We start from the raw sequence: 112,519 nt of genomic DNA, 5'->3' as shown, positions 1-112,519 counted from the left end.
CCATTACCAACACCCTCAGCGCCCTGCCCCGCAGCCTGGGCTTCGGCGCGCCGAGCGTGGCGACCATCCAGGCCAGCACCCGGGATGTCTACAACACCGAGCTGATCCGCCAGTCCTGGGCCATCTGGCTGGTGGTCCTGGTGCTGATCTACGGCGTGCTGCCGCGCCTGCTGCTGATGCTGTTCTGCCGCTGGCGCTGGCGACACGGCAAGGCGCGCCTGCAGCTGGACCTGAACCTGCCGGGCTACGCCTCACTGCGCGAACGCCTGATGCCCAGCAGCGAACGCCTGGGCGTCAATGACGCGGCCCCCGAGCAGTTGCCCCGGGTCGAAGGCGGCGTCAGCGCCGAGGACAGCAGCGGCGCCTTGCTGGTGGCCATCGAGCTCGACGAGCAACGCCCCTGGCCGCCGCAGCTGCCGGACAGCGTCAAGAATGCCGGTATCCTCGACAGCCGCGAGTCGCGCCAGCGCCTGCTGGAGCAGATGAGCCGCTTCCCCCCGGCGCGCCTGCTGATCGCCTGCGACCCGCGGCGCTCGCCGGACCGCGGCAGCCTCGGGCTGATCGCCGAACTGGCGCGCAACGCCAGTGCGACCCGGGTCTGGCTGCTGCAAGCCCCGCCCGGCCAGGCCCTGGATGCCGACCGCCTGGGCGACTGGCACAGCGCCCTGCAACAGCTGGAGCTGCCCTTCGCCGATTGCGCGCCCCTCGACTGGCTGGAGAACGGTCATGACTGATGCTCGGCAAAAGCCGCTGAAGCTCGCGGTGGTCGGCCACACCAACGTTGGCAAGACTTCGCTGCTGCGCACCCTGACCCGGGACGTGGGTTTTGGCGAAGTCTCCCATCGCCCCAGCACCACCCGGCACGTGGAAGGCGCCCGCCTCTCGGTGGATGGCCAGCCCCTGCTGGAGCTCTACGACACCCCCGGCCTGGAAGACGCCATCGCCCTGCTGGATTACCTGGAACGCCTTGAGCGCCCCGGCGAACGCCTGGACGGCCCGGCCCGGCTGGCGCGCTTTCTTGACGGCAGCGAAGCCCGCCAGCGTTTCGAGCAGGAAGCCAAGGTCCTGCGCCAGCTGTTGGCCTCGGACGCCGGCCTGTATGTGATCGACGCCCGGGAGCCGGTGCTGGCCAAGTACCGCGATGAGTTGGAAGTACTGAGCGGCTGCGGCAAGCCGCTGCTGCCGGTGCTGAATTTCGTCAGCAGCGCCGAACAGCGCGAAGGCGACTGGCGCGAGGCCCTGGCCCGCCTGGGTCTGCATGCCCTGGTGCGCTTCGACAGCGTGGCGCCGCCGCAAGACGGCGAGCAGCGCCTGTATGAGAGCCTGGCCCTGCTGCTGGAACATGCGCGCCCGGCCCTGCAACGACTGATCAACGACCAGCAGGCCCAGCGCCTGGCGCGCCAGCACAGCGCCGCGCGATTGATTGCCGAATTGCTGGTGGATTGCGCCGCCTGCCGGCGCAGCGTGGCCAGCGATGCCGAGCTGGAGCAGCAGGCCATCGGCGAACTGCGCCAGGCCATCCGCCAGCGCGAGCAGCGCTGTGTCGAAGCTCTGCTCAAGCTCTACGCCTTCCGCCCTGAAGACGCTGCCACCAGCGACCTGCCGCTGCTCGATGGGCGCTGGGGCGACGACCTGTTCAACCCGGAAACCCTCAAGCAACTGGGGGTGCGGGTCGGTGGAGGGATCGCCGCCGGCGCGGCGGCCGGGGCCGGGGTGGACCTGCTGGTGGGCGGCTTGACCCTCGGCGCGGCAGCCCTGGCCGGGGCGATTGCCGGTGGCGCGCTGCAAACTGCCCGCAGCTACGGCAGCCGCTTGCTGGGCAAGCTCAAGGGCCAGCGCGAACTGACCGTGGATGACAGCGTGCTGCGGCTGCTGGCCCTGCGTCAGCGCCAGCTGGTGCAGGCGCTGAACCTGCGCGGGCATGCGGCGCTGGACAGCATCCGCCTGGCCACGCCGGAGGACAAAAGCTGGCGCGAGGGCAAGTTGCCGGAAGCCTTGAACAAGGCCCGGGCGCATCCGCAGTGGTCGTCGCTCAATCCGCAGAAACGCCTGAGCCAGGCCGAGCGCCAGGAGCAGATAGAGGCGCTGGCCGAATCCTTGGTGGTTCAGGCGTAGATCGCCTTCGCCGGCAAGCCGGCTCCTACAACGCTCTGTAGGAGCGGGCTTGCCCGCGAAAGGGCCCTCAATCCCCCAACAACGCCAAAGCCTTGTCCTTGAGCACCTGCAACTCCATCACCGGCACCCACAGCTCCTTGGCCTGCTCGTCCCAGTGGCGCAGGCGCAGACTCAGCGCGCACAGCGGGTCGAGTTCGAAGGCTGCCGCCTCTGCCGCATTCATCACCCCGCCCTGGTACTCCAGGGTGCGCCGGCTGGCTTCGCTCAGGCGCTGGTAATACCCGGGCTCCTTGAAGGTCAGGTAACGCTTGGCCTGGACGTGGTACTCCACCAGCCGCGCCAGACGCTCGCTGAAACCCGCCCGGCGCAGATAATCCGCCCCCAGGCGCTCATGGCTGACTGCGCCAAAACCGCCCATGTTCTCGGCATCCTGCTGGCAGATATGCCCGATATCGTGGAAGAACGCCGCCAGCACCACTTCGTCGTCATGACCTTCGGCCAGGGCCAGCTGCGCGGCCTGGGACATGTGCTCGATCTGCGACACCGGCTCGCCGATGTAGTCGTTATCGCCAAAGCGCTCGTACAGCGCGAAAACCTGGTCAATCACCTGCTGGCGACTCATCACGCCTCCTCCAGCAGCCGGGCGATATTGCCCTCGGCCATGGCCGGCCCGACGCTCATGCCCACGCCGCTGTGCATCAGCGCCACATGGACCCCGGGCGCGGCTTCCAGGAAGGAGAATGGTCCGGGGCCACGGGCGCCGTACACGCCCTGCCAGCGCTCCACCACCCGGACCTTGCAGTTCAGGGTCTGTTCGGCCAGTTCGATCAGCCAGTTGTCCACCTGTTCGGCGTTGAACGGCGACGGATCGCTGCCGTAGTCGTGGGAGTCGCCGATGATCAGCTCGCCGTAGGGCGTCGGGCTGAGCAACAGGTGAATGCCGTGTTCATGCAGGTGCGGCGCCTCGCGCTGGATCTGCGCCCGCACCGCCGCCGCTTGCGGCAGATCGGCGAAGGCCCCGTAGTGCACGCAGCTCAGCCCGGTGAGCAAGGCATGTTGCAGCTTGAGGTCGACCTCGGGCCGGGCGCGGAGCATCTGCAGGCGGCAGACCTGCGGCTGCAGGACGGCGATCTGCTCGGCCAGCAGGGTCTGATAGTCGTGCCCAGAACACAGCACGATCAGCGGCGCATGAAAGCAGCCGGCGGTGCTGTGCACCTGGTCCGGCTGGATGTCCCGGACCAGGGTCGAAAAATGGAACTGCACCCCCAGGTCGCGGCGCAGGTAGTCGATCAGCAGCGGCAGCGCCTCGCGGGAATACAGCTGCTGATCATCCAGGCCGTGCAAGGCCGCCCGATGATGGCGGAACTGGCCGCCGTACAGATCATTCAGCGCCGCGCCCCGCAGCAGTTCGACGCGGTAACCGTGTTCCCGCGCGCGTCCGGCGCAGAAGGCTTCCAGCAACAGTTCCTCGGCTTCGCTGCGGGCGAACAGGTAGGAGCCGTTGCGCTTGAGCGGCAGGCCCGCCAGCTGCTGCCAGTCGGCCCAGATATCGCGGCTGGCCCGGGCCAGCTCCAGCATGATGCCCGGCGGTTGGCCGGTGACCAGGGCCTGGCCGAAGTTGCGCACCGAGGCGCCCAGGGGCGTGGCGCTGCGTTCGAATACCCGCACCCGCAAACCGCGCTTGGCAGCGGCATAGGCGTGGGACAGGCCGAGGATGCCGGCGCCGACGATCAGCAGATCGCTGTGTGAAGTCATGAGTCGTGTCCTGGTGGGAAGCGTCTTCGCCGGCCAGCCGGCTCCTACGCCCTCGGTAGGAGCCGGCTGGCCGGCGAAGGCCGTTGATCGGTTACTGCGCGGCAACCTTTTCCGACTTGCCGTCATAGCGCTTGCGCCATTCGGCGAGGATCTGGTCGCGGTTCTTCGAGGCCCAGGCGAAGTCGTTCTTGATCAGGCGCTGCTCGTAGTCCGCCGGCAGTTCGGTCTGCGGCTTGGCGATGCCCGGCTGGGCCAGCACGGCGAAGTTTTCCTTGTACAGCTCCATGGCCGCGGGGCTGGCGGAGAAGTCGGCGAGCTTCTTCGCTGCCTCTTCATGCGGCGTGCCCTTGATCACCGCCGTGGCTTCGATCTCCCAGCCCAGGCCTTCCTTGGGCAGCACGATGTCCAGCGGCGCGCCCTGGCGCTTGAGCTGCACGGCCGGGTATTCGAAGGAGATGCCGATGGGGAATTCACCGGCGGCGGCCAGCTTGCACGGCTTGGAACCGGAATGGACATACTGGCCGATGTTCTGGTGCAGCTCATCCATGTACTGCCAGCCCTGCTTCTCGCCGAAGGTCTGCAACCAGGCGCTGACATCCAGGAAGCCGGTGCCCGAGGATGCCGGGTTGGGCATGACGATCTTGCCCTTGTATTCGGGCTTGGTCAGGTCCTGCCAGCTCACCGGCTTGCTCAGGCCCTGTTTCTCGGCCTCCACGGTGTTGAAGCAGATGGTCGCGGCCCACACGTCCATGCCGACCCAGGCCGGCGGGTTGGCAGCGTCGCGATAGTTCGCGCCGATCTGGCCCAGGTCCTTGGGCGCGTAGCTTTGCAGCATGCCCTGCTGGTCGAGGATCGCCAGGCTGGACGCTGCCAGGCCCCAGACCGCGTCGGCTTGCGGCCGGGCTTTTTCCGCCAGCAGCTTGGCGGTGATGATCCCGGTGGAATCACGCACCCACTTGATCTCCACATCCGGGTTGGCCTTTTCGAAGGCCTGCTTGTAGGACTTCAATTGCTCGGCTTCGAGGGCGGTGTACACCGTCAGCTCGGTCTTCGCCGCAAAGGCATTCAGGCTGACAGCAGAGAGGACGGCAGCGGCAAGAGCCAGGGGCTTGAACATGATGCGGTTCCTTGGTGAGTGCGGATCAGGGGGTGAGTGAGCAATCAGTGGCCCGGCGCGGTTTGCCGCCAGGCCTGGGAGCGGCGCAACAGCCCGCGCGAAGCCCAGGCCAGGAGCAGCGAGACGCCGGCCGAAGTGAACAGGATCAGGGTCGACATGGCCGCAGCGCCGCCGACGTTGCCGGCGTCGTCCATGTTCAGCACGGCCACGGCGGCGAGGATGGTGTCCGGGCTGTAGAGAAAGATCGCCGCCGACACCGTGGTCATGGCCGAGACGAACAGGTAGCGCACGATGTCCAGCAGCGCCGGCAGGCAGATCGGCACGGTGACCCGCAGGTAGTGGCGGTACAGCGGCGCCTTGAGCGACAGCGCGGCGGCCTCGAACTCGGCATCCAGCTGGCGCAGGGCGGTGGTGGCGGTCATCTGCGCGGTGGTCAGGTAGTGGGCGATGGTGCATACCACCAGCAGGGTCATGGTCCCGTAGAACACATGCAGCGGATTGCCGTTGAGGTTGAAGAAGAACACGTAGCCCAGGCCCAGCACCAAGCCGGGCACCGCCATCGGCACGAAGCTGAGCAGGCGCAGCACCAGGTTCAGGCCGCGCTGGCCGCGGGTCTTTTCCATCAGGTAGGCACCAGTGAAGATCAGCACGCTGCCGATCAGCGCCGTGCACAGGGCCATGCTCAGGCTGTTGCGGTAGGCCAGCCAGCCACCGCCGGCGGTGTCGTCGAACTGGTAGTGCTTCAGTGAGAGCGACAGGTTGTAGGGCCAGAACTTCACCAGCGACGAATACACCGCCATGCCGAATACCAGCAGCAGCACGGCGCAGATCAGCAGCACGATGGCTAGGTAGCAGGCATCGCGTAGCCGTGATGGCGCAGGCCGGAACACCTGGGCGCGACCGCTCATGGCATCGCCCTGGCGACGGCGCAGCCAGGCATCGACGCCGAAGCTGAACAGCGCCGGCAACAGCAGGACCATGCCGATCAACGCGCCACGGCCGAACTGCTGCTGCCCCACCACCGCCTTGTAGGCTTCCAGGGCCAGCACCTGATAGTCGCCGCCCACCACCACCGGCACGCCGAAGTCGGTGATGGTCAGGGTGAACACCAGGCAGAACGCGGCGAACACCGCCTGCCGGGTCGCCGGCCAGGTGATGCTGCGAAAGGCCCTGGCGGGACTGGCGCCCATGCTTGATGCGGCGTCGAACAGCCGCGCATCGGCCAGGGACAGGGCCGAGAGCAGGATCATCAGGGCATGGGGAAAGGTGTAGATCACCTCACCAAGGACGATGCCCCAGAAGCCGTAGATGTTCTCGGCGAACAGACCGCGGAGCAGGCCCTGGTTGCCGAACAGATAGACCAGGGCAATCCCCGGCAGCATCGATGGCGCCATCAGCGGCAACAGCGACAAGCCACGCCACAGGCCCTTGCCGGGAATCAGCGTGCGTTGCAGGGCGTAGGCGAACAGGTAGGCCAGGGGCACCACGATGGCGGCCACGCTGAGGGAGACTTTCAGGCTGTTGCCCAACAACCAGTGGAAGTTGGCGCTGGCCACCAGTTCACGTGCCGCCAGCCAGCCACCGCCCTGCCCGGCCTCGGCGCTGAAGCCGCGCCAGAAGATCGCCAGCAGCGGCAGCAGCACCGCGACACCCAGCAGGACCAGGAGCACAACCTTGCCACCGACGACAAAAATGCGGTCGCCGATCTCGGCACGCGAAGCCTGGTGCGCCCGCTTGGCGGGCAGCGGCATGGACATTGGCAGGCTCATCTCAGGCAAACACCTGGAGGCTGCGCGGCGGCAAGGCCACCCAGATATCCCGGGCACCCAGGCGCGGCATGGCTTCCGGGGCCAGTTCCGCCAGCAACGCGTGCCCCGGCAGTTGATTGAGTTCAAAGCTCATGCGGCAGCGGTTGCCGAGGAAGGTGATCTCGCGGACCTGGGCCGGGAACAAGTTTTCCTCATGCACCGGCGGGTTCACGCTGATCGCTTCCGGACGGCAGAACAGCCGGCCCGAAGCGGCCTTGGCCGAACCCTCGGCCAGACGCACATTCATCCCGCCGACCTGGGCATGGCTGTCGCTGTTGCGGCTGAAGGGCAGCCAGTTGCCCTGGCCGACGAACTCGGCCACGAAAGGCGTGGCCGGACGATCGTAGATTTCCTGGGGCGTGGCGTACTGCTCGACCTTGCCGTTGTTCATCACGGCAATGCGATCGGCCATCAGCATGGCCTCGTCCTGGTTGTGGGTGACCATCAGGGTGGTGATGCCCAGGCGCCGTTGCAGTTGGCGCAGCTCGCTGCACAGGTGCTCGCGCACCCGGGCATCCAGGGCCGACATCGGTTCGTCCAGCAACAGCAACGACGGCGCCGGTGCCAGGGCGCGGGCCAGGGCCACGCGCTGCTGCTGGCCGCCGGACAGTTGGCCGGGGTATTTCTTCTCGCTGCCGCTCAGGCTCACCAGTTCCAGCATCTGCGCCACGCGCTGGCGCGCTTCTTCGCGGCCACTGCCGGACAGGCCGTAGGCGATGTTGGCTTCCACCGTGAGGTTGGGAAACAGCGCATAGGACTGGAACAGGATCCCGTAGTCCCGGGCCTGAGGCGCCAGCAGAGAGACGTCCCGATCCCCCAGGTACAGCTCGCCCTGGTCCTGGCGCTCCAGGCCGGCAATGCAGCGCAGCAAGGTGGTCTTGCCGCAGCCGGACGGTCCCAGCAGGCACACCAGCTCACCGGCGGCCACATCCAGGGATACGTTATCCAGCGCAGTGAAAGCGCCGAAGCGCTTGTGCACGCCGCGCACTTTCATCGGTGCGCCGGGGTTAGCAAGGGCAGTTGCGGTTGCAGGGTTCATGGACAGGCCTCATCAAGCAGATGAGGCAAATCCTAGAGTTGTAATGCGTCGGTCATATGGCAGTAAGGCAAAAACGACCGATAGTGGTATTCGGGGATTTTGGTTCAACCTGCCAGTGATGTGCTGGCTGATATGACGCCTTCGCGAGCAAGCTCGCTCCTACAGGGGGAATGCACCTCAATGTAGGAGCGAGCTTGCTCGCGAAGCCATCGGCATGACCGATGCAGATCCCTCAGGCGGGAGCCATTTCCTGCGCCAACCCGAGAAACGCCGCTGGCAAGCGCGCGTTCTTGCGCTCCTTGAGGCAGTACAGGTACTCGACGATCTGCGGCGCGTTTTCGATGCTCAACACGCGCAACTGCGGGTCGTGGGGCACTTCCTGGCGAGCAATGATGCTGATGCCGATGTTGCGCAGCACCGCCTCGCGGATCGACTCGCGGCTGCCGATTTCCAGCAGCGGGCCGAAGCCGACGCTGGCGTCCTTGAGCAGGGCTTCGGTGAGGCTGCGGGTGGTGGAGCCCGGCTCGCGTATCAGCAGGGTGTGCCCGGCCAGGGCATTGAGCGGCACGTGCTCCAGCGCCGCCAGGGGGTGGTCACGGTGCACCGCCAGCACCAGCGGGTCGCTGCCCAGCACCCGACGGATCAAGCGCGAGTCCTCCAGCAACTGTGACGAGGCCGCCACATCCACCCGGTAGTCCTCCAGGGCTTCGAGGACTTGCTGGGAATTGCCGATCTCCACCGACACGTCCACCTGGGGCAGGCGCTGGCGGAAGGTTTTCACCAGATCGAGGATGTAGTACGGCGCTGTGGCGGCGATGCGCAAGGTGCCCTGTACCTGGCCGCTGTTACGCAGGAAGAACTCGATGTCGGCTTCTTTCTGCAACAGCTCCTTGACCATTGGCAGCAGGCGCGTGCCCTCGTCGCTCAGGCTCAGGCGCCGGCCGCCGCGGTAGAACAGCTCTACCGAGTACTGGCTTTCCAGGTTGCGGATCTGCGTGGTCACCGTCGGTTGGCTGAGGCCAAGCTTCTTCGCCGCCAGGGTGATGCTGCCCAGGCGGGCGACCATGTAAAAGGCCTTCAGCTCCGCGCTCAGCATGGCGGCTTGCCGCAGCTGCAAGCTTGCAGCGGCAAGCCGCAAGCTGAAGCCGGTGCGCGTGAGTTCATCACTCTGGTTCTCTCCTCAGTTGCTTGTTGCTTGTTGCTTGTTGCCTGCCGCTTGCCGCTACCGTGTCCTATTTGCGCAGCAGGCGCAGGCCGTTGAACACCACCAGCAGGCTCACGCCCATGTCGGCGAACACCGCCATCCACATGGTGGCGAGCCCGGCAAAGGTTACCCCAAGAAAGATCGCCTTGATGACCAGGGCCAGGGCGATATTTTGCTTGAGCACCACCGCGGTCTGACGCGACAGGCGGATGAATGCCGGGATCTTGCGCAGATCATCGTCCATCAGGGCGACATCCGCGGTTTCTATCGCGGTGTCGGTGCCGGCCGCGGCCATGGCAAAACCAATCTCGGCCCGGGCCAGGGCCGGGGCGTCGTTAATGCCGTCGCCAACCATCCCGACCCGGTGGCCCTGGGCGTACAGACCTTCGATGGCTTGCAGCTTGTCGCTGGGCAGCAGGTCGCCCCGGGCCTGGTCAATGCCGACCTGGGCGGCGATGGCCTGGGCGGTGTGCGGGTTGTCGCCGGTGAGCATCAGGGTCTTGATTCCCAGCTCGTGCAACTGCCGGATGGCTTCGCGGCTGGATTCCTTGACCGTGTCGGCCACGGCGAACAGCGCCAGCGGGCCGTTGCGGTCCAGCAGCAGGACCACGGTCTTGCCCTGCTGCTCCAGGGCGAAGAGTTTTTCTTCCAGAGCCGGGGAGCACAGGCCCAGTTCCTCCACCAGGCGGTGGTTGCCCAGGTGATAGAGCTGGCCGTTGATTTCACCGCGCACTCCGCGCCCGGCCAGGGCTGCGAAGTTATCCACAGGGTGCATGGCCAGCTGTTTATCCACAGCCGCGCGAGCAATGGCCAGGGACACCGGGTGGTCGGAGCGCCCCGCCAGACTGGCGGCCAGGGCTGGAGCCGTGTCCAGGGCCAGTGGGTCCAGGGCCAGAAAATCGGTCTGCACCGGCTTGCCGTGGGTGATGGTGCCGGTCTTGTCCAGGGCCAGGTAGTCCAGCTTGTAGCCGCCCTCCAGGTAGACCCCGCCCTTGACCAGGATGCCCTTGCGCGCCGCTGCCGCCAGGCCGCTGACGATGCTCACCGGGGTGGAGATCACCAGAGCGCACGGGCAGGCCACCACCAGCAGCACCAGGGCGCGGTAGATCCAGTCGAACCAGGCGCCGGCCATGAACAGCGGTGGAATCAGCGCCACGGCCAGAGCGAAGGCGAACACCGCCGGGGTGTAGATTTTCGAGAAGCTGTCGACGAAGCGCTGGGTCGGGGCCCGCGCGCCCTGGGCCTGTTCCACGGCATGGATGATCCGCGCCAGGGTCGAGTTGTTGGCAGCGGCGGTCACTCGGTATTCCAGGGAGCCGGCCTGGTTGATGGTGCCAGCGAACACCTTGTCGCCCACGGTCTTTTCCACCGGCAGGCTTTCACCGGTGATCGGCGCCTGATCGATGGTGGAACTGCCAGACACCACTTCGCCATCCAGGCCGATGCGCTCACCGGGACGGACCCGTACCAATGCACCCAGTTCGACGTTTTTCGCTTCCTGTTCGCTCCAACTGCCATCGGCCTGCTGCACCGTGACCTGTTCCGGAGTCATCTGCATCAGGCCGCTGATGGCGTTGCGCGCCCGGTCCAGGGAGCGGGCCTCGATCAACTCGGCCACGGTGAACAGGAACATCACCATCGCCGCTTCCGGCCACTGGCCGATCAGCACCGCGCCGGTCACCGCGATGCTCATCAGCGCGTTGATGTTGAGGTTGCGGTTCTTCAGGGCGATCCAGCCCTTCTTGTAGGTGCCCAGGCCGCCGCTGAGGATCGACACCAGGGCCACCAACGCCACCACCCAATCGGGGGCGGCATTGGTGAAATGAATGATTTCGGCGGCCAGCGCACCGCCCCCGGACAGGGCCAGCGGCCACCAGGCCTTCTTCACCGGTGCGGTGGCAGGGGTGGTTGCGGCGCCATCCTGCTGCAGGGGCTCGGCGTGCATGCCCAGGGATTTGATCGCCTCGATGATCGGTGCGGTGCTCGGCAGGTCGTGGGTCACCCCCAGCACGCGGTTCATCAGGTTGAATTCCAGGGCCTGGACCCCGGCCAGCTTGCCCAGCTTGTTCTGGATCAGGGTCTGCTCGGTGGGACAATCCATGGCTTCGATGCGAAAGCTGCTCAGGCGCGCGCCGGCGCTCGGGGTTTCGCTCAGGGTAACCTTTGACGGTGCCGGGTCGGCGGAGCCGCAGCAGGAAGCGCCATGGGCGGCGTGGGCGTGCGCCTTGACCGGCTGCAGCTTGCCAGCCGGGGCGTGGCTGTGATCGTGATCGTGATCGTGTTCAGCATGGGTGTGCTGGGCGTCGGGCTTGCGCGGGTTGTGAATCGAGTCGCTCATAAGGGTCGCGTCCGAATAAAGGTGCTTGTTGCCAAGTGAACACCCTGTAGCCACTATAGGGTCAAGCACCCATTCGGAGACGACGGCAATGAAGATTGGCGAACTGGCGAAACTCACCGACTGTCAGGTCGAGACCATCCGTTACTACGAGCGCGAAGGACTGCTGCCGGAACCGGCCCGCAGCGAAGGCAACTACCGTCTCTACACCCAGGCCCACACCGAGCGCCTGACCTTTATCCGCAACTGCCGCAGCCTGGACATGACCCTTGAGGAAATCCGCAGCCTGCTCAACCTGCGGGACAGCCCGGAAGGCCAGTGCGCCAGCGTCAACGCCCTGATCGACGAGCATATCCATCACGTCAAGGCCCGCATCGACGGGCTACTGGTGCTCCAGGAGCAACTGCTGGATCTGCGCCAGCGCTGCAGCGAAGGCCCGGACCTGGATCACTGCGGCATCCTCCAGCGTCTGGAAGTCAGCGGTTCGGTGGCCCCCAGCGAGGCCGAGCCGTCCCATGTCGGCCGCAGCCACGGGCACTGAGCCCCGAGCGCGGCCTCAGGCGCCGCGCCGCGCGCTGCCGATCAGCCGCAGATAAGTGTCTTCGAGCATCGTCAGCAAGCGCTCGTCCAATTGCCGCCAGGCCAGGCCCTGGCGCACCAGCCAGGCGCTGAACAGCCCCACCAGGCAACCGCCGAGAATATCGAAGGGGAAATGCACCCCCAGGTAGACCCGGGCCCAGCTCACCAGCAACGCCAGGCCCAGCATCACCAGCCCGGTCTTGCGCAGGGGCGCGAGGATCAGCGCGAACGCCATGGCGAACATGCCGCTGGCATGATCGCTGGGGAAGGACGCACCGGGCGCATGGGCGAGGAAGTTCTGCCCCAGGCCGATCATGAACGGCCGCGGATGAAACCACAGCTCGCGGATCAGCAAGTTGCTGGCCAGGGCCAGTACGATGGCCAGGGTCGCAAGCAGCACGATCATGCGCTGGCGGCGTTCACCGAAAACCCAGAGCACCGCCAGCAGCAAGGGCACGCTGAGCACCAGCCATTGCGCGAGGAAAACCGCCAGTGTACGCATCGGCATTGACGCCCCGGCACTGGCGTTGATGGCCAGGAACAGGCTTTGATTGAGTTCTTCCATTCGCGGCTCACGTTGAAGTTCACAAGGGCGACGCCCTGCGTCTGGTGGGGGCGCTACACAGAGCGTAGCTGGTCGCCAGGCACAGTCAGGCCCGGGACAATTCCGGGCACAGGTCGATAAAGACAACAGGTTCAATCGACAGGGGCCGCGCGGTGTCAGTCGCGCGGCCCCTGGCACAGCAGATGGAAGCTTAAACGGCCATCGGCGCGGTCATCGGCGCGTGGTGCTCGTAGCCTTCCAGGGAAAAGTCGCTCGGCTCGATCAGCTCCAGCCACTCTGGCTGGTAGACGCCGGTCTTGGCGAACTCCGGTACACGCTCGGAAATCACCAGCTTGGGCATCGGGAACGGCTCGCGCTTGAGCTGTTCGTTGAGCATGTCCAGGTGGTTTTCGTAGACGTGGGCATCACCGATGAAATAAGTGAACCAGCGTGGTGTGTAGCCGGTCAGGCGGCCGATCAGGCTCAGCAGCGCCGCACCCTCGGTGAGGTTGAACGGCGTGCCCAGGCCCAGGTCGTTGGAGCGAATGTAGAGGGTCAGGGAGATTTCCCGAGTCTCGACATTGGGGTGGAACTGATACAGCAGGTGGCACGGCGGCAGGGCCATTTCGTCCAGCTGGGCGCAGTTCCAGCCGTGGAACAGGATCCGCCGGCTGCCCGGGTCGTTGATGATGGTGTCGACGCACTGGCGCACCTGGTCGATGGCCTTGTACAGCACCACGTAGCCCTGGCCGTCTTCCTCGCCTGCGGCGATCTGCCGGTAGCCCTGGCTCAGCGCCAGCTCGATGGCCGCCTGGTTGCTGGTCTTGATCTGCTTGTAGGCCGGCCACTTGCGCCACTGCACACCGTAGATCTCGCCCAGGTCGTCGTCGCCCTGGCGAAACGGGTTGGCCAGCCACTGGGCGTTTTCGTTGGCGTTCTGGTCCCAGACCTTGCAGCCCAGGGCGCGGAACTCGGCGGCGTTGTTCACCCCCCGCAGGAAGCCGACCATTTCGCCGATGGCCGACTTGAAGGCCATCTTGCGGGTGGTGATGGCCGGGAAACCTTCCTTGAGGTCGTAGCGCAGCATGGCCCCGGGAAAGCTGATGGTGTTCACACCGGTGCGGTTGGCCTGCTTGGTGCCGTTGTTGATGACATGGGCCACCAGATCAAGATATTGCTTCATGAATTACCTGCGTCCTTGAACCCGGGGCACGCCCCGGGGTTCGAATTTATTGCGCCGCGCTCTGGGCCGGAGCGCGATGATAAGCCAGCCAGATCAGCCCCAGGCCGCCGAGAATCATCGGTACGCACAAAACCTGACCCATGGTCAGCCAGTTCCAGGCCAGATAGCCCAGCTGTGCGTCCGGCACCCGGACGAACTCGACGATGAAACGGAAGATCCCGTAGAACAGGGCGAACATACCGGAAACTGCCATGGTCGGCCGCGGTTTGCGCGAGAACAGCCAGAGAATCAGGAACAGCGCCACGCCTTCCAGGGCGAACTGATACAGCTGCGACGGATGACGCGGCAACTGCGCCGGATCGCTGAACGGCGGGAAGATCATCGCCCATGGCACGTCAGTGGGCTTGCCCCACAACTCGGCGTTGATGAAGTTGCCGATGCGCCCGGCGCCCAGGCCAATCGGCACCATCGGCGCGACGAAGTCCATCAGCTCGAAGAAGCTCTTGTTGTTGCGCTTGCCGAACCACAGGGCCGCCAGCATCACCCCGATGAAACCGCCATGGAACGACATGCCGCCCTTCCACACTTCGAAGATCAGGGTCGGGTTGGCCAGGTAGGCGCTCAGGTCGTAGAACAGCACGTAGCCCAGGCGGCCGCCGACGATCACCCCCATGGACATCCAGAACACCATGTCCGAGAGCTTCTCTTTGCTCCAGGTCGGGTCGAAACGGTTGAGCCGGCGCGAGGCCAGCAGCCAGGCACCGCCGATGCCGATCAGGTACATCAGGCCGTACCAGTGGATTTTCAGCGGGCCGATGGCCAGGGCCACCGGATCAATCTGCGGGTAAGGCAGCATTGCGACTCCTCGTAAGGGTTAGAACTCAAATGTCCCGGGGCAAACTGCCAGCCCGGGATTAAGCCAGGATTGCGTCATCACTCAGAACAAGAAGCTGGTCCCCACGCAGAACAGTAGCGCGGCGAACAAGCGTTTCAACAGGCGTGGCGACAGTTTGTGGGCCAGGCGCGCGCCGATCCGGGCGAACACCATGCTGGTCAGGGCAATGCCCAACAGCGCCGGCAAATACACAAAGCCGAGACTATGAGCCGGAAGCTGCGGATCATGCCAGCCCAGAATCATGAAACTTAAGGCGCTGGCCAGGGCGATGGGCAGGCCGCAGGCCGAGGACGTCGCCACTGCCTGCTGCATCGGCACGCTGCGCCAGGTGAGAAACGGCACGGTCAGCGAGCCGCCACCAATGCCGAAGATCGCCGAGGCCCAGCCGATCACCCCACCGGCTGCGGCCAGGCCCAGCTTGCCGGGCACCTGGCGACTGGCCTTGGGCTTGAGTTCCAGAGTCATCTGCAGGGCGATGACCAGGGCAAAGACGCCGATGATTTTTTGCAAGTGCGGGCCGGAGATGGCTTCCGCCGTCAGCGCACCGACACCAGCCCCCAGCAGAATGCCCAGGGCCATCCAGGCGAAGATCGGCCAGCGCACCGCGCCCCGCCGATGGTGCTCGCGAACCGCATTGACCGAAGTGAAGATGATGCTGGCCAGCGAAGTACCGACCGCCAGATGGGTCAGCACCGAGGCATCGAAACCTTGCAGGGTGAAGCTGAACACCAGCACCGGCACGATGATGATCCCGCCGCCCACGCCAAACAGCCCGGCCAGTATGCCTGCACAGGCGCCCAGCAGCAGATAGAGCAGAAATTCCATGGGAGCATCCAAAAAGAGGAGCGGCATGGTAACGGATGCGCCGCCCCGGACTCCACTGGATGGCGATGGATACCCCGGGGTTGTGTGGGTAGAGTGAGCAAAAACACCCAGGGGGCCACCTTAATGTGCTTGATCGTTTTCGCCTGGCGGCCGGGCCATGCTCAGCCACTGATCGTCGCGGCCAACCGTGACGAGTTCTACGCTCGCCCCAGCCTGCCCCTGGGGCAATGGCCCGAGTCGCCGCAGATCCACGCCGGACGGGATCTGGAGGCGGGAGGCACCTGGCTTGGGGTCGGTGCCGCCGGGCGATTTGCCGCCCTGACCAACATCCGCAACCCGCACCAACCGCCCGCGCGGCGCTCCCGGGGCGAACTGGTGGCGCGCTTTCTCGCCGGCGGCATTGCCCTGGAAGACTACTTGCACGATGTAGTCGGCCGTTCGGTGGAGTACGCAGGCTTCAACCTGCTGCTGGGCACTGGCGATCAACTGTGGCACTACAACGCTCAGGACCTGGAGCCCCAATTGCTCAAGCCTGGTGTCTATGGTCTGTCCAATGCTGGGCTCGACACGCCCTGGCCCAAACTGCTCAAGGCCAAGGCGGCGCTGCAGGAAGTGCTGCACGATCCACAACCGCAGGCCCTGCTGGCGCTCTTGAGTGATCCGCAGACCGCGCCCTTCGCCGAATTGCCGGACACCGGGGTGGGCCTGGCTACGGAAAGCCTGCTGTCCAGCGTGTTCATCGCCAGCCCCAGCTATGGCACACGGGCCAGCACCGCGCTGATCGTCAATGCCGACGGCTCGCGGCATCTGGTCGAACGCAGCTTTGGCCCTTATGGCGGGCATCTGGGGGAAGTCGAACTGAAGGTCTGAAACGTTCGCCGGCAAGCTGGCTCCTACGGGAGCCTGCTTGCCGGCGAAGAAAACGCCGTGGTTACAGGGTCTTGCTCGACGCCGGATTGATCATCCGCGCCAACCCGAGCTTCTTCAGGGCCAGTTGTAGCGAGCTGTGGATAACTTGCGGGTTGTCGATGGTCATCATCTCGTCCAGCAGTTCCTTGGCCTTGCTCAGGCCGATCTGGCGCAGCATCCACTTCACTTTCGGCAGGTTGGTGGCGTTCATCGACAGGCTGTCAAAGCCCATGGCCATCAGCAGCACCGCGGCCGCCGGATCGCCGGCCATCTCACCGCAGATGCTCACCGGCTTGCCTTCGGCATGGGCGTCACGCACGACGGTTTGCAGCGCTTGCAACACCGCCGGGTGCAGGTAGTCGTAGAGATCGGCGACCCGCGGGTTGTTGCGGTCCACCGCCAGCAGGTACTGGGTCAGGTCATTGGAGCCCACCGAGAGGAAGTCCACCTGGCGCGCCAGTTCCCGGGTCTGATACACCGCCGCCGGAATCTCGATCATCACCCCCACCGGCGGCATGGGCACGTCGGTGCCTTCGTCACGCACTTCGCCCCAGGCACGGTGGATCAGGTGCAGCGCTTCTTCGAGCTCATGAATGCCGGAAATCATCGGCAACAGGATGCGCAGGTTGTTAAGGCCCTCGCTGGCCTTGAGCATGGCTCGGGCCTGTACCAGGAAGATTTCCGGGTGGTCGAGGGTCACGCGGATGCCGCGCCAGCCGAGGAAGGGGTTGTCTTCCTTGATCGGGAAGTACGACAGCGACTTGTCGCCGCCGATGTCCAGGCTGCGCATGGTCACCGGTTGCGGATGGAACGCCGCCAATTGCTCGCGATAGATTGCCAACTGCTCTTTTTCACTGGGGAAGCGCTGGTTGATCATGAACGGCACTTCGGTGCGGTACAGGCCAACGCCCTCGGCTCCGCGCTTCTGCGCCCGGGCCACGTCGGCCAGCAGGCCGGTGTTGACCCACAACGGCATGCGGTGGCCATCGGGGGTGATGCAAGGCAGGTCGCGCAAGGCATCCAGGCCCTGGGCCAGCTGCCGTTCTTCTTCCACCACATCGGCAAACTGCTTGCGCAGCACATCGCTGGGGTTGGTGTAGACCTCACCGTGGTAGCCGTCGACGATCATCTGGATGCCGTCGACCTTGGAATACGGCAGGTCCACCAGGCCCATCACAGTGGGAATACCCATGGCCCGGGCCAGGATCGCCACGTGGGAGTTGCCCGAACCCAACACCGACACCAGCCCCACCAGCTTGCCTTCCGGCACTTCGCCGAGCATGGCCGGGGTCAGTTCTTCACTGACCAGGATGGTGTTGTCGGGATAGACCAGGGTCTGCTGGCGTTCTTCCTGCAGGTAGGCCAGGAGCCGGCGCCCCAGGTCCTTGACGTCCGAAGCCCGCTCGCGCAGGTAGGCGTCGTCCATCAACTCGAAACGGTTGACGTGATCGGTGACCACCTGGCGCAACGCGCCCTGGGCCCATTGTCCGGTCTTGATCACGGTCTTGACTTCGCTGCCCAGGGAAGCGTCGTCGAGCATCATCAGATAGACGTCGAACAGCGCGCGCTCTTCCGGGCGCAACTGGGTGGCGAGTTTTTCCGACAGCGCACGCATATCGGCGCGCACCCCTTCCAGGGCGTTCTTGAACAGCGCGAGCTCGGCATCGATGTCGGTGATGTACTTGTCCGGCACCACGTCCAGGTCGGCTGGCGGCAGCATCACCACCGCGCTGCCCACCGCGGCACCAGGGGAACCCGGTACGCCGACGAACTTGGCCTCCTGAATACCCTTGCCCTGGCGACCCAGGCCACGGATCGAACCGGTGGCTTCGGCATGGGCGATAACCCCGGCCAGTTGAGCGCTCATGGTCACCAGGAAGGCTTCTTCGCCCTCGTCGAACTGGCGACGCTCCTTCTGCTGGATGACCAGGACCCCGACCACCCGACGGTGGTGGATGATCGGAGCCCCCAGGAACGAGGCGTAACGCTCTTCACCGGTTTCGGCGAAGTAGCGATAGCGCGGGTGATCGGCGGCGTTTTCCAGGTTGAGGGGTTCTTCCCGGGTGCCCACCAGGCCTACCAGGCCTTCGTTGGGGGCCATGCTGACCTTGCCGATGGAGCGCTTGTTCAAGCCCTCGGTGGCCATCAGCACGAAACGATTGGTTTCCGGGTCCAGCAGATAGACCGAGCAGACCTGGCTGCCCATGGCCTCTTTGACGCGCAATACAATAATCCCCAACGCCGCCTTGAGATCCTTGGCGGAGTTAACTTCCTGGACGATCTTGCGCAGCGTATTGAGCATGGCTCGGGGTCGAACTCCGTCGTCAGTCGCGCACTAGAAGGCGCGGGGCAAGCTCTTTGAGAGCGCGGCGATACACTTCGCGCTTGAATGTCACCACCTGGCCCAACGGATACCAATAACTGACCCAGCGCCAGCCATCGAATTCCGGTTTACCGGTCAAATCCATCCGCACCCGCTGCTCGTTGGAGATCAGGCGCAGGAGAAACCATTTCTGTTTCTGGCCGATGCACAGCGGCTGGCTGTGCGTTCTAACCAGACGCTGCGGCAAACGATAGCGCAACCAGCCCCGGGTGCAGGCGAGAATTTGCACATCTTCGCGCTCCAGCCCCACTTCTTCGTTCAACTCGCGATACAAGGCGTCTTCCGGCGTCTCGTCGGGGTTGATCCCGCCTTGAGGAAACTGCCAGGCATCTTGATTGATACGGCGAGCCCATAGCACCTGTCCGGCATCATTGGTCAGAATGATCCCGACATTGGGGCGGAAACCATCGGGGTCGATCACGGCTACAACCTCGCAAACGCATGTCGCCGCATTGTTCCACAAAGCTTGGGAATGCAGCAACGAGGCTGCTTAGCTTATGTGCACTCTTGTGAAAAGACCGTATTCTGGGCACCTTTTTCCGCGACTTTTCAGTGAGTAACTGCAATGCGCCTGGCTTTATTCGACTTGGACAACACGCTTCTTGGCGGCGACAGCGACCACGCCTGGGGCGACTACCTGTGCGAGCGAGGCTTCCTCGACGCCGTCGCCTACAAGACCCGCAACGACGAGTTCTACCAGGACTACCTGGCCGGCCAACTCGACAACGCCGCGTACCTGAACTTCTGCCTGGAAATCCTCGGCCGCACCGAGATGGCCGTGCTCGAACAGTGGCATCGCGACTACATGCGCGACTGCATCGAGCCCATCCTCTTGCCCAAGGCCCAGGCATTGCTGGATCAGCACCGCGAGGCTGGCGACAAGCTGGTGATCATCACCGCCACCAACCGCTTCATCACCGCACCGATCGCCCAACGCCTGGGAGTCGAACACCTGATCGCCACCGAATGCGAGATGCATAAAGGCCGCTACACCGGGCGCAGCACCGACGTACCCTGTTTCCGCGAAGGCAAGGTCATCCGCCTCAAGCGCTGGCTGGAAGAAACCGGCCACGACCTGGAAGACAGCTACTTCTACAGCGATTCGATGAACGATCTGCCGCTGCTGGAACAAGTCAGCAACCCGGTGGCCGTCGATCCCGACCCGAACCTGCGGGCCGAAGCCGAGAAGCGCGGATGGCAGGTCATCAGCCTGCGCGATTGATCAGCGCGGCGAGCCGGCTGCAGGAGCCGGCTCGCCAGCCACAGGCCCTAAACCGGCTTGGCCACCATCAGGTAGAAAATCACCATGAAGGCCAGAAACGCCGGCCAGCCCAGAGCGAACCACCAGCGCATATAAAGGTTGGCCCGGATCGGCATCGGCACCCCGTCACGCAGTGCCTGCTCCGCCATCTTGTGCACCCGGATCTGCAACCAGACCACCGGCAGCCAGCACAGCCCCGCCACCCCATAGAGCCCCAGGCTCCACAGCAGCCAGGCCTGCTGGATCGGCCAGCCCGCCAGATGCACCAGTCCCAGGCCGCTCAATGGCTGGAACACCGCCGTGGTGGCGGTGAAAGCCCAATCGGCGAACACCAGGTGCTTGAAGGTCACGGCAATCACTTCCACCCGACCACTGCGCCAGGCCCGCAAGGCGTAATAGGCCGAGCCGGCACCGAGCCCGAACAGCACGGTCGAGGACAGGATATGCAGGGTTTTCAACAGCAGGTAAGCGCTCATCGACGGGGTTCGGTCCACAACAGCCAGAGGGTCGCCACCATCAGCACCAGGTTCTTGGCGACGGCAGCATAAGGGTCAAACCAGAAATGCGGCAGGATCAGGCTGATGATCAGGGTGTAGCCGAGCATCAGTGCCAACTGCGCCTGCAAGGCCCGTCGGCGCCAACGCCGCAGCAGCAGGCCGACACCCAGCAGCGCATCGCAGAGTGACCCGCCGATCACCGCCAAAGCTGCCCAGACGCCCTGCACGCCCGCCTCGGCCATGATCCGCAGGCCCCAGTCATAGCCCGGGCCGATGCACACCAGCGCCGTGCCCAGCCAGATCAACAGCATCACCGCAAGCAGCAGCGGGCGCAGGGCCAGTTGGGTGCTTTGCGCCGCCTGTGGCCAGTCCTGCAGGCGGGCCGCCAGGGGCGCCGCGTGATAACCACAGACCGATGCCAGCACCTCGGGATCCGCCAGGTTGTCGCTGCGAGCCATGGCCAGGCTCTGCCGGTTCAAGGCGCGCCAGCCCAGGCGATCACCTACGCCAGCCGCCAGCCTGAGCAGTATCGACGGCAGCTGGAAGTAACGGGCCGGGGCCCAGCCCTGGGCCGCTCGCAGGCGATCCAGCAACTGCGCCATGGTCATGCGTTCCGGGCCGACCAGGGGCAGAACCATGGATTCCTGCGGCCATTGCCTGAGCAACGCCAGCACCGCCGCGCTCAAGTCCTCGACATGCAGGGGCTGCATCTGCGCCTTGATGGACAACAACCCAAGCAGCGGCCAGGGCGACATCTTCGCCAGCCAACCGCTGCTGGCACCGCCGGCGCCCAGCACCAGTGACGGCCGCAACACCACCGCCGCAATTCCCGAGCGCAGCAGGTAATCATCCGCCGCGGCCTTGCTGGCAAGAAACGGCACATGGGGCTGGGTCCCGGCACCCAATGCGGAAATCTGCAGCACCCGCACGCCACGGGTTGCCGCCAGATCGAACAGGGCACGGGTGCCCAGGTCCTGGGTCAGGGTCAGCGCCCGGGCATCGGTGCTCAGCAGCCCGGCGGCATTGATCAGCACATCGGTATCGGCAGGCAGGACAAAGGGCTGCGGCTCATGCCCCAGACGATCGAGGTCCAATTGTCGCCATTCCACCCCCGGCAGGCTGCGCGGCTGTGGATAACGGCTGGTGGCGATCAACTGATGACCGGCGGCATGCAGAGCCGCCAACAGGTGGCGGCCGACAAACCCTGTGGCCCCCACCAGAACAACCTTCATGGCAATCCTTAAGGTTTGCGCCGGGATCAGACCGGCTTGGCGCCCATCAGGCCGGCAATGGCGACAAAACACAGCAGGCCGAACACCGCCAGCACCAGGGTGAAAGTCAGGCCGCTGGCGGCCTTGGCCCGCCGCAGGCGGTTGAGTCGCACCATCAGCCACAGCCAGGCCAGGGCACCCAGGGTATAGAGCACGCTGGAACCCAGGAGCCAGGTCTGGCCCAGCGGCCAGCCCACCAGATGCACCATCCCCCAACCACTGAACGGCAAGCTCAGCAAACCGATGGCCAGCAGCAGCCAACCGAACAACCCCGGACGCTGCAACACCCGGCTGTAAACCATGGTGTCACCCCGGCGGCGCAGGCGCCAAGTCCAGATCGCCAGCCCCAGGGCACTGCCCAACAGCAGCACCGTGGCCAGTACATGCAGCGCCTTCAACGTGGTCAGTGTTTCCATGTTCTCGCTTCCTTAAGGCTCCGTTCCTCAGCGTAGTCGTTCAGCCCAGGAACAGCTGGTACGCCGGGTTGTCGCTTTCATCCCAGTACGGATAACCGATCTGCTCCAGGGCCGCCGGCACCAGGTGACGCTCCTCGGCCGGCACTTGCAGGCCCGCGACCACCCGGCCATCCGCCGCGCCGTGGTTACGGTAGTGGAACATCGAGATGTTCCAGCGCCCGCCCAGCTTGTTGAGGAAGTTGAACAACGCCCCCGGACGCTCCGGGAACTCGAAACGCAGCACTACCTCGTCGCTGACCTTCTCGGCATGGCCGCCGACCATGTAGCGAATGTGCAGCTTGGCCAGTTCGTTGTCGGTCAGGTCGATCACCGGGAAGCCCTGCTCGGTCAGGCTGGCGATCAGGGCACTGCGCGGATCGTTTTCCGGGTGGGTCTGCACGCCGACAAAAATGTGCGCTTCGCTGCCGGTGTTGTAGCGATAGTTGAATTCGGTGATCTGGCGCTTGCCCACCGCCTCGCAGAACGCCTTGAAGCTGCCCGGCCTCTCGGGAATGGTCACGGCGATGATGGCTTCGCGGCCCTCGCCCAGCTCGGCACGCTCGGCCACGTGGCGCAGGCGATCGAAGTTGACGTTGGCCCCGGAATCGATGGCCACCAGGGTCTGCCCGCTGATGCCGCGCTGCTCGACGTACTTCTTGATCCCGGCCACGCCCAGAGCCCCGGCAGGTTCGGTGATCGAGCGGGTATCGTCGTAGATATCCTTGATAGCCGCGCAGATCTCGTCGGTGCTGACGGTGATCACTTCATCCACATAGTGTTTGCAGATGTCGAAGGTGTGCTGGCCGATCTGCGCCACCGCCACGCCGTCGGCAAAGATCCCCACGGTGGGCAGCACCACCCGCTCGCCCGCGGCCATGGCGGCTTGCAGGCAGTTGGAGTCGTCCGGCTCGACGCCGATGATCTTGGTTTCCGGGCGCAGGTATTTCACATAGGCGGCAATGCCGGCGATCAACCCGCCGCCGCCGACCGGAACGAAAATCGCGTCCAGCGGGCCCGGGTGCTGACGCAGAATCTCCATGGCCACCGTGCCCTGCCCGGCAATGGTGTGGGGATCATCGTAGGGATGGATGTAGACGTAGCCCTTTTCGTCCACCAGCTTCAGCGAATAGGCCAGCGCCTCGGGGAAGCTATCGCCGTGCAGCACCACTTTGCCGCCACGGGAGCGCACGCCTTCGACCTTGATCTCCGGGGTGGTCTTGGGCATCACGATGGTGGCCTTGACCCCCAGCACCTTGGCCGCCAGGGCCAGGCCCTGGGCGTGGTTGCCGGCGGACGCGGTGACCACGCCACGAGCGCGCTCGGCATCGCTGAGCTGGGTCAGCTTGTTGTAGGCGCCACGGATCTTGAACGAGAACACCGGCTGCAAGTCTTCGCGCTTGAGCCAGATCTGATTGCCCAGCCGCTCGGAGAGCTGGCGGGCAGTCTGCAATGGGGTTTCTACGGCAACGTCATAAACGCGCGAGGTGAGGATCTTCTTGACGTACTGTTCGAGCATCGGAAAGCATCACTGAGCGGGTTGGGCAGGGCCAAGGAGTCTAACCCAGCGTTTGCCCGGGCGACCACACGAATACCGAGGTTTTAGCCGTCGCCCTCGCCACCTCTCCGCCGCCATGCGAACCGCCCGTCCACCCCGGCCGATTAGCCAAACGGGCAATGACCTGATCTGCCACGGCGCCTATAATGCCGGCCTTTGTGCCCCCCTTGCCCGCTTCGGAGCCCGCATGACCCAGGATCAACTCAAACAGGCCGTCGCCCAGGCCGCCGTCGACCTTATCCTCCCGAAACTCGATGACAAGAGCATCGTCGGGGTCGGCACCGGCTCCACCGCCAACTGTTTCATCGACGCCCTGGCCCTGCACAAGGCTGCCTTCGACGGCGCCGTGGCCAGCTCCGAAGCCACCGCCGCGCGCCTCAAGGGCCACGGGATTCCGGTGTACGAGCTCAATACCGTCAGCGACCTGGAGTTCTACATCGACGGCGCCGACGAAAGCGACGAGCACCTGAACCTGATCAAGGGTGGCGGCGCCGCCCTGACCCGGGAAAAGATCGTCGCCGCCGTGGCCAAGACCTTCATCTGCATCGCCGACGCCAGCAAGCTGGTGCCGGTGCTGGGCAACTTCCCGCTGCCGGTGGAAGTGATCCCGATGGCCCGCAGCCACGTGGCCCGTGAACTGGTGAAGCTGGGCGGCGACCCGGTGTACCGCGAAGGCGTGATCACCGACAACGGCAACATCATCCTCGACGTGCACAACATGCAGATCACCAACCCGGTGGAACTGGAAAGCCAGATCAACGCCATCGTCGGCGTGGTCACCAACGGCCTGTTCGCCGCGCGCCCTGCCGATGTACTGCTGCTGGGCACCGCTGAAGGGGTGAAAACCCTCAAGGCCTGAGCCGCCGGTTTGCCAGCGTGGACGGCGCAAGGCCTCTTCGCTGGCAAGCCAGCTCCTACATGGGTTTCTTGAAGACGTAGAACAGGTTCGGTTCACTCACCAGGTACAGGCTGCCAGCGTCATCCATGGCTATTCCTTCAGCCTGGGGCACTGCCTTGCGCAAACCCTGGCTGCCCCGGCCCAGGGCCAGGGTGCTGAGCGGGCGCCCGCCCACGTCCAGCTCCACCACCAGCCGCGACTCGTCCGACAAGGCCAGGAGATGGCCGCTGCGCTCGTCGTATTGCAGGCTGGAGAGATCGCGCACAAAAAGGCCGGCATCGCGCTTGGGGTTATTCAGCACGTGCACCCCATAGGCTTTTTCCGGATCGTGATGGGGAAAGCCCTGCACCTCATAAATCAGCATCGGGTCGCGCTCCTTGGCGACGAACAGGCGCTGGCCCTTTGAATCGTAAGCCAGTCCTTCGAAGCCCTTGTTCCCCGAAAGGTGCACGCCAAGGGTAATCTGCTCGGCCTCCGCCGCATCCACCGCGGTGGTTTCGTCGTCCAGCTGGATCTTGATCAGCCGGTGCTGGCGCTCGTCGCTGATCACGTAGGTATTGGCGCTGATGAACTCCACCGCCTCCGGATCGCCGAAGCCCACCAGGGCGATGCGCCGCAAGACCTGACCGTCCAGGGACAGCTCGACCAACTCGGCCTTCTTGTTGGTCACGGTGAACAGGCTATTGCGCAAGGGGTCGTAGGTCAGCGCCGAGACTTCGTCCAGGCCCTTGATCGGCTGCGCCTCCAGCACCACCCGATAGTCGCCCAGCCCCAGGGACTCGGGGGCCGCTACCTGCCAGTAGGCTTGCCAGTCGAACCAGGCGCGCTGCCACAACCGGTGGTTGTGGACAAACGCCGCCAGCAGCGCGGCCATCAGGCCGAGAATCAGGTAGAGGGGTTGCAGGCGGGGCAGGCGATACATGGCGGACGGGCTCGGAATCAGGACAGGCGCATGAAATATCACAGCCGACTGAATTCAAGCTTAATGCCGCAAGTGGCCCGGCTCAGGCGCCGAGCCCGGGATTCACTGCTTCTCGAAGCGATAGAACAGGTTGGGCTCGCTGACCATGTACAGGTTGCCGGCTTCATCCATGGCCACGCCTTCGGCCCGGGGAATGGTTTTTTTCAAGCCGTTGAAGCCGCCGAGCAAGGCCATGAAGCTGACTTGCTCGCCCTGCTCGTCCAGCTCCAGCAGCAGGTGGGAGTCGGCGGACAGCACCAAGACATGACCGGTCCGCGGGTCGATGCCCAGGGCCGAGAGGTTGCGCAGGTCGAGTTCGTCGCTGGCCAGCTTCTGCTTGTCGCCCTTGAGCACCTGACTGCCATCGCTGTTCCAGGTGAACAAGGCCGGGGGACGCTCCTCACCCAGCAGCAGTTGCTGCTTGCGCGGGTTCCAGGCGATGGCTTCGAACGCCTTGTTCTGGTCTTTCGAAGGACCCAGATCGTACTGGGGGAAATCAGCGATATTCAGCGCTTGGGTGTTGCCGTCGACCTTGACGATCACCAGCGAATGCTGGCGCTCATCGACGATCGCCAGCAGGCCGTTTTCCAGGACTGCCACCCCTTCCGGATTGTTCCAACCCACCAGCGGCATTTTGCGCAGGACGTCGCCTTGCAGGGTCAGTTCCACCAGGAACGGATTCTTGCCCATCACTGAAAACAGGGTTTTGGTGTGCGGATTGTAGGAAAGGTCGGAGGCTTCATCGCGCTCCATCCCCGGCAGGACCTTGGCATCGATGACCGCCCGATAACTGGGCAACCAGACACTGGCGTTACGCTCAGCGCTACTGACAAAGCCTTCCTGAACCCAAAGCGCGCCACGATCATCCCAGTGCATGACACTGGCAACGCCATAGCAGATCACACCGGCCAGCAGCAGCCAGGAGTACCAGCGCATGCGCAGGCGCAGGCGGCGGACAAGGTGAGGTTTGGGTAGTAGGTGGGCGTCCATCACACAGATTCCAGAAGCTCGGCCAATGGTAATAGCACACGAATTTCGGATCCGCGAACCATAAGCATCGGAATTATCCGGAGTAAATGTGAAAAACCGGTTAAAGCTCGCTGAGCTCTCTGCGCCGAGCCCCGGATTAGGGGGCCAGCGCAAAGAGATTCAGATCAACGGACGCTGCTGGTGAAACGACTGACGCCCGGCAACTCCAGCACCAGCTCATCACCGACATTCAGTGGGCCAACCCCCACCGGTGTGCCGGTGAGAATGACGTCGCCGGCCTGCAAGGAGAAGCAACCGGCCATGTACTGAATCATCGGCACGATGGGATTGAGCATGGCGCTGCTGTTGCCGTCCTGGCGCACTTGACCGTTGATGGTCAGGCGGATGCCGATGTCGGCCAGGTCGGCAAAGCTGCTGCTCACCACGAAGGGCGCCAGCACCGCCGCCCCATCGAAACACTTGGAAATCTCCCATGGCAGGCCCTTGGCCTTCAGCTCGGCCTGCTTGTCCCGCAGGGTCAGGTCCAGCGCCGGGGCAAAACCGGAGATGGCGTCCAGCACCTCTTCACGACTGGGCTGGGTGGACAGCGGCTTGCCGATCAACACCGCAATCTCCGCCTCGTAGTGCACCGAGCCACGCTCGGTGGGAATGGCGAAACCCCCTTCCAGCGGCACCACACAACTGCCCGGCTTGATAAACAGCAGGGGTTCGGTAGGAACCGGGTTGTCCAATTCCCGGGCGTGCTCGGCGTAGTTGCGGCCGATGCATACCAACTTGCCTACCGGAAAATGGATCCGGGTACCGTCGACATACTGGTGCTGATAGCTCATTACCGACTCCTGCTTGTGTGCTTCATCAGGGTGCCGCTTGCGCTCAAACGGCGAAGATCTTGCCCGGGTTCATGATGCCGTTGGGATCGAACACTGCCTTGACCGCCTTCATGTACTCGATCTCCACCGGCGAGCGGCTGTAGGTCAGGTAATCGCGCTTGGTCATGCCCACGCCGTGTTCGGCGGAAATCGAACCGTTGTACTTTTCGACGGTTTCGAACACCCACTTGTTGACCGTGGCGCACTTGGCAAAGAACTCGTCCTTGCTCAGGTTGTCCGGCTTGAGGATGTTCAGGTGCAGGTTGCCGTCGCCGATGTGGCCGAACCAGACGATTTCGAAATCCGGGTAGTGTTTGCCGACGATGGCGTCGATTTCCTGGAGGAAGGCCGGGACTTTCGACACGGTGACCGAAATGTCGTTCTTGTAGGGCGTCCAGTGGGAGATGGTTTCGGAGATGTACTCGCGCAGCTTCCACAGGTTCTGCAACTGGGTTTCGCTCTGGCTCATCACCCCGTCCAGGACCCAGCCCTGCTCGACACAGTGCTCGAAGGTTTCCAGGGCCTGGTTGGCCACTTCCTCGGTGGTCGCTTCGAACTCCAGCAGCGCGTAGAACGGGCAGTCGGATTCGAACGGTGCCGGTACGTCGCCACGGGCCAGGACCTTGGCCAGGGCCTTGTCGGAGAAGAATTCGAAGGCGGTCAGATCGAGCTTGCTCTGGAAGGCGTGCAGCACCGGCATGATGGAATCGAAGTCGGCGGTGCCGAGCACCATCGCGGTGAGGTTCTTCGGCGCCCGATCCAGGCGCATGGTGGCCTCGACCACGAACCCCAGAGTGCCTTCCGCACCGATGAACAGCTGGCGCAGGTCATAGCCGGTGGCGTTCTTGATCAGATCCTTGTTCAGCTCCAGCACATCGCCCTTGCCGGTGACCACCTTCATGCCGGCCACCCAGTTGCGGGTCATGCCGTAGCGAATGACCTTGATTCCACCGGCATTGGTGCCGATATTGCCGCCAATCTGGCTGGAACCTGCCGAAGCGAAATCCACCGGGTAGTAGAGGCCGTTTTCTTGCGCGAGGTTCTGCAACTGCTCGGTGACCACGCCCGGCTGGCATACCGCAGTGCGATCCGTCAGGTTCAGGTCGAGAATCTGGTTCATGTAGTCGAAAGACACCACCACTTCGCCATTGGCTGCTACGGCGGCGGCCGACAGGCCGGTACGTCCGCCGGAAGGCACCAGGGCCACCCGGTGCTGATTGGCCCAGCGCACGATGGCCTGAACCTGCTCGATGGTCTTGGGAAACACGATGGCCGTGGGTGCCGGGGCGAAATGCTTGGTCCAATCCTTGCCGTAAGCCTCCAGGGAGCCAGCATCGGTCAACACCTTGCCAGGCTCAACCAGGGTCTTCAGTTCATCAATCAGGGCAGGATTGGTCATCGACAGAACTCTCGAACAATTCATGGTCATCCTGAGAACGCTTCACGTCGCAGGAATGAGTGTTTAGCGGGGCGCGTATGCTAGCATACCGCCCCCGCTGGAGAGTGCCCAAGGGCCTTTCCGCGGTGGCGGTTGCATGCCGTCCAGGTCAGCTCAAGCTGTCCATTTCCCTGCCATTTTTCTCCGGGACACAGGTTTACGCAGATGAGCAAGACTTCTCTCGATAAGAGCAAGATCAAGTTCCTTCTCCTCGAAGGCGTCCACCAATCCGCTGTCGACGTCCTCAAGGCCGCCGGCTACACCAGCATCGAGTACCTCACCGGTTCTCTGCCGGAAGCCCAGCTCAAGGAAAAGATCGCCGATGCACACTTCATCGGCATTCGCTCCCGCACTCAACTGACCGAAGAAATCTTCGACCACGCGAAGAAACTGGTCGCGGTGGGCTGCTTCTGCATCGGCACCAACCAGGTTGACCTGTCCGCCGCTCGCGAACGCGGCATTGCGGTGTTCAACGCGCCTTACTCCAACACCCGTTCGGTTGCCGAACTGGTGCTGGCCGAGGCCATCCTGCTGCTGCGCGGCATCCCCGAGAAAAACGCTTCCTGCCACCGTGGCGGCTGGATAAAGAGCGCGGCCAACTCCTTCGAAATCCGCGGCAAGAAGCTGGGTATCGTCGGTTACGGCTCCATTGGTACCCAACTGTCGGTTCTGGCCGAAGGCCTGGGGATGCAGGTGTTCTTCTACGACACCGTGACCAAGCTGCCGCTGGGCAACGCCACCCAAGTGGGCAACCTGCACGAACTGCTGGGCATGTCCGACATCGTGACCCTGCACGTACCGGAAACCCCGGCCACCCAGTGGATGATCGGCGAGAAGGAAATTCGCGCCATCAAGAAGGGCGGCATCCTGATCAACGCCGCTCGCGGCACCGTGGTCGAGCTGGACGCCCTGGCGGAGGCGATCAAGGACAAGCACCTGATCGGCGCGGCCATCGACGTATTCCCGGTCGAGCCGCGTTCCAACGACGAAGAGTTCGAAAGCCCGCTGCGCGGCCTGGACAACGTGATCCTGACTCCGCACATCGGCGGTTCCACCGCTGAAGCCCAGGCCAACATCGGCCTGGAAGTGGCAGAGAAGCTGGTCAAGTACAGCGACAACGGTACTTCGGTATCCTCGGTCAACTTCCCGGAAGTGGCGCTGCCGGCCCACCCTGGCAAGCACCGTCTGCTGCACATCCACGAGAACATCCCGGGCGTGATGAGCGAGATCAACAAGGTCTTCGCCGAAAACGGCATCAACATCTCCGGTCAGTTCCTGCAGACCAACGAAAAGGTCGGCTACGTGGTGATCGACGTCGACGCCGAGTACTCGGACCTGGCGCAAGAGAAGCTGCAGCACATCAACGGCACCATCCGTTGCCGCGTGCTGTTCTAAGAGCAGCTTCAAGCGGCAAGTTTCAAGCTGCAAGCCAGAGCCCGCTCTTACTTGCAGCTTGTAGCTAAAACCTTGCCGCTAGCCACGCAAAAAAAGGGAGCCTTGATCGGCTCCCTTTTTTTGCGTGGCATTTACGATTATTTCACTGTCACTGTGATTTTCTTGGAGACGATGACCGGGTCGAACGGCACGTGGTTCTTGTCGCCCAGTTCCAGTTGCAGGGTGTGCTTGCCGGGGGCCAGGGTCACTTCGGTTTCGGTCTGGGCCTTGCCGAAGTGCAGGTGGTTGGCGTCCATCGGAATCGGCAGGTTCTCGGCCGGCAGCTGGTCGACGTCGATCAACAGGTGATGGTGGCCGGTGTTGGCGGTCTGATCACCGGCCGGGGCCAGGGCGATGCCTTCAACGCCGAACTTGACGGTAAAGGTCTTGTCCACAACGGCCCCGTCAGCGGGGGAAACGATGAACACCTTGGCACCGGCGGGGGCTGCAGTGCGCGGTATTTCCGCTGCGCCGGCCAGCATCGAGGCACCAAGCAACAGCCCGGCCAGGGCCGCACGAGACATAAAAGTTTTCATTATCTTCTCCAGTTTTTCCGCAATTCTTTTACGGTGATGACAACTTCGTGGCGATTCGTTGTCGAAGGCACTCAACACCTTAGCAAAGCGAGCCTGAACGGCGCATCGCTCATATAAATTCAAGGAGTGACCATGCGTTTCCTGCCTGGCCTGATACTTTTGCTGCCCCTTGTGAGCACTTGCGCTCAAGCCGAACTGATGGACGACATCAATGATCGCGGGGAACTGCGCATCGCCCTGGAAGCCAATGCGCCACCCTTCAACTTCAAGGATGACGGCAAACTCACCGGTTTCGAGGTGGAGCTGGGACAGTTGCTGGCCAGTGAGCTGGATGTGCGCCCGGACTTCGTGGTGACGGCTGCCGCCGACCTGCTGCCCGGTGTTGAAAGCGGCCGCTTCGACGTGGCCATCAACCACATAGCAGTGACCCCGGAACTCAAGGATCGTTTCGATTTCAGCGAGCCCTATAGCTACTCCAGCGCTCAATTGATCGTGCGCAAGGAAGAACAGCGCCCGCTGTTTTCCCTGCAGGCCCTGCGCGGCCAGGCCCTGGGCGTGGCTCAGGGCAGCCAGTTCGTCGACCAGGCGCGCACCGTGGAAGGGATCAATCTGCGCAGCTACGCCGATGCCCAGCAACCGATCAAGGACGTGGCGGACAAACAGATCGACGCCGCCATCAGCGATCGCCTGTTGATTCCCTACGCCATTCGCGACAGCCGCCTGCCGGTGAAGGAAGGGGCCAAGGTGGGGCCGACCCTGAGCCTGGCGATTCCATTCCAGAAAGGTAACCCGGCGTTCCAGGCCAGCCTGGACAGCGCCCTGCAGCGGATCAAGGCCGATGGGCGACTGATGGCCCTATCGGAGAAATGGTTCGGCATGGATGCCAGCAAACCGCCCAGGACCGACGCCGGGCAATAAACCTGGCCTGTGACCGCTTCGCAGGCTGTGAACGAGCCGAAGGAACGCCGGAACTCGGACGCCAGGGTTCGGCGCAAGACCGCCAAGCAAGGCCCTGCGGGGCTTTTCACCGCCTCGCAGGAGCGAGGCGGCTACACGGACAATGCGGCCAGGGCGGCAGCGGCTTCGGGGAGTTGCAGTTCGCTGAAGACTTGGACCCCGTGCTGCTTCAGCAATGCCGCGGTCACCCCTTCGCCCGGGACTCTGACCCCGCTGAAGGTGCCGTCATAGGTCAGCAGGTTGCCGCAGGATGGGCTGTTGGCCTTGAGCACGGCAACGCGGATCCCGTGCTGCTCCACCAACTCCAGGGCCTGGCGCGCCCCAGAGAGGAACTGGGCGCTGACATCTTCGCCTTCGCTGGTCATCACCGGAGCCCGTCCCTCAAGCACATCGCCCCCCTGGCCACCGGGAATCTCCGCCGCCGCCCGTGGCGTCGGCAAGCCACCGGCCACTTCCGGACAGAGTGCAACCACCCGCCCCTCTTGCAGCCAGGCGGCCAGTTGGTCGAACGGGCCGCTGGCGCCGCCGTCGTAGCGTACGCGGTGGCCCAACAGGCAGCGGCTGACCAGGATCTTGTGCATGTTCAGAACGGCTCGTTACCACGACGCCGGAACCAACCGGTCAGGGACAGGCGTTCCCGGGTCGCGGGCAGGACTTCATGGGGCACCTCGCCGGAGAGAAACACCACCAGCCGGCCCCCGACGGGGAGCACATCGTATTGCCCCTGGTCATTGAGGTACATGCGCAACTGCCCGCCGTGCTCGGGCAGCCACTGCTCATTGAGGTAGATCACCGCCGACACCATGCGCCGGTCATCGTCACGAAAACGGTCCACATGGCGCTTGTAGAATGCCCCTGGCGGATACATCGCAAAGTGGCACTCAAAGTCCTCCAGCCCCAGGAACAGACCGCGATTGAGGGCCTCGCGCAGGCTGTCCATCAACCCCAGGTAGGTATCACTGGCCTCGGCCTGGCCGGGCTCAAGCCACTGGATATGGTCGCCGCGGATACCCTCGCGGATCTCCTGGGCTGGGCCGCGTCCCACCGCCGCCGGCGCCAGTTCACCTTCAGCCGCACGTTTACGGCACTCGGCCGCCAGTTCGAGGGTCAGAGCCTCGGACTGCGGATTTCGGTGAACGTGACCGAGCGTTTCGCTAATACGTGACCGGTGCTTCCACCCCGGTTGCGCGGGTTCTGGATTGTAATCGCATCGGTCACGATGCGGCTTGTTCCTCGGCTTTTTTTCGGCGCAGCGACTCGCCTTTCATCGTCAGTCGGTAGGCGTTGTGCACCAGGCGGTCGAGGATGGCATCGGCCAGGGTCGGGTCGTTGATCCAGCCGTGCCAGTGCTCGATGGGCAGTTGGCTCGTCAGGATGGTGGAGCGGCTGCCAGCGCGGTCGTCGATCACCTCCAGCAGGTCATGCCGGGCTCCTTCCTCCAGCGGGGCTAGCGCCCAGTCGTCCAGCACCAGGACGTCGACCTTTGCCAGCTGTTGCAGGGTACGGCCGAAGCTGCCGTCGCCATGAGCGATGCGCAGTTGTTCCAGCAGGCGCGGGGTGCGCAGGTACAGGGTGCTATAGCCCTGGCGGCAGGCCTGGTTGCCCAGGGCGCAGGCCAGCCAGGTTTTGCCGGCACCGGTCGGGCCGGTCAGCAGCAGGTTGTGCTGCTGGCGGATCCAGTCGCCACTGGCCAGGGTGGCGATCAGACGCTCGTCCAGGGCGCGTCCGGTGCGGCGGTCGAGATCTTCCAGGCAGGCGTTGGCGTACTTGAGCTTGGCCTTCTTGCGCAGCCGTACCAGGCGCTGGTTGTCACGCCAGGCCAGTTCGCGGTCGAGCAGTAGGCCGAGGCGTTCATCGAAGCTCAGGCTGTGGCTGGCCGGCAGCGTCCATTGCTCTTCCAGGGCGCGGGCCATGCCGTCCAGGCGTAGCTGGTGCAGTTGATTCAGGGTGTGTTGCGGCATCATCGAACAGCTCCTGTTGCGGGGGTTGGTAGTAGTCGGCGCCACGGACGTTCTCGTGGTCGCCGGGTAAGGTCGTTTCGGCGGCACGCTGGGGCAGCGGCTGTTGATCCAGGCCTTGCTGGAGCAGGTTGCGCACGCTGCGCCCGGTGAAGGCGCGCAGGTGTACGGCACGTTCGGCAGCGGCTTCCAGGCGTGCATTGCCATAGCGCCGGGCCAGCGAGAGCAGGCCGAGGCAGGCGCGGTAGCCCATCTCCGGGTGCGGCTTGTGGGTCAGTTGGTGATCGATCAGTTGGCGCGTGTAGGGGCCGATCCGCGCGCCCCAGTCGAGCAGGCGTTGTGGCGTCCATTCGCGATGCGCCTGGTGCGCCGCGGGCATGTGCTCGCGCTGGGTACTGTAAGCGCCGCGTCGCCCCAGCAGCAGGTGGCTGGCCACCCGCCGGTTGCCATGCAGCACTTCCAGGGTGTGTGCCGTCAGTCGCACGTCCACGTTCTGCCGGGCCAGGGCGGAGGGCACGCTGTAGAAGCTGCCATTGACCTCGATGTGGTAGTCGATGCTGACCTTGCAGCGCTTGAAGGTGGCGACCTCGTAGGGATGCACCGGCAGCGCTCGCAAGGCCGGGCGATCCAGGCGCTCGAACCAGTCGCGCCGGCAGCCATCGAGCCGCTTGAACGGGCGCCGATTCAGATCCTCCAGCAGCTCGGCGATGGCCTGGTTAAGCGCATGCAGGCTGAAGAACTGCCGATGGCGCAGCCGCGCCATGATCCAGCGCTCGACCACCTGCACCGCCACCTCGGCCTTGGCCTTGTCCTGAGGCTTGCGTGGCCGTGCCGGCAGGATCACCGTCTGGTAATGACGCGCGCACTCCAGCGTGGCCCGGTTCAGGCCCGGCTCGTAGCGATCCGGCTGGGCGACCAGGGCGCGCGGATTGTCCGGCACAACCATTTCCGGCACGCCGCCAAAGTAGGTCAGAGCCTGGCCCAGCGAGGTCAGCCAGTCCACCTGGGTTTCGCCTGGCGTCGCGCAGGCATAGGTGTAATTCGAGGCGCCCAGGGCGGCGACGAAGATGTGCGCCCGGCGCACTTCGCCGGTGGCCGGGTCGACCACCGGCAGCGTCGGCCCGGCATAGTCGATGAATAGCTTCTCGCCCGCACGGTGCAGCTGACGCATCGAACGTTTGAGCGTCTGGGCGTAGCGCCGGTAGTGCTCGACGAACTGGGTGTAGCGGTAGGTCGGCTGGCCCGCATGCGCGGCGAGATATTCCTCCCACAGCAGCTGCAAGGTCACGCCCTTGCGTCGCAACTCGCGGTGGATGCTCAGCACATCGGGCAGCACTCGCTCACCGCGCGGCTTGTTCGTCGACGTCGGTGCAAACAAGGCGGCCGCCAGCGCGGCCTCGTCCATGGCCACCAGCGCCGGCCAGTCCAGCCCGGCCACCCGCGCCGCCGCGATGTACTTGCTAACCACGCCCTTGGACAGCTGCAAGGCACGGGCAATCTTCTCGTGGGACAAGCCGGCCTCAAACTTGAGGCGCAGACATTCTTTGATGTTTCGCATGGCTACTCGCGGCGCCGCCATCTTCCTCTCCCGAAATCGGTCGAGGATGGCGGCGCATCAGGTCATGCGCAACGAAGGGGAAGGCTTTCGCTAAGTCGTGACCGGCGATTTCGGTAAGCCGTGACCACCTGTTTCGGAACAGGCGGAAAATCGGTCACGTTGCTACCGAAATGAGCGGTCACGCGTTAGCGAAATGACCGGTCACGATCAACCGAAACGGCCGGTCACGGTGCTCCGAAATCCGCACTCGGACAGAAAGACACTTTGCTGCGACCAGCCACGGGCGGCCAGGTCGTCGACAATGCTCAACAACAGCGGATGATCAGAGGGTATTTGCATGGCGCGCATAGTATCCAGCCTCAGATAAATCTGACAGAGCCGCAGAGCGGGGGATCGAGCATTTTTTTCAATGGGCTTACACATCATCGGTTTGCCGAGCGATGCTGATACGAATTCTCGACAACCACCGCCTTGCCCCGGAGAATAGTGGCCTGCTGACAGGAGTCCTTATGCGCCGTTTGCTTTTCTCACTGTTGATGTTCTGCGCCTTGCCTGCCTGGGCAGACAGCCACGACCAGTTGTACAAGGTCGCCGGTTGGCCGGAACAGCGCGCGCATTTCAACGATGCCCTCAGCGCCGCCCAGCAACGCTACCAGAACAGCCTGCCACCGGCGGTCTACCAGGCCCTGGTGGACAACAGCAATCAGCGCTTTGCACCCCAGGCCGTGGACCGCCGTGCCGAAGCCCAACTGCGCCAGCACCTGGCCGATCCAGCTCCGGCCCTGGCCTTCTTCCAGTCGCCACTGGGCCGCAAGATCGTTGCCGCCGAACTGCTGGCCACCCGTCGCGACCAGTTGGCCAAGAACGCCCAGGGCCTGCCGAAGATGCAGGCCAGCGACACCCGCCAGTTGATCATCGGCCACCTGGCCCAAGCCCTGCCGGCCAAGGAAGCCGGGGCGGAAGTCAGCCTGGCGATTGCCGGGGTCGCCGCCGACAGCCTCAGCCAGATGATTCCCGGACTCCTCGGAGGCGGCCAGGCCCAGGGCATGCTCAATGGCCAGCGCCAGCGTTTGATGCAACAGATCGGCAACGACCTGAACAACACCTTGCTCTACGTCTATCGGGATCTGTCCGACGCCGAACTCGAGGAGTTCGCCACCTTCGCCGAATCCAGCGAAGGCAAGGCCTACTACCAGGCGGCCCTGGCGGCGATTCGCGCCGGCCTGGCGGTCGGCCAGAGCACCTCCAGCCTCGCCCCCTGATTCCTGCACGCAAAGTACCCCCGTAGCGGTTGCCCAGGGCCGTGCAGCAGATTGCTGCTGCGCGCAACGCTCGCAGGCGGTCGTCGAGGTAACTCAGAAATACCGGTTGAGAAAGGCGAAATACTGGTCGCGGTACAGCGCAATTTCATTGGCCAGGTGGTGCCGGGCCTGCGGCAGCATCAGAACCTCGGGCGTGGCGAACTTGTCGCGAACCACCCGCAGGTTGTGCTGCCAGTCCACGGTCATGTCCGCATCGCCCTGGACGATCAACGGCTGCCTGGAACAGCGTGGCGCCGCTTCCAGGCGCTTGATCCAGCGCGACAGCGCCCCCACCCAGGCGGTGGGTAACCGCTGCGGTTGCAAGGGATCGGCCTGGAGAAAGGCGAGAAACTCAGGATCATTGGAGTTCTCGCTAAAGCGTCGGGCAATGCCGGTGACGAAGGGCCGCAGCACGTAGTAGCTGAGCATCGACCAGCCCCAGGCCCGCGGCCGCACCAATGGCGAGAGCAGCACCACCCGCCCCTGGGCCGGGCTCTCGGCGCCCTGGTTGAGCAGGTGATCCATGATGATGGCGCCGCCGGTGCTTTGCCCGAACAGGTGCCAGGGCTGGGGCAGTTCCAGGGCCCGGGCCTCGCCGAACAGGCCCTGCAGCACCCGCTGATACACCGCGAAGTCATCGATGCTGGCGCGCTCGCCGCTGGACAGGCCGTGCCCTGGCAGATCGCAGGAGATCACCACGAAGCGGCGCTGCAGCGCCCACTCGATCACATGCCGGTACAAACCCATGTGATCGTAGAAGCCGTGGAACAGAAACAGCGTCGCCCGCGGCTGCTCCGGCCACCAGACCTGGCAGACCACCTGGTAGTCGTCCACCTGGATACGGCCCAGGCGACTCAGGGACACCAGCGCCCGTCCGGCAAAGTCCAGCCCGTAGAAGCGTTGATAAGCCTGAGCCTCGGCCGACAAGGGCTGCCCCGCCACCAGGGGTTGCAGGCTGGCACGCAGATGGTCGGGGTCGAAGTTCACGGACATGGTTTTTTCCAAAACGGAGGGCATTGGGACAAAACGGGCTTTCTGGGCCTGCGATATTCATCTGTCGCGACAAGCATGGCAAGCTACGCGACCTTCGAGGACCGATCTCAATGCGCCACTCTTACCGCACGCCCCTGCTTGCCAGCCTGCTCGTCCTGATATGCGCCGTTGTGCTGTGGAGCGCCTACGACTGGTTCCAGGGCCGCTATCTGCGGGCGTTCAGTGAACACACCGCGGTATTTTCCGGCGACCCGCTGCAACTGCCCGCCGAACTGGCCGGCTCCGGGGCCATTCGCCTGGTGCATTTCTGGGACCCGGCCTGCCCCTGCAACGTCGGCAACCAGCAGCACCTGGCCGAACTGATTGCCACCTATGGCCCGCAAGGCGTGGAGTTCTACTCGGTGCAGAAACCCGGCAGTCACGGCCAGTTGCCCGCGACCCTGAGCGCCCTGAAAGCCCTCGACCACCTGCCCGGCGCCGAACAGATCCCCGCCAGTCCGGCGGTGGCGATCTGGGATCGCAACGGCAAGCTGGCCTACTTCGGGCCCTACAGCGAGGGCCTGACCTGCAACTCCAGCAACAGCTTCATCGAGCCCATCCTCCAGGCCTTGGCCAGCGATCGCCAGATCAATGCCACCCATACCCTGGCGGTAGGCTGCTATTGTCCCTGGCCGACCAATACCCACTAGGGCATTCGCGACTATTCAAGGACCGCCTCCTGACCGCGGCCCAAGACTTGTGCTAAATCTCTGCAGCTCTCAAGGCGGCACTGACAACAACAGCAAGGAGCCCGCATGAAACGCAGCCTGACCCTGGTCGCCGTTCTGATCCTCGCCCTGCTGGCGGGTGCCGCCGGCTATCTGTACAGCAAGCAGCCGACGCGTCAGGGCCAGGTGGAAATCCGTGGCCTGCAGGGTTCGGTGACCGTGCGCTACGACGAGCGCGGGGTACCGCACATCCGTGCGGAAAACGAAGCCGACCTGTATCGCGCCCTGGGTTACGTCCACGCCCAGGACCGGCTGTTCCAGATGGAAATGCTGCGCCGCCTGTCCCGGGGTGAGCTGGCAGAAATCCTCGGCCCCAAGCTGCTGGACACCGACAAGCTGTTCCGCAGCCTGCGCATCCGCGAGCGCGCCGACAGCTACGTGGCCGGCCTGGACCGTCAGTCTCCGGCGTGGAAGGCCCTGGAAGCCTATCTGGACGGCATCAACCAATATCAGGACAGCCATGCCAGCCCCATGGAGTTCGATGCCCTGGGCATCCATAAGCGCCCGTTCACCGCCGAGGACACCGTCAGCGTCGCCGGCTTCATGGCCTACAGCTTCGCCATGGCCTTTCGTACCGAACCGCTCCTGACCTACATCCGCGATCAGCTGGGCAACGATTACCTGAAAGTCTTCGACCTCGACTGGCAACCCAAGGGCGTGCTGGCCAAGGGCAAGCCACAGACGGCGCTGCCCCTGGCCGCCGTCGACTGGCAGGACCTGGGCCGAATCTCCCGCCTGAGCCAGGATGCCCTGAGCGACGCCGGGCTACCGCAATTCGAAGGCAGCAACGCCTGGGCCGTGGCCGGTACGCGGACCAGGAGCGGCCGCCCCCTGCTGGCCGGCGACCCGCACATCCGCTATTCCCTGCCGTCGGTGTGGTACGAGGCGCAGCTGTCGGCGCCGGGCTTCGAGCTCTATGGCCATCATCAGGCCCTGGTGCCCTTCGCCTTCCTCGGCCACAACCTGGATTTCGGCTGGAGCCTGACCATGTTCCAGAACGACGATCTCGACCTGATCGCCGAGAAGGTCAACCCGCAAAACGCCAATCAGGTCTGGTTCCGTGACCAGTGGGTCGACCTGATCAGCAGCGAGCAGCAGATCGCGGTCAAGGGCCAGTCCCCGGTCACCCTGACCCTGCGCCGCTCGCCCCACGGGCCGATCATCAACGACATGCTCGGCACCACCGTGGGCAAGGCTCCGGTGGCCATGTGGTGGGGTTTCCTGGAAACCCCGAACCCGATCCTCGACGGTTTCTACCAGCTCAACCGCGCCGACACCCTGGCCAAGGCCCGCGCTGCAGCGGCCAAGGTCCATGCTCCCGGCCTGAACATCATCTGGGCCAACGCCAAGGGCGATATCGGCTGGTGGGCGGCGGCGCTGCTGCCCAAGCGCCCGGCCGGGGCCAAGCCGGCGTTCATACTCGATGGCAGTACAAGCATGGCCGACAAGGAAGGCTTCTATCCCTTCAGCGCCAACCCCCAGGAAGAGAACCCGCCCCGGGGCTACATCGTCTCGGCCAACTTCCAACCGGTGTCCCCTACCGGCATGGAGATTCCCGGCTACTACAACCTCGCCGACCGCGGCCAGCAACTGGATCGCCAGCTCAGCGACAAGAGCGTGAAATGGGACCTGGAAAACACTCAGAGGCTGCAGCTGGGCACGACCACCGCCTACGGCCCGCGCCTGCTGGCACCGCTGCTGCCCGTGTTGCGGGAAGTGGTCGGCGCCCCCGAAGAACTGAAGCTGGTGGAGCAACTGGCCAAGTGGCCGGGCGACTACCCGCTGGACTCCACCAGCGCCACCCTGTTCAACCAGTTCCTGTTCGAGCTGGCCAACGCCACTTTCCATGAAAAACTCGGTGACGCCTACTTCGACGCGCTGATCCAGGCCCGGGTGGTGGATGCCGCCCTGCCCCGGCTGGCGGCCGATCCCGACTCGCCCTGGTGGGACAACCGCACCACGCCACAGCGTGAAAGCCGGGCCGACACGGTCAAGCTGGCCTGGCGCGCCAGCATCGACCACCTGCGCCTGACCCTCGGCGCCAACCCGGCGCAGTGGCGCTGGGGCAGCGCTCACACCCTGACCCACGGCCATCCCCTGGGGATGCAGAAGCCTCTGGACCGGGTATTCAACGTCGGCCCCCTGGACGCTCCCGGCAGCCATGAGGTGCCGAACAACCTCACTGCCAAGATCGGCCCGGCGCCCTGGTCGGTGGTCTACGGCCCCTCGACCCGACGCATCATCGACTTCGCCGACCCGGCCCACAGCCTGACCATCAACCCGGTGGGTCAGAGCGGCGTGCTGTTCGACAAGCACTACGACGACCAGGCAGAGGCCTACATCGAGGGCGTCTACCAACAGGCCCACTTCAGCGAAGAGGAAGTCACCGCCAACACCCGCAGCACCCTGAAGCTGCTGCCGGCGCGCCGCCCCGCCCCGTAGCTGGCTAAGCCCGCAAGCCCTGCATACCACTCACGAACGCCCTCGCCGGCAAGCCGGCTCCTACGCAAGCCAACTGTAGGAGCTGGCTCGCCAGCGAAGAGGCCCGCAAGTCCTGCATACAACCCACGAACGCCTTCGCCGGCAAGCCGGCTCCTACGCAAGCCAACTGTAGGAGCTGGCTTGCCAGCGAAGAAGCCCGCAAGCCCTGCATACAACCCACGAACGCCTTCGCCGGCAAGCCGGCTCCTACAGCGTGACGGGCGGCTCCAGGCAATAAAAAACCTCGCTCCCGGTAACGGGGCGAGGTTTTGGGTGGCACGACGAAGGTCAGACGGTTTCCGATGCCTGGGCCCGACGCACGTCCGGCTGCTTCCACGAGTCGGCGGCGCTTTCTTCGATGGCCTGCTGGATCGCCCGCTTGCGGGATTCTTCGGCGCGACGGCTGAAGAACCAGACCAGGAAGGTCACCAGGGACACCGCCAGCAGGATCAGGCTGGCCACGGCGTTGATCTCTGGTTTGACCCCCAGGCGCACCGCCGAGAACACTTCCATCGGCAAGGTGGTGGAACCCGGGCCGGAAACGAAACTGGCCAGCACCAGGTCATCCAGGGACAGGGCAAAGGACATCATGCCGCCGGCCGCCAGCGAGGGCGCGATCATCGGGATGGTGATCAGGAAGAACACCTTCCACGGCCGCGCCCCCAGGTCCATGGCCGCCTCTTCGATGGACAGGTCCAGCTCGCGCAGGCGAGCCGACACCACCACCGCCACATAGGCCGCGCAGAACGTGGTGTGGGCGATCCAGATGGTGACGATGCCGCGCTCCTGCGGCCAGCCCACAGCCTGAGCCATGGCCACGAACAGCAGCAGCAAGGACAGACCGGTGATCACCTCGGGCATCACCAGCGGCGCGGTCACCAGGCCACCGAACAGGGTGCGGCCCTTGAAGTGGGTGATCCGGGTCAGCACGAACGCCGCCAGGGTGCCCAGGGCCACCGCCGCCACGGCGGTGTAGCAGGCGATCTCCAGGGAACGCACCACCGAGCCCATCAGCTGGGTGTTGTCCAGCAGGCCGATGTACCAGTTGATCGACCAGCCGCCCCAAACGGTCACCAGTTTCGAGGCGTTGAACGAGTAGATCACCAGGATCAGCATCGGCAGGTAGATGAACAACAGGCCCAACACCAGCATCAGGCTGGAGAAACTGAAGCGCTTCATTCCTTGCCCTCCATTTCCTTGGCCTGACTGCGGTTGAACAGGATGATCGGCACAATCAGGATCGCCAGCATCACCACCGCCAGGGCGGACGCCACCGGCCAGTCACGGTTGTTGAAGAACTCTTGCCACAGCACCTTGCCGATCATCAGGGTTTCCGGGCCGCCCAGCAGTTCAGGAATCACGAACTCGCCCACCACCGGGATGAACACCAGCATGCAGCCGGCGATGATGCCGTTCTTGGACAGCGGCACGGTGATCTTCCAGAAGCTGTTGAAGGTACTCGAGCCCAGGTCGGCAGCGGCCTCCAGCAGGCTGGTGTCGTGCTTCACCAGGTTGGCGTACAGCGGCAGGATCATGAACGGCAGGTAGGAATAGACCACGCCGATGTACACCGCGATGTTGGTGTTGAGGATCTGTAGCGGCTCGTTGATCCAGCCCATGGACAGCAGGAAGCCGTTGAGCAGGCCGTTGTTGCTGAGGATGCCCATCCAGGCATAGACGCGGATCAGGATCGCGGTCCAGGTCGGCATCATGATCAGCAGCACCAGCACGGTCTGCAGCTCTTTGCGGGCACTGGCGATGGCATAGGCCATCGGGTAGCCGATCAGCAGGCAGAGGATAGTGCTGAAGAACGCCATCTTCAGCGAGCCGAGGTAGGCGGCGATGTACAGCTCGTCGTCCCCCAGCATGGCGTAGTTGCCCAGGTTGAGCAGCACCTGGAGCTTCTGGTCGACGTAGCTGTAGATCTCGGTGTACGGCGGAATGGCCACGTCCGCTTCGGCGAAGCTGATCTTCAGGACGATGAAGAACGGCAGCATGAAGAACAGGAACAGCCAGACGAACGGAACCCCGATGACCATCTGACGGCCACCGGGAATTATTCGATTGAGTCGGCGCTTGAGCTTTCGCATGTTCATGAGCGCAGTACCACGCCGCTGTCGTCTTCCCACCAGACGTAGACCTGGTCACCCCAGGTCGGCCGCGCGCCACGGCGCTCGGCGTTGGCGACGAAGGACTGCACCAGCTTGCCGCTCGGTAGCTCGACATAGAACACCGAATGCCCGCCCAGGTAGGCGATGTCATGCACCTTGCCGCTGGACCAGTTGTTCTCGCAGGTCGGCATTTCGGCGGTGACCAGCAGCTTCTCGGGGCGAATCGCGTAGGTCACCGACTTGTCCTGCACCGAGGTACTGATGCCGTGGCCAACGTAGATGTTGCGATCCAGGTCCTTGCAGGTGATCAAGGCGTGGCCTTCGGCATCGTCCACCACTTCACCCTCGAAGATGTTGACGTTGCCGATGAATTCGCAGACCAGGCGGCTGACCGGGGTTTCATAGATGTCGATCGGGCTGCCGATCTGGGCGATCCAGCCCAGGTGCATGATGGCGATGCGTTCAGCCATGGTCATGGCTTCTTCCTGGTCGTGGGTCACCATCACGCAGGTCACGCCAACGCGCTCGATGATTTCCACCAGTTCCAGCTGCATCTGCGAACGCAGTTTCTTGTCCAGCGCGCCCATGGGTTCGTCCAGCAGCAACAACTTCGGACGCTTGGCCAGGGAACGGGCCAGGGCCACGCGCTGGCGCTGGCCACCGGACAGCTGGTGCGGCTTGCGCTTGGCGTACTGGCTCATCTGCACCAGCTTGAGCATTTCTGCCACCCGCGCGTCGATTTCCGCCGGCGGGATCTTGTCCTGCTTGAGGCCGAAGGCGATGTTCTGGGCCACGGTCATGTGCGGGAACAGCGCGTAGGACTGGAACATCATGTTGATCGGCCGCTCGTAGGGCGGCATGTCAGTGATGTCCACGCCATCGAGGAAGATTCGCCCCTCCGTTGGCCGTTCGAAACCGGCCAGCATCCGCAGCAAGGTGGACTTGCCCGAACCCGAACCGCCGAGCAGGGCGAAGATCTCGCCCTTCTTGATTTCCAGGGACACATCGTCCACGGCAACCGTCTCGTCGAACTTCTTCGTGACCCGGTCGATCTTGACCAGCACCTGCTTAGGTGTCTGGTCGCCCTCGAGGGCTTTCTTATAGGCGCCGGAGGCAACTGCCATTTGCGAAACTCCCAACAAAATTTGCAGCCCGCCCCACGCGGGCGGACCTTGGATAGTTTGAGCCTGTGGAACTATTTACCCGTCTTGACCTTGGTCCAGCTGCGGGTCATCAAGCGTTGGATATTGGCTGGCAACTCGATGGACACGTAGGTCTTGTCGAGCACGGCCTGCGGTGGATAAACCGCTTCGTCGGTGCGAATGGACTGCTCCATCAGCTTGTCCGACCCGGGGTTGGGGTTGGCATAACCGACATAGTCACTGACCTGGGCAATCACCTCAGGCTGCAGTACGTAGTTGATGAAGGCGTGGGCTTGCTTGACGTTGGTCGAATCCTTGGGGATCGCCAGCATGTCGAACCACAGGGCTCCCCCTTCCTTCGGAATGGCGTAGGCAATGTTCACGCCCTTGCCGGCGTCGGCGGCCCGGGCCTTGGCCTGGAACACGTCGCCGGAAAAGCCGATGGCCACGCAGATGTTGCCGTTGGCCAGGTCCGAGATGTACTTGGACGAATGGAAGTAGGTCACGTAGGGACGCACCGCCAGCAACTTGGCCTCGGCCTTCTTGTAGTCCTGGGGGTTGGTGCTGTTGGCATCCAGGCCCAGGTAATTGAGGACCGTGGGCATCATCTCATCGGCGGAGTCGAGGAAGGCTACGCCGCAGCTGTTGAGCTTCTTGATGTTCTCCGGCTCGAACAGCACGCTCCAGGAGTCGATCTTGTCCACGCCCAGGACAGCCTTGACCTTGTCGACGTTGTAGCCGATGCCGTTGGTGCCCCACAGGTACGGCACCGCGTACTGGTTGCCCGGGTCGTTCATTTCCAGGCGCTTGAGCAGCGCCGGGTCGAGATTCGAATAGTTGGGCAGCAGGCTCTTGTCGAGTTTCTGGAACGCGCCGGCCTTGATCTGCTTGCCCAGGAAGTGGTTGGACGGCACCACCACGTCATAACCGGTGCGGCCGGCCAGCAACTTGCCTTCCAGGGTTTCGTTGGAATCAAAAACGTCATACACCGGCTTGATACCCGTGGCCTTTTCAAACTCGGCCAGGGTGTTTTTCCCGATGTAGTCGGACCAGTTATAAATATGCACGGACGGTGCAGCCTGGACGCCAGCCACCAGCGTCAGGCTGGCGGCGACCAGCATGGCTTTGCGAAATAAAGAAATAGGCAAGTGGAGGTCCTCTTCAATAGTTGGGCCCAAGTTGCCCCGCGCTACCTGACAGCCTCCGAGCTGCCCAGCAACAAAACCGGCGCGCAACTTACCCTCGATAAACCAATCCAGCAAAACTTTCTGTCATTTAATTGTTTCCTGTTGCCGCCCTCGCCATGACGACGGCAACAGGTAGTGCTGCAAATCGACTTATTTGCCGGATTTGATCTTGGTCCAGCTGCGGGTCAGGATGCGCTGGGTCGCGGCCGGCAGGTCGGCAATCGCGTACAGCTTGGCCTGGACTTCAGCTGGCGGGTAAACGCCCGGGTCGCTGGTGATGTCTTTATCGACCAACGGGGTTGCAGCCGCGTTACCGTTGGGGAAACGCACGGCGTTGGTGATTTCGGCCATGACTTCAGGCTTTTGCAGGAAGGTCATGAACTTGTAGGCGCCTTCGACGTTTTCGGCGTCTTTAGGGATGGCGACCATGTCGTAGAAGCTGCCAGCACCTTCTTTCGGAATGTTGTAGCTGACCTTGACCTTGTCGCCGGCTTCGGCAGCACGGGCCTTGGCCTGGTAGATATCGCCCGAGTAGCCGACGGCGACGCAGATGTTGCCGTTAGCCAGGTCGGAGATGTACTTGGACGAGTGGAAGTAGGCGATCGAAGGACGGATCTTGAGGAACAGCTTCTCGGCTTCGTCCAGTTGCTTCTTGTCCTGGCTGTCGGTCGGGTAGCCCAGGTAGTGCAGCGCCACCGGAATCATTTCGGTTGGCGAGTCGAGGAAGCTGACGCCGCAGGCCTTCAACTTCTCGGCATTTTCCGGCTTGAACAGCAGGTCCCAGGAGTTGGTCGGTGCGTCGGCGCCCAATACCGCCTTGACCTTCTCGGCATTGAAACCGATGCCGATCGAGCCCCACATGTAAGGGAAAGCGTGCTTGTTGCCCGGGTCGCTCACCGATACCGCCTTGAGCAGCGATTCGTTGAGGTTCTTCCAGTTCGGCAGCTTGGACTTGTCCAGTTCCTGATAGACGCCGGCCTTGATCTGCTTGGCCAGGAAGTTGTTGGAAGGCACTACCACGTCGTAACCGGATTTGCCGGCGAGCAACTTGGCTTCCAGGGTTTCGTTGCTGTCGAACACGTCGTAGACCACTTTGATGCCCGACTCGGCTTCAAACTTCTTGATGGTGTCCGGAGCGATGTAATCGGACCAGTTGTAAACGTGCAGTACTTTATCGTCCGCTTGTGCTGCCGCCGCCATCACGCCCATCAGGGACATGGCGAGGAGGGTCTTGCCAGCTAACTTCATACCTAATGCCTTCATGCGTAATGCTCCAATTATTCTTTTTAACCACTCGTTCAGCGGCCAATATCCGGGCAACCAAAACGGCGGGTAGTCTGGCAAGATCCAAGGCCGGCTTTCAAGGAAAGACCGGCCTTTATGCCTGCTTCGAACAGGGTGCCCGCAAGCACCGCGCTCAAAGCCTAGCACTCAGCCCTGCAGGGCACTCAAGGTCAGGTCCAGGCACTTGCGCGCCTTGGCTACCAGCTCGTCGATCTCCGCTTCGCTGATCACCAGCGGCGGGGCAATGATCATGGTGTCGCCCACGGCACGCATGATCAGGCCGTTGTCGAAACAGAACTGGCGACAGATCATGCCCACGCCCCGGCCCTGATAGCGCGCCCGGGTGGCCTTGTCCTTGACCAGCTCGATCGCCCCCAGCAGACCAACCCCGCGAACCTCGCCCACCAACGGATGGTCGCTCAGCTCACGCAGACGTTTCTGCAAATAAGGTGCCGTTTTTTCATGGACGCGCTGGATAATTTTTTCCTCGCGCATGATGCGGATGTTCTCCAGGGCCACGGCAGCGGCTACCGGATGCCCGGAATAGGTGAAACCGTGGTTGAAGTCGCCGCCCTCGTTGAGCACCGCCACCACTTCGTCACGCACGATCAGGCCACCCATGGGGATGTAGCCGGAAGTCAGGCCCTTGGCGATGGTCATCATGTCGGGCTTGAGGTCGTAGAAATCGCTACCGAACCACTCACCGGTACGACCAAAGCCACAGATCACCTCGTCGGCGACGAACAGGATGTCGTACTTGGCGAGAATTTCCTTGATCCGCGGCCAGTAGCTGTCTGGCGGCACGATCACGCCACCGGCGCCCTGGATCGGCTCGGCGATAAAGGCACCGACGTTGTCCACGCCCAGTTCCAGGATCTTTTCTTCCAGTTGATTGGCCGCCCAGATGCCGAACTCGTCGGGGCTCATGTCGCCGCCCTCGCCGAACCAGTAGGGTTGCGGGATGTGGACGATGCCCGGGATCGGCAAGTCGCCCTGTTCGTGCATGTAGGTCATGCCGCCGAGGCTGGCGCCGGCCACGGTGGAGCCGTGGTAGCCATTGACCCGGCTGATGATGGTTTTCTTGTTCGGCTGGCCCTTGATCGCCCAGTAATGGCGGACCATGCGCAGCATGGTGTCGTTGCCTTCGGAACCGGAACCGGTGAAGAACACATGGTTCATGCCTTGCGGCGCGATCTCGGCAATCACCTTGGATAACTCCAGCACCGGCGGATGCGCAGTCTGGAAGAACAGGTTGTAGTACGGCAGTTCGCGCATTTGCTGGCTGGCAGCCTCGGCCAGCTCATCACGGCCATAGCCGATGGCGACGCACCACAGGCCGGCCATGCCGTCGAGAATCTGATTGCCTTCACTGTCCCAGAGATACACACCTTTGGCGTGGGTGATGATCCGCGGTCCCTTTTCTTTCAATTGCTTGAAATCACTGAAGGGCGCCAGGTGGTGATCACTGCTGAGGGTTTGCCACTCGCGGGTTTGCGGGTTTTTTTGAGTCATCAATCTCTCCTAAGTGTCAGTGAAGGCGCCACTGGCGGGCAGTGGCGCCCGGCGAATCAGACGGCGAACAACAGGAATTCCCGCTCCCACGAACTGATCACGCGCTTGAAGTTTTCATGTTCGGCCCGCTTCACCGCGACGTAGCCGGTGATGAACTTCTGGCCCAGGTACTTCTCGATGGTCTTGCTGTTCTCCATACGCTCCAGAGCGTCCTCGATGGTCAGCGGCAGACGCAGGTTGCGGCGTTCATAGCCGCGCCCGACCACCGGCGCACTCGGGTTGTGGCCCTCGACCATGCCGATGTAGCCACACAACAGACTGGCGGCGATCGCCAGGTAGGGGTTGGCATCGGCACCCGGCAGGCGGTTTTCCACCCGACGGTTCTGCGGACCGGCATCCGGCACCCGCAGGCCCACGGTGCGGTTCTCTTCGCCCCACTCGACGTTCACCGGTGCCGAAGTGTCCGGCAGGAAGCGGCGGAACGAGTTGACGTTGGGCGCGAACAGCGGCAGCAGCTCGGGGATGAACTTCTGCAAGCCGCCGATGTGGTTGAGGAACAGCTGGCTCATGGTCCCGTCCTCGTTGGAGAAGACGTTCTTGCCGGTGTTGATGTCGATGATGCTCTGGTGCAGGTGCATGGCACTGCCGGGCTCGCCGGTCATGGGCTTGGCCATGAAGGTGGCGGCCACATCGTGCTTGAGCGCGGCTTCGCGCATGGTGCGCTTGAACACCAGGATCTGGTCGGCCAGGGACAGGGCATCGCCGTGACGGAAGTTGATTTCCATCTGCGCCGTGCCGTCCTCGTGGATCAGCGTGTCCAGGTCCAGCTCCTGCAGTTCGCACCAGTCGTAGACGTCCTCGAACAGCGGATCGAATTCGTTGGCCGCTTCGATGGAGAACGACTGACGACCGGTTTCCGGGCGGCCGGAACGGCCGATCGGCGGCTGCAGCGGGTAGTCGGGGTCATCACTGCGCTTGGTCAGGTAGAACTCCATCTCCGGCGCCACGATGGGCTGCCAGCCGTGGTCGGCGTAGAGCTTGAGGACTTTCTTCAAGACGTTGCGCGGCGACAGCTCGATGGGGTTGCCCTGCTTGTCGTAGGTGTCGTGGATCACCTGGGCCGTGGGCTCGATGGCCCAGGGCACCAGGTACACCGCGTTATGGTCCGGGCGGCAGACCATGTCGATATCCGCCGGGTCCAGCAGTTCGTAGTAGATGTCGTCTTCGACATAGTCGCCGGTCACGGTCTGCAACAGCACGCTCTCGGGCAGACGCATGCCTTTTTCGGCAATGAACTTGTTGGTCGGCGAGATCTTGCCCCGGGTGATGCCGGTCAGGTCGCCGATCATGCATTCGACTTCTGTGATCTTGTGGTCTTTCAACCAATCGGTGAGCTGGTCGAGGTTGTTACTCATAAATGCCTCTAGGCTGAGTTTCCTGACTCTCTATTAAGTCAGGCGTTGTGTGACGCTTCGGCGTCGCGTTGTTTTGCCCGCTGGCGGCAGGCATCACCAAAAGCCTGGAAAATGGCCAGGTAGTGAGGGTTGCAGCTTACCTGCCATTCGGGGTGCCATTGCACCCCCAACGCAAAAGCCTTGCTGGCCTCGACCGAAATGGCCTCGACCAGGCCGTCGGCAGCCAGCGCCTCGACCCGCAGCCCCGGCGCCAGACGATCAACGCCTTGAGCATGAATCGAGTTGACCTGGATCGTCTGCGGCAGGCCCAGGCCCGCCAGGACACCGCCGGCCTGGACGTGCACGTCATGGGCCGGTGCGTACCAGGCATCCAGGGGCTGGTCGGCCTCTTCATCATGGCGGTGGTCCATGAACGGCTGCACTTCATGCACGTTCTGGTGGAGGCTGCCGCCCAGGGCGACGTTCATTTCCTGAAACCCGCGGCAGATGCCCAGTACGGGAACGCCCGCGGCAACGGCGGCGTCCAGCAGGGGCAGGGTCGCGGCATCCCGTGCAGAATCATGAGCAGTGCCGGGCGCGCTGGCGGGCCCCTGATAATGGAAAGGTTCGATATTGGAGGGAGAGCCGGTAAAGAGGATGCCGTCCAGACCGTCCAGAATATCGGACGGGGAAACCAGCTGCGCCAGGGACGGAAGAATCACCGGCACGCCCTGGGCTGCGCTGGCTACTGCCTGGACATACTCGTCGCCACTGATGTGATAAGCATGCAGACCGATCTGCCTGGAGCAGGCGGTGATGCCGATTAACGGCAGGCGAGACATGAAACACCCCGGTATTATTGCTGTTATGGGTTTGATTCGAGCTTAGCCTTGTTCATTTTTTTACACAACACCCCCGTAAAAAATACAACACGGCCCGCTCAAGCCTGCGCTACCCAAGGCAGTCGCGTCCCAAAAAATGCCCTGTTTTGCCCCAAAAGAGCCTCACCAGCCCTTTATTAGGGCGTAAAGAGCCTTACTTGACTTCGGCATGCCGTTCGGGTTGACTGAAACCAGAAAAGATCAATGATTGATATTTTTAACAACAAAGGTGTTGCATCATGTCGGTACCCCCGCGTGCCGTTCAGCTTAACGAAGCGAACGCGTTCCTTAAGGAACATCCTGAGGTTCTGTACGTTGACCTTCTGATTGCGGATATGAATGGTGTGGTGCGCGGCAAGCGCATCGAACGCACCAGCCTCCACAAGGTTTACGAGAAAGGCATCAACCTGCCGGCCTCCCTCTTTGCCCTGGATATCAATGGCTCTACGGTGGAAAGCACCGGCCTGGGCCTGGACATCGGCGATGCTGACCGAATCTGCTATCCGATCCCCGATACCCTGTGCAATGAACCCTGGCAGAAGCGCCCTACCGCGCAACTGCTGATGACCATGCACGAACTTGAAGGCGACCCGTTCTTCGCCGATCCACGGGAAGTGCTGCGCCAGGTCGTGACCAAGTTCGACGAACTGGGACTGACCATCTGCGCGGCCTTCGAACTGGAGTTCTACCTGATCGACCAGGAGAATGTGAACGGCCGTCCACAGCCGCCACGCTCACCGATCTCCGGCAAACGTCCGCATTCCACTCAGGTCTACCTGATCGACGATCTCGACGAATACGTCGACTGCCTCCAGGACATTCTGGAAGGCGCCAAGGAGCAAGGCATTCCGGCCGACGCCATCGTCAAGGAAAGCGCCCCGGCGCAATTCGAGGTCAACCTGCACCACGTGGCCGACCCGATCAAGGCCTGCGACTACGCGGTACTGCTCAAGCGCCTGATCAAGAACATCGCCTACGACCATGAGATGGACACCACCTTCATGGCCAAGCCTTACCCGGGCCAGGCGGGCAACGGTCTGCACGTCCACATTTCGGTTCTGGACAAAGATGGCAAGAACATCTTTTCCAGCGAGGATCCCGAGCAGAACGCCGCACTGCGTCACGCGATCGGCGGTGTGCTCGAGACCCTACCGGCGCAGATGGCCTTCCTCTGCCCGAACGTCAACTCCTACCGTCGTTTCGGCGCCCAGTTCTATGTGCCGAACTCGCCAAGCTGGGGCCTGGACAACCGCACCGTGGCCATTCGCGTACCGACCGGTTCCGCTGATGCGGTACGCATCGAGCACCGGGTCGCCGGTGCCGACGCCAACCCGTACCTGCTGATGGCTTCGGTCCTGGCGGGCGTGCACCACGGCCTGACCAACAAGATCGAGCCGCCGGCACCGACTGAAGGCAACAGCTACGAGCAGAACGAACAAAGCCTGCCAAACAACTTGCGCGATGCCCTGCGCGAGCTGGACGACAGTGAAGTGATGGCCAAGTACATCGATCCGAAGTACATCGATATCTTCGTGGCCTGCAAAGAGAGCGAGCTGGAGGAGTTCGAACACTCCATCTCCGACCTCGAGTACAACTGGTACCTGCACACCGTCTAAGCGGTTGTCGCAAAAAAAACGCCGCGTAGCTCACCGCTCGCGGCGTTTTTTTGTGCCTCGGATCCATGGCCGGCGGATTCAGGAATCCTCGCACTGTCGCGTACAATGCCCGCTGCCCAGTAGGAGACACCGATGACGCGCACCGCCCCGCTACGCAAACCCCGTGCACGCAGCCAGGCCCGGATCGACTCGATACTCGAGGCCGCCCGGACCCTGCTGGCCAGCGAGGGCGTGGCCAGCCTGTCGATCTACAGCGTGGCCGAACGGGCGCAGATTCCACCGTCGTCGGTCTATCACTTCTTCGCCAGCGTCCCGGCCCTGCTGGAGGCCCTGACCGCCGATGTACACGCTGCTTTTCGCGCCTGCCTGCAAGCCCCCATCGACCACCAGCGACTCCAGGGCTGGCGTGACCTGTCACGCCTGGTGGAACAGCGCATGCTCGACATCTACGGCGCGGACGCGGCGGCCCGCCAACTGATCCTCGCCCAGCACGGGCTGACCGAGGTCACCCAGGCCGATCGCCAGCACGACCTCGAGCTGGGGGACCTGATGCACACACTGTTCAATCAGCACTTCGAGCTGCCGAGATTGCCCGCCGACGTGGACGTGTTCGCCCTGGCCATGGAGCTCGGGGATCGGGTGTATGCCCGCTCGGTGCAGCAGCACGGGCAGATCACCCCGCGCATGGCCGAGGAAGGCATGCGCGTGTTCGATGCCTACCTGAGTCTTTATCTACCGCCCTACCTGCCCAAGCGCCCCGCCCCGCTTTGAGGGCTCAGACCTGGCGCAACAACAGCCGGTCGATGCTGTGATCCGCTGACTTGTGGATGATCAGGTTGGCCCTTTCCCGGGTGGGCAGAATGTTTTCCAGCAGGTTCTTCAAGTTGACCCGGTCCCAGGTATCGGACGCCATCGACAAGGCCTCGGGGTCCGAGAGCCCCTTGTACTTGTTGAAATAGGAGTCTCGGGACTGGAAGGCAGTGTTCTTCAAATAGACAAAACGCTCCAGATACCAGGCCTTGATCGTCTCCTCGGGCGCGTCGACGTAAATGGAGAAGTCGATGAAGTCCAAGGGATTCAAGCCCTGGCCCCGCTCCCCCTGCAGCACATTCAGGCCTTCGAGGATGATGATGTCCGGCGCCTCCACCGACTGCGCCTCATCGGCCAGGATGTCGTAGCGCACATGGGAATAGATGGGAATCCGCGCCGCCTCGCCCCTGCGGCACACGGCCTGGAGAAAATCCACGAACAGCGGTTCATCGTAGGACTCGGGAAACCCCTTGCGGTGCAGGATGTTTTTTTCCTGCAGGGTGGCCAGGGGGAACAGAAACGAGTCCGTGGTTACCAGGTGCACATTGGGTTTGCCCGGCCAATAGGCCAGGAGCGCCGCCAGGACCCGGGCAAAACTGCTCTTGCCCACCGCCACGCTGCCGGACACACCGATCACATAGGGGGCCTTGAAGCCGGTCTGGGGCACCTTGAGCGACTGCACCTGGGCCGCATGCAAATGCAGCAGGCGCGACAGGGGCAGCAGGATCTGCCGCACCTCTTCAGACGCCATGGGCTGGGTCGGACTGGTCAGCGAGTCCATCTCGGACGGCGACAGGTTCATGGGTTCTCCGGCCCGTAACGCCGACCAGTGGTCGCGATCGAACTCCAGATACCCTGCGTTTGGACCCTGCTCTGTTGTCATGTTTACTGTTCAGGTCTTGCCGAAAGCAGGGAAAGTATCAAATCTGACCGGTATTTACAGCGCCCATGAAAAAGCCCCGAAGGGCTCGCACCCTTCGGGGCTGATCTCTGGCCTCGCTCATAGCTTGGCGATCGACACCTCGGTGGACTTCACAAAGGCAATCACTTCGCTGCCGATGGACAGTTCCAGTTCCTTGACCGAACGGGTGGTGATCACCGAAGTGACAATCCCGGAAGCGGTCTGGACATCGATTTCCGAGAGCACGTCGCCTTCGACGATTTCCTTGATGGTGCCCTTGAACTGGTTGCGTACGTTGATGGCTTTGATAGTCATGGTATTTCTCCTGGGGTCGAAAAACAGAGCTGCAAGCTTCAAGCGGTCAGCGGCAAGCGGGAGCACGGGGCTCTTGCCTGTCGCTTGCAGCTGAACACTTGCCGCTGCTCTAGAGCGCCCAACGCAACTGCGTGGGCAAGGGTGAAACGGGTTCCGGTTCCGGCGGCGAGCCGGGCAGTGACAGCACGCGGTTGAGGACTTGGGTTTCCAGGGCCGCCAGACGATGGGAACCCCGCACGCGCGGACGCGGCAGCTCGACGTGCAGGTCCAGTCCCACCTCGCCGTCCTCGATCAGGATCACCCGATCGGCAATCGCCACCGCCTCGCTGACATCGTGGGTCACCAGCAATACGGTAAAACCGTGCTGCTGCCACAGGCGCTCGATCAACTGCTGCATCTCGATCCGGGTCAGGGCATCCAGCGCCCCCAACGGTTCGTCCAGCAGCAACAGCCGCGGTTGATGGATCAGGGCCCGGGCCAGCGCCACACGCTGCTTCTGGCCACCAGACAGCGCCGCCGGCCACTCATTGGCGCGATCGGCCAGGCCCACCGCCTCAAGGGCTTCCAGGGCCTGGGGCCGCCAGTTGCCCGCAAGACCGAGCCCGACGTTGTCGATGACTTTCTTCCAGGGCAGCAAACGCGCTTCCTGGAACATCAGCCGGGTGTCTTCGATGGCGGCGCTCAAGGGCGCGGAGCCCGCCAGCAACTCCCCGGCCGAAGGCTGGTCGAGTCCGGCCAGCAGGCGCAGCAAGGTGCTCTTGCCGCAACCGCTGCGCCCCACCACCGCGACGAACTGGCCGGCGGGAATGTGCAGGTCGATTTCCCGCAGCACCTGGCGCGAGCCGAAAGTCTTTTGCAGTTTGCGCACGGCCAGGGGAATGCCCCGCAGCAGCCGTGGAGGTTGTTGAGCCGTCATTGGGCATCCCCCTTGGCCACTTGGTAGGCCGGATGCCAGCGCAGCCAGACCCGTTCCAGGCCACGCGCGGCCAGATCCGCCAGCTTGCCGAGCACTGCGTACATGACGATGGCCAGCACCACCACGTCGGTCTGTAGGAATTCCCGGGCGTTCATCGCCAGGTAGCCGATGCCCGAGCTGGCGGAGATGGTTTCGGCGACGATCAGGGTCAGCCACATGAAGCCCAGGGCAAAGCGCACGCCCACCAGGATCGAGGGCAAGGCCCCCGGCAGGATCACCTGGCGAAACAGCGCAAAGCCGGACAGGCCATAGCTGCGCGCCATCTCCACCAGCGCCGGATCGACGTTGCGGATGCCGTGGTAGGTGTTGAGGTAGATGGGAAACAGGGTGCCCAGGGCCACCAGGAAAATCTTCGCCGACTCATCGATGCCGAACCACAGGATCACCAGCGGAATCAGCGCCAGGTGCGGCACGTTGCGGATCATCTGCACCGAGCTGTCCAGCAGCCGCTCGCCCCACTTCGACAGGCCGGTGATGAAGCCCAGGGCCAGGCCGATACCGCCACCGATGACAAACCCCAGCCCCGCGCGCCAGCCACTGATGGCCAGGTGGGTCCAGATATCACCGCTGCGTACCAGACTGATCCCGGCTTCGATCACCGCGCTGGGGGCCGGCAGGATGCGGGTCGAGAGCCACCCCGCCGACACCGACAGCTGCCACACCGCGAGCAGTAGCAAGGGCAGGCCCCAGGGCGCCAGACGCTGCACTATGCGTTGTCCATTCATGACCGCACCTCAGCTCTGGGACGCGGCTTTGGGAATGATGTCGTTGGCGACCATCTCCCCGAACGGGCTGACGTAACCGGCCGCTTCAGGCAGTTTGGGCCGTTCGATATCCAGGTGCGGGAACAGTAACTCGGCCACGCGATAGGACTCTTCCAGGTGTGGATAACCGGAGAAGATGAAGGTATCGATGCCCAGGTCCGCGTACTCTTTCATCCGCGCCGCCACCGTAGGGCCGTCTCCCACCAGAGCGGTGCCGGCACCGCCACGTACCAGACCGACGCCGGCCCAGAGATTGGGGCTGACTTCCAACCGGTCGCGACGACCACCATGCAGGGCCGCCATGCGCTGCTGGCCAACCGAATCGAAGCGCGCCAGGGATGCCTGAGCCCGGGCGATGGTGTCGTCGTCCAGATGGGAAATCAGGCGTTCGGCGGCCTGCCAGGCTTCGGCATTGGTTTCCCGCACGATCACGTGCAGGCGGATGCCGAAGCGCACGCTGCGTCCGAGCTTGGCGGCCTTGTCGCGCACCTGCTGGATCTTCTCGGCCACGGCGGCCGGTGGCTCGCCCCAGGTCAGGACCATCTCCACCTGCTCGGCGGCCAGGTCCTGGGCGGCTTCCGAAGAGCCGCCGAAATACAGCGGCGGACGGGGTTTTTGCAGTGGCGGATAGAGCAGCTTGGCGCCCTTCACACTGATGTGCTGGCCGTCGTAATCCACGGTTTCGCCTTCCAGCACCCGGCGCCAGATACGGGTGAACTCCACAGAGGCCTGGTAACGCTCTTCATGGTCGAGGAACAGGCCGTCACCGGCCAGCTCGTCCGGATCGCCACCGGTCACCAGGTTGAACAGCGCCCGGCCACCGGACAGCCGATCCAGGGTCGCAGCCTGGCGCGCCGCCACCGTCGGGGAAATGATCCCGGGGCGCAGGGCGACCAGGAACTTCAGGCGCTGGGTCACCGGAATCAGCGAAGCCGCCACCAGCCAGGAATCCTCGCAGGAGCGTCCGGTGGGAATCAGCACGCCACCAAAGCCCAGGCGGTCGGCGGCCTGGGCGATCTGTTGCAGGTAGGCATGATCCACGGCGCGAGCGCCTTCGGCGGTGCCAAGGTAATGGCCGTCGCCGTGAGTGGGCAGAAACCAGAAGATGTTGAGGCTCATGGAGTTGTCTCCTAAGGGTTCGATTTACGGCGCTTTGGCCACGGCGGCGGTGGGCGTCCAGATCACGTCTTTGATGCTCAGCGGCTTGGGAATCAGCTTGAGCTGATAGAAGCTGTCGGCGATTTTCTGCTGCGCGGCGATCACCTCCGGAGTCAGGAAGCCCGCGCCGTAGCCCTGGCGCTTCACCGAGGTCAGGGTGATGTCAGTGGACAGGCCGAGCAGCGGCGCCACCTGCTCGGTGACCTCCTGCGGGTTGGCCTTGGACCACTCGCCCACCGCCCGTACCTCTTCCACCAGGGCCTTGATCACTTCTGGGTGCTGCTGTGCGTAGGGTTTGGTCGCCAGGTAGAACTGGTGGTTGTCGACGATGCCGCTGCCGTCGCGCAGGGTGCGCGCCTGCAGTTGCTGCTCAGCCGCCGCCTGGTAGGGGTCCCAGATGACCCAGGCGTCGACGCTGCCGCGCTCGAACGCAGCGCGGGCATCGGCCGGGGGCAGGAACACGGTCTGGATGTCGCTGTACTTGAGGCCGGCGTCTTCCAGGGCACGGACCAGCAGGTAATGAACGTTGGAGCCCTTGTTCAGCACCACTTTCTTGCCCTTGAGGTCCTGCACCGACTTGATCGGCGAGTCCTTGGGCACCAGGATCGCCTCGCTATGGGGCGCCGGAGGTTCGTAGGCCACGTAGAGCAGATCGGCACCGGCGGCCTGGGCGAACACCGGCGGGGTTTCGCCGGTCACGCCGAAGTCGATGGAACCGACGTTCAGCCCTTCCAGCAACTGCGGACCACCGGGAAACTCGGTCCACTTCACGTCCACGCCTTGCTGCGCCAGGCGCTTTTCCAGGGTGCCCTTGGCCTTGAGCAGCACCAGGGTGCCGTACTTCTGATAACCGATACGCAGGGTTTCGGCTTGAGCTTGAACGATGGCGCCGAAGGACACAGCCGCAGCAAACAGAGCGACCAGACCGCGACGCAAAATAACAGGGCGCATGGCGCTCTCCTTTTTGCTGTGGGGGTTGTGGCTGCACCTGCTTGCCCGTTGGCGGGCGAGTAAGGTCAGTACTTCAAATCAGGGGTGTGGCTCAAATGCTCCAGCGAGCACTCAACAGACGTTCATTCAACAGATGCGGGTCCAGCGGCTTGGGGCGGCGCGCCATGGCGCTATGGAACTGCTCCAACGCCTCGCGCAGGCGCAGTTCCAGGGCCTCGGCCAGCTGCGGCTGGACACTGCCTTCGCCATAGGCGATCTGGCTGTCCTCGGCAAAGATGCCCTGGAGCATTTCCTGGGCCTTGAGCGCCGAGAGCACGGGCTTGAGGGCGTAGTCCACCGCCAGCATATGGGCGATGCTGCCGCCGGTGGCCATGGGCAATACCACCTTGTGGCTCAGGGCACGCTCCGGCAGCAGGTCGAGCAGGGTTTTCAATGCCCCGGAAAACGACGCCTTGTACACCGGCGTGGCGATCAGCAGGCCATCGGCCTGGTCGATCTGTTGCAGCAAGTCGATGACCTTGGGGCTGTCGAAGCGAGCGTGGAGCAGATCCTCGGCCGGGAAGTCCCGCACCTGGTAACTGACCACTTCCACGCCGTGCTGCTGTAACCAGCGCTTGGCCAACTCCAGCAACACCCCGGAACGGGAGCGTTGGCTGGGACTGCCACCGAGAGAGACCACCAGCATTCACGGGATTCCTTGAACAAGATGAGCGATTCGCGGGATGCGATCTCGCCGGACTGCACAGACCTTAACAGCCTATTTATATATCCATAAATCTTATTTTTTCATTTGTTTATTCCTTTAATGAATATAAGAAACGGTGATTTCCAGGCAAAAAAATAGGCCGTCGAAACGGCCTTAAAACCCCTGCTTTGTGGTTCTGTTACCCCTGAGCTCTCCGTAGGAGCGGGCTTGCCCGCGAACAAGCCCGCAAAACCTTGCATCGACCTCACGACCGCCTTCGCCGGCAAGCCGGCTCCTGCAGCGGTGAGTGGGTCAGCGGTTGGGTTGTGGAGTCAGGCGCAGGTAGGGCTTCACTGCGCGATAGCCTTTGGGAAAGCGGCGCTTGATCTCGTCCTCGTCCTTGAGCGAAGGCACGATCACCACTTCGTCACCGTCCTGCCAGTTGGCCGGCGTGGCCACCTTGTAGTTGTCGGTGAGTTGCAGCGAATCGATCACCCGGAGAATTTCATGGAAGTTGCGCCCGGTGCTGGCTGGATAGGTGATGGTCAGGCGGATCTTCTTGTTCGGGTCGATGATGAATAGCGAACGCACGGTCAAGGTGTCGCTGGCATTGGGGTGGATCAGGTCGTAGAGGTCCGACACCTTGCGATCGGCGTCCGCCAGGATCGGGAAGTTGACCCGGGTGTTCTGGGTTTCGTTGATGTCCTCGATCCACTTGTGATGGGAGTCCACCGGGTCCACCGACAGGGCAATGGCTTTCACCCCGCGCTGGGCGAATTCGTCCTTGAGCTTGGCAGTGAAGCCCAGCTCGGTGGTGCACACAGGAGTGAAGTCCGCCGGATGGGAAAACAGCACGCCCCAGCTGTCGCCCAGCCACTCGTGGAAACGAATCTTGCCGGCACTGGAATCCTGTTCGAAGTCGGGGGCGATGTCGCCCAGTCTGAGGCTCATGGGTGCTGCTCCTGTGAGTGCGTGATGAAGCTACTCTGCCTGCGCTGGAGCTTATTTAAAAAGAATAAATATCGATTTATTAAGACCCGAAAGGAATATTAAAAATCTCTTCACTGGACTCACGCGCAGGCGAAGACCACCCTTCTCAACAAGGTTCGAGAAGGCCTTGAGTCGCTGTACAAAGAGGGGAATTCAGGAAGGGCTCACGGGGGTGGGCCTGACTTGAAGCAGTACCTCGCCCGGCATTGCGCCGGGCGAGGCTTGAACCGCGAATTACTTCAACGGGATCGAGTAGCTGACGATCAGACGGTTTTCGTCCTGGTCGCGCTGGCCCGGAATGTCGTTACGCCACATGGCGTTTTTCCAGGTCAGACCCAGGTTCTTCAGCGGACCTTGCGGAACCACGTAGGACAGGGTCAGGTCGCGTTCCCACTCGGTGCCGCCAGTGCCCAGAGTGAGCTTCTGAGCAGCACCGACTTTACCGGCGGTGTCGATGTTGTTGCCGCGCAGGTAGATGATGCCGGCGGTCAGGCCAGGCACGCCAACCTTGGCGAAGTCATAGGCGTAGCGAGCCTGCCAGGTACGCTCGCCGGCACGGGCGAACTTCTGGATCTGCATGTCGGTGATGGTGCTGTTGGACGAACCGTCACCCTGGTTCAGCCAAGGGAAGTCGCTGTCACCGTTGCTGTACTGGTAGCCGCCACCGAAGGTGTGACCTTCAACCGAGTACAGGGCCAGGTAGCTGTACAGGTTGTTGTCAACCTTGCCCTTGGTGATTGCCGACAGGCCTTTGTCCGGGTAGTAGCCAGTGGTGTAGTAGGCAGCAGTGTCGCCGTTGGAGCCGTTGTCGCGGCTGCGGTAGTAGCGCAGGTCGCTTTTCAGCACGCCAGGACCGATGGACCAGTTGTGTACCAGGCCCAGGAAGTTCTGCGAGTAGAAGTCTTTCAGCTCACCGTAGTAGTACGAAGCGGTCAGATCCTTGGTGATCTTGTAGTCCGCACCAGCGTAGTAGAACTTGTTGCTGAACTTGCCGGCATCGTAGTTGGAGCTGGCGTTGGCACCGGCGATGGACAGGCCTTCGTTGTTGCTCGAGTTACGCCCTTTGGCGTGCTCGATCTGACCTGCGGTCAGGGTCAGGTCCTTGATCTCGTTCGAAGTGATCTGGCCGCCCTGGAAGGTTTGTGGCAACAGACGACCGTCGTTGTACTTGATCACCGGGTTGTTCGGTTGCAGGGTGCCGATCTTCAGCTCGGTCTGGGAAACCTTGACCTTGCCGGTCAGGCCCAGGCTGGAGTAGTCGTTCACCGCTTGAGCGTTTTTGCCGCTGGAGGAGTGAGTCGGGAAAATGGTGCCGCCAGCAGATGTGGTGGTTGCGCCGTTGGTGCCGCCACCGGAATCCAGGCGCACGCCCAGCAAGCCGATAGCGTCCAGACCGAAACCTACGGTGCCTTCGGTGTAGCCAGAGGTGAAGTTGAAGATGAAGCCTTGGCCCCATTCTTCCTGCTTGTTCTGGGCTTTGGCGGCTTTGGTATCACCATCACGGTTATCGGTATTGATATAGAAGTTACGCAGCCCCAAGGTGGCCTTGCTGTCTTCGATGAAACCGGCGGCGCCTGCCTGCTGCGCCAAAACCCCTACGGCCACAGCCAGGGCCAAGGTGGACTTGTTCATGTTTCGCTCCTCTCGTTTCTAATTCTTGTGGTTCCTGGCCCCGGATCGAACGCCCGGGTGCCACAGATGCGCGATTAGCGCCAGACCGTGACTGATAAGTCAATCGTAACGATCTGTGTCTACGACCATGGTCTAATCGCCGTAATTTGGTCCCTGCAGGGTAATGAATTACTCATAAACCCAAAAAGAATTGTTTAATTCTTTTTCATGCCTTTCAGGAATAAAGCTGACCATCAACACGCCGAACTACCCAGCGTAGACACTTGCAAGCTCATTGCTAAAAAGAATTTTCCGATCTTGCTGCCCATGATCCGGAGCGTTTTAGACGAAAAACGTCGAACAGGATCAAAAAAGCGACGCAATCATGGCTAAGAGCCTATCCTCCCGTCAATTTGTTACAGTTTTTGTATCGAAATGAAATTTTTCTGACATGTCCCTAAAGCACAACGCCTCGATCCAGGGACCGAGGCGTTGCCGATTGCGGGACGAGCGGAGGACTCAGAGAGCCTTCTCGAAGATCTTCGAGTTGCGCTGATAGTTGTACAGCGAAGCCCTGGCCGAAGGCAGGCGCTCGACGCTGCTGGGCACAAAACCTCGCTCACGGAACCAGTGCGCGGTGCGGGTGGTGAGCACGAACAAGGTTTTCAGGCCCTGGGCCCGGGCCCGGGCTTCGATCCTTTCCAACAGTTCATCGCCACGTTTGCCATGGCGATATTCCGGGTTCACCGCCAGACAGGCCAGTTCACCGGCATCGGAATCGGCAATCTGGTACAAGGCCGCGCAGGCAATGATCATGCCCTCGCGCTCGACCACGCTGAACTGTTCGATCTCGCGCTCCAGCACCTCGCGGGAACGCCGCACCAGGATGCCCTGCTCCTCCAGCGGACTGATCAGATCCAGCAATCCGCCGACGTCTTCGATCGCCGCCTCGCGCACCCGCTCGAACTGCTCCTGGGCCACCAGGGTGCCGCCGCCATCACGGGTGAAAAGCTCGGTCAACAGCGCCCCATCTTCGGCATAGCTGACGATATGGCTGCGCCCCACCCCGCCACGGCAAGCCTCGGCGGCGGCATCCAGCAGCTCGGCCTGGTAGTTGCTGCCCAGGCGCTGAAGATGGGCCGGCACCTGTTGCGGACGCAGCTCACGCACCAGCTTGCCGTTTTCATCCAGCAGCCCAGGGTCGGCACCGAACAGCAGCAGCTTGTCGGCCCCCAGGTCGATGGCGGCACGGGTCGCCACGTCCTCGCAGGCCAGGTTGAAGGTTTCACCGGTGGGCGAATAACCCAGGGGCGACAGCAGCACGATGGAGCGCTCATCCAGCAGGCGGTTGATGCCCTTGCGATCGACCCGACGCACTTCGCCGGTGTGGTGGAAGTCGACGCCTTCCAGCACGCCGATCGGCCGCGCCGTCACCAGGTTGCCGCTGGCCACCCGCAACCGCGAGCCCTGCATCGGCGACGAAGCCATGTCCATGGACAGCCGCGCCTCGATGGCAATGCGCAACTGGCCGACGGCGTCGATCACGCACTCCAGGGTCGCCGCATCAGTGATGCGCAGGCCGTGATGGTAATGCGGGGTCAGGCCACGAGCCGCCAGGCGCGCTTCGATCTGCGGGCGGGAACCGTGCACCAGTACCAGACGCACCCCCAGGCTGTGCAGCAGCACCAGGTCGTGAACGATATTGCCGAAGTTGGGGTGTTCAACACCGTCGCCGGGGAGCATGACCACAAAGGTGCAATCCCGGTGAGCATTGATGTAGGGAGACGCATGGCGAAGCCAATTGACGTATTCGGGCATGAACCTGAGCCTGTAAATAAATAGCAGCCTATAAAAGGACGAAACGGAAAACGCACAGCGGGCTGATGGTTATCGTCGGAACAGGCTTGGCAACACGCTTACTCTCCTCAATGGGTACGGACAGGAATACCGGCAATTTACTTACAATTGGGCCGGTGTCAGGCAGTAATGCTCGATCAGCTCTCGCAATAGATGCACGGTAGGCTGCAAGCGTGACATTTCGAGGTATTCCCCCGGCTGGTGGGCACAGGCGATATCACCCGGACCGAGCACCAGGGTCTCGCAGCCAAGGCGCTGAAGATAAGGCGCTTCGGTGCCAAACGCTACTGCTTCGGCGCGATGCCCGGTCAACCGCTCAGCCACCCGCACCAACTCGGCGTCCTCGGGCTGCTCGAACGGCGGCACGGCAGGAAACAGCGGGGCATAGTCGATCTGCACTTCATGGCGCTGGGCGATCGGCGCCAGCTTCTGACGAATGGCCTCGCGCAACATCTGCGGGTCCATGCCCGGCAAGGGCCGCAGGTCGAACTCCAGGGAACACTGGCCACAGATGCGATTGGGGTTGTCGCCGCCATGGATGCAGCCGAAGTTCAGGGTCGGCTGCGGCACGCTGAACTGCGGATTGCGATACTCGCGTTGCCACAGCAGCCGGAGCCCGCGCAGCTCGCCGATGGCGTCGTGCATCGCTTCCAGAGCACTGCGGCCCAGGCTCGGGTCAGAGGAGTGGCCGCTGCGCCCGAGGATGTCGATGCGCTCCATCATCACCCCCTTGTGCAGGCGGATCGGCTTGAGTCCGGTGGGTTCGCCGATCACCGCCGCGCGCCCCAGAGGGCGCCCGGCTTCCGCCAGGGCCCGCGCCCCGGCCATGGAGCTCTCTTCGTCGCAAGTGGCCAGGATCAGCAGCGGCTGCTTGAACGGCTGCTCCAGCAACGGCCGCACCGCTTCGATGATCAGGGCGAAAAAACCCTTCATGTCGCAACTGCCCAGACCGACCCAGCGGCCGTCGACCTCGGTCAGCTTCAGCGGATCGCTCTGCCACAACGCGGAGTCGAACGGCACGGTGTCACTGTGCCCGGCCAGCACCAGTCCACCAGGACCACTGCCGTAGCTGGCCAGCAGGTTGAACTTGCCGGGGCTGACCGGCTGGATATCGCAGTTGAACCCCAGGTCGCCGAGCCAACCGGCCAGCAAGTCGATCACCTCACGGTTGGACTGGTCCAGCGCAGGCTGGGTGCAGCTCACCGACGGCGCGGCGATCAGTGCGGCGAACTGCTCCTTCAAGGACGGCAATGGCATGAGCTGGCTCCGGAAATCCCAAGATGAGCAGCATCATAGAGGCATCAGGCGAGAGGAAGGAACCGTCGTGGCGCCTCCACGCGCCCGGTCCTGTACACTGCACGGCCTTGGCAGCCAACTCTTCCTCCGGCTGCACTCCCGATCCTGGATTTTCCGGCCATGCAGAAAGAAACCGAAATCAAACTCCGCGTCAGCCGCGAAACCCTCGCCGCCCTGCGCGAGCACCCGCTCCTGAAAAAACGCAACAAAAGTGGCTGGGAACGCCGTGAGCTGATGAACCAGTACTTCGACACCCCAGAACGCGATCTGGCCCGGGCCAAAGTCGCCCTGCGCCTGCGCCGCGACGGTGATGCGGTGATCCAGACCCTCAAGACCAGCGGTCAGAGCGTCGCCGGCCTTTCCGAGCGCAACGAATACGACTGGCAACTGGCCAAGGCCAAGCTCGACCTGAAGAAGCTCGACGGCGAATGCTGGCCCGAAGCCCTCGCCGATCTGGACAAAAAGACCCTCAAGCCACTGTTCACCACCGACTTTGTCCGCGAGCGCGCAGAAATCGCCTGGGGCCGGGGCAAGGCCAAGGTGGTGATCGAAGCCGCTCTGGACCTGGGCCAGGTGATTGCCGGCAAGCACAAGGAAGAAATCTGCGAGCTGGAACTGGAACTGCGCGAAGGTGAACCGGCCGCGTTGCTGGAACTGGCTGCGGAACTGGCCCTCACCCTGCCGTTGATGCCCTGCGATATCAGCAAGGCCGAGCGCGGCTATCGCCTGTTCGATGCCGGCAGCTACTCCCTGAGCCTGCCGGCGCCACAGCTGAGTGCCGAAACCCCGCTGGACGACGCCTTCGCCGCCCTGGCCTGGCATCTGCTGGGCAGCAGCCAGCGCCTGGCCGAACAGTATCGCTTCAACGGCCACTGGCGCCTGCTGCAGGATTGGGTAGACAACCTCGCCGAACTGCGGGCCCTGGCCAGCAGCCTGGGCCAGGCCGCGCCGCGCCAGTCCACCGCCGAACTGCGCAGTGCCCTGGATGCCCTGCTGGAAGACTGGCGCCCGCTGGTGCAGGCCGGCCTCGACGATGAAGACGTGCGCAAGGCCGCACCGGAGCAATTCATCGAAGAGCTGCAGGACGTGCGCTGGGGCCTGTTCTCCCTGAATACTTCGCGCTGGCTGCTGGCCCGCTCCTGGACCGCCGAACGCAACACCCGTGGCAACCGCCAGGGCGCGGCGCAACTGGGCAGCTGGCTGCCACGCCTGCTGGCCGAAGAGGCCACCTCCCTGCAACTGCCGCGCTACCAGCAGCAGCCTGAAGACCTGGCCGAGCAACTGCCGCGGATCGAGCGCATCCAGGCCTGGTTGCACCACGCCCGCGCCGCCCTGGAGATCCCGGAGCTCGATCGCCTCTACGGTGAACTGAACAAACTGGCCCAACTGGCCAACGAACCAATCACCGACGAAGCCCTAGATGCTCGCAAGCAGCAAGCCATCGCGGTGTTCCAGAACCGCGCCTGGAAGACCCTGCTGCGCCTGTAATCAATCGCCCTCAGCGCAATACCGGCAGGCTGGTGGTGGACTTGATCTCCGACAGGGCGACGATCGAGTTCACCTCCTGAATGCCAGGCACCATGGACAGCTTCTCGAAGAAGAACCGCTCGTAGGCCTCGATATCCGCCGTCACGATGCGCAACAGGAAGTCCACCGCGCCCATCAGCACATAACACTCCAGCACCTCGGGAAAACCGCGAATGGCTTCGGTGAACTCGGTGAAGTTGGAGCGGCCATGGGCGTTGAGCTTGATCTCGGCAAAGATCTGCGTGTTCAGGCCAATCTTCTTGCGGTCGAGCAAGGTCACCTGGCCGCGAATCACCCCTTCATCCTTCATGCGCTGAATCCGCCGCCAGCAAGGCGACTGGGACAACCCCACCCGTTCGGCAATCTGGGCACTGGAAAGCGACGCGTCGTCTTGCAGCAACGCAAGGATCCGGCGATCGTAGGCATCCAGCTCGCTTTGCATAACTAACCCCCGAAATCGTCAAAATACGAATCATGCAATTTGCCAACAGGCAAATTCACTCCATCTTAGATAAGAAAAACCCGAAACCGAATGTAAAAATTTCTCCACTGACCTGGAGATCGCCATGCCCTTTCACAGCCCCGTCCCGAGCCCTGCGACCCGCGCCGATGTCTGGAACCACGACAATGCCCAGTGCCACGTGCACTACCAACTGCTCGCCGATGTCGAGGCCGATGTGTTGTGCCGGGTACTCAATCATTTCGCCCTGCAGCTCCTGGTGCCGCAGCGGGTCGCGGTCATCCAGCAGGACGACACGCTGCATATCGAGGTGGAACTCGCGGGCCTGAGCTGGCACCGGGCCCGAGTGATCGGCGACAAGCTGCGCAACCTGATCAGTGTCATCTCGGTGGAGCTGCAATTGCTGGAGGCCTCGCCCCTGCAAGCCACCGGCTGAGGCCGGTAAAACCCTGCAACCCTTGGCCGGCGGCTGCGCCGTCCGATGCGACTATCCTTGGCTGTTTGCGGCCAGAGACACGACTCTGGACCACGCTCCCAAGGAGTCCCCATGCACGCCGCCCAGGTGTCCCCGGACCGCTGGCTGGATCTCAGCGAGCTGCTCAGTGAACTGCTGGCCCAGGAGCGCATCAGCCAGGACGCCGCCGAACAGGCCATGAGCGACCGTCGCCAGGGGGCCGATCCGAGCCTGCATCCTCTTGAGTTCATCGCCAGCCAGCAGTTGCCTGACCGACAGCATCCTGGGCGACACCTGGATCTGGACAGCCTCACTGCCTGGCTGGCGCAGCAGGCCGGCCAGCCGTACCTGCGCATCGATCCGTTACAGATCGACGTGGCCGGCATCACCCCCTTGATGTCCTTCGCCTTCGCCCAGCGGCACAAGATCCTCGCCGTCGCGGTGGATGCCCACAGCGTTACCGTGGCCAGCGCCCAACCCTATGTCAGGGGCTGGGAGGCCGATCTGGCCCATGTGCTCAAGCGCCCGATCCAACGGGTCGTGGCCAGCCCGGCGGATATCCAGCGCCTGACCCTGGAGTTCTACCGCCTGGCCAAGTCGGTCAGCGGCGCCAGCAGCGAACAGAAGACCAGCGGCCCGGGCAGCTTCGAACAACTGCTCAAGCTGGGAGCCAACGACCAGGCACCGGATGCCGACGATGCCCATATCGTCAACATCGTCGACTGGCTGTTCCAGTACGCCTTCCAGCAACGGGCAAGCGACATTCATATCGAACCACGCCGCGAACACGGCACCCTGCGCTTTCGCATCGACGGTGTGCTGCACAACGTCTATCAGTTTCCGCCCCAGGTCACCCTGGCCATGGTCAGCCGCCTCAAGAGCCTGGGACGCATGAACGTCGCAGAAAAGCGCAAGCCCCAGGACGGCCGAATCAAGACCCGCCCTCCCGAAGGCAGCGAAATCGAGCTGCGCCTGTCGACCCTGCCCACGGCCTTCGGCGAAAAACTGGTCATGCGCATCTTCGATCCCCAGGTGCTGCTCAAGGACTTCAACCAACTGGGCTTTGGCACCGACGACCTGAGCCGCTGGCAAGCCATGACCTCCCAGGCCCACGGCATCATCCTGGTCACCGGTCCCACCGGTTCGGGCAAGACCAGCACCCTCTACACCACCCTGAAGCAGCTCGCGACGCCTGAAATCAACCTCTGCACCATCGAAGACCCGATCGAGATGATCGAGCCGGCATTCAACCAGATGCAGGTCCAGCCCAACATCGACCTGGGTTTTTCCAGCGGCGTACGGGCGCTGATGCGCCAGGACCCGGACATCATCATGATCGGCGAGATCCGCGATCTGGAAACCGCGGAAATGGCCATCCAGGCCGCGCTCACCGGGCACCTGGTGCTATCCACCCTGCACACCAACGACGCCCCGGCCGCCATCAGCCGCCTGCTGGAACTGGGCGTGCCGCCCTATTTGCTCAGAGCCACCCTGGTCGGGGTCATGGCCCAGCGCCTGGTGCGCACCCTGTGCCGACACTGCAAGGCCCCCGCCGAACTCGCCAGCGATGACTGGCAGAACCTGATCCACCCCCGGCAATCCCCGCCACCGCGCCATGGCATGCGGGCCGTGGGCTGCGCCGAGTGCCGGGGCACCGGCTATCACGGACGCACTGCGGTCTACGAAGTCATGCCCTTGAGCGCCGCGCTCCGGGCCCTGATCCAAAGCGACCTCGACCTCGCCGAGTTGCGCCGCCAGGCCGCCGAGGACGGCATGTACAGCCTGCGCCAGGCCGCCGCCCGCAAGCTTGCCGAAGGCCTGACCAGTTTCGAGGAGGTATTGCGGGTCACGCCGCAGAACCGGGATAGCTAGCCGACAACTCGCCAGGCGGCGAACCCCGAGCACTGAACTACGCTTCAGTTACCGCCAAAACGAGCAGGAAGCCAGGCATGAATATTCGTCAAAACATGATCGCCTCCGGGGTTCTCAGCCTACTGGCCATTGCCCTGGTGGCGGGTCTCGGTCTGTGGGGACAATCGCGCCTGGCCGGCGCACTGCATGACAATGAACTCAATGCCAGCGCCCTGCGCAACCACCTGGAGGCCGACATGATGCACGACGCCCTGCGGGCCGATGTGCTGGAGGCGCTGAGCAGCGAACCCGGCGACAGTGCGGCCGGCGAGGAGGTGCGTAGCAGCCTGCGTGAACACGGCGACTGGTTCCGCAAGTCTCTGGCAGAAAACGCCAAGCTGCCCCTGGCAGCGGATATCCGCGATGCCATCAGCGAGCTGCAACCGGTCCTGGAGAACTACATTCATGCCGCCGAGAGCATCGCCGACCAGGCCCTCAAGGACCCGCAGGCGGCACGCCTGCACATGCAAGAGTTTTCCCAACGTTTCAGTGAAGTGGAAACTCGCAACACGGCATTGAGCAGCAAGATCGAAGCGATTTCGGCACAGACTCGCCAAGACAGTGAACGTGCCGTGCGCCAGGCGGCTGGGTGGCTGATCGGCGGCAGCCTGATTGCCGCCCTGGCCCTGTGCCTGCTGACCCGCCAGTTGCTCATCCGGGTACTCAAACCCCTGGAAAAGTCGGTCGCCACCGCCCGGGCCATCGCCCAGGGCAACCTGACCACCGTTATCAGTATCGACAGCCGGGACGAAGCCGGGCAGTTGCAGCAGGCCCTGGGTGAAATGCAGGACAACCTGCGGCAGATGATCACCACCATCCGCCACGAGAGCGAGGAGCTGCGAGGACGCTCCCACAGTCTCAGCGACACCTCACTGGGCATTGCCGACGGCGCCACCGAGCAGGCCGACGGCGCCACCAACATGGCCGCGGCCATGGAACAGATGATCAGCAACATTGCCCAGGTCGCCGAGCACGCGCGCAATGCCCAGAGCATTGCCGCCCAGTCCGAATCCCTGGCCGGCAGCGGTGGCCAGGTCATCCTCGGGGTGGTGGACGGCATGAGCCACATTGCCGAAGCGGTGAACAACTCGTCCCAGAGCATCACCGCCCTGGGACAGTCCTCGGAAGAGATTCATTCGATCATCCAGGTGATCAACGGCATTGCCGAGCAGACCAACCTGCTGGCCCTGAATGCCGCCATCGAGGCGGCCCGGGCCGGCGAGGCCGGACGCGGATTTGCCGTGGTCGCCGACGAGGTGCGCAACCTCGCGGCGCGCACCGCGCAATCGACCCGGGAGATCACCGACATGATCCAGCGCATCCGCGAAACCACCGAACAGGCGGTGAGCAGCATGCAAACCGGGGTCAGCCGGGTCAACGACGGGGTCCACATGGCCCAGCAAGCGGGGACCTCGATCAATGAGATACGCCAGGGCGCCCAGCGCTCGGCACTGATGGTGGAGGAGATTTCCCACACCATCGGCGAACAGTCCAAGGCCGGCAGCGAAGTGGCCCAGCGGGTGGAAATGATCAGTCAGGTAGCGCGGCGCAACAGCCAGGCCATGCGGGACCTGACCCTCACGGTGGAGCAGATGGAAAACTCCGTGGCCACGTTGCAGACGTCGGTCACCCGCTTCCGGCTTTGAGCGGATCGGACGCCAGGACGGGCAGCCCCCCTACACTCGTGCGCGCCGTCCCCCTTGAGCAATGACTGAGCAGGTGAATGTGATGCAGATCGGAAGCGTACTGTTACTTTTCGTCGCCCTGGCGGTGGCCCTGGTCTTCATGGGCTTCAAGGTCGTGCCCCAAGGCTATCAATGGACCGTGGAGCGCTTCGGCCGCTACACCAACACCCTCAAGCCGGGGCTGAACATCATCATTCCGGTGATGGACCGCATCGGTCGCAAGATCAATGTCATGGAAAGCGTGCTGGACATCCCTCCCCAGGAAGTCATCACCGCCGACAACGCCACGGTGAAAATCGACGCCGTGTGCTTCTTTCAAGTGGTCAACACGGCCCAGGCCGCCTACGAGGTCAACAACCTCGAGCACGCCATCCGCAACTTGCTGCAAACCAATATCCGTACCGTGCTCGGGTCCATGGAACTGGATGCGATGCTCAGCCAGCGTGACGCTATCAACGAGAAACTCCTGCGTACCGTCGACGAAGCCACCGCGCCCTGGGGCATCAAGATCACCCGGATCGAAATCAAGGACATCAGCCCACCCGCCGACCTGATGGCGGCCATGTCCGGGCAGATGAAGGCCGAACGGGTCAAGCGCGCACAGATCCTTGAGGCCGAGGGTCTGCGGGCGGCGGCCATCCTCACGGCCGAAGGCAAGAAACAGGCGCAGATTCTGGAAGCCGAGGGCGAGCGTCAGGCGGCGTTTCTCGAATCCGAAGCCCGGGAGCGTCAAGCCGAAGCTGAAGCCCGGGCGACCCAGGTGGTGTCCGAAGCAATCGCCAGCGGCAACGTTCAGGCGATCAACTACTTCGTGGCGCAAAAATACATCGATGCCCTGGGCAAGCTGGCGGCAGCCAACAACAGCAAGGTGATCCTGATGCCGCTGGAGGCCAGCCAGGTGATCGGCGCCGTGGGCGGCATTGGCGAAATCGTCAAGGCCACGTTCGACGGCAAGAAAGGCTGAGGCACGCACCATGCTGGCATACCTGCAAACCCTGTCGTTCTGGGATTGGCTCGCCCTGGGCACCCTGCTGCTGATCTTCGAGGTGTTCGGTGCCGGCGGCTACCTGCTGTGGATAGGGCTGGCCGCCGCTTTCGTCGGGGCCATGACATTCCTGATTCCCGGTCTGTCCTGGGAGGTGCAGCTTTTCCTGTTCGGCCTGCTATCGGTGCTGACGGCCCTGTACTGGTGGCGACGTCAGCGCAGCGTGGCCCGCCCCAGCGACCAGCCGAACCTGAACCTGCGGGGCCAGGAACTGATCGGCAAGACCTTCGTCGTGCATCAGGCAATCATCAATGGCCGCGGCCGGATCAAGGTCGCCGACGGGGTGTGGATCGCCAAGGGCGCCGACGCGCCGGTGGGGTCTCGGGTGCGGGTGATAGGTCAGGAGGGCGCCGTCCTGCTGGTCGAAAACCTTGACTGATAGGTCACGGAACTCCGCTGGGGTATCTAGAATCAAACCGTGCAGATCCCCCCCTGTTGGAGTCACCCATCATGCGTCTGAAAATAGCTGTCGCCACCCTTGCCCTGCTTTCCCTTCCCGTTGGTTCGGCGATGGCCGACACCTTCTGGCGTAACGTCATTTCCTCCGGTGCCACCACTGGCTCCACTTACCTGACCTTCAAGGACCACAAACTGATCGTCGCCGCTCAGGACGACGCCGGTAGCTTCGTCGCCAGCGAAGGCAGCATCCGCGGCCCATACCTGGAAGCCGCGATGCAGAAAGTCCGCGCCGACAACCCTGGCCTCAAGGCCACCGACATGGAGCTGGCCAACGCCATCCTGGCCAAGAACGCCGTCGCCCAGGAGTAAGAACCGGCCCTGGAATCGCCAAACAACAACGCCGACCTCTGGGTCGGCGTTTTTTTGCCCGGACAATGGCCTATACGGGAGTCGAAGCCCGAGACACGGCAGCCAGGCCGGCCAGGGCGTAACTCATCATGTGCTCGATCAACGCCGGCGGATCGAGGGCCAACCCAGGCAACACATGGCGCGTCAGCGGCTCATGGGCAATCAGCAGAAACAGGCATGGCGCAAACACGCTGACCGCGCTGCGCAACGTGGCCGGGTCGTCCGGCGGCAGTTGCATGATCTGGCCGAGAATGTTGCGCACGATCTGCGCCTTGGGAAAGGCTTGCTCCTCCAGCACCTCCGGCAACACCGACGAGGGCGACAGCAGCTCGCGGGTCAGCACCTTCAGCGCCCAGCCCTCGCGCTGGTTGGCCAGCCCCTCGATCAGCACGGTGACGATGGCTCGCAGCTTGTCCTCGGCGCGGTCCTGGCTCTGGCTCAGGGTGATCATCGTCTCGATCCGCAGCAGGCGGTCATGGGCTTCGCGCAACACCGCCCGATACAGGCCGTCCTTGTTTTCGAAGTGATAATTGACCGAGGCATTGTTGGCCTTGGAGTTCTCGCAGATCTGCTTGCTGGTGGTGTTGGCGTACCCCTGCTCGGCAAACAGCTGGCCGGCCGTTTCCAGAATCTGCTGGCGAGTCGCCTGGCCATCCTGGCGCGGTGCACGGGCCGCAGGCGTCTGCGGGGAAGCGGAAAGATCCATGGCTTTCTCACTAAGTTAAATTCAAATTTGACTTTTATTTATGCGCTGCTTAGCTACAAAGCGCCAGTTTCTCGTGCAACCACGCATGAGGGAGTACAGGAAGAGGCCGGCCACTCGTCTAGTCAAGCCAAAGGATATCAGCATGGAAGCGCGCGTCATGACCCCCTTCACCTACTTCTCCCTGCCCATGCAGAAGCTGTTCCTGCGCAACCAGGCGGCGGTCAGGAACAAGCCCTATGGCAAATATTTCCGCTCGGAAATGCGTGTGCCGCTGTCCGCCGTGCGCAAGATCCAGCAAGGCCCCATGGACCTCAAAGACACCCTGACTCCGAGTGTGGAGGACATCAATCGCCTGCTCGACCCGGACTTCGTCAGCGAAGAGTCCGGCTATGCCCTGCTGCCCGGCCCGATGGCCTATGTGCAGAGCCGCAAGTTCTTCCCCGGCTGCAGCGCACAAATGTTCAAGTGGTGGTTCATGTGGCACCCGGCGGAAGCGGAGCGCTATACCCTGTGGTTCCCCTACGCCCATGTCAGTAATCCATGCGTGAACCACCAGCGCCTGGGTGACGCGTCCTTGAGTTTCGAGGAGCGTTTGTACGGCAATACCTTCTGTGCCTCGGAATATGTTGGCGACCGCCTGATGCACCTGCATATCGATTTCAAGGAGCCGGCCAGCCTGGGCCTGGACCCCGACCTGTATCGCGAAGCGAAAATCGATGGCAGCGTCAGCGCCCTGATGAGTCTGGCCGAGCATCCGCAGGTGCCGGTGTCACTGATGGTGCATCTGTTCAAGGAGGTTCCGGGCGGCATGTACCTGACCAGCCGCTACTGGGTCGGTTCGCACCCGTCGATGACCCGCTTTCCCGGGGCAGAAAAAGCATCGGCACTGCTCAAGGAAAGCGGTTTCGGCGAAGCCGAGCTGGAAACCCTGGCCTATGAGTTCGCCGTTCACGACATGTGCGAGTTCAATCATCTGGCCAGCTTTCTGCCGGACCTGTATCGGGAGTTCGCTACCGCTTCGGCCTGAAACTCCGGTCATTGAGCCCGCATCCAGTGCAGGCTCAATGCAGTCAAAGGATCAACGTTGGGCGCCAGAACAGACACCGTTGATCAGTAAATCAGTGAATTCCTCAATATCCTGTTCCGCGCTCAACTGCTCGGTCAGCAGCCGATACCAGCAAAAACCGAAAATCATATCGAGCAGCAATTCGCGATTGGTGTCCTTGGGCAACTCACCATTGCTGATGGCATTTTCCACCAACTTTTTCGGCATCTCCCTTCTGCGCTCCATGAACTGATCCTTGAGCTGGGTCAATGTAGCTGGATCCAGCTGGGCTTCGGCAATCACACAGCGAAACGCCTCTCCGCAAATGGTTTCTCGCCAGACTTTCCAGAGATTACGCAGCAAAAAGTCAAGATCCGCCTTGAATGAGCCGAGATCAGGAAACTTTCTCACCTGTTCGCTCTCGTTTTCATAGACTTCCGCGATCAACGCCGCTTTGTTCGACCACCACCGATAGATCGTCGGTTTGCTGGCGCCCGCCCGGCGCGCGACCGACTCAATGCTGAGCCCGGAATAACCGCATTCCTTGAGGATCTCGATGGTGGAACTGAGGATGGCTTTGTGGGTATGCGGACTTCGCAAAGAGCCGATGGAGCTGCGAGATGGGGTACGAGCCACAATAAAAAATCTCCAGGCAGGGCGCTTGACAATCGCAACGCAGGGTATAGGATTCCCTCGAATCGAAATGAAACGGTCCGTTTCGTTTCATTTCATTTCATTCTTGAAAGAATCATGAATTTCTTACACCGATCCATCTAGTTCTTAAAATTTCTCGTAAGGGTTGAGCTGATCAAGCCTTGTAACTCTGGGTTCCTCGAATTCTAGGCTTAAACCCTTTCCTCTTAAGAGACTGGATCGTCTGAAATTATTATTAAACGAAACGTTCCGTATCATAGCACAGCGAGGTGAAGAAAAACAGCTTTCGAGCGGGTTTTCCCCTTTTTGGAACCTGCTCTGAAACCCCTCTGGCCTGAGGGTTTACGCGGTGTCGGCCAGAGTCGGGCAGCACAAACTGTTTTCCGTATGTTTCAAGAGTGCTTCTGAGCAAGCACGACCCAGTTTTCTCAAAATGAATGGAATCAAGAGGAAAATGAACGTGAAAAAAGTAGGCATTGTCAGCTACGGCGCGGCTGTTCCGGTATGCCGTCTCAAAGTTCAGGACGTGATCAACGTCTGGAAAAACACCGACCTCAAGCTGGTGGAGGAAAGCCTCGGTATCAGCGAAAGAGCGGTGCTGCAGCCGGATGAAGATGTCATCACCCTCGGCGTGCAGGCAGCGCAACGGGCCCTGGACAAAGTCCCCGGCCATGAGCTCCAGGCCCTTTATCTGGGTACTTGCACCAACCCCTACGATTCACGAGCCTCGGCCTCGATCATCCTGGAAATGCTCGGCAGCGGTTACGACGCCTATTGCGCCGACGTCCAGTTCGCCGGCAAGTCCGGGACTTCCGCCCTGCAGATCTGCCAGGCCCTGGTGGGATCCGGCATGACCGGCAGCGCCCTGGCCATCGGCGCCGACACCATCAACCGCAACACCGCGCCGGGCGACCTGACCGAGTCCTATGCCGGGGCCGGCGCCGCGGCATTGCTGATCGGCACTCAGAATGTCATCGCCGAGTTCGACGCCAGCTTCTCTTGCGCCGCCGATATCGCCGACAACATCCGCCCCCAGGGTGATCGCTACATTCGCTCCGGGATGGGCCTGGGCTCGGACAAGAACAGCATCGGCCTGGAAGACCAGACCCGTCGCGCCGCCGAGGGACTGATGGCCAAGCTGCATACCAGCCCGGCCGACTATGACTACGTGGTATTCCAGCAGAACCTGGTGTCTACGCCCTATTCCCTGGGCAAGCACCTGGGCTTCAACAGCCAGCAGATCGAACCGGGGATCTACGCCGGTGATGTCGGCGACACCGGTGCCGCCAGCCCGCTGCTCGGCCTGATCAACGTGCTGGACCAGGCCCGTCCGGGGCAGAAGATCCTCATGGTGTCCTATGGTTTCGGGGCCGGCAGTGACGCCATCGCCCTGACCGTCACCGACGCCATCGAGCAGTACCAGAAGCACAACAAGCCCCTGCGCGAACTGCTCGAAGCCAAGACCTATGTCGATTACGGCACCTCCATCAAGTACGAGTTCAAGTACCTGCGGGCTGACTACGCCCTGACCGCCTATCTCTGATTACGCCTGTCTACGCAAGGAGCATGCACATGTGCGCACGTCGTGTTGCAATCGTTTCGGCCGCCTATACGCCGAAGCCCGGAAGTTCACGAGTTCGGCAGACGTTCAAGGAAATGATCGTCGAGTCCGCCTATAAAGCCCTCAAGGACGCCAAGATGCATCCCCGGGAAATCCAGGGGGTCGCCTACGGCTATCACGGTGAAGGCATTTCCGAATATGGCGGCCTGGGGCCGACCATTTCCGACGCCCTGGGCATCAGCCCGGCGCCGACCTTCATGAGCACCGCCAACTGCACCAGCAGCTCGGTGTCGTTCCAGATGGGTCACCAGATGGTGGCATCCGGTGAGTACGACATCGTCCTGTGCGGCGGTTTCGAGAAAATGACCGATCACTTCAACTACGCCGAGTACATCGGCTCCAGCACTGAATGTGAATACGACTACTTCCTCGGCATCTCCCACACCGACGCCTTCGCCCTGGCCACCGCCGAGTACTTCCAGAAGTTCGGCTATGCCGGTCGCGAGGCCGATGTCCTGGCCACTTTTGGCCGGCAGATGCGCGTCTATGCCCACAACACCCCGACCGCCACCCGCTACGGCCAGCCGATTCCCACCCTGGAAGCGCTGAAGAACAGCGAAGCCTGCGGCTCGATGCTGGCCTGGGGCGAAGCCAGCGGCTGCGCGATCCTGGTGGCCGAGCACCTGGCCCACAAGTACACCGACAAACCGGTGTTCGTCCGCGGCTGCGCCTACACCGGCGTCTCCCACTACTTCGGCACGCGCTTCCACAACCCGACCCTGCACCATCCGGGCCTGCCCAAGGACGTGGGCATGGCCGTCTCGGCCAACTCCATCGCCTGCGCGGAAATTGCCTACAAGAAAGCCGGGATCACCGCCAAGGACATCGACGTGGCCCAGGTCTACGACCTGCTCGGCGCCGGGCTGATCCAGATGGAATCCATGGGCATCTGCGGCAAGGGCCAGGCCGGCGATTTCGTACTCGAAGGCGGCATCGCCCTGGACGGCCAACTGCCGCTGAACACCGACGGCGGCAATATCGGCCGCGGCCACGCTTCCGGCTGCGACGGCATCCTGCACATCACCGAGCTGTTCCGGCAGCTGAGAGGTGAATCCGACAACCAGGTCAAGGGCGCACGCATCGGCGTGTCGCAGAACCTTGGCGGTTATGCGGCGCACAACTCAGTGATTGTCCTCTCGAACGACTAAGGAGACCGGACCATGTCCATGTACCCAGAACAGATCCACAGAATGACCACCGCCAGCATGCTCCGCGAATGGCGCGAGCATGGCGGCAAATACCGCCTCGAAGGCAGCCAGTGCGAAGAATGCAACGAGATCTTCTTCCCCCGGCGCACCGTCTGCGGCGCTTGCAACTCCCTGAGCGTGAAGCCCTACCGCTGCAAGCGCACGGGCAAGATCGAAGTCATGGCCCACGCCGAGAACCCGGTCCTGGCTGCCATGGGCTACGGCGAAACCGTGCCGCGCATGATGGCCATGGTGCGCCTGGACGACGGCCTGGTGATCGCCTCGGAAATCGTCGACGTCTGCGACCCGCAACAGCTGAAAGTCGGTGCGCCGGTGCGCATGGTGATTCGCAAGCATGTGCGCGAAAGCAACCTGGCCTGGCAATACGCTTATAAGTTCGTACTGGATATATAAGTTGTTGTTCAAGGTGCCTTCATATAAGGCACCTTGAAGTTAGTCATTAAAATAAAATCCAACTTAAAAGTTACATCAACGGCCACTTCACGCCTAGAAGTTGCCTTAAGGTCCTGATTTCCTTTAGGTCCTAAAGATTCCTTTGCCTATTTAACGGGGACTATCCCCACAACTTAATTATTGGCCTACCTATAGCCAAGGACCCATCATGTCTACACTTTGCCTCCCACATGTAATGTTTCCGCAACACAAGATCACCCAGCAACAAATGGTTGATCACTTGGAAAACCTGCACGCCGATCACCCACGCATGGCCCTGGCCAAGCGCATGATCGCCAACACCGAAGTCAACGAGCGCCATCTGGTGTTGCCGATCGACGAGTTGGCGGTGCACACCGGCTTTACCCACCGCAGCATCGTCTACGAGCGTGAAGCCCGGCAGATGTCGTCCGCTGCGGCACGCCAGGCCATCGAGAATGCCGGGTTGCAGATCAGCGATATCCGCATGGTCATCGTCACCTCCTGCACCGGCTTCATGATGCCGTCGCTGACCGCGCACCTGATCAACGACCTCGGCCTGCCCAACTCCACCGTGCAACTGCCGATCGCCCAGCTGGGCTGCGTGGCCGGTGCCGCGGCCATCAACCGGGCCAACGATTTCGCCCGGCTCGATGCGCGCAACCACGTACTGATCGTGTCCCTGGAGTTCTCTTCGCTGTGCTATCAGCCGGACGACACCAAGCTGCATGCCTTCATCTCCGCGGCGCTGTTCGGCGATGCGGTGTCGGCCTGCGTGCTGCGCGCCGATGACCAGGCCGGCGGCTTCAAGATCAAGAAGACCGAGTCGTTCTTCCTGCCCAAGAGCGAGCACTACATCAAGTACGACGTGAAGGACACGGGCTTCCACTTCACCCTCGACAAGGCGGTGATGAACTCCATCAAGGATGTGGCGCCGGTGATGGAGAAGCTCAACTACGACAGCTTCGAACAGAACTGCGCGCACAACGACTTCTTCATCTTCCACACCGGTGGCCGCAAGATCCTCGACGAACTGGTGATGCACCTGGACCTGGCCTCGAACCGGGTGGCGCAATCGCGCAGCAGCCTGTCGGAAGCCGGCAACATTGCCAGCGTGGTGGTGTTCGACGTGCTCAAGCGTCAGTTCGATTCCAATCTGAATCAGGGCGACGTCGGCCTGCTGGCGGCCTTTGGCCCGGGCTTCACCGCAGAAATGGCGGTGGGCGAGTGGACCGCCTGAAGTAGCGCCCTGCGTCTGTCCGACCCGAGGTTGCCGGGCTGCACGGCCACCTCGGGTCGCACCCCCACGGCGCACCGCGCCGGGTTCATGGTTTCACAAGGAAGCTGAGCGATGAACGCTGGAATACCGACCACGGCTGCCGACAGCCGTTACGAAAGAACCATGGTGCTGCTGCTGTCACTGAGCTTCGGGCTGGTGGGGCTGGACCGCTTCATCATCCTGCCGCTGTTCCCGGTGATCATGCACGACCTGCAACTGGACTATCAGGACCTGGGCTACTTGTCCGCCGCGCTGGCCTTCACCTGGGGACTGTCCGCCCTGGGCATGGGCAGCGTGATCGAGCGCCTGGGCACTCGCCGCGTGCTGGTGATCTCCATCACCGTACTGTCGCTGCTGTCCGGCTTCTCCGCGCTGGCCACCGGGGTCCTCGGGCTGGTCATCTTGCGCGGGCTGATGGGCATCTGCGAAGGCGCCTTCACCCCGACCAGCATCATTGTCACCGACGAAGTCTCGCGCCCCGACCGGCGCGGACTGAACCTGGGCATCCAGCAGGCGCTGTTTCCGATACTCGGCCTGTGCCTGGGGCCGCTGATCGCGGCCGGCCTGCTGCAACTGACCGGCTCCTGGCGTGCGGTCTTCGCGATCATCGCCCTGCCCGGCCTGCTTCTGGCCGGCTACCTGTGGAAGGCCTACCGGCCGCTGCCGGCAACACCCCGTACAGGGTCCGACGCCAGCGCCGGGCGCCACTGGCTGGCGGCCTTCAAGAGCGGCAACGTCAGCCTGAACATCCTCATCATGTTCTGCATCCTCACTTGCCAGTTCGTGCTTTGCGCCATGCTGCCCAGCTACCTGACCGACCATCTGCACCTGCAGAACCTGTCCATGGCCCTGGTCATCTCGGCCATCGGCCTGGGCGGCTGCATCGGCCAACTGATCATTCCCGGCCTGTCCGACCGCCTCGGGCGCAAGCCGGTGGTGTCGGTGTGCTTCATGACCAGCAGCACCCTGGTGGGCCTGCTGATCGTCAGCCCGGCGATTCCCTGGCTGCTGTTCCTGCTGCTGTTCCTGCTGTCGTTCTTCAATTTCAGCCTGATCTGCATGACGGTGGGCCCGCTGACCAGCGAGTCCGTGGCCCCCGCCCTGTTACCGACGGCGACCGGGATCGTCGTGGGTTTCGGCGAGATCCTCGGCGGCGGGCTGTCCCCGGCCGTGGCCGGGTTTGCCGCCAGCCATTTCGGCCTGCCGTCGATCCTGTACGTGGCCCTGAGCGGCAGCCTGGCGGGCTTGTTCCTGTCATTGCTGCTCAAGGACAGTACGCGCCAACCCCAGCGCGCGCTGGCCTGCGGGCCGCTGCCTATCCTCCCCGCCCGCTTGCCCCTCAAGGACTAGAGAATCATGGATGATTACCTGCTGTTGCTGGATGTCTGCCACAAGGATCAACGCGCCATCGGGCTGTTCGACTTTCACAATGGCCAGAGCCTGCGCGCCCTTTCCGAACATGGCGGGCTGTACGAAACCCTGCAGTTCTGCGCCCGCCGCCATCTGAACTGGAGCGAACACCTGCGTAGCCTCCCGGCCCATCCCCGGCTGCCTGCCGAAGGCCATCCGCAAGGACCGCTGCGCCCGCCGCTCAAGCCCAGCGACAACCTGCTGGCCCAGGTCTGCGAGGTCACTCTGAACACCGCGCACACGCACCAGGGCTGGTTCTACAAGGGCAACGGCAACCTGCTCAAGACCGATGGCGAGGCGCTGGCGATCCCCTACCACGCCCTGAGCATCAGCAGTCAGCCAGGGGTGGTCTGCGTGTACCTGGTGGATCACTTCAAGCAACTGCGGTTTGTCGGTTTCAGCCTGGGCCAGGACATCCACGACCCGCTGTTGAGCCACCAGGATGCCAGCTCCTGCGCGCAATCGCGGCTGCGCCAATGCGCCATCGCCCCGGCACTGATCCTTGGCGAACTGCAGCACAGCCTGTCACTCAATGTCCGGGTGGAACGCCAGGGCGCGCAGTTGTCCTACCTCGGCTACCACCTGGATCTGCAGAACTGGTGGGCGCTGCGCAAGTATTCCCAGACGTTCCTCGAACAAAACGAGCAGTTCCTGCAACCGGGCATGGTCCACTACGTGTTCCACAGCGCCAGCCGGCGCGAGAACGAACTGCAGCTGCAGCACGGCGACTGGCTGGACCTGGACTGCCCGGAGCTGGAGCTGGGCCTGAGCAACCAGGTCAGCGAAGAAGAGCTGCTGCACCTCTATCCCCTGGAGAGCCAGCCACACCGGGGCCGCACCCACCGCACCCGCCCGACGCGGCTACGCCAGCACTACTGAGGCGAACTCAGCGATAGGCCGCCACCGGGACACAGGCGCAGAACAGGTTGCGGTCACCGTAGACGTTGTCCACCCGGTTGACCGTCGGCCAGTACTTGTGGGCCCGCGTGTGGGCGCTGGGCAGCACCGCCCGCTCGATGCTGTAAGGCCGCTCCCAGGTCCCGGCGATATCCGCCAGGGTATGGGGCGCGCCCTTGAGCGGATTGTCCTCGGCCGGCCAGTTGCCCTCCTGGACCTGGGCGATCTCGGCGCGGATGCTCAGCATGGCCTCGACAAAGCGATCCAGCTCGGCCTTGGACTCGCTTTCGGTGGGCTCCACCATCAAGGTGCCCGGGACCGGGAACGACATGGTCGGGGCATGGAAGCCGTAGTCCATCAGGCGCTTGGCCACATCCTCCTCGCTGATGCCGGTCAGGGCCTTGAGCGGTCGCAGGTCGAGAATGCATTCATGGGCCACCCGGCCATTACGCCCGCTGTAGAGCACCGGGAAGGCCCCGCTTAGCTGGTCGGCCAGGTAATTGGCGGCCAGGATCGCCACTTCGCTGGCATCCGCCAGTTGCGGCCCCATCAGGGCGATGTACATCCAGCTGATGGGGAGGATGCTGGCGCTGCCCCAGGGCGCCGCGCTGACCGCGCCGTTGTCCGCCAGCGGCCCGTCGATCGGCACCACCGGGTGATTGGCGACAAAGGGCGCCAGATGGGCGCGCACGCCGATCGGCCCCATGCCCGGGCCACCGCCGCCGTGGGGAATACAGAAGGTCTTGTGCAGGTTCATGTGGGAGACGTCGGCGCCGATGTCCGCCGGCCTGGCCAGCCCCACCTGGGCGTTGAGGTTGGCGCCATCCATGTACACCTGGCCACCGTGGCTGTGGATAACTTCGCAGACCTGGCTGATGCCCTCTTCATAGACACCGTGGGTCGATGGATAAGTCGCCATCAGGCAGGACAGACGATCACCGGCTTCGGCGGCCTTGGCTTTCAGGTCCTCGAGATCGACGTTGCCGGACTCGTCACACTCGACGATCACCACCTGCATCCCGGCCATCTGCGCCGACGCCGGGTTGGTGCCATGGGCCGAGGCCGGTATCAGGCAGATATGCCGCCCGCCTTGCTGACGGCTCTCGTGGTAGCGACGAATCGCCAGCAACCCGGCGTACTCGCCCTGGGCCCCGGAGTTGGGCTGCATGCAAACCGCGTCGAACCCGGTGATGGCGCACAGCCAACGCTCCAGCTCCTCGATCATCAAGGTGTAACCGACGGCCTGCTCCCGCGGGGCGAAAGGGTGCAGGTTGGCGAATTCCGGCCAAGTGATGGGGATCATCTCGCTGCTGGCATTGAGCTTCATGGTGCAGGAGCCCAGGGGGATCATCGACTGGTTGAGCGCCAGGTCCTTGTTCTCCAGCTGCTTGAGGTAGCGCAGCATCCGGGTTTCGCTGTGATGGCCGTTGAACACCGGATGGGTCAGGCAGGGGCTGCGCCGCAGCAGTTGGTCGGGCAGCCCTGACTCCAGCGCCTCGGCGTCCAGTTCAGCGACGTCCAGCCCGTGATCGGCACCGAGAAACACATCCAGCAGCCGGGCCACGGTGGTTTCGTCACAGGTTTCATCCAGGCTCAGGCCCAGCCGGCCGCGCCCGAGAATCCGCAGGTTGATCTGCAGCGCCCTGGCGCTCTCGATGATCGCCGTCTGGCTGCTCCCGACCTCCAGGGTCAGGGTGTCGAAGAAGTGCCGGTTGACCCGGGTGATCCCCTTGCGCTCAAGGCCGGCGGCGAGAATGCAGGTCAGCCGATGCACCCGCTGGGCAATGCGCTTGAGCCCCGCCGGGCCGTGATAGACCGCATAGAAGCCGGCGATGTTGGCCAGCAGCACCTGGGCGGTGCAGATGTTGGAGTTGGCCTTTTCGCGGCGAATGTGTTGCTCGCGGGTTTGCAGGGCCATGCGCAGCGCCACCTGGCCCCGGGCATCCTTGGACACGCCGATGATGCGCCCGGGCATGGCGCGCTTGTACTCGTCACGGCAGGCGAAAAACGCCGCATGCGGACCGCCGTAGCCCATGGGCACGCCGAAGCGCTGGGAGGAACCCAGCACCACGTCGGCCCCCAGCTCGCCGGGTGGGGTCAGCACCAGCAGGCTGAGCAGATCGGCAGCGACGCAGGCCAGCGCCTGCTGTGCGTGCAGGTGGTCGATCAGCGGCCGCAGATCGACGATCTCGCCGTGGGTATCCGGGTATTGCAACAGGGCACCGAACACCTGGTGCGCGGGCAAGTTATCCACAGCGTCGACGATCAGTTCGAAGCCAAAGCCTTCGGCCCGGGTACGCACCACGGAAATGGTCTGCGGATGGCAGTGTTCATCGACAAAGAACAGATTGCTCTTGGACTTGGTCACGCGCTTGGCCAGGGCCATGGCTTCAGCGGCCGCCGTTGCCTCGTCGAGCAACGAAGCGTTGGCCAGGTCGAGGCCGGTGAGGTCGATGGTCATCTGCTGGAAGTTGAGCAGCGCTTCGAGCCGGCCCTGGGCGATTTCCGGCTGGTAGGGCGTGTAGGCGGTGTACCAGCCGGGGTTCTCCAGCACGTTGCGCAGGATCACGGTGGGCGTCAGGGTGCCGTGATAGCCCATGCCGATCAGACTGGTCCAGACCTGATTCTGCGCCGCATAGCCCTTGAGCCGGGCCAGGGCGGCCTGTTCATCCAGCGCTGGTGGCAGGTCCAGGGGGCGGTTGAAGCGGATTCCCGGCGGCACCGTCTGCTCGATCAGCTCGCTCCGGCTGCCCAGCCCGAGGCTGGCGAGCATCGCCTGCTGCTCCTCGGCGTCGGGACCCAGGTGCCGGTTGAGAAAAGCGTTGGGCTCGCGTAACTGGCTCAGGGACGGCGACTGGGACATGGCAGGCTCTCCGATAAGCGGTGCTCAGCGTCGGTACAACAGGGTGCAAAGCAGCATAGCAGCCGATTCCACCGCTCGACGCACTGGCGTCCCGAGGCAATCGGTACCATCATGCAGGGCGTTCGCGCGCCAGCCCCGGCGCGCCTCAACCCCTGCTCCCATCGTCCGCTTATCGGGTGTCCCACTGTCATGAGCCAACTGCCATTCCTGCCGTTCTCCAAACCCACCATTGATGAAGCCACCATCGCCGCCGTCGGCGAAGTGCTGCGTTCGGGCTGGATCACCAGCGGTCCCAAGGTCCAGGCTTTCGAAGCCCAGCTTTCGGAGTTCTTCGGCGGGCGCGCGGTGCGTACCTTCAACTCCGGCACCTGCACCATGGAGATCGCCCTGCGCATCGCCGGCATTGGCCCCGGAGATGAAGTCATCACCACGCCGATTTCCTGGGTCGCCACCGCCAACGTGATTCTCGAAGTGGGCGCCACGCCGGTGTTCGCCGACATCGACCCGATCACCCGCAACATCGACTTGGCCCAGGTCGAAGCGGCGATCACCCCGCGCACCAAGGCCATCATCCCGGTGTTTCTGGCCGGCTTGCCGGTGGACATGACTCGCCTGTACGCCCTGGCCAGGAAACACGGCCTGCGGGTGGTGGAAGACGCGGCCCAGGCCCTGGGCTCCAGCTGGAACGGCCAGCGCATCGGCGCTGGTGGCGATTTCGTGTCCTTCAGCTTCCAGGCCAACAAGAACGTCACCTCCTCCGAGGGCGGCTGCCTGGTACTCAACACTCCGGAGGAAGTGCGCCTGGCCGAGAAGTACCGCCTGCAAGGCGTGACCCGCAGCGGCTTCGACGGCCTGGACGTGGACGTGCTCGGCGGCAAGTTCAACATGACCGACGTCGCGGCCGCCATCGGCCTGGGCCAGTTTGCCCATATCGAGGCAATCACCGCCCATCGCCGCGAGCTGGCCCGGCACTACTTCGAATGCTTCGGCAGCGACTTCGAGGCCCGCTATGGCGCCCAGCTACCGCCGGCAGATTTCAGCAACAGCAACTGGCACCTATTCCAGCTGGTGCTGCCGGAGCGTAAAGATGGCAAGCCGGCCCGCGCCACCTTCATGGAGCAGATGCAGGAACGCGGCATTGGCATCGGCTATCACTACCCGCCGATTCATTTGCTGAGCCTGTACCGCGAGCGCGGTTTCAAGGAGGGAATGTTCCCGGTGGCGGAACGGGTTGGTCGGTTGATCGTCTCGTTGCCGATGTTCACCGCCATGGGCAAGGCCGACGTGGAACGTGCGGTGGCGGCGGTGAAAGAGGTGTTGCAGGCTTAAATGCCTTCGCGAACAGGCCCGCTCCCGGGAAACGGGAGCGGGCCTGCTTGCATGAACGGCTTACTCGCCGATGGCGGCCTTGTAGCCGGCGGCGTCCAGCAGCTTGTCCAGCTCGGCCAGGTTGCTTGGCTTGAGCTTGAAGATCCAGGCGTCGTAAGGCTCGCTGTTGAGCAACTCGGGGCTGGAGCTCAGCTCTTCGTTGACCGCGATCACTTCACCGGCCACCGGGGCATAGATGTCGGAAGCGGCTTTCACCGACTCCACCACACCGGCCTGGTCCCCCGCGCCAAACACATTGCCGACTTGCGTCAGCTCGACAAACACCACGTCGCCCAGGGCTTCCTGGGCGTGATCGCTAATACCCACGGTCACCGTGCCGTCGGCTTCCAGACGGGCCCATTCATGGCTCTCGGCAAAACGCAGGTGGGCAGGGATATCGCTCATGTTCTGTGTCCTCAGGAAGAAATGTCAGCGGCGCGATGCCGGCTGAAAAAGTTAGATCAAGGCTTTGCCGTGACGCACGAAGGTCGGTTTGACCACTCGCACCGGGTACCACTTGCCGCGGATTTCCACTTCGGCACGGTCAGCGGTGGCCATTGGCACCCGCGCCAGTGCGATCGATTTACTCAGCGTAGGGGAGAAACTACCACTGGTGATCTCGCCTTCGCCAACATCGGCGATGCGAACCACCTGATGAGCACGCAAAACCCCACGTTCCTCCAGTACCAAACCCACCAGCTTTTGCTTCACGCCCGACGCTCGCTCTGCCTCTAGGGCGGTACGACCGATGAATTTGCGCGACGCAGGTTCCCAGGCAATGCTCCAGGCCATGTTCGCCGCCAGGGGCGAGACATCCTGGTGAATATCCTGGCCATAGAGGTTCATGCCGGCCTCAAGACGCAAAGTGTCCCGGGCGCCCAGGCCGATGGGCGAGATTCCCGCCCCCACCAGATCGTTGAAGAAGGCCGGGGCCTGGTCGGCGGGCAGGACGATCTCCAGACCGTCCTCGCCGGTGTAGCCGGTACGGGCGATGAACCAGTCACCGTCGAAACCCGCTTCGAATGGCTTGAGCTGCTGGATCAGGGTGCCGCGTGACTGGGTTACCAGTTCGGCAATCCTGTTGCGTGCCTGCGGGCCCTGGATCGCCAGCATCGCCAGCTCCGGGCGTTCGTGCAGCTGCACCTGGAAGTCCCCCAGTTGCGCCTGCATCCAGGCCAGGTCCTGGTCCCGGGTCGCGGCGTTGAGCGCCAGGCGATAAGCGTCTTCGAGGCGATAGACGATCATGTCGTCGACGATGCCGCCGCGCTCATTGAGCATGGCGCTGTACAAGGCCTGGCCGGGCCTTTGCAGACGTTCGACATCATTGGCCAGCAAGCGCTGGAGCCAGGCCTTGGCCTGGGCGCCGCTGACATCGATCACGGTCATATGGGATACATCGAACACACCGCAATCACGTCGCACCTGATGGTGCTCCTCGACCTGCGAACCGTAATGCAAAGGCATATCCCAACCGCCAAAATCGACCATTTTCGCGCCGAGGGCGAGATGCAGGTCATACAGAGGCGTACGCTGTCCCATGGGTTTCTCCTTCCGGGCGTGGCGAGGGTGCGGACTGGCGCTGCTAGGGTGAAAGCCTTGAAATAGATGGCTTGCAGCCGATTTCAGCGTCCCGGCCAAACAACAGGCCGCACCGAATGCCGCGCATTGTAGCTGCAAGGTGCAAGGCTGGCACCTAACCGATTCGATGGGCCGAGCGACGGATCAGGCCAATCACCGGCAGCAGTCCAACCAGCACCAGGGTCAGCGCCGGCAACGACGCCCGGGCCCACTCCCCTTCGCTGGTCATCTCGAAGATCCGCACCGCCAGCGTGTCCCAGCCAAACGGGCGCATCAGCAAGGTCGCGGGCATTTCCTTGAGCACGTCGACGAACACCAGCAAGGCCGCGCTCAGGGTCCCGGGCAGCAACAGCGGCAGATACACTTTGAAAAACAGTCGCGGCCCACCCACCCCCAGGCTGCGCGCCGCTTCGGGCAGTGATGGGCGAATCCGCTCCAGGCTGCTTTCCAGCGGCCCGTAGGCCACCGCGATGAAACGCACCAGATACGCCAGCAGCAAGGCCGACAGGCTGCCCAGCAACAGTGGCTTGCCGGCCCCGCCCAACCAGCCGGACAACGGGATTACCAGTTCCCGGTCCAGGTAACTGAAAGCCAGCATGATCGACACCGCCAGCACCGAACCGGGCAAGGCGTAGCCCAGGTTGGCCAGGCTGACCCCGGCGCGGATGCCGCGGGTCGGCGCCTGGCGACGGGCGAAGGCCAGCAGCAGGGCCACGCTGACGGTGATCAACGCCGCCATGCCCCCCAGGTACAGGGTATGTACGATCAATCCGCCATAGCGTTCGTCCAGATCGAAGCGCCCGCGCTGCCAGAACCACGCCAGCAGCTGCAGCAGCGGAATCACGAAGGCACAGGCAAAGACCAGAAGGCACCAGCCCGTGGCCGCCACGGCCTTGATTCCCCGCAGGTGATACAGGGCCTTGCCCCGGGGCCGCTCGTTACCGGTGCGGCTGGCGCCCCGTGCGCGGCGCTCGCCGTACAACACCAGCATCACTGCCAGCAGCAACAGGCTAGCCAGCTGCGCAGCGCTGGAAAGGCTGAAGAAGCCATACCAGGTCTTGTAGATGGCGGTGGTGAAGGTATCGAAGTTGAACACCGCCACCGCGCCGAAATCCGCCAGGGTTTCCATCAGCGCCAGGGCCACGCCGGCACCGATGGCCGGCCGCGCCATGGGCAGCGCCACACGCCAGAACGCCTGCCAGGGTGATTGGCCGAGCACTCGCGCAGCCTCCATCAACCCCTTGCCCTGGGCCAGGAAAGCGTTGCGCGCCAGCAGGTAGACATAGGGATAGAACACCAGCACCAGCACCAGGATCACCCCGCCAGTGGAGCGCACCCGCGGCAGTCGCAGGCCGCTGCCGAACCATTCCCGCAGCAGGCTCTGCACCGGCCCGGAAAAGTCCAGCAGGCCAACGAAGACGAACGCCAGCACATAGGCCGGAATCGCGAAGGGCAGCATCAGCGCCCAGTCCAGCCAGCGCCGCCCGGGAAACTCGCAGAGGCTGGTAAGCCAGGCCAGGCTCACCCCCAACAGCGTGACGCCAACCCCCACCCCGAGCACCAGGGTCAGGGTGTTGCTCAACAGACGCGGCATCTGCGTGTCCCACAGATGGGACCAGATCTGCGCATCGACGGCCTGCCAGGACAACAGCAGCACACTCAGCGGCAGCAAGACCAGGGCCGCTACGGCAAAGACCAGGGGATACCAGCGACGTTGGGCGGGATGGGCCACAAAAAACTCTCGGGCAGGTGGAACGTACAAAGGGGAAGCGGCGGCACCATCGCGAGCGAGCCCGCTCCTACCGGCAGGCCGTTAAACAAAACGCCCCGCAGAGGCGGGGCGCAGTATAACGGCAGGCTCAGTTCCAGCCAGCGCGGTCCATCAAGCGGATGGCTTCGGCCTGACGCTTGCCGGCGATTTCAACCGGCAGGGTGTCGGCCACGAACTTGCCCCAGCTGGCCACTTCTTCCGAAGGTGCCACTGCCGGGTTGGCCGGGAACTCCTGGTTGACGTCGGCGAAGATCTTCTGCGCCTCGGGCGTGGTCATCCACTCCACCAGGGCCTTGGCCGCTTCCGGGTGCGGCGCATGCTGGGTCAGGCCGATGCCCGACAGATTGACGTGCACCCCGCGGTCGCCCTGGTTCGGCCAGAACAGCTTCACCGCCAGGTTCGGCTTCTGCTTGTGCAGGCGGCCGTAGTAGTAGGTGTTGACGATGCCGACGTCGCATTGCCCGGCATTGATCGCATCCAGCACGGCGATGTCATCGGAGAACACATCGGTGGACAGGTTGTTGACCCAGCCCTTGACGATCTCTTCGGTCTTCGCCGCACCGTGGGTTTCGATCAGGGTGGCGGTCAAGGACTGGTTGTAGACCTTCTTCGCGGTGCGCAGGCACAGGCGGCCTTCCCACTGCTTGTCGGCCAGGGCTTCGTAGGTGGTCAGCTCGGAAGGTTTGACCCGCTCGGTGGAGTAGGCCAAGGTCCGCGCCCGCAGGCTCAGGCCGGTCCAGGCATGGTTGGAAGAGCGGTATTGCAGGGGAATGTTGCTGTCGATGACCTTGGAAGTGAACGGCTGGAGGATGCCCATCTGCTCAGCCTGCCAGAGGTTGCCGGCATCCACGGTGAGCAGCAGGTCGGCGGTGGCATTCTCGCCTTCGGCCTTGATCCGCTGCATCAGCGGCGCTTCCTTGTCGGTGATGAACTTGATCTTCACCCCGGTCTTCTGGGTGTAGGCATCGAACACCGGCTTGATCAGCTCATCGATACGCGAGGAGTAGACCACGACTTCATCGGCGGCCTGGGCGGCGCTGCCAATGAATGTGAGGGCCAGGGCGGTCAGTAGACGCTTCGGTGCCAACATGGGAGCAGTCTCTCGATTTCGAAATGAGGCGAAATGATAAGGAGTCCCATTTGCTAGCTCAACCGAACCCGGCGCCGAGGCGTTACCAGATGTTGCGTGGGGCCGCCCTCCAGCACGTTTCGCCGGCGAACCGGCTCCTAGGCTCTGGCCAGCTCAGGGAGATCGCCGCTCAGGCCCAGGGCCTGGCGCACGAAGACCGCCTTGGCCTCGGGCATCTGCTCGATCACCTTGAGGCCGGTGTTGCGCAGCCAGCGCAGTGGCAGCGGATCGGCCTGGAACAACCGTTCGAAGCCTTCCATGGCCGCCATCAGCGCCAGGTTGTGAGGCATGCGCCGGCGCTCGAAACGACTGAGGACCTTGACCTCGGCCAGGCGCTCGCCACGACCGGCCGCTTGCAGCAGCACTTCGGCCAGTACCGCGGCATCGAGGAAGCCCAGGTTGACCCCCTGCCCCGCCAACGGATGGATGGTGTGGGCAGCATCGCCAATCAGCGCCAGGCCTTCGGCCACATAGCGCTTGGCGTGCCGCTGGCGCAGCGGTACGCAGAGCCGCGGGTCGGCACCGAGCACCTGGCCTAGACGGCCTTCGAAGGCGCGCTCCAGCTCAAAGCAGAAGCTCTCGTCGTCCAGGGCCATCAGGCGCTCGGCTTCAGTGGGCGTGGTGGACCAGACAATCGAGCACCAATCCTGCTGCCCATCCCGCACCAGCGGCAGGAAGGCCAGCGGGCCGGTATCGGTGAAGCGCTGCCAGGCGGTCATTTGGTGAGGCCGGCTGCTGCGCACGCTGGTGACAATGGCGTGGTGCAGGTAGTCCCATTCGCGGGTGGCACAACCGGTGAGGCGGCGTACCGCCGAGTTGGCGCCGTCGGCGGCGATCACCAGCGGTGCCCGCAACACCCGGCCATCGGCCAGGGTCAGCAGCCAGTCATCGCCGGAACGGCGCATCTGTTCCAGGCGGGCATTGGCCAGCAGGCCGACATCGCATTCGTGCAGACGTTCGAGCAGGGCGTCCTGCACCACCCGGTTCTCGACGATATGCCCCAGCACCTCGGCATGCACGCTGGACGCCGAGAAGTGGATCTGCCCGGTGCCGCTGCCATCCCAGACCTGCATCTCACAGTAGGGGCTGCTGCGACGCCGGACGATGCCGTCCCAGGCGCCCAGGCGTTCGAGAATGCGCTGGCTGGCCGCCGACAAGGCGCTGACCCGGGGTTCGAACGCTGACTCGGCGGCGAAGGGTTTGACACTCAAGGAGCCGCCATCGAGCAGCAGCACTTCCAGGCCGCTGCCCTGCAACGCCAACGCCAAGGCACTGCCGACCATTCCGGCTCCGACAATCAGCACATCTGCGCGCATTTCCATGCTTTAGGCCTGTCTCACTGGCGGCTTGCGCCGCACATAAAGGGTTTTATCGACCCGCGCCACCAGGGTGCCGGAGCCGTCATGAATCTCGACCTGCAACTGCGGCAGGTACTTCTCGCCACTGGCGGTCTGCCGGCGGATCTCGTCAAGCAGCGCCGGGTCGAGACTGAACCGGGCGAACACCGGTCCCCTGCCCGGGGCGATGAAATCGATGGCTGCCGCCTTGTCCCAGACGATGTAGTCGCGCCCCAGGTTCTCCATCAGCATCAGCATGAAGAACGGGTCCACCATGGAATACAGGCTGCCACCGAACTGGGTGCCGACATAGTTGCGGTTGTACCAGCCCAGGCCCATGCGAACCTCGACCTCGCGGAAATCCGCGCTGATCCGACGTACCCGCACTCCGGCCCCCAGATAGGGTGGATACAGGCTCATCAAGCAGCGCAACAGGCGGGCCTTGCCGAACCGTCGGGTCAGCCACTCACGCATCCGGACGAGTACCCAGGCCCATGGCCTGGCGGGCGAACCAGCGCTTGGCCGGGGGCAGCAGGTCCAGTCCGAGCAAACCGAGATTGCGGCCCACCGACAGCAGCGGCAGCTTGCTGCCAAACAGTCGGGTGACCTGGTCAGAGAACCCCACGGTCAGGCTCTGATCCAGGCGCTGGCGCTCGCGATAGGCCTGCAGCACGGCAAAATCCCCCGGCAACTGCTCGCTGGCCAGCAAGGCATCCGCCAGGGCCTGGGCGTCACGCAGCGACAGGTTGAAGCCCTGGCCGGCAATCGGGTGCAGGCTGTGGGCGGCGTTGCCCAGCACCACCAGATGCGGGCGGACCTGTTCTTCGGCCTCCACCAGGGACAGCGGATACAGATGCCGCGCCCCCACTTGTTTCAGGGTGCCCAGGCGATAACCGAACACGCCCTGCAGTTCGCTGAGGAAACTGCGCTCGTCCAGATCGGCCAGACGCTGAGCGTCCATGCCCTGGCGCGTCCAGATCAGCGCGCAGCGGTTGTCCGGCAAGGGCAGCAGCGCCATCGGGCCATCGTCGGTGAAGCGCTCGAAGGCCATGCCGTTGTGAGCTTCGCTGGGGGTGATGTTGGCAATCAGCGCACTCTGGTTGTAAGGACGATTCCTGACCCCGATCCCCAGCTGTTCGCGCAAGCCGGAACGACCGCCATCGGCAAGCACCGCCAGGTCGCATTCCAGGGTGGTTTCGTCATTCAGGGTCAGCCGATAGCCGCCCTCCAGGGGCTCAAGGCGGGTGACTTCCGCCGGGCAGCGCCAACTGATCACGTCCTTGTCCAGGCCCTGCCACAGGCATTGGCCGAGCCAGGCGTTTTCCACCACATAGCCCAGGGCCGGTACGCCTTCTTCCATGGCCGACAAGCGCGCCGTGGAGAAGCGCCCGCGGTCGGACACGTGAATCTGCTTGATCGGCTCGGCCCGCCGGGAAATCGCCTGCCACAGGCCCAGGCGCTGGTAGATTTGCCGGGCGCCGAAGGACAGCGCCGAGGAGCGAGCATCGTAGCTGGGCTGGAAGCTGTCGCCGGGAGCGAACGGTTCGATCAGCACGATCTTCCAGCCCCGGGCCTTGGCTCCGGCCTGCAGGGCCAGGGCCAGGCTGGCGCCGACCAGGCCGCCACCGATGATGGCCAGATTGACCCGGCTCATGACGCCTGGACCCGTGCTGCGGCCATCAACGCCTCGATCTCGGCGACGCTCTTCGGTACGCCGCCCGTCAGAATTTCACAGCCCTGCTTGGTCACTACCACGTCGTCCTCGATGCGCACGCCAATGCCGCGCCACTTCTTAGCCACCTGCTGGTTGTCCGGGGAGATATAGATGCCCGGCTCCACGGTCAGCGCCATGCCAACCTCCAACACCCGCCACTCGCCGCCGACCTTGTACTCGCCGACATCGTGTACATCCATGCCCAGCCAGTGTCCGGCGCGGTGCATGTAGAACGCTTTGTAGGCCTCGCTGGCAATCAGCTCATCGACCGCGCCTTCCAGCAGGCCCAACTTCACCAGGCCGGCGGTGATGACCCGAACCGTCGCCTCGTGGGCCTGGTTCCAGTGCTTGTTCGGGGCGATCTCGGCAAACGCCGCTTCCTGGGCTGCCAGCACCAGTTCATAGATCGCCTTCTGCTCGGGCGAGAACGTGCCGTTGACCGGCCAGGTCCGGGTGATATCGCTGGCGTAGCAGTCGATTTCACAACCGGCGTCGATCAGCACCAGATCGCCATCCTTGAGCAGGGCGTCATTCTGTTGGTAGTGCAGGATGCAACTGTTGCGCCCCGCCGCGACGATGGAACCATAAGCCGGCATCTTCGCCCCGCCCTTGCGGAACTCGTAATCCAGTTCGGCCTCCAGACTGAACTCGTGCAGCCCGGGGCGACTGGCCTGCATGGCCCGGATATGGGCCTGGGCGGAAATCCGTGCGGCTTCGCGCATCACCTTCACTTCCGCCGCCGATTTATACAGGCGCATGTCGTGCAGCAGATGATCCAGGGCAACGAATTCGTTCGGCGGCTGGGCGCCAAGGTGCGCTTTGGAGCGGATAACGTTGATCCATTCCATCAGGTGACGATCGAACTCGGGGTTGCTGCCCATGGCCGAATAGACCCGGTCACGACCTTCGATCAGGCCCGGGAGAATGTCGTCGATGTCGGTGATGGGAAACGCATCGTCCGCGCCATAGTCGCGGATCGCGCCTTCCTGGCCTGCCCGCAGGCCATCCCAGAGCTCGCGCTCGGCATTGCGCTCGCGGCAGAACAGCACGTACTCGCCATGCTCGCGACCGGGCATGAGCACAATCACGGCCTGGGGTTCGGGGAAGCCGCTGAGGTACTGAAAATCACTGTCCTGGCGGTAGACATGCTCCACATCGCGGTTGCGAATGGCCACGGCTGCCGCCGGCAGGATCGCAATGCTGTTGGGCTCCATCTGCGCCATGAGCGCCTTGCGGCGACGACTGTATTCCGTTTTAGGGATATGAATCATGGGCAGATGCAGTTCCCTGTCGATCAGTGCAGAGAAGGCTTGGCAGCCGGTGCAACGGTCTTGTTGGTTTCGGTGAACAGCAGCAACGGCGCGACCCGCAGGTACTCCATCACTTCCATGTAGTCGCTTTCACCGTCGTCGGACTCTTCCAGCGCATCCTGGACCTGGGCGATGGCCGCAAGGTCCTGCAACACTTCAGTGGCCTCGGCGCTCAGAGCGCTGCTGTCACGGGAGTTGAGGCCGAAACCGGCGAGGAAGCCCTGGCACCACTGGCCCAGGGCCGCGGCACGCTCGGTCAGGGGAGCGTCGTCGCTGGGCAGCAGCAGGACCACGGTCATGTCGTCGCTGGTGAGTTCGCCCTTGACCATCTCCTGCAGGCCGATCAAGGCGTTGCGTACGTTGTCTTGCGGCTCGCCTTCGAGCAGCTCGGCGGCGTCCACCAGCCAGCCATCGACCTCGAACCCGGCGCCGGCGCAACTGCGGCCCAGCAACAGGCCGTGCAATTCGGCAGGAGAAACAGGATGGCCACTGCTGCTGAGCAGGGTGGCGAAGGCGTTGTACGGGGAATTCTGAATGGGCATGGGCAGCTAGGCGCCAAGCGGCGCAATGTCTAGAATGAAGGCCTTGTATCGTAGGGCGTGTCATCATTCATTGCCAGCGCCGCGTTGCGCCTAGCGCCCCGTTACAGCGGTTCGCCGGGCCTTGGACGACGGACAGATTGCCGACCGGACAGCACCGAATGCGCAAGGACCGTTCAGGCCCCCAAGGCGCTGTCCAGCCAGTTGCCACTCATCAGACCAACTTCAGTGGGACACAATGGAAGACAACGACCTGCACGCACTGATGGCCAGACTCGAACTGCTTATTACCCGGGTCGAGCAACTAAAGAGTCAAAACGCACTCTTATTAGCTCAGGAAAAGACCTGGCGCGAGGAACGCGCGCACCTCATTGAAAAAAACGAAATCGCCCGGCGTAAGGTCGAATCGATGATTTCGCGCCTCAAGGCCCTGGAGCAAGACTCATGAGTTCAAGCAATAGCGTTACCGTGCAGATCCTCGACAAAGAATATTCGATCATCTGCCCCCAGGAAGAGCGCAGCAATCTGGTGAGCGCTGCCCGTTACCTGGACGGCAAGATGCGCGAGATCCGCAGCAGCGGCAAAGTCATCGGCGCCGATCGCATCGCGGTCATGGCCGCGCTGAACATCACCCACGACCTGCTGCATCGCCAGGAGCGTCCGGACGTGCAGGCCAGCGCCACCACTCGCGAACAGGTACGGGATCTGCTGGATCGTGTTGACCTGGTCCTGGCCACCGATTCGGACGCAAGCAAAGCTGATTCCTGACAGCGGTTGCGGTATACTCCCGCCACTCCCTGGGGTGCTTGCCAGTTGGCGATGTCCCTGAGCCGATTCGCACTACCCTGGAAGTTGCACGTTGGGCTGGTGTGCATGTCCGCTAGACGGAAAGCCTTAAAGCCTGCTGCATCTTCCGCCTTGAACTTTCGGGTTCAAGGGCTAAGTCGACAGCGGTTCGCCCGGGGAGCCTGAATTGTCAGCCAATGCCAGTTATCCATGCTGGCATTGGTTTTTCCGGGTAGGCTGTTCTGCCATGTCCGACTCTCCATAGCCTCCTCAATGACCGAACCTGCGCCGCTTTCCCGCCCGCAACTTCGACGCATGCTGCGTAAAGCCCGTCGCGCCCTCACGCCAGCCCAGCAACGCCAGGCCGCCCATGACCTGTACCGCCAACTGGCGCAGAACCCGGTGTTTCGTCGGGCCCGACACCTGTCCCTGTATTTGCCCACCGATGGCGAAATCGATCCGCGCCTGCTGCTGCGCGCCGCCCAACGCCGGGGCAAGGCCACCTACTTGCCTGTGCTCAGTGCCTGGCCACGAACCAAGATGGTGTTCCAGCGCATCCGCCCAGGAGAAAAACTGCGTCTCAACCGCTTTCGCATCCTCGAACCACGGATCAACGCCGCACGCCAGCGCAAGGTCTGGGCACTGGATCTGGTGCTCCTGCCCCTGGTGGGATTCGATGAAGAGGGAGGTCGCCTGGGAATGGGCGGAGGCTTCTACGACCGCAGCCTGGCGTACCTGGCGCGCCGACAGAGCTGGCGCAAGCCGACACTGCTGGGCCTGGCTCATGAGTGCCAGAAAGTCGCGAGACTGGATCAGGCCAGCTGGGATGTGCCGCTGCAAGGCAGCGTGACGGATCAGGGATGGTACTGCGCCCGATAGACGTTGTGCTTGCTCAGAGACGCCAGGGCAGGTTCAGCGCTTGAAGGGTTGCGGCTGTTGGGCGATCTCGATCGGAGCATCGGTCTTGTTGGCCCACAAGCTTTGCGCATAACCGGTAGTTACAACGCCCAAACCGAACAAAATAACCAAAATCCATAGTAAATCCGGTTGGCGTTTCATCGATTGCCCCCCCTCGGGCAAGTCACACACGATGACAGCAACGGTTTCCATAACAGGCCGTGCAGCAGCGTCAAGCTTAAAATCCCGGCATTTTGCGATAACGTGAACCGACACGCAAACGCTGGCGTCAACCGACCGTCGGTTTGTCATAAAATCCTCCGACGACCTGCCCAATCACCCTTTGGAGGGTAAGAAACATGGCCTATTGGCTGATGAAATCCGAGCCGGACGAACTCTCGATCCTCGGCCTGCAGCAGCTTGGCCAAGCCCGTTGGGATGGCGTACGCAACTATCAGGCGCGCAATTTTCTGCGCACCATGGCCGTCGGTGACGAGTTCTTTTTCTATCACTCCAGCTGCCCGGAGCCCGGCATCGCCGGTATCGGCCGGATCATCAAGGCGGCCTACCCGGACCCGACCGCCCTGGAGCCGGACAGTCACTACTTCGACCCCAAGGCCAGCGCCGAAAAAAATGCCTGGAGCGCAATCGACGTGGCCCACGTGCGAACTTTCGACAAGGTCCTGCGCCTGGACTTCCTCAAGCAGCAGACCGCGCTCGCCGAAATGCCCCTGGTGCAAAAGGGCAGCCGCTTGTCGGTGATGCCAGTCACCGCCGAACAATGGGCTGCCGTCCTCGCCCTGCTCTGAGCATCCTGCTCGTCGCCGGGGCCCGACCCGGGCTGCGGCGGCAGTGAGGGCTTTTTTGTTTCACGATGACTCCAGCCCGGTAGTTCGCTGGACTGCGACGTAGCCCGATACAGCAGGTTTATCAATAGCTTACGCGCTTCCATCATATGCCGGTGCTTTCTGAAACTTGACCCGGTTCTCCCTCGCGCCGCTCCTATCTGGCTCCTGGAATCCGGGTCGTTCCAAGGAGTCATCATGGCAAAGATCAAGCTCACCAAGACCGCCGTAGAGTCGGCGCAACCCCAGGCGAAGGACATCGAACTACGGGATACCGTCGTGCCCGGCTTCCTTTGCAAGATTACCTCGACGGGACGCCGGGTGTTCATGCTCCAGTACCGCACGAACTCTGGCCAGCCCCGCAAGCCCTCGCTGGGACTCTACGGGGAGCTAACCGTCGAACAGGCGCGGGTCAAAGCGCAGGACTGGCTGGCCGAGGTTCGCCGGGGTGGTGATCCCGGCGGTGCCAAGGCCGAGGCGCGCAAGGCGCCCACGATGGCCGAGTTGTGCAAAAAGTTCATGGAGGACTACTCCAAGAAGCGCAACAAGGTCAGCACGCAGGACGGCTACCAGGGCGTCATCGACCGCAACATCATCCCGCTGCTGGGCCGCAAGAAGGTGCATGACGTGAAGCGGCCCGACATTGCGGGGCTCATGGAAAAGCTGGCCTACAAGCCGACCGAGGCCAACAAGACCTTCGGCGTGCTGCGCAAGATGTTCAACTTGGCCGAAGTCTGGGGCTTCCGCCCGGACGGCACGAATCCGTGCCGCCACGTCCCGATGTACCCGCCGGGCAAGGAAACCCGGCTCATCGTGGACGAGGAAATGGTGCGGATCTTCCGCCAGTTGGAGAAACTGGAGGCGGAGGGGCTGGAGAACTACGTCATCCCGTTGGCGATCCGGCTGCAATTCGAGTTTGCGGCGCGGCGCTCCGAAATCTGCCCGCTCGAATGGAGCTGGCTGGACTTCGAGAACCGGCGCGTGGTGTGGCCCGACAGCAAGGTTGGCGGCATTTCCAAGCCCATGAGCGAGGAAGCCTATCGGCTGCTTTCGACGGCGCCGCGTCTGGAAGGCTGCCCTTACGTCCTGCCGTCGCCGAACGACCCGGCCAAGCACCTGACCTTTGGCGAGCACTATGGCGGCTGGTGCCGGACGCTCAAGGCCGCCAGCGTGCCGCACGTAGGCACGCACGGCATCCGTCATCGCTCGACCACCGACATTGCCAATTCCGGTGTGCCGACCAAAGTGGGAATGAAGCTGACGGGCCACAAGACCGTGGCGATGTTCATGCACTACGTCCACACCGAGGACAAGCCGGTGCGCGAGGCGGCCGAGCTGGTGGCCAGCCGCCGCCAAGCCATCACGGGCGCGCGGCAGCTTGCGGAGGCGGTGGCATGAACGGGCGCCGGCCATCAGCAGCATCGCTCGCAGCGCCCGCGGCGCTGCTGGGCGACATTCGGGCACTGATCGAGGCGGCGCGCTTGCGCGCCGCCTCGACGGTGAATAGCGAGCTTACGATGCTCTACTGGCGCATCGGCCAACGCATCCACACGCAGGTCTTGGACAGGCGCCGGGGCGCCTACGGCAAGGAAGTTCTGCCCACCTTGGCTGCGCAGTTGGTGGAGGAGTACGGCAGCAGCTTTGCAGAGCAGAACTTGCGCCGCATGGTGCAGTTCGCCGCCACCTTCCCCGACGAGCGAATTCTCGTATCACTGATACGAGAATTGAGCTGGACGCACTTCATCGCCCTGATGCCGCTGAAAGACCCGCTCCAGCGGGACTACTACGCACAGATGGCCAGCACCCAACGCTGGAGCGTGCGGACGCTGCGCGAGCGTATCGACTCGATGCTGTACGAGCGCACGGCGCTTTCCCAAAAGCCGGAAGAAACCATAGCGCAGGAGTTGGCGACCCTGCGCGATGCGCAGCGCATGTCGCCGGCCCTGGTCATGCGCGACCCGTACATCCTCGACTTCCTGGGCCTGCGGGACACTTGGCAGGAAGGCGACTTGGAAGCGGCGATCATCCGTGAAATGGAGTCCTTCCTGCTGGAGCTGGGCGCGGGCTTCTCATTCGTCGCCCGGCAGAAGCGCATTCCGATCGACGACGAGGATTTCCACCTTGACCTTCTGTTCTACAACCGCAAGCTGCGGCGGCTGGTTGCGGTGGAGTTGAAGGTAGGTGACTTCAAGGCGGCCTACAAAGGGCAGATGGAGCTTTACCTTCGGTGGCTAGACAAGCACGAACGGGAGCCGGAGGAAGCCTCGCCGCTCGGGATCATCCTTTGCACCGGCAAGAAGCGCGAGCAGATCGAATTGCTGGAGCTGGACAAGTCCGGCATCCACGTTGCCGAGTATCTGACCGCCTTGCCGCCGAGGGGCGTGCTGGTGGAGCGGCTGCAACAGGCAACGCAACGGGCGCAGTTGCAAATCGAGCAGCGCAAGACGGACAACGAGTAGTCCTGTCCCAAGCAGTCGGGCGTCCCGGCGTGCCGCCGTCGCGCTGTCGTGCTGCGCATCGAGCTTCGCTGCGCGAGTCTCGCCCCTGTCGGGCTTCCATCACTGACGCCTCCGTCCCGGCTCGTTGATCCGGGCCTGCGCGCTCCGCTTGCCAAAAATCGACTCTGTGCAGTGGGCGGGTGTGGGCGGTCTTGCTGTTCCCTTCACCGTATCACGGCGTTCTCGCCGTCAAGGGCGGCGCGCGCCATGCGCGCTTGCGTCCTGGCGGCCGTCTGCGACCCCTGACTGCTTGCGCTGCGCAGTGCTGCCGCCGGTTCCGGGCAATTCCGCCCGAGCAACCGGAGCACGATCATGTCGCAACTGTCCTTTCCCTCGTTCGATTCCTGTCTGCTGGTGCGCGACGCGCACGGGCGCTATCTACCGGCATCGGCCGACGACATTCTGGAAGCTGCGCGCCAGGTCATTGACCGGAAAATGCGGCGCGGAGCAGAGTTCACTTCGCCGGCGGCGGTCAAGGAATACTTGCGTACAAAGTTGGCCAGCTTCGAGCATGAGGTGTTCGTAGTGCTGTTCATGGATACGCGCCATCGTCTGATCGAATACAGGGAGATGTTCCACGGCACTATTGACGGTGCGTCGGTGTATCCGCGCGAAGTGGTCAAGGAGGCGCTGCGGCTCAATGCGGCGGCGGTCGTCGTTTCGCACAACCATCCGAGCGGAAACCCCGAGCCGAGCGCGGCTGACCGGGCGCTGACCCAGCGGCTCAAGGAAGCGTTGGGTCTGGTGGACGTGCGCGTGCTCGATCACATCATCGTTGCGGGCAACGAAACGGCATCGTTCGCCGAGCATGGGCTGATCTAGCCCAAGGGGCTTCGGCCCCTTTTTGCTGCGCCTGGTGGCATAGCTATGGCCCTCGCGGCCTGATGCTCAGGCCGTCGCAACCTGAATCATCTCGTCGTAATGTTTCTTGTCCACCTCTTCCAGCCACTGGAAGATGTTCCCGATGACGCTGTGGCTTTCGCCTGCCAAGTTTTCTGCGGATTCCTCTGTTATCTCAATAACGTCGCTATGTGAATACTTATTGATAAAGCGGTAGATTTTTTCTTTAAGCTCTGGTGTCGTGATGGTGCAATCTTTTAGGCCAGCCTCCATCAATTGACTAATGTCGCTTCGACGCCTTGGATATTTGAAGGTGAAAAACGATTCAACAAGCTTTCGGGCGAGGTTGGCGGTCAAGAACGCCTCATCTCGATTGAGTGTTGTGTGCGCCCTATATTCGTAGAGCTTCTTGAAGATATAGTGGTACTCGGAACCGTAGTTCTTGAGTGAGTCGTCGGCATCCACAAGTAGGGAGTGACGAGGGGAGCCAGGTGGCGCATCCAGGCGATAAAAGAAGCAATTCTCGGCGTTGCCTTTTTTGACTCGATTCCTATTGGTGCCAGTGAACCAGTCTCTCACTAGCTTAAAGTAAGTGAAGTTGTGAGTCAGCACAAAAAGTTGCTTGGCTTCAGTGCATTGCGTTCTCAAAAACGAGTAGGCGTGAAACAAGTGATTAGAATCAAAGCTTGAGACCGGATCGTCAACGACGACGATCGTATCCTTGATGTTATTTCCATTTTCTTTGAGCTTCGTGATGAAATAGACAAATGCAATCGCAGTTTTCTCACCTTCGCTCAAATTCCCATCGTGCTCACCAACCCCGTTTCTGATGATCTCATAGCCTTTCTTCTTCTGATTGAAGTTCAGGCAAAGCTCAGAGCGGCCAATGAAGCGATGCAGGATGTCATTGAACTCCTTTGCCCCGACCGTTTCATTCGAGAGCGCCGCTTCTATGGCTCCGACCTCTAGACTAATTTTTTCAATTTCCTTATGGTCGTTCTTTGCTTCTGACTCAAGGTCATTGCACTTCTTCTCACTTCCAGCATAGTCAAACTCTTGCACCTCAGCCGCAGCAAAGTGAAGCTCCAGTGCCACCTTGCTTTTTGAGGTCTCAGATTTGAAATTTGAAGTCTTATTGTTGTGCTTTCCAACGAGAGCAACAATCGATTTCAGGATGTCATTGAAATTGGTGACATCGTCTTCAACCACATCCGAGATCTGAATGTCTGTCTTCCCAGGGTCTGTGATCTTGGCCTTCAGGGCTTCCCGCCAGGCGTCGATTTGCTGGTCGATCTTTTCAGCAGCAGTTGCGTAGTCCTTTTGAAGCTTCTCTGCCTCGGCCGATAGTTCTTTATAAAACTCGGTCGATGCGGGAAACTGATTAGCTGGAGCGCCTTGAGATTCAATCCATGTCGCCGCGTTCTGAAGTCGGCTCTGAAACTCCGTGAACTCCTTGCTGAAGTGGGCAGCAAGCGCCTCGGCACGAAGCTGGGCGAACGGAGAGCCGCAGAACTCGCAGGATTGCGAGTCGTGGTTTTTATGGATTTCCAAGCCTGCTTGAACCCATTCGCGGATTTCCGGGTTATCGGTCAGCCGCTGGATTGCTTGATTGACCGCCGTAGTCCCAATCAAATCTCTGATGCGGCCCGCCGCTTTCTTAAAGTAGTCCGGCTCAATGGCCGTTGAGGCGAAAGCAATGCTTGGAAGCTGATCTGGCTTGGCGGCATTCGTAAGGTCGATAACCCTCTCATCTGGAAGAACCGACTCCGCCTTGATAATTGTCTCGCCGTTATTCTGTATGAAGTTGAAGAGCTTGCGGCGGTCGTAATTCAAGTAATAACTGTCGCTCGTATCAATCGCCTGAAGTCCAAGCTTCATTTTCTTGGCAGCATTGGTCAGGAACTTCTCTAATGCCTCACGCTGCTTCTTGATATCGCTTTGCTTGTCGTCGTGAGCCTTCTTTTTCGACTGAAGCTCGCTCTTCAGCTTCTCCAGCTTCTGCAAGTCATCAATCTTCTCTTTCGCAATAAGAAGGATGCTCTTTACGGATTTGTCCCAATCAATGTTCTCATGCACGAAGCGTTGATTGAAAACATGAATATTCAATTGGGATGAGTGGAGTGTGGATTCCGTGATCGTTGAGCCATCCTCCAGAACTACTGAAAATTGGCCCGTGCTGAAGCGGGGAACCATCGAGCGAAGCTCAAAGCAAGAGAATAGATTCGATAACGTTGACTTGCCTGTTCCATTCCAACCATAGACCAGGTTGTACCGGCCGAACTTTTGGATCTTCGTTCCATTGAAGTCGCTGAAGATTCCGAACTGTTTGAGGCGGTTGATGCAGACAATCATCTCTATATCTCCGTGTTCTTGCTTTCCCATCATTTGCTTGCGAAACAAATGGTAAACGAAGAGTCCTCTTGCGTCTCCGCTTCGCGGATCGCGCTGCTCCAGGTTCGCTAGTCGCTCATCCCTGGCGGGACTGGCTTCGCCAGCCTTCCGCATCGCTGACGCCTACGGCCCGGCTTCCAGCTTCGGGCCTGCGCGCTTCGCTTGCGTGCGGTCAGCACAAAGGGATGGCCGTTGCCTTGTCCAGCCGTCTCCCCTGACTTCATCACCTTACCCGCGACCGTAGCCCGCGACCGTGTGCCGTCAAGGCGCGCAGGGCCGTGTCCTCGGCTGCGCCTGCGGGCCGCACCAACCCTGCGCTTGGCTCCTTGACGGCCCCCGTCCGCGCGCTCCTTTGGGCGCGGGCGATGAACTCAGGAAAGACGGTGGCAACAGGGCCAACCGGGTTCCTCGTGCCGACCGCACCAAACAGCCGAAAGGCTGGGCTCCGAATCTAGAAATCCGGTGTGCGGTGTGAACAGCAAACCTCTTTTGTCAGGAGAAAGACCATGCAACTCGCATCCCGTTTCGCTTTCCGCTCCCCCTCGCTGCGCAGCGATTACCCGCTGTCCGACGACCAGATTCACCGCGTGGCCCCGTCCATCTTCGCGGATGCCCCGCACGAGAGCCGTTCGCAGCGGTACGCCTATATCCCCACCGCCGCCGTGCTGACCGAGCTTCGCAAAGAAGGCTTCCAGCCTTTCATGGTGACGCAAACCCGCGTGCGCGACGAAGGCAAGCGCGAGCACACCAAACACATGATTCGCTTGCGCCATGCCAGCCAGATCAACGGCGCGGAGGCCAACGAAATCGTGCTGCTGAACTCGCACGACGGCACCAGCAGCTATCAGATGCTGGCCGGAATGTTCCGGTTCGTGTGCAGCAATGGCCTTGTCTGCGGCAACACCGTGGCCGATGTGCGAGTGCCCCATAAAGGCGACGTGGCCGGTCTGGTCATTGAGGGGGCTTACGAAGTCTTGAGCGGTTTCGATCGGGTGAAGGAATCGCGCGATGCCATGCGCGGCATCACCTTGGACGATGGCGAATCCGAAGTGTTCGCCCGCGCCGCGCTCGCCCTCAAGTACGACGACCCCGACAAGCCCGCGCCCATCACGGAATCGCAAATCCTGATGCCGCGCCGCTTCGACGACCGCCGCCCCGACCTGTGGAGCGTGTTCAACCGCACCCAAGAAAACCTGACCCAAGGCGGGCTGCGTGGCCGCAGCGCCAACGGGCGCCGACAGCAAACCCGCCCGGTGCAGGGCATCGACCAAAACATCCGACTAAATCGCGCCCTCTGGCTGCTGGCCGATGGCATGCGCCAGTTGAAAGCCTGAATCCCCACGCGGCAGGGGCAGGCAGCAGCCCTTGTCGCTTTCTTCGCTGCTGCATCCCTGAACCGATAGGAGTTATCACCATGAACGCCGTTACCCAAACCGAAGCCCGCGCCATCAACACCGCCGCCGCTATCCCGCTGGAAGCCGCTGATCCGACCAAGAACCTGATTCTGGTTCCGCTGTCGCGGCTGGTGTCGCGTCCCACTGGCCGCAACGTGCGCAAGACCCCGCGCATGTCCATTCCCGAACTCGCCGCCAGCATCCAGCGTGTCGGCCTGCTGCAAAACCTCATCGTGATTGCCGCCGCCGATGGCGAGCATTACGAGGTCGTGGCCGGTGACCGTCGCCTCGCAGCGTTGAAGCTGCTGGCGAAAAAGCACCGCATTAGCAAGGAATGGGAGGTGCCTTGCCTGCTGGTGGCCGATGGCACCGCCCGCACGGCCAGCCTCACCGAGAACGTGCAGCGCGAAGCCATGCACCCCGCCGACCAGTTCGAGGCGTTCGCCGCGCTCGTGGCCGAAGGCCGCAGCATCGAGGACATTGCAGCGGATTTCAGCGTCACGCCGCTGGTGGTGCAGCGCCGTCTGAAACTCGCCAACGTGTCGCCGCGCCTGCTGGCCGACTACCGGGCCGAGGCCGTGAGCCTTGACCAGTTGATGGCCCTCGCCATCACCGACGACCATGCTGCGCAGGAAGCCGCGTTCTACGATGCGCCCACATGGCAGCGCGGCCCGCACAACCTGCGCGACCGCCTGACCGAACGCGAAATCGACGCCTACCGGCATCCGCTGGTGCGCTTTGTCGGGCTGGACGGCTACGAGCAGGAAGGCGGTGGCATCCGCCGCGACCTGTTCGCGGAGGGCGACAAAGGCGTGTATCTGACCGATGCCGCACTGCTGGAACGGCTGGCGCAGGACAAGCTGGCAGGTATCGCCGCCAAGGTGCAGGCCGAGGGCTGGGCGTGGGTGGATGCCACGCCGGGCATGACCCATGCCGATCTGCAAGCCTTCCAGCGTGCGCCAAGGGAACGCCGCAGTCCGAACAAGCGCGACGCGCAGCGCATCGAGAAGCTGCAAACCAAGCTGCACGAACTGGCCGAGGCGGTGGATGCCGCGCTGGACGACGAGGACGAGGAAAAGGCCGATGCCTTGCAGGAAGAAGGCGAACGCCTGGGCGAGCAGTTGCAGGCGCTGGAAGATGGCTTGCTGGACTATGCGGCCAACGTGAAGGCCGCAGCCGGTGCCATTGTCACCATCGACCGCGACGGGCAGGCCGCGATTCATCGCGGGCTGCTGCGCGAAGCGGAGGCCAAGGCACTGCGCACGCTGGAGCGGCTGCGGCAGGGTTTCGGCAGCGAAGGCGAAGCCGCGAACGAGGACGCAGGCGAGGACGACGAGCAGCCCAAGACCGCCGCCATGTCTGACCGACTGGCGCAGCGGTTGAGCGCGCACCGTACCGCTGCGCTGCAAATCGAAGTTGCACGGCATCCGCAAGCAGCGCTGGCCGCCGTGGTGCATGGCATGGTGCAGACCGTCTTGCAGGAAAGGCACTACGGGCACGACCTGCCGCTGGGTGTGCGCCTCACGGTGCAAGACCGGCTGGAAGGCATGGCCCCGGACTGGCCGGAATCACCCGCCGCCGTGGCGCTGCGCGAACTGCAACAGGTGGCAGGCGAAACCTTGCCGGAGGACAGCGCCGAACTGTTCGCCGCGCTGCTGGCGAAATCACAGGATGAACTGGTGCGGCTGTTGGCCGTGTGCTTAGCTTCCACGGTGGACGTGGTGACGCCTCGCGCCACGCCGCACCAGCCCGGCGCGGAACTGGCGCAGGCCGTGGGGCTGGATATGGCCGCGTGGTGGCAGCCCACCAATGAGGGTTACTTCCGGCATGTGCCGAAGGCCGCGATTCTGGAAGCCGTTGGCGGGTTCGCGCCCTCGCACGTCACCCGACTGGCGAAGTTGAAGAAGGGCGACATTGCCAGCGAAGCCGAACGGCTGGCCGCTGGCACCGGCTGGATGCCCGCCATCTTCCGCTCCGAAGGCCCGCAGCAGACCGGGCAGGACGCGCCGGCGGATGGCGAAGCCGAAGCACAGGAAGAAGTGGCCGCCGTGGCGGATGACCAGCCGCAGGCCGAGGCTTTGGCCGCGTGACTTCGCACCGTAGATAGCGCCCCGGTTCCGGCCGGGGCGCTTCATGTTGAGGATGCCTGCCATGACCCACCAACCCGCAAACCGCCCCCGCATAGCTGCGACCTATGCCTCCGGCACGGTGCGCGCCCGCCGCTGGCACGGCGACGGCGACGTGCGCGGCTACCGTCCGCCGCGTGGCTGGACGGCCCGCGCCGACCTGACCGATCTGCATCCCCTCACGGGCCGCGCCTTGCCGCGCGCCGTGTGGTGGATCATCGAAACCAAGGAATAACGAGCCGCACCGGCCCCAAGCCGTGCCGCCTTGGGGCCGGTGGTCGAAAACTCCGGGCGCGGCGGTGGCCGCGCCCGGTTTCACTGCTCAAAGCCAAAACGCCCCATCGCCGCCTTCGGACAGGCGGCGATGGGGCCACGCACAAGGGCGCTCGTGCGCGAAATCCACGAAGCCAGCAAGTGTGGCGGCGCATCGCGCCGCCAACGATTCGACCGAGCCCCGCCGCAATGGGCGGGGCTGGTGTGGCTACGCCCCGGCTTGCTGCGGCAGGTTGCACGAAAGCGTGCCGTCCCCGACGCTGGCGGTTCGTTGTCTGTACGTCACGAAAGACGGTTCACCGACACGCCGCCCAGCCTCGCTTCTATGGAGCTTCCACACCACGCCTCAGTATGTGGCCGTGAGCTGCGGCAGGGGCGCTCTGGCCTTGTCGTCGGGGCATTGACCTGGCCCGCGTCAGGGCGCAAGCCGGTGCAGCCGTCACGCGGGGATGCCGAGTTGGCCACGTCTCCATTCGGGAGCGGGCGGCCTGTGCGTCCTTGTCTTGTTGTGAATCCTGGCGGTGGCGCGGCTGCGCCTTGTGCTTGATGGCCGCAACCTTGCAGCGAAAACAATTTCCCCTGCGCTGCGCGCATTCCTCGCGGGACAAATTCTTTTCGCTTCCAGGTTCTCCACGTTGTTGCGACCGCTGTGCGGTGCGACCAGCCCATCCCCCGCCGGCCGGATCACAACAAGGACGCACTGGCGCGACCTTGTTCAACCCGAAAGGAGAAACATCATGGCTAACATCGGCACCTTCACCGCAGAGAAAGACGGCTTCACCGGCACGCTTCGCACCCCTGACGCTCAACGTCAAGGTCAAGCTGGTTCCCAACGACAAGGGCGACACCGAGAACGCCCCCGACTTCCACCTGCAAGCGGCTGGCCACGAAGTCGGCGCAGCGTGGAAGAAGACCAGCGAGGCCGGGCGGGAATACCTGTCCGTATCCATCGACGACCCTTCGTTCCCGGCGACGGTCTATGCCCGCCTGATCGAGAACGAGGACGGCACGCACGACCTGATCTGGTCGCGCAACAAGCCGAAGGCGGCCTGACAGCCGCTTACCGCGTCCCGCCCACTGCGGCGGGGCGCGATGCTGCTGATCGCAGCACCGCACGCGCAGGATTTCTGCTGCTGCCGCGTGCTGGATACGCCCGTCACGGCGGGCCTGCATGCGTGCCTTGTGGCTCGCAATCCGTGTCAACGAGCGGTGTGTGGCGTGTCGGCGCTGTAAGCGCCGCCGGGCTTCGGGCTTCGCCCCGTGCCGGCAAGCCGTCACGGCCATCCGGCTTCAATCCCTCACGCCTTCGCGCCTGCGGCGCTGCGCGCTCCGCTTGCTGCAATTCAGTACCACACGCCAACGCGCTAAGGCGTGTCGGGCTCTTCCAATATCGCCCTGAGTTCCTGGCGCACCTGTGCCAGCAATTCATCAGCTTCGCGGGTGCTGTCACCGGCATAAGCCAATGTGAGCAGCGTGAGCGGATGCACTTCCATGACCTCGCACAGATCGGCCAGCTTCTGGATGGTTGGGCTTTTCAGGTCGCGCTCCAGCGTGCTCATGTAGGTGCGACTGGACACGTTGGAGAACGCTTCCTGGCTCAAACCACGCGCCTTCCTTACCGTCCGAATCGCCGCTGCCAATGAGTTCTTCGCTGCCACCTATGGTTTCCCCAAAAAACCAAGATGACAGCCCATTGCGCCCTATAGGACTACAATCTATAGTGTTCATTTGGTGGTGATGTTTTCCTTTTCCGTGCTTTTACGGAGATCCGCATCTGCGGATTTCCTCAGACCCAGGGAACCGCATCCGTGTCTTTCCTGACTTCCACCAATACGCCTTCGTGCCTCTCCGCTTTTGCGGCTTCGTGCGCTTGCGCATACGTGCATCCGTCCGCAGGCACAGATGCGCCTCGGCGATTGCGTGTGTCGTGGAAGGGGCGCGGCCTTGACCACGCTTGTCACCGAGGAAGACCGGGGTGCACCTACTGGCCACGGCCTCACCCGCGCCGCAGGCCAGGAATGTGACCCGCTGCCCGTGGTGCGCCTGTTCACACCGGACGCACATGCGACCTGGCTATTGGCCGCGCTCGATCCGACCGATGGCGATACGGCCTACGGCCTGATCGACCTCGGGATCGGGATGCCTGCCCTGGCGACGGTGAAGCTGTCCGATCTGGCGTCCATCGTCGGGCCGCTCAAGCAGCCCGTGATACGAGATCGGTATTTCCAGCCGACGCGGCCGCTGTCGGAATACGTTCGACTGGCTCAGGAAAACGGTTCGATCACCGATTGACGCATTCCAGCGCGACCAGGCAAAAAGTATCGCATTGTGACTATTTCGGTCTTAGCCAAGACCTGGCAAGTCTTGATCCGCATGCTTGCACAGGGTGGTGCGCTCCTGACCAAAACAGTCATGATGCCAGGCGCGAGATTCGGCACGGTGTTCAATGCTGCACCCCATTTCCGGGCGGTGCAGTCGTCGCATTTAGACGATTTCGGCAATGCACTGGAGCGAATCTGTCTTGACACCAGCAGTTAAAGCGTAACCCGAGTTTGATGACCACTTGATGGCGATTCGATAGCTCCCGCACAGCGGAATTGTGGCGACGTTCCCAGAAACAGGGAGGTTTCGCCATGACTGACCGCAGCAGCCAACACTGGTATCCCACGGCCGCGTATCTCTACACGCTGCACCTCGATGGCCCAGCGCTGGCTTGGGAGTATTTGGCGCAGGAATCCAAGCTACCGGCGCGACTGGCTACGCCGGCGTCGCAAGCCTGATGCGGCGCAGGCCTGGGGCCTGCGCCTGCTGGAAGATCCCGGCCTGGATGCGCGCGACGCACATCCTGCTTGGGTTCCCCGATCACGATGCCGTGGTGCAGCTATACCCCGACGCCGACCCACCACCCGATGCGCATACCTTCGAGTTCTGGCGCATCCTGGGCGCAAGCAACTGACCCACGACGGCAAGCGCCTGGTGCTCGTATCGCATTGGCCAGGCTGCTGCGTTCGGCTGGCACTCGCACCCGACCTGGAAGATGGTTCGGCCTATCTCTACGCCACACGCGCCTGCGCCACGCCCTGTGCGCGCTACCGCACGCTCGCTGCGAAGCTGGATGCGCTATCTGCCGCAACCGTGGCCACGCCTGTGGCAACAGCCCGCTCCCGCCCCACGCCCGCCGCGCTGCTGGAACTGCATACCTTGCAAGCGCTCGACGCGACCCTCGCGGGAGCCTCCTTGCGCGAGGTGGGCGAAGGTCTGTTCGGCGCGGATGCCGTCGCGGCCGACTGGCACAAAGACAGTGCATTGCGTGCCCGCGTACGGCGGCTGGTACGCCGCGGCGATGAGCTGATGCACGGCGGCTACCGCCGACTAGCGCAGCTTCCAATGTTCCCGTCGCATTAGGGGGGACTTTCTCGACCCGTGCGAATCGTCCCTTAGCAAGAAGCCTTGCTTTCTTGAGAGTGCCTCTATCCGGCCGCGTGGTGTGGCCGGGCTTGATGGAGGTACATCCCATGCGACCTGCTCCCCTCGCGGCCTGCCGCCGCTGCCGTCACTGCGACCCTCGCAGCCTCAACGCTACCTGACAAACGACGAAGCCGCCGACTACCTGCGGCTGTCGCCGCGCACGCTGGAGAAGCAGCGGGTGATCGGCGGCGGCCCCAAGTTCCGCAAGTTCGGCCGCCGCGTCATGTACGCGGTGTCCGACCTCGATGCCTGGGCCGACCAGCGCAGCTACGAGGCCACGTCCGATCCCGAATACGCCGAGCGCCACGCGGGCGACTACCGTGATGGCCGCTGATCGTCGGCGCGTGGGTGGCCTTCGCCATGTCCAGCCCGCCAGGGCAAGCCTTGCCGCAGCGCGAACAGCTCGATCTGTTCCGCGCGCTGCCGGGCGACATGGCGCCACGCGATTCCCAGGACTTGATGGCCTTTCCGTTCTTCTCGCTTGCCAAGTCGCGGCGCACGGCGCCGATCGACTTCCGCAGCGGGAACGTCACCATTCGCGTGGAAGGCACGCAGGAGCACGGCATCGCAACGATATGGGATGCCGACGTGCTGATATGGGCCGCTCGCAGATCGTGGAGGCGCGCGACGCGGGCCTGCGCCCGTCGCGCTGGATACGCGCCACGCCTTACGAGATTTTGCGCTTCATCGGGCGCGGCACGTCCCTCAACGACTACCAGCGCCTGAAGGCCGCCCTCGACCGGCTGCAATCGACCACGGTGGCCACGTCCATCCGCGAAACCACGGGAAGGCGCTTGCATCGCTTCTCGTGGATCAACGAGTGGAAGGAACTCGCCGACGCCAGCGGCACCCCGCTGGGCATCGAGCTGATCTTGCCGGACTGGTTCTATGCCGGCGTGCTCGACGCCGCCCTGGTGCTGACCATCGACCCGGCCTATTTCCGCTTGAAGGGCGGTATCGAACGCTGGCTGTACCGCCTGGTGCGCAAGCATGGCGGGCGGCAGGAGCACGGCTGGCAATTCGACTTCCGACACCTGTACCGCAAATCCGGCAGCGCGGCCCGCTTCTCGGACTTCGCCTACGACGTGCGCGCCCTGGTGGCGCGGCAGTCGTTGCCCGGCTACGTCCTCGGCATCGAGCGGATGCCGGACGACAACACCGAGCTGCTGACCTTCCGGCCCGTGCCGCACGCGGCACGGGGATAACTGCGGGAGAACCTGTGGACGGCCTCGTGCTATCAGGAGTACCGGGTATCGTGCTATCAGGAGTACGACCCTCGTGCTATCAGGAGTACGAAAACGCCGGAAAGCCAACAACGGCGCGGGTTTGCGTTCCCTCTAACTTACCTAACAAGAAATACATAACTTTTAGTAGAAGCGCGCCGTTTCGGTGGACAACCACGAAACGGCACGGCCAGGCCGGCTTTCCAGCTCGGAGGGCCGCGCCATGATCTTCGCGTTTCTCAACCAGAAAGGCGGCGTCGGCAAGACCACGCTCGCCACGCACATCGCCGGCGAACTGGCGATGCGCGGCCTGCATGTCATCCTGCTGGATGCCGACCCGCAGGGGTCATCGCTCGACTGGACGCAGCGGCGTAGCCAGCAGGGCCTGCCCCGTCTGTTCAGCGCCGTGGGCCTTGCCCGCGAAACGCTGCATCAGGAAGCGCCAGAACTCGCCAGGCGGGCCGATCACATCATCATCGACGGCCCGCCGCGCATCGCCGCCCTCGCGCGTTCCGCGCTGCTGGCGGCCGAGCGCGTGCTGATCCCCGTGCAGCCCAGCCCCTACGACGTATGGGCTTCTGCCGAGATGGTCGCACTGATCCGCGAAGCACAGGTGTTCCGGCCAGCGCTGCGCGCGGCCTTCGTCATCAACCGGCGCGTCAGCACCACCATCATCGGCAGGGAGGCACGGCAATCGCTGGCCGAACAGCCGCTGCCCGCGCTGCGCTCGGAGATCC

102 protein-coding genes, 1 other RNA gene and 5 pseudogenes (1 of these 108 cut by a window edge) are annotated in these 112,519 nt (G+C 63.1%); 45 read left to right on the top strand and 63 right to left on the bottom strand.

Features of this window, described 5'->3' with window-relative positions:
* Positions 1-734: the 3' portion of a DUF2868 domain-containing protein gene (locus tag BLV47_RS00560; RefSeq protein WP_092308690.1), read on the top strand. 646 nt of this gene lie to the left of the window's left edge; only the last 734 of its 1,380 coding nucleotides appear in the window; the start codon falls outside the window, past its left edge; its stop codon occupies positions 732-734.
* The gene (locus BLV47_RS00555; protein ID WP_092308689.1) at positions 727-2,115 is read left to right on the top strand and encodes a GTPase/DUF3482 domain-containing protein; all 1,389 of its coding nucleotides are present in this window, start codon (positions 727-729) and stop codon (positions 2,113-2,115) included. The genes BLV47_RS00560 and BLV47_RS00555 overlap by 8 nt, the downstream gene beginning before the upstream one ends.
* Positions 2,116-2,182: 67 nt before the next feature.
* Here BLV47_RS00555 and BLV47_RS00550 read toward each other — a convergent pair whose 3' ends face one another.
* The 7 genes from BLV47_RS00550 to BLV47_RS00520 all read right to left on the bottom strand — a co-directional run bounded on the left by BLV47_RS00550 (position 2,183) and on the right by BLV47_RS00520 (position 11,376).
* Complete coding sequence (locus tag BLV47_RS00550; protein ID WP_092308688.1) at positions 2,183-2,737, bottom strand: phosphonate degradation HD-domain oxygenase; 555 nt, start codon at positions 2,735-2,737, stop codon at positions 2,183-2,185.
* The gene (locus tag BLV47_RS00545; protein ID WP_092308687.1) at positions 2,737-3,870 is read right to left on the bottom strand and encodes a TIGR03364 family FAD-dependent oxidoreductase; all 1,134 of its coding nucleotides are present in this window, start codon (positions 3,868-3,870) and stop codon (positions 2,737-2,739) included. Before BLV47_RS00545 ends, BLV47_RS00550 begins: the two co-directional genes overlap by 1 nt.
* Positions 3,871-3,961: 91 nt before the next feature.
* Complete coding sequence (locus tag BLV47_RS00540) at positions 3,962-4,987, bottom strand: putative 2-aminoethylphosphonate ABC transporter substrate-binding protein (RefSeq protein WP_092308685.1); 1,026 nt, start codon at positions 4,985-4,987, stop codon at positions 3,962-3,964.
* 44 nt (positions 4,988-5,031) lie between these two features.
* Positions 5,032-6,756, bottom strand: coding sequence for a putative 2-aminoethylphosphonate ABC transporter permease subunit (locus BLV47_RS00535; protein WP_092308682.1), 1,725 nt, complete (start codon positions 6,754-6,756; stop codon positions 5,032-5,034).
* A gap of 1 nt (position 6,757) precedes the next feature.
* Positions 6,758-7,834, bottom strand: coding sequence for a putative 2-aminoethylphosphonate ABC transporter ATP-binding protein (locus tag BLV47_RS00530; RefSeq protein ID WP_092308679.1), 1,077 nt, complete (start codon positions 7,832-7,834; stop codon positions 6,758-6,760).
* A gap of 232 nt (positions 7,835-8,066) precedes the next feature.
* Positions 8,067-8,930 (bottom strand): LysR family transcriptional regulator, encoded by an 864-nt coding sequence (locus tag BLV47_RS00525; protein ID WP_092308677.1) that lies wholly within the window; start codon positions 8,928-8,930, stop codon positions 8,067-8,069.
* Positions 8,931-9,066: 136 nt separating this feature from the next.
* On the bottom strand, positions 9,067-11,376 hold the full coding sequence (locus BLV47_RS00520; protein ID WP_092308675.1) for a heavy metal translocating P-type ATPase: 2,310 nt from the start codon (positions 11,374-11,376) through the stop codon (positions 9,067-9,069).
* 88 nt (positions 11,377-11,464) lie between these two features.
* On the opposite strand from BLV47_RS00520, the gene cadR reads away from it, so the two are divergent.
* Positions 11,465-11,914, top strand: coding sequence for a Cd(II)/Pb(II)-responsive transcriptional regulator (cadR, locus tag BLV47_RS00515; RefSeq protein ID WP_092308673.1), 450 nt, complete (start codon positions 11,465-11,467; stop codon positions 11,912-11,914).
* A gap of 15 nt (positions 11,915-11,929) precedes the next feature.
* Here the strand turns inward: cadR and BLV47_RS00510 are convergent, their stop codons facing one another.
* The 4 genes from BLV47_RS00510 to BLV47_RS00495 form a co-directional block, all read right to left on the bottom strand.
* Positions 11,930-12,517, bottom strand: a complete 588-nt coding sequence (locus BLV47_RS00510; RefSeq protein WP_092308671.1) for an undecaprenyl-diphosphatase — start codon at positions 12,515-12,517, stop codon at positions 11,930-11,932.
* A gap of 190 nt (positions 12,518-12,707) precedes the next feature.
* Positions 12,708-13,679: a thymidylate synthase gene (locus BLV47_RS00505; RefSeq protein ID WP_092308668.1), complete on the bottom strand. Its 972-nt coding sequence runs from the start codon at positions 13,677-13,679 to the stop codon at positions 12,708-12,710.
* A gap of 46 nt (positions 13,680-13,725) precedes the next feature.
* Positions 13,726-14,535 carry a prolipoprotein diacylglyceryl transferase gene (lgt, locus tag BLV47_RS00500; RefSeq protein ID WP_092308665.1) on the bottom strand — a complete coding sequence of 270 codons (810 nt, stop codon included), beginning with the start codon at positions 14,533-14,535 and terminating at the stop codon, positions 13,726-13,728.
* A gap of 81 nt (positions 14,536-14,616) precedes the next feature.
* Positions 14,617-15,399, bottom strand: coding sequence for a sulfite exporter TauE/SafE family protein (locus BLV47_RS00495; protein ID WP_092308662.1), 783 nt, complete (start codon positions 15,397-15,399; stop codon positions 14,617-14,619).
* Between the two features lie 123 nt (positions 15,400-15,522).
* Here BLV47_RS00495 and BLV47_RS00490 point away from each other — a divergent pair, with 123 nt between their 5' ends.
* Positions 15,523-16,269 carry an NRDE family protein gene (locus BLV47_RS00490; RefSeq protein ID WP_092308659.1) on the top strand — a complete coding sequence of 249 codons (747 nt, stop codon included), beginning with the start codon at positions 15,523-15,525 and terminating at the stop codon, positions 16,267-16,269.
* A 61-nt stretch (positions 16,270-16,330) separates the two neighbouring features.
* Here BLV47_RS00490 and ptsP read toward each other — a convergent pair whose 3' ends face one another.
* On the bottom strand, positions 16,331-18,610 hold the full coding sequence (ptsP, locus tag BLV47_RS00485; protein WP_092308656.1) for a phosphoenolpyruvate--protein phosphotransferase: 2,280 nt from the start codon (positions 18,608-18,610) through the stop codon (positions 16,331-16,333).
* A 22-nt stretch (positions 18,611-18,632) separates the two neighbouring features.
* Positions 18,633-19,112, bottom strand: a complete 480-nt coding sequence (locus BLV47_RS00480) for an RNA pyrophosphohydrolase (RefSeq protein ID WP_011064073.1) — start codon at positions 19,110-19,112, stop codon at positions 18,633-18,635.
* Positions 19,113-19,256: 144 nt separating this feature from the next.
* Here BLV47_RS00480 and BLV47_RS00475 point away from each other — a divergent pair, with 144 nt between their 5' ends.
* Complete coding sequence (locus tag BLV47_RS00475; protein ID WP_092308652.1) at positions 19,257-19,913, top strand: histidinol-phosphatase; 657 nt, start codon at positions 19,257-19,259, stop codon at positions 19,911-19,913.
* 47 nt (positions 19,914-19,960) lie between these two features.
* Here BLV47_RS00475 and BLV47_RS00470 read toward each other — a convergent pair whose 3' ends face one another.
* The 4 genes from BLV47_RS00470 to ilvA are packed head-to-tail and all read right to left on the bottom strand — an operon-like array spanning position 19,961 to position 23,691.
* Entirely contained in the window at positions 19,961-20,428 is a 468-nt protein-coding gene (locus BLV47_RS00470; RefSeq protein ID WP_092308649.1) for a DUF2269 family protein, read from the bottom strand.
* Positions 20,425-21,681, bottom strand: a complete 1,257-nt coding sequence (locus BLV47_RS00465; RefSeq protein ID WP_092308643.1) for an SDR family oxidoreductase — start codon at positions 21,679-21,681, stop codon at positions 20,425-20,427. Before BLV47_RS00465 ends, BLV47_RS00470 begins: the two co-directional genes overlap by 4 nt.
* Before the next feature lie 26 nt (positions 21,682-21,707).
* Complete coding sequence (locus tag BLV47_RS00460; RefSeq protein WP_092308640.1) at positions 21,708-22,136, bottom strand: DUF2269 family protein; 429 nt, start codon at positions 22,134-22,136, stop codon at positions 21,708-21,710.
* 40 nt (positions 22,137-22,176) lie between these two features.
* Positions 22,177-23,691: a threonine ammonia-lyase, biosynthetic gene (gene ilvA, locus BLV47_RS00455; RefSeq protein ID WP_092308637.1), complete on the bottom strand. Its 1,515-nt coding sequence runs from the start codon at positions 23,689-23,691 to the stop codon at positions 22,177-22,179.
* Positions 23,692-23,917: 226 nt separating this feature from the next.
* Between ilvA and rpiA the strand changes: the two genes are divergently transcribed.
* On the top strand, positions 23,918-24,589 hold the full coding sequence (gene rpiA / locus BLV47_RS00450) for a ribose-5-phosphate isomerase RpiA (protein ID WP_092308634.1): 672 nt from the start codon (positions 23,918-23,920) through the stop codon (positions 24,587-24,589).
* Positions 24,590-24,644: 55 nt separating this feature from the next.
* Here the strand turns inward: rpiA and BLV47_RS00445 are convergent, their stop codons facing one another.
* The 4 genes from BLV47_RS00445 to BLV47_RS00430 all read right to left on the bottom strand — a co-directional run bounded on the left by BLV47_RS00445 (position 24,645) and on the right by BLV47_RS00430 (position 28,847).
* The gene (locus BLV47_RS00445; protein WP_092308631.1) at positions 24,645-25,550 is read right to left on the bottom strand and encodes an SdiA-regulated domain-containing protein; all 906 of its coding nucleotides are present in this window, start codon (positions 25,548-25,550) and stop codon (positions 24,645-24,647) included.
* A gap of 102 nt (positions 25,551-25,652) precedes the next feature.
* The gene (locus BLV47_RS00440; protein WP_092308628.1) at positions 25,653-26,579 is read right to left on the bottom strand and encodes an SdiA-regulated domain-containing protein; all 927 of its coding nucleotides are present in this window, start codon (positions 26,577-26,579) and stop codon (positions 25,653-25,655) included.
* Positions 26,580-26,743: 164 nt separating this feature from the next.
* Positions 26,744-27,409, bottom strand: coding sequence for a fumarylacetoacetate hydrolase family protein (locus BLV47_RS00435; protein ID WP_092308622.1), 666 nt, complete (start codon positions 27,407-27,409; stop codon positions 26,744-26,746).
* Between the two features lie 43 nt (positions 27,410-27,452).
* The gene (locus tag BLV47_RS00430) at positions 27,453-28,847 is read right to left on the bottom strand and encodes an FAD-binding oxidoreductase (RefSeq protein WP_042940671.1); all 1,395 of its coding nucleotides are present in this window, start codon (positions 28,845-28,847) and stop codon (positions 27,453-27,455) included.
* 204 nt (positions 28,848-29,051) lie between these two features.
* On the opposite strand from BLV47_RS00430, the gene serA reads away from it, so the two are divergent.
* Positions 29,052-30,281 carry a phosphoglycerate dehydrogenase gene (serA, locus tag BLV47_RS00420; RefSeq protein WP_092308619.1) on the top strand — a complete coding sequence of 410 codons (1,230 nt, stop codon included), beginning with the start codon at positions 29,052-29,054 and terminating at the stop codon, positions 30,279-30,281.
* Positions 30,282-30,418: 137 nt separating this feature from the next.
* On the opposite strand, the gene BLV47_RS00415 is transcribed toward serA, so the two are convergent.
* Complete coding sequence (locus BLV47_RS00415) at positions 30,419-30,856, bottom strand: DUF4399 domain-containing protein (protein ID WP_092308616.1); 438 nt, start codon at positions 30,854-30,856, stop codon at positions 30,419-30,421.
* Between the two features lie 132 nt (positions 30,857-30,988).
* Here BLV47_RS00415 and BLV47_RS00410 point away from each other — a divergent pair, with 132 nt between their 5' ends.
* Positions 30,989-31,774, top strand: a complete 786-nt coding sequence (locus BLV47_RS00410) for a transporter substrate-binding domain-containing protein (RefSeq protein ID WP_092308611.1) — start codon at positions 30,989-30,991, stop codon at positions 31,772-31,774.
* A gap of 131 nt (positions 31,775-31,905) precedes the next feature.
* Here BLV47_RS00410 and BLV47_RS00405 read toward each other — a convergent pair whose 3' ends face one another.
* The 5 genes and pseudogenes from BLV47_RS00405 to BLV47_RS36680 form a co-directional block, all read right to left on the bottom strand.
* On the bottom strand, positions 31,906-32,394 hold the full coding sequence (locus BLV47_RS00405) for a 2-thiouracil desulfurase family protein (RefSeq protein ID WP_092308608.1): 489 nt from the start codon (positions 32,392-32,394) through the stop codon (positions 31,906-31,908).
* A gap of 2 nt (positions 32,395-32,396) precedes the next feature.
* Positions 32,397-32,972 (bottom strand): 2OG-Fe(II) oxygenase, encoded by a 576-nt coding sequence (locus tag BLV47_RS00400; protein WP_244168922.1) that lies wholly within the window; start codon positions 32,970-32,972, stop codon positions 32,397-32,399.
* Positions 32,973-33,027: 55 nt separating this feature from the next.
* On the bottom strand, positions 33,028-33,777 hold the full coding sequence (gene istB, locus BLV47_RS00395; RefSeq protein WP_062838242.1) for an IS21-like element IS1474 family helper ATPase IstB: 750 nt from the start codon (positions 33,775-33,777) through the stop codon (positions 33,028-33,030).
* Positions 33,665-35,350 carry an IS21 family transposase gene (gene istA / locus BLV47_RS00390; RefSeq protein WP_062838241.1) on the bottom strand — a complete coding sequence of 562 codons (1,686 nt, stop codon included), beginning with the start codon at positions 35,348-35,350 and terminating at the stop codon, positions 33,665-33,667. Before istA ends, istB begins: the two co-directional genes overlap by 113 nt.
* A 225-nt stretch (positions 35,351-35,575) precedes the next feature.
* Positions 35,576-35,677: pseudogene (locus BLV47_RS36680) on the bottom strand (2OG-Fe(II) oxygenase); the annotation flags it as partial.
* Positions 35,678-35,838: 161 nt separating this feature from the next.
* Here BLV47_RS36680 and BLV47_RS00385 point away from each other — a divergent pair.
* Entirely contained in the window at positions 35,839-36,591 is a 753-nt protein-coding gene (locus BLV47_RS00385) for a DUF2059 domain-containing protein (protein WP_092308605.1), read from the top strand.
* A gap of 93 nt (positions 36,592-36,684) precedes the next feature.
* Here the strand turns inward: BLV47_RS00385 and bipL are convergent, their stop codons facing one another.
* Positions 36,685-37,623, bottom strand: a complete 939-nt coding sequence (bipL, locus tag BLV47_RS00380; RefSeq protein ID WP_092308602.1) for a phospholipase BipL — start codon at positions 37,621-37,623, stop codon at positions 36,685-36,687.
* Between the two features lie 110 nt (positions 37,624-37,733).
* On the opposite strand from bipL, the gene BLV47_RS00375 reads away from it, so the two are divergent.
* The gene (locus tag BLV47_RS00375) at positions 37,734-38,312 is read left to right on the top strand and encodes a DUF6436 domain-containing protein (protein WP_092308599.1); all 579 of its coding nucleotides are present in this window, start codon (positions 37,734-37,736) and stop codon (positions 38,310-38,312) included.
* A 105-nt stretch (positions 38,313-38,417) separates the two neighbouring features.
* Positions 38,418-40,832, top strand: coding sequence for a penicillin acylase family protein (locus BLV47_RS00370; RefSeq protein WP_092308597.1), 2,415 nt, complete (start codon positions 38,418-38,420; stop codon positions 40,830-40,832).
* A gap of 327 nt (positions 40,833-41,159) precedes the next feature.
* Here the strand turns inward: BLV47_RS00370 and BLV47_RS00360 are convergent, their stop codons facing one another.
* The 8 genes from BLV47_RS00360 to BLV47_RS00325 all read right to left on the bottom strand — a co-directional run bounded on the left by BLV47_RS00360 (position 41,160) and on the right by BLV47_RS00325 (position 50,343).
* Entirely contained in the window at positions 41,160-42,050 is an 891-nt protein-coding gene (locus tag BLV47_RS00360; protein WP_092308594.1) for an ABC transporter permease subunit, read from the bottom strand.
* Complete coding sequence (locus BLV47_RS00355) at positions 42,047-42,928, bottom strand: ABC transporter permease subunit (protein WP_208605285.1); 882 nt, start codon at positions 42,926-42,928, stop codon at positions 42,047-42,049. The genes BLV47_RS00360 and BLV47_RS00355 overlap by 4 nt, the downstream gene beginning before the upstream one ends.
* 35 nt (positions 42,929-42,963) lie before the next feature.
* A complete protein-coding gene (locus tag BLV47_RS00350) occupies positions 42,964-44,106 on the bottom strand; it encodes an ABC transporter ATP-binding protein (RefSeq protein WP_092308589.1) in 1,143 nt (380 codons plus the stop codon).
* Between the two features lie 71 nt (positions 44,107-44,177).
* On the bottom strand, positions 44,178-45,272 hold the full coding sequence (locus BLV47_RS00345) for a polyamine ABC transporter substrate-binding protein (RefSeq protein ID WP_092308579.1): 1,095 nt from the start codon (positions 45,270-45,272) through the stop codon (positions 44,178-44,180).
* Between the two features lie 189 nt (positions 45,273-45,461).
* A complete protein-coding gene (locus BLV47_RS00340) occupies positions 45,462-46,559 on the bottom strand; it encodes a polyamine ABC transporter substrate-binding protein (protein ID WP_092308576.1) in 1,098 nt (365 codons plus the stop codon).
* A 183-nt stretch (positions 46,560-46,742) separates the two neighbouring features.
* Positions 46,743-48,107, bottom strand: coding sequence for an aspartate aminotransferase family protein (locus tag BLV47_RS00335; protein ID WP_092308573.1), 1,365 nt, complete (start codon positions 48,105-48,107; stop codon positions 46,743-46,745).
* Positions 48,108-48,163: 56 nt separating this feature from the next.
* Positions 48,164-49,522 carry a glutamine synthetase family protein gene (locus tag BLV47_RS00330; RefSeq protein WP_060841608.1) on the bottom strand — a complete coding sequence of 453 codons (1,359 nt, stop codon included), beginning with the start codon at positions 49,520-49,522 and terminating at the stop codon, positions 48,164-48,166.
* Between the two features lie 38 nt (positions 49,523-49,560).
* Complete coding sequence (locus BLV47_RS00325) at positions 49,561-50,343, bottom strand: gamma-glutamyl-gamma-aminobutyrate hydrolase family protein (RefSeq protein WP_092308570.1); 783 nt, start codon at positions 50,341-50,343, stop codon at positions 49,561-49,563.
* Between the two features lie 278 nt (positions 50,344-50,621).
* Here BLV47_RS00325 and BLV47_RS00320 point away from each other — a divergent pair, with 278 nt between their 5' ends.
* The gene (locus BLV47_RS00320; protein WP_092308569.1) at positions 50,622-51,998 is read left to right on the top strand and encodes a glutamine synthetase family protein; all 1,377 of its coding nucleotides are present in this window, start codon (positions 50,622-50,624) and stop codon (positions 51,996-51,998) included.
* Between the two features lie 132 nt (positions 51,999-52,130).
* Positions 52,131-52,769, top strand: coding sequence for a TetR/AcrR family transcriptional regulator (locus tag BLV47_RS00315; protein WP_092308567.1), 639 nt, complete (start codon positions 52,131-52,133; stop codon positions 52,767-52,769).
* A 4-nt stretch (positions 52,770-52,773) separates the two neighbouring features.
* On the opposite strand, the gene coaA is transcribed toward BLV47_RS00315, so the two are convergent.
* From coaA to argE, 11 genes are all read right to left on the bottom strand, one after another.
* Positions 52,774-53,691: a type I pantothenate kinase gene (gene coaA / locus BLV47_RS00310; protein WP_092308565.1), complete on the bottom strand. Its 918-nt coding sequence runs from the start codon at positions 53,689-53,691 to the stop codon at positions 52,774-52,776.
* Between the two features lie 117 nt (positions 53,692-53,808).
* Entirely contained in the window at positions 53,809-54,024 is a 216-nt protein-coding gene (locus BLV47_RS00305) for a TOBE domain-containing protein (RefSeq protein WP_011064106.1), read from the bottom strand.
* Positions 54,025-54,133: 109 nt separating this feature from the next.
* Positions 54,134-54,940 (bottom strand): aliphatic sulfonates ABC transporter ATP-binding protein, encoded by an 807-nt coding sequence (gene ssuB / locus BLV47_RS00300; protein ID WP_016967636.1) that lies wholly within the window; start codon positions 54,938-54,940, stop codon positions 54,134-54,136.
* Positions 54,937-55,725 carry an aliphatic sulfonate ABC transporter permease SsuC gene (ssuC, locus tag BLV47_RS00295; protein WP_092308563.1) on the bottom strand — a complete coding sequence of 263 codons (789 nt, stop codon included), beginning with the start codon at positions 55,723-55,725 and terminating at the stop codon, positions 54,937-54,939. The genes ssuB and ssuC overlap by 4 nt, the downstream gene beginning before the upstream one ends.
* A 9-nt stretch (positions 55,726-55,734) precedes the next feature.
* Entirely contained in the window at positions 55,735-56,883 is a 1,149-nt protein-coding gene (gene ssuD / locus BLV47_RS00290; protein ID WP_092308561.1) for an FMNH2-dependent alkanesulfonate monooxygenase, read from the bottom strand.
* Positions 56,884-56,907: 24 nt separating this feature from the next.
* Entirely contained in the window at positions 56,908-57,873 is a 966-nt protein-coding gene (locus BLV47_RS00285) for a sulfonate ABC transporter substrate-binding protein (RefSeq protein ID WP_092308559.1), read from the bottom strand.
* Positions 57,874-57,964: 91 nt separating this feature from the next.
* Positions 57,965-58,558: an NADPH-dependent FMN reductase gene (gene ssuE / locus BLV47_RS00280; protein ID WP_092308557.1), complete on the bottom strand. Its 594-nt coding sequence runs from the start codon at positions 58,556-58,558 to the stop codon at positions 57,965-57,967.
* Positions 58,559-58,870: 312 nt separating this feature from the next.
* Positions 58,871-59,509, bottom strand: coding sequence for a peroxiredoxin (locus BLV47_RS00275; protein WP_016967641.1), 639 nt, complete (start codon positions 59,507-59,509; stop codon positions 58,871-58,873).
* Positions 59,510-59,782: 273 nt separating this feature from the next.
* A complete protein-coding gene (locus tag BLV47_RS00270; RefSeq protein ID WP_092308556.1) occupies positions 59,783-61,180 on the bottom strand; it encodes an OprD family porin in 1,398 nt (465 codons plus the stop codon).
* Between the two features lie 498 nt (positions 61,181-61,678).
* Positions 61,679-62,977 carry an amino-acid N-acetyltransferase gene (gene argA / locus BLV47_RS00265; RefSeq protein ID WP_016967643.1) on the bottom strand — a complete coding sequence of 433 codons (1,299 nt, stop codon included), beginning with the start codon at positions 62,975-62,977 and terminating at the stop codon, positions 61,679-61,681.
* 141 nt (positions 62,978-63,118) lie between these two features.
* A complete protein-coding gene (gene argE, locus BLV47_RS00260) occupies positions 63,119-64,273 on the bottom strand; it encodes an acetylornithine deacetylase (RefSeq protein WP_092308555.1) in 1,155 nt (384 codons plus the stop codon).
* Between the two features lie 159 nt (positions 64,274-64,432).
* Here argE and BLV47_RS00255 point away from each other — a divergent pair, with 159 nt between their 5' ends.
* Positions 64,433-65,800, top strand: coding sequence for a CYTH domain-containing protein (locus tag BLV47_RS00255; RefSeq protein ID WP_092308554.1), 1,368 nt, complete (start codon positions 64,433-64,435; stop codon positions 65,798-65,800).
* A gap of 10 nt (positions 65,801-65,810) precedes the next feature.
* Here BLV47_RS00255 and BLV47_RS00250 read toward each other — a convergent pair whose 3' ends face one another.
* Complete coding sequence (locus BLV47_RS00250) at positions 65,811-66,281, bottom strand: Lrp/AsnC family transcriptional regulator (protein ID WP_092308553.1); 471 nt, start codon at positions 66,279-66,281, stop codon at positions 65,811-65,813.
* A 124-nt stretch (positions 66,282-66,405) separates the two neighbouring features.
* Here BLV47_RS00250 and BLV47_RS00245 point away from each other — a divergent pair, with 124 nt between their 5' ends.
* From BLV47_RS00245 to BLV47_RS00220, 6 genes are all read left to right on the top strand, one after another.
* Positions 66,406-66,735 carry a hypothetical protein gene (locus tag BLV47_RS00245; RefSeq protein ID WP_092308552.1) on the top strand — a complete coding sequence of 110 codons (330 nt, stop codon included), beginning with the start codon at positions 66,406-66,408 and terminating at the stop codon, positions 66,733-66,735.
* Between the two features lie 111 nt (positions 66,736-66,846).
* On the top strand, positions 66,847-68,625 hold the full coding sequence (tfpB, locus tag BLV47_RS00240; protein ID WP_092308551.1) for a type IV pilus assembly ATPase TfpB: 1,779 nt from the start codon (positions 66,847-66,849) through the stop codon (positions 68,623-68,625).
* Positions 68,626-68,702: 77 nt separating this feature from the next.
* Positions 68,703-70,310 (top strand): methyl-accepting chemotaxis protein, encoded by a 1,608-nt coding sequence (locus tag BLV47_RS00235; RefSeq protein WP_092308549.1) that lies wholly within the window; start codon positions 68,703-68,705, stop codon positions 70,308-70,310.
* A gap of 82 nt (positions 70,311-70,392) precedes the next feature.
* The gene (locus BLV47_RS00230) at positions 70,393-71,313 is read left to right on the top strand and encodes an SPFH domain-containing protein (RefSeq protein WP_092317004.1); all 921 of its coding nucleotides are present in this window, start codon (positions 70,393-70,395) and stop codon (positions 71,311-71,313) included.
* A 10-nt stretch (positions 71,314-71,323) separates the two neighbouring features.
* Entirely contained in the window at positions 71,324-71,773 is a 450-nt protein-coding gene (locus BLV47_RS00225; protein WP_092308547.1) for an NfeD family protein, read from the top strand.
* A gap of 71 nt (positions 71,774-71,844) precedes the next feature.
* A complete protein-coding gene (locus BLV47_RS00220; protein ID WP_016966055.1) occupies positions 71,845-72,162 on the top strand; it encodes a DUF2388 domain-containing protein in 318 nt (105 codons plus the stop codon).
* 70 nt (positions 72,163-72,232) lie between these two features.
* On the opposite strand, the gene BLV47_RS00215 is transcribed toward BLV47_RS00220, so the two are convergent.
* Positions 72,233-72,907: a TetR/AcrR family transcriptional regulator gene (locus tag BLV47_RS00215; RefSeq protein WP_092308545.1), complete on the bottom strand. Its 675-nt coding sequence runs from the start codon at positions 72,905-72,907 to the stop codon at positions 72,233-72,235.
* Positions 72,908-73,049: 142 nt separating this feature from the next.
* On the opposite strand from BLV47_RS00215, the gene phlG reads away from it, so the two are divergent.
* Positions 73,050-73,934: a 2,4-diacetylphloroglucinol hydrolase gene (gene phlG / locus BLV47_RS00210; protein WP_092308543.1), complete on the top strand. Its 885-nt coding sequence runs from the start codon at positions 73,050-73,052 to the stop codon at positions 73,932-73,934.
* A gap of 51 nt (positions 73,935-73,985) precedes the next feature.
* Here the strand turns inward: phlG and BLV47_RS00205 are convergent, their stop codons facing one another.
* Complete coding sequence (locus tag BLV47_RS00205) at positions 73,986-74,588, bottom strand: TetR/AcrR family transcriptional regulator (RefSeq protein ID WP_092308538.1); 603 nt, start codon at positions 74,586-74,588, stop codon at positions 73,986-73,988.
* Positions 74,589-75,060: 472 nt separating this feature from the next.
* Between BLV47_RS00205 and BLV47_RS00200 the strand changes: the two genes are divergently transcribed.
* The 6 genes from BLV47_RS00200 to BLV47_RS00175 all read left to right on the top strand — a co-directional run bounded on the left by BLV47_RS00200 (position 75,061) and on the right by BLV47_RS00175 (position 81,414).
* Entirely contained in the window at positions 75,061-76,149 is a 1,089-nt protein-coding gene (locus tag BLV47_RS00200; RefSeq protein ID WP_092308536.1) for a hydroxymethylglutaryl-CoA synthase, read from the top strand.
* 29 nt (positions 76,150-76,178) lie between these two features.
* The gene (locus tag BLV47_RS00195; protein ID WP_016966051.1) at positions 76,179-77,375 is read left to right on the top strand and encodes a thiolase family protein; all 1,197 of its coding nucleotides are present in this window, start codon (positions 76,179-76,181) and stop codon (positions 77,373-77,375) included.
* A 12-nt stretch (positions 77,376-77,387) separates the two neighbouring features.
* Positions 77,388-77,828 carry a Zn-ribbon domain-containing OB-fold protein gene (locus BLV47_RS00190; RefSeq protein WP_060844923.1) on the top strand — a complete coding sequence of 147 codons (441 nt, stop codon included), beginning with the start codon at positions 77,388-77,390 and terminating at the stop codon, positions 77,826-77,828.
* A gap of 208 nt (positions 77,829-78,036) precedes the next feature.
* Positions 78,037-79,086, top strand: a complete 1,050-nt coding sequence (locus BLV47_RS00185; RefSeq protein ID WP_092308533.1) for a type III polyketide synthase — start codon at positions 78,037-78,039, stop codon at positions 79,084-79,086.
* 111 nt (positions 79,087-79,197) lie between these two features.
* On the top strand, positions 79,198-80,475 hold the full coding sequence (locus BLV47_RS00180; RefSeq protein WP_092308530.1) for an MFS transporter: 1,278 nt from the start codon (positions 79,198-79,200) through the stop codon (positions 80,473-80,475).
* 6 nt (positions 80,476-80,481) lie between these two features.
* Positions 80,482-81,414, top strand: a complete 933-nt coding sequence (locus BLV47_RS00175; RefSeq protein ID WP_092308527.1) for a fumarylacetoacetate hydrolase — start codon at positions 80,482-80,484, stop codon at positions 81,412-81,414.
* A 7-nt stretch (positions 81,415-81,421) separates the two neighbouring features.
* Here BLV47_RS00175 and gcvP read toward each other — a convergent pair whose 3' ends face one another.
* Complete coding sequence (gene gcvP / locus BLV47_RS00170; protein WP_092308524.1) at positions 81,422-84,295, bottom strand: aminomethyl-transferring glycine dehydrogenase; 2,874 nt, start codon at positions 84,293-84,295, stop codon at positions 81,422-81,424.
* Between the two features lie 189 nt (positions 84,296-84,484).
* Here gcvP and BLV47_RS00165 point away from each other — a divergent pair, with 189 nt between their 5' ends.
* Complete coding sequence (locus BLV47_RS00165; RefSeq protein ID WP_092308521.1) at positions 84,485-85,624, top strand: DegT/DnrJ/EryC1/StrS family aminotransferase; 1,140 nt, start codon at positions 84,485-84,487, stop codon at positions 85,622-85,624.
* A 60-nt stretch (positions 85,625-85,684) separates the two neighbouring features.
* On the opposite strand, the gene gcvH is transcribed toward BLV47_RS00165, so the two are convergent.
* The 9 genes from gcvH to BLV47_RS00120 form a co-directional block, all read right to left on the bottom strand.
* Complete coding sequence (gcvH, locus tag BLV47_RS00160) at positions 85,685-86,068, bottom strand: glycine cleavage system protein GcvH (protein ID WP_092308519.1); 384 nt, start codon at positions 86,066-86,068, stop codon at positions 85,685-85,687.
* 51 nt (positions 86,069-86,119) lie between these two features.
* The gene (gene gcvT / locus BLV47_RS00155) at positions 86,120-87,202 is read right to left on the bottom strand and encodes a glycine cleavage system aminomethyltransferase GcvT (protein WP_092308513.1); all 1,083 of its coding nucleotides are present in this window, start codon (positions 87,200-87,202) and stop codon (positions 86,120-86,122) included.
* A 154-nt stretch (positions 87,203-87,356) separates the two neighbouring features.
* Positions 87,357-88,973 (bottom strand): ABC transporter permease, encoded by a 1,617-nt coding sequence (locus BLV47_RS00150; RefSeq protein ID WP_092308510.1) that lies wholly within the window; start codon positions 88,971-88,973, stop codon positions 87,357-87,359.
* 127 nt (positions 88,974-89,100) lie between these two features.
* Complete coding sequence (locus tag BLV47_RS00145; protein ID WP_092308507.1) at positions 89,101-90,102, bottom strand: extracellular solute-binding protein; 1,002 nt, start codon at positions 90,100-90,102, stop codon at positions 89,101-89,103.
* A gap of 137 nt (positions 90,103-90,239) precedes the next feature.
* Entirely contained in the window at positions 90,240-91,457 is a 1,218-nt protein-coding gene (locus BLV47_RS00140; RefSeq protein ID WP_167365679.1) for a 2-octaprenyl-3-methyl-6-methoxy-1,4-benzoquinol hydroxylase, read from the bottom strand.
* Between the two features lie 9 nt (positions 91,458-91,466).
* Entirely contained in the window at positions 91,467-91,952 is a 486-nt protein-coding gene (locus BLV47_RS00135; RefSeq protein ID WP_092308502.1) for a DUF4442 domain-containing protein, read from the bottom strand.
* Complete coding sequence (gene ubiH, locus BLV47_RS00130; protein ID WP_092308499.1) at positions 91,945-93,132, bottom strand: 2-octaprenyl-6-methoxyphenyl hydroxylase; 1,188 nt, start codon at positions 93,130-93,132, stop codon at positions 91,945-91,947. The genes BLV47_RS00135 and ubiH overlap by 8 nt, the downstream gene beginning before the upstream one ends.
* The gene (pepP, locus tag BLV47_RS00125; protein WP_092308496.1) at positions 93,129-94,463 is read right to left on the bottom strand and encodes a Xaa-Pro aminopeptidase; all 1,335 of its coding nucleotides are present in this window, start codon (positions 94,461-94,463) and stop codon (positions 93,129-93,131) included. Before pepP ends, ubiH begins: the two co-directional genes overlap by 4 nt.
* Before the next feature lie 23 nt (positions 94,464-94,486).
* Entirely contained in the window at positions 94,487-95,044 is a 558-nt protein-coding gene (locus BLV47_RS00120; RefSeq protein WP_016962903.1) for a YecA/YgfB family protein, read from the bottom strand.
* A gap of 235 nt (positions 95,045-95,279) precedes the next feature.
* Between BLV47_RS00120 and BLV47_RS00115 the strand changes: the two genes are divergently transcribed.
* The 4 genes from BLV47_RS00115 to BLV47_RS00100 all read left to right on the top strand — a co-directional run bounded on the left by BLV47_RS00115 (position 95,280) and on the right by BLV47_RS00100 (position 96,706).
* Positions 95,280-95,489, top strand: a complete 210-nt coding sequence (locus BLV47_RS00115; RefSeq protein WP_092308493.1) for a TIGR02449 family protein — start codon at positions 95,280-95,282, stop codon at positions 95,487-95,489.
* Positions 95,486-95,809 (top strand): cell division protein ZapA, encoded by a 324-nt coding sequence (locus BLV47_RS00110; RefSeq protein ID WP_092308489.1) that lies wholly within the window; start codon positions 95,486-95,488, stop codon positions 95,807-95,809. Before BLV47_RS00115 ends, BLV47_RS00110 begins: the two co-directional genes overlap by 4 nt.
* A 23-nt stretch (positions 95,810-95,832) precedes the next feature.
* A non-coding RNA gene (gene ssrS, locus BLV47_RS00105) (6S RNA) lies at positions 95,833-96,011 on the top strand.
* Positions 96,012-96,100: 89 nt separating this feature from the next.
* Positions 96,101-96,706: a 5-formyltetrahydrofolate cyclo-ligase gene (locus tag BLV47_RS00100; protein ID WP_092308486.1), complete on the top strand. Its 606-nt coding sequence runs from the start codon at positions 96,101-96,103 to the stop codon at positions 96,704-96,706.
* A 33-nt stretch (positions 96,707-96,739) separates the two neighbouring features.
* On the opposite strand, the gene BLV47_RS36055 is transcribed toward BLV47_RS00100, so the two are convergent.
* Positions 96,740-96,886, bottom strand: a complete 147-nt coding sequence (locus tag BLV47_RS36055; RefSeq protein WP_085984450.1) for a hypothetical protein — start codon at positions 96,884-96,886, stop codon at positions 96,740-96,742.
* A gap of 197 nt (positions 96,887-97,083) precedes the next feature.
* Here BLV47_RS36055 and BLV47_RS00090 point away from each other — a divergent pair, with 197 nt between their 5' ends.
* From BLV47_RS00090 to radC, 4 genes are all read left to right on the top strand, one after another.
* Entirely contained in the window at positions 97,084-97,533 is a 450-nt protein-coding gene (locus tag BLV47_RS00090) for an EVE domain-containing protein (protein ID WP_092308480.1), read from the top strand.
* A gap of 234 nt (positions 97,534-97,767) precedes the next feature.
* Complete coding sequence (locus BLV47_RS00085; RefSeq protein ID WP_001062689.1) at positions 97,768-98,967, top strand: tyrosine-type recombinase/integrase; 1,200 nt, start codon at positions 97,768-97,770, stop codon at positions 98,965-98,967.
* Positions 98,964-100,028: a PDDEXK nuclease domain-containing protein gene (locus BLV47_RS00080; protein WP_003092331.1), complete on the top strand. Its 1,065-nt coding sequence runs from the start codon at positions 98,964-98,966 to the stop codon at positions 100,026-100,028. The genes BLV47_RS00085 and BLV47_RS00080 overlap by 4 nt, the downstream gene beginning before the upstream one ends.
* Positions 100,029-100,379: 351 nt before the next feature.
* Positions 100,380-100,889 carry a RadC family protein gene (radC, locus tag BLV47_RS00075; RefSeq protein WP_003092330.1) on the top strand — a complete coding sequence of 170 codons (510 nt, stop codon included), beginning with the start codon at positions 100,380-100,382 and terminating at the stop codon, positions 100,887-100,889.
* A gap of 66 nt (positions 100,890-100,955) precedes the next feature.
* Here the strand turns inward: radC and BLV47_RS00070 are convergent, their stop codons facing one another.
* Positions 100,956-103,289: an ATP-binding protein gene (locus BLV47_RS00070; protein WP_240479324.1), complete on the bottom strand. Its 2,334-nt coding sequence runs from the start codon at positions 103,287-103,289 to the stop codon at positions 100,956-100,958.
* 515 nt (positions 103,290-103,804) lie between these two features.
* Here BLV47_RS00070 and BLV47_RS00065 point away from each other — a divergent pair.
* From BLV47_RS00065 to BLV47_RS00040, 4 genes and pseudogenes are all read left to right on the top strand, one after another.
* Complete coding sequence (locus tag BLV47_RS00065) at positions 103,805-104,632, top strand: DUF932 domain-containing protein (protein ID WP_003092327.1); 828 nt, start codon at positions 103,805-103,807, stop codon at positions 104,630-104,632.
* Between the two features lie 80 nt (positions 104,633-104,712).
* Positions 104,713-106,782 (top strand): ParB/RepB/Spo0J family partition protein, encoded by a 2,070-nt coding sequence (locus tag BLV47_RS00060; protein ID WP_000994919.1) that lies wholly within the window; start codon positions 104,713-104,715, stop codon positions 106,780-106,782.
* A gap of 61 nt (positions 106,783-106,843) precedes the next feature.
* The gene (locus BLV47_RS00055; protein ID WP_022580212.1) at positions 106,844-107,053 is read left to right on the top strand and encodes a hypothetical protein; all 210 of its coding nucleotides are present in this window, start codon (positions 106,844-106,846) and stop codon (positions 107,051-107,053) included.
* A gap of 775 nt (positions 107,054-107,828) precedes the next feature.
* A pseudogene (locus BLV47_RS00040) lies at positions 107,829-108,144 on the top strand (DUF736 domain-containing protein).
* A gap of 311 nt (positions 108,145-108,455) precedes the next feature.
* On the opposite strand, the gene BLV47_RS00035 reads toward BLV47_RS00040, so the two are convergent.
* The gene (locus BLV47_RS00035; protein ID WP_006379425.1) at positions 108,456-108,749 is read right to left on the bottom strand and encodes a helix-turn-helix domain-containing protein; all 294 of its coding nucleotides are present in this window, start codon (positions 108,747-108,749) and stop codon (positions 108,456-108,458) included.
* A 244-nt stretch (positions 108,750-108,993) separates the two neighbouring features.
* On the opposite strand from BLV47_RS00035, the gene BLV47_RS00030 reads away from it, so the two are divergent.
* The 5 genes and pseudogenes from BLV47_RS00030 to parA form a co-directional block, all read left to right on the top strand.
* Positions 108,994-109,383 (top strand): DUF2958 domain-containing protein, encoded by a 390-nt coding sequence (locus BLV47_RS00030; protein WP_425272139.1) that lies wholly within the window; start codon positions 108,994-108,996, stop codon positions 109,381-109,383.
* Positions 109,384-109,724: 341 nt separating this feature from the next.
* A pseudogene (locus tag BLV47_RS00025) lies at positions 109,725-110,496 on the top strand (DUF2285 domain-containing protein).
* Between the two features lie 110 nt (positions 110,497-110,606).
* Positions 110,607-110,893 (top strand): annotated as a pseudogene (locus BLV47_RS00020) (helix-turn-helix transcriptional regulator).
* Between the two features lie 26 nt (positions 110,894-110,919).
* Positions 110,920-111,764, top strand: a pseudogene (locus tag BLV47_RS00015) (replication initiator protein A).
* Between the two features lie 241 nt (positions 111,765-112,005).
* The coding region (gene parA, locus BLV47_RS00005; protein ID WP_092308476.1) for a ParA family partition ATPase at positions 112,006-112,519 on the top strand (514 nt) is incomplete at its 3' end.

The sequence above is a fragment of the Pseudomonas saponiphila genome (genome assembly GCF_900105185.1).
GTDB lineage: Bacteria > Pseudomonadota > Gammaproteobacteria > Pseudomonadales > Pseudomonadaceae > Aquipseudomonas > Aquipseudomonas saponiphila.
This window is presented reverse-complemented; position numbering and strand designations above follow the sequence as displayed.

What these genes read in the sequence shown, in the direction of transcription:
- BLV47_RS00410 (WP_092308611.1), top strand. Translation starts at nt 30,989, where the DNA reads ATGCGTTTCCTGCCTGGCCTGATACTTTTGCTGCCCCTTGTGAGCACT.
- BLV47_RS00245 (WP_092308552.1), top strand. Translation starts at nt 66,406, where the DNA reads ATGCCCTTTCACAGCCCCGTCCCGAGCCCTGCGACCCGCGCCGATGTC.
- rpiA (WP_092308634.1), top strand. Translation starts at nt 23,918, where the DNA reads ATGACCCAGGATCAACTCAAACAGGCCGTCGCCCAGGCCGCCGTCGAC.
- ubiH (WP_092308499.1), bottom strand. Translation starts at nt 93,132, where the DNA reads ATGAGCCGGGTCAATCTGGCCATCATCGGTGGCGGCCTGGTCGGCGCC.
- BLV47_RS00495 (WP_092308662.1), bottom strand. Translation starts at nt 15,399, where the DNA reads ATGGAATTTCTGCTCTATCTGCTGCTGGGCGCCTGTGCAGGCATACTG.
- BLV47_RS00335 (WP_092308573.1), bottom strand. Translation starts at nt 48,107, where the DNA reads ATGACTCAAAAAAACCCGCAAACCCGCGAGTGGCAAACCCTCAGCAGT.
- BLV47_RS00285 (WP_092308559.1), bottom strand. Translation starts at nt 57,873, where the DNA reads ATGCGCCCTGTTATTTTGCGTCGCGGTCTGGTCGCTCTGTTTGCTGCG.
- lgt (WP_092308665.1), bottom strand. Translation starts at nt 14,535, where the DNA reads ATGCTGCCTTACCCGCAGATTGATCCGGTGGCCCTGGCCATCGGCCCG.
- BLV47_RS00550 (WP_092308688.1), bottom strand. Translation starts at nt 2,737, where the DNA reads ATGAGTCGCCAGCAGGTGATTGACCAGGTTTTCGCGCTGTACGAGCGC.
- BLV47_RS00110 (WP_092308489.1), top strand. Translation starts at nt 95,486, where the DNA reads ATGAGTTCAAGCAATAGCGTTACCGTGCAGATCCTCGACAAAGAATAT.
- BLV47_RS00140 (WP_167365679.1), bottom strand. Translation starts at nt 91,457, where the DNA reads ATGCGCGCAGATGTGCTGATTGTCGGAGCCGGAATGGTCGGCAGTGCC.
- BLV47_RS00360 (WP_092308594.1), bottom strand. Translation starts at nt 42,050, where the DNA reads ATGAAGCGCTTCAGTTTCTCCAGCCTGATGCTGGTGTTGGGCCTGTTG.
- tfpB (WP_092308551.1), top strand. Translation starts at nt 66,847, where the DNA reads ATGCACGCCGCCCAGGTGTCCCCGGACCGCTGGCTGGATCTCAGCGAG.
- gcvH (WP_092308519.1), bottom strand. Translation starts at nt 86,068, where the DNA reads ATGAGCGATATCCCTGCCCACCTGCGTTTTGCCGAGAGCCATGAATGG.
- BLV47_RS00165 (WP_092308521.1), top strand. Translation starts at nt 84,485, where the DNA reads ATGAGCCAACTGCCATTCCTGCCGTTCTCCAAACCCACCATTGATGAA.
- BLV47_RS00415 (WP_092308616.1), bottom strand. Translation starts at nt 30,856, where the DNA reads ATGAAAACTTTTATGTCTCGTGCGGCCCTGGCCGGGCTGTTGCTTGGT.
- BLV47_RS00255 (WP_092308554.1), top strand. Translation starts at nt 64,433, where the DNA reads ATGCAGAAAGAAACCGAAATCAAACTCCGCGTCAGCCGCGAAACCCTC.
- argA (WP_016967643.1), bottom strand. Translation starts at nt 62,977, where the DNA reads ATGCCCGAATACGTCAATTGGCTTCGCCATGCGTCTCCCTACATCAAT.
- BLV47_RS00275 (WP_016967641.1), bottom strand. Translation starts at nt 59,509, where the DNA reads ATGAGCCTCAGACTGGGCGACATCGCCCCCGACTTCGAACAGGATTCC.
- BLV47_RS00070 (WP_240479324.1), bottom strand. Translation starts at nt 103,289, where the DNA reads ATGGGAAAGCAAGAACACGGAGATATAGAGATGATTGTCTGCATCAAC.
- BLV47_RS00270 (WP_092308556.1), bottom strand. Translation starts at nt 61,180, where the DNA reads ATGAACAAGTCCACCTTGGCCCTGGCTGTGGCCGTAGGGGTTTTGGCG.
- BLV47_RS00540 (WP_092308685.1), bottom strand. Translation starts at nt 4,987, where the DNA reads ATGTTCAAGCCCCTGGCTCTTGCCGCTGCCGTCCTCTCTGCTGTCAGC.
- BLV47_RS00320 (WP_092308569.1), top strand. Translation starts at nt 50,622, where the DNA reads ATGTCGGTACCCCCGCGTGCCGTTCAGCTTAACGAAGCGAACGCGTTC.
- BLV47_RS00430 (WP_042940671.1), bottom strand. Translation starts at nt 28,847, where the DNA reads ATGACCAATCCTGCCCTGATTGATGAACTGAAGACCCTGGTTGAGCCT.
- BLV47_RS00060 (WP_000994919.1), top strand. Translation starts at nt 104,713, where the DNA reads ATGAACGCCGTTACCCAAACCGAAGCCCGCGCCATCAACACCGCCGCC.
- BLV47_RS00350 (WP_092308589.1), bottom strand. Translation starts at nt 44,106, where the DNA reads ATGGCAGTTGCCTCCGGCGCCTATAAGAAAGCCCTCGAGGGCGACCAG.
- BLV47_RS00435 (WP_092308622.1), bottom strand. Translation starts at nt 27,409, where the DNA reads ATGAGCTATCAGCACCAGTATGTCGACGGTACCCGGATCCATTTTCCG.
- BLV47_RS00525 (WP_092308677.1), bottom strand. Translation starts at nt 8,930, where the DNA reads ATGCTGAGCGCGGAGCTGAAGGCCTTTTACATGGTCGCCCGCCTGGGC.
- BLV47_RS00225 (WP_092308547.1), top strand. Translation starts at nt 71,324, where the DNA reads ATGCTGGCATACCTGCAAACCCTGTCGTTCTGGGATTGGCTCGCCCTG.
- radC (WP_003092330.1), top strand. Translation starts at nt 100,380, where the DNA reads ATGTCGCAACTGTCCTTTCCCTCGTTCGATTCCTGTCTGCTGGTGCGC.
- BLV47_RS00055 (WP_022580212.1), top strand. Translation starts at nt 106,844, where the DNA reads ATGACCCACCAACCCGCAAACCGCCCCCGCATAGCTGCGACCTATGCC.
- BLV47_RS00030 (WP_425272139.1), top strand. Translation starts at nt 108,994, where the DNA reads ATGCGCCTCGGCGATTGCGTGTGTCGTGGAAGGGGCGCGGCCTTGACC.
- ilvA (WP_092308637.1), bottom strand. Translation starts at nt 23,691, where the DNA reads ATGCTCGAACAGTACGTCAAGAAGATCCTCACCTCGCGCGTTTATGAC.
- BLV47_RS36055 (WP_085984450.1), bottom strand. Translation starts at nt 96,886, where the DNA reads ATGAAACGCCAACCGGATTTACTATGGATTTTGGTTATTTTGTTCGGT.
- BLV47_RS00545 (WP_092308687.1), bottom strand. Translation starts at nt 3,870, where the DNA reads ATGACTTCACACAGCGATCTGCTGATCGTCGGCGCCGGCATCCTCGGC.
- cadR (WP_092308673.1), top strand. Translation starts at nt 11,465, where the DNA reads ATGAAGATTGGCGAACTGGCGAAACTCACCGACTGTCAGGTCGAGACC.
- BLV47_RS00135 (WP_092308502.1), bottom strand. Translation starts at nt 91,952, where the DNA reads ATGCGTGAGTGGCTGACCCGACGGTTCGGCAAGGCCCGCCTGTTGCGC.
- BLV47_RS00080 (WP_003092331.1), top strand. Translation starts at nt 98,964, where the DNA reads ATGAACGGGCGCCGGCCATCAGCAGCATCGCTCGCAGCGCCCGCGGCG.
- BLV47_RS00505 (WP_092308668.1), bottom strand. Translation starts at nt 13,679, where the DNA reads ATGAAGCAATATCTTGATCTGGTGGCCCATGTCATCAACAACGGCACC.
- BLV47_RS00385 (WP_092308605.1), top strand. Translation starts at nt 35,839, where the DNA reads ATGCGCCGTTTGCTTTTCTCACTGTTGATGTTCTGCGCCTTGCCTGCC.
- BLV47_RS00555 (WP_092308689.1), top strand. Translation starts at nt 727, where the DNA reads ATGACTGATGCTCGGCAAAAGCCGCTGAAGCTCGCGGTGGTCGGCCAC.
- ptsP (WP_092308656.1), bottom strand. Translation starts at nt 18,610, where the DNA reads ATGCTCAATACGCTGCGCAAGATCGTCCAGGAAGTTAACTCCGCCAAG.
- BLV47_RS00175 (WP_092308527.1), top strand. Translation starts at nt 80,482, where the DNA reads ATGGATGATTACCTGCTGTTGCTGGATGTCTGCCACAAGGATCAACGC.
- BLV47_RS00440 (WP_092308628.1), bottom strand. Translation starts at nt 26,579, where the DNA reads ATGGACGCCCACCTACTACCCAAACCTCACCTTGTCCGCCGCCTGCGC.
- BLV47_RS00520 (WP_092308675.1), bottom strand. Translation starts at nt 11,376, where the DNA reads ATGAGCGACTCGATTCACAACCCGCGCAAGCCCGACGCCCAGCACACC.
- BLV47_RS00100 (WP_092308486.1), top strand. Translation starts at nt 96,101, where the DNA reads ATGACCGAACCTGCGCCGCTTTCCCGCCCGCAACTTCGACGCATGCTG.
- gcvP (WP_092308524.1), bottom strand. Translation starts at nt 84,295, where the DNA reads ATGTCCCAGTCGCCGTCCCTGAGCCAGTTACGCGAGCCCAACGCTTTT.
- ssuD (WP_092308561.1), bottom strand. Translation starts at nt 56,883, where the DNA reads ATGAGCCTCAACATCTTCTGGTTTCTGCCCACTCACGGCGACGGCCAT.
- BLV47_RS00220 (WP_016966055.1), top strand. Translation starts at nt 71,845, where the DNA reads ATGCGTCTGAAAATAGCTGTCGCCACCCTTGCCCTGCTTTCCCTTCCC.
- BLV47_RS00490 (WP_092308659.1), top strand. Translation starts at nt 15,523, where the DNA reads ATGTGCTTGATCGTTTTCGCCTGGCGGCCGGGCCATGCTCAGCCACTG.
- BLV47_RS00065 (WP_003092327.1), top strand. Translation starts at nt 103,805, where the DNA reads ATGCAACTCGCATCCCGTTTCGCTTTCCGCTCCCCCTCGCTGCGCAGC.
- ssuE (WP_092308557.1), bottom strand. Translation starts at nt 58,558, where the DNA reads ATGCTGGTGGTCTCTCTCGGTGGCAGTCCCAGCCAACGCTCCCGTTCC.
- BLV47_RS00475 (WP_092308652.1), top strand. Translation starts at nt 19,257, where the DNA reads ATGCGCCTGGCTTTATTCGACTTGGACAACACGCTTCTTGGCGGCGAC.
- BLV47_RS00530 (WP_092308679.1), bottom strand. Translation starts at nt 7,834, where the DNA reads ATGAACCCTGCAACCGCAACTGCCCTTGCTAACCCCGGCGCACCGATG.
- BLV47_RS00405 (WP_092308608.1), bottom strand. Translation starts at nt 32,394, where the DNA reads ATGCACAAGATCCTGGTCAGCCGCTGCCTGTTGGGCCACCGCGTACGC.
- BLV47_RS00180 (WP_092308530.1), top strand. Translation starts at nt 79,198, where the DNA reads ATGAACGCTGGAATACCGACCACGGCTGCCGACAGCCGTTACGAAAGA.
- BLV47_RS00375 (WP_092308599.1), top strand. Translation starts at nt 37,734, where the DNA reads ATGCGCCACTCTTACCGCACGCCCCTGCTTGCCAGCCTGCTCGTCCTG.
- BLV47_RS00340 (WP_092308576.1), bottom strand. Translation starts at nt 46,559, where the DNA reads ATGAAGTTAGCTGGCAAGACCCTCCTCGCCATGTCCCTGATGGGCGTG.
- BLV47_RS00465 (WP_092308643.1), bottom strand. Translation starts at nt 21,681, where the DNA reads ATGAAGGTTGTTCTGGTGGGGGCCACAGGGTTTGTCGGCCGCCACCTG.
- pepP (WP_092308496.1), bottom strand. Translation starts at nt 94,463, where the DNA reads ATGATTCATATCCCTAAAACGGAATACAGTCGTCGCCGCAAGGCGCTC.
- BLV47_RS00185 (WP_092308533.1), top strand. Translation starts at nt 78,037, where the DNA reads ATGTCTACACTTTGCCTCCCACATGTAATGTTTCCGCAACACAAGATC.
- bipL (WP_092308602.1), bottom strand. Translation starts at nt 37,623, where the DNA reads ATGTCCGTGAACTTCGACCCCGACCATCTGCGTGCCAGCCTGCAACCC.
- BLV47_RS00085 (WP_001062689.1), top strand. Translation starts at nt 97,768, where the DNA reads ATGGCAAAGATCAAGCTCACCAAGACCGCCGTAGAGTCGGCGCAACCC.
- BLV47_RS00460 (WP_092308640.1), bottom strand. Translation starts at nt 22,136, where the DNA reads ATGGAAACACTGACCACGTTGAAGGCGCTGCATGTACTGGCCACGGTG.
- BLV47_RS00190 (WP_060844923.1), top strand. Translation starts at nt 77,388, where the DNA reads ATGTCCATGTACCCAGAACAGATCCACAGAATGACCACCGCCAGCATG.
- istB (WP_062838242.1), bottom strand. Translation starts at nt 33,777, where the DNA reads ATGATGCCGCAACACACCCTGAATCAACTGCACCAGCTACGCCTGGAC.
- BLV47_RS00470 (WP_092308649.1), bottom strand. Translation starts at nt 20,428, where the DNA reads ATGAGCGCTTACCTGCTGTTGAAAACCCTGCATATCCTGTCCTCGACC.
- ssuC (WP_092308563.1), bottom strand. Translation starts at nt 55,725, where the DNA reads ATGAATGGACAACGCATAGTGCAGCGTCTGGCGCCCTGGGGCCTGCCC.
- BLV47_RS00215 (WP_092308545.1), bottom strand. Translation starts at nt 72,907, where the DNA reads ATGGATCTTTCCGCTTCCCCGCAGACGCCTGCGGCCCGTGCACCGCGC.
- serA (WP_092308619.1), top strand. Translation starts at nt 29,052, where the DNA reads ATGAGCAAGACTTCTCTCGATAAGAGCAAGATCAAGTTCCTTCTCCTC.
- BLV47_RS00510 (WP_092308671.1), bottom strand. Translation starts at nt 12,517, where the DNA reads ATGGAAGAACTCAATCAAAGCCTGTTCCTGGCCATCAACGCCAGTGCC.
- ssuB (WP_016967636.1), bottom strand. Translation starts at nt 54,940, where the DNA reads ATGACGGCTCAACAACCTCCACGGCTGCTGCGGGGCATTCCCCTGGCC.
- phlG (WP_092308543.1), top strand. Translation starts at nt 73,050, where the DNA reads ATGGAAGCGCGCGTCATGACCCCCTTCACCTACTTCTCCCTGCCCATG.
- BLV47_RS00235 (WP_092308549.1), top strand. Translation starts at nt 68,703, where the DNA reads ATGAATATTCGTCAAAACATGATCGCCTCCGGGGTTCTCAGCCTACTG.
- BLV47_RS00250 (WP_092308553.1), bottom strand. Translation starts at nt 66,281, where the DNA reads ATGCAAAGCGAGCTGGATGCCTACGATCGCCGGATCCTTGCGTTGCTG.
- BLV47_RS00195 (WP_016966051.1), top strand. Translation starts at nt 76,179, where the DNA reads ATGTGCGCACGTCGTGTTGCAATCGTTTCGGCCGCCTATACGCCGAAG.
- BLV47_RS00370 (WP_092308597.1), top strand. Translation starts at nt 38,418, where the DNA reads ATGAAACGCAGCCTGACCCTGGTCGCCGTTCTGATCCTCGCCCTGCTG.
- BLV47_RS00305 (WP_011064106.1), bottom strand. Translation starts at nt 54,024, where the DNA reads ATGACTATCAAAGCCATCAACGTACGCAACCAGTTCAAGGGCACCATC.
- BLV47_RS00090 (WP_092308480.1), top strand. Translation starts at nt 97,084, where the DNA reads ATGGCCTATTGGCTGATGAAATCCGAGCCGGACGAACTCTCGATCCTC.
- BLV47_RS00315 (WP_092308567.1), top strand. Translation starts at nt 52,131, where the DNA reads ATGACGCGCACCGCCCCGCTACGCAAACCCCGTGCACGCAGCCAGGCC.
- BLV47_RS00120 (WP_016962903.1), bottom strand. Translation starts at nt 95,044, where the DNA reads ATGCCCATTCAGAATTCCCCGTACAACGCCTTCGCCACCCTGCTCAGC.
- BLV47_RS00145 (WP_092308507.1), bottom strand. Translation starts at nt 90,102, where the DNA reads ATGTTGGCACCGAAGCGTCTACTGACCGCCCTGGCCCTCACATTCATT.
- BLV47_RS00325 (WP_092308570.1), bottom strand. Translation starts at nt 50,343, where the DNA reads ATGTCTCGCCTGCCGTTAATCGGCATCACCGCCTGCTCCAGGCAGATC.
- coaA (WP_092308565.1), bottom strand. Translation starts at nt 53,691, where the DNA reads ATGACAACAGAGCAGGGTCCAAACGCAGGGTATCTGGAGTTCGATCGC.
- BLV47_RS00445 (WP_092308631.1), bottom strand. Translation starts at nt 25,550, where the DNA reads ATGTATCGCCTGCCCCGCCTGCAACCCCTCTACCTGATTCTCGGCCTG.
- BLV47_RS00115 (WP_092308493.1), top strand. Translation starts at nt 95,280, where the DNA reads ATGGAAGACAACGACCTGCACGCACTGATGGCCAGACTCGAACTGCTT.
- BLV47_RS00230 (WP_092317004.1), top strand. Translation starts at nt 70,393, where the DNA reads ATGCAGATCGGAAGCGTACTGTTACTTTTCGTCGCCCTGGCGGTGGCC.
- BLV47_RS00330 (WP_060841608.1), bottom strand. Translation starts at nt 49,522, where the DNA reads ATGAGTAACAACCTCGACCAGCTCACCGATTGGTTGAAAGACCACAAG.
- gcvT (WP_092308513.1), bottom strand. Translation starts at nt 87,202, where the DNA reads ATGGGACAGCGTACGCCTCTGTATGACCTGCATCTCGCCCTCGGCGCG.
- BLV47_RS00535 (WP_092308682.1), bottom strand. Translation starts at nt 6,756, where the DNA reads ATGAGCCTGCCAATGTCCATGCCGCTGCCCGCCAAGCGGGCGCACCAG.
- BLV47_RS00200 (WP_092308536.1), top strand. Translation starts at nt 75,061, where the DNA reads ATGAACGTGAAAAAAGTAGGCATTGTCAGCTACGGCGCGGCTGTTCCG.
- argE (WP_092308555.1), bottom strand. Translation starts at nt 64,273, where the DNA reads ATGCCATTGCCGTCCTTGAAGGAGCAGTTCGCCGCACTGATCGCCGCG.
- istA (WP_062838241.1), bottom strand. Translation starts at nt 35,350, where the DNA reads ATGGCGGCGCCGCGAGTAGCCATGCGAAACATCAAAGAATGTCTGCGC.